This window comes from Mucilaginibacter sp. OK098 (assembly GCF_900142915.1).
GTDB lineage: Bacteria > Bacteroidota > Bacteroidia > Sphingobacteriales > Sphingobacteriaceae > Mucilaginibacter.
Window position 1 is genome coordinate 1 of sequence record NZ_FRCM01000013.1, and the last position, 84,124, is coordinate 84,124.

Here is an 84,124-nt window from a genome sequence, read left to right on the forward strand (position 1 = left end):
CGCAACGGGGAGAAATACCTGGCAGGTTATTATGTATCAGCAGAAGAGTTGAGCACAGCATCGCTGAAAGCACATTTATCCGGTGCACTGCCGGAGTATATGATCCCGCAGGTATATGTTCAGCTGGCATCACTGCCACTTACACCCAACGGGAAAACAGACCGTAAAGCCTTACCGGACCCTGACTACAGCTCAGGTACAACATATACAGCCCCGGAAACAGAATTGGAAGTCAAACTGACAGCGATCTGGTCGGAAGTATTGCAGCTGGAAGAAGAACAGATAAGCGTAACAGCAGGCTTTTTCGATCTTGGTGGCCATTCGCTGAAAGCGACGACCCTAATGAACAGGATCTACAAAGAGCTGCAGGTAGAAGTACCGCTGAAAGCGATCTTTAGCCACCAGGACATCAGGAGCCTTGGAGCCTATATATCAGGATTAGGAAAAACGGCCTACCAGACCATAGAAAAGGCGGTACGCAAAGAGCGTTATGCACTCTCGTCAGGTCAGCAGCGGATGTATTTTTTATACGAGCTTGACCGCACGTCGCTGGCGTATAACATGCCCTACGTAGTAGAGCTGGAGGGAGCGTTGGACGAGGAAAGGCTGAATGAAGCATTCCGTAGCTTGATAAAACGCCATGAAAGTCTTCGCACCATATTTGAAGTGGTAGAAGGTGACGTTGTGCAACGCATCAACGAAACAACAGACTTTACGATTGACCATTACGAAGCAACAGATGCAAATGAAATAGCAGCACAAATCACCTCGTTCATCCGTCCATTCGATCTTAATTCAGGTCCGCTGTTACGGATAGGGCTGGTAAAAGTATCAAAAGACAGCCATTTGTTACTGGCAGACATGCACCATATCATCACAGACGGTGTATCTCAGGGGATCCTGATCCGTGACTTTATGGAACTGTACGAAAAAGGGAACCTTCCGGCATTAGCCTTACAATATAAAGATTACTCAGAGTGGCAGCACAGCCAAACCCAGCAGGAGCAGCTCAACAGTCAGCGCAGTTACTGGAAAGAAAAGTTTTCAGGCGAGCTGAGTGTACTGGAGTTGCCGCAGGACCATAGCCGTCCATCGGTAAAGAGCTACCAGGGGAGCAGCAGCACATTTACGCTGAACAGGGAAGAAACACAGCAGCTGAAGGCGCTTGGCGAAGAAAGCGGGGCAACACTGTTCATGACGCTGCTGTCGGTGCTGAACGTATTGCTGGGCAAGCTGGGCAACCAGGAAGACATCACGATAGGTACACCGATAGCAGGCCGCTACCATGCGGAGCTGGAAGGGATCATCGGTCTGTTTGTAAACACGCTGGCTCTGCGCAACCATCCAAAGGGAGAGCTGAGCTTCCGCGAGTTTTTGGAAGCAGTAAAAACCAGCTCGCTGTCGGGCTTTGAGCACCAGCTGTATCCTTATGAAGAACTGGTGAATGAGCTGGAACTGCCGCGTGATACCGGACGTAACCCGTTGTTCGATGTGATGTTCACGTTCCAGAACTTCCGCCAGGATGAGCTGCAGATCCCGGGATTACAGCTAAAGTTCAGAGACGGGGATCACGGCATCTCGAAGTTCGACCTCACGTTAATCGCGGTGGAAGCCGGAGAAGAATTGGAGCTGACCTTTGAATACAGCACATCCTTATTCGAAGCGGGGACGATAGACCGTTTCATCTCGTATTTCAAACGAATCGTAACAGAGGTGACTGTGGATGCCAATAAACAACTATTGCAGATGGACATTTTATCATCCTCCGAGCGGAACATGCTCTTATATGAGTTCAATGCAACGGCGGTGGACTATCCGCGTGATCAAACGATCATAGATTTGTTCGAGACTCAGGCAGGAAGAACGCCGGACCAAACAGCACTCATATTGGGCAAAGAGCGGATGAGCTACGGGGAGCTGTTGCTTCGTGCGGACCATGAAGCGTCCATACTGATAGCGCGCGGTGTGAAGCAGGACGAGGTAGTAGGATTGCTGTGCGAGCGCTCGTTCGAGCTGCTGATCGGCATGCTGGGGATCCTGAAGGCAGGCGCAGCGTATATGCCATTAGATCCGAATTACCCTGCAGACCGGATCAGCTACATGCTGGAAGACAGCAGCGCGCGGCTGTTACTGAGCAGTGCCTCATGCAAAGCAAGATTTAGCGGGGAACAACAGGTTATAGCGATCACGGATGCTGCTTCGGCACTACCGGAACAAAAAAAGATAAAGAGTTTGGCGCAGGCAGACAGCCTGGCCTATGTGATCTATACCTCAGGCTCAACCGGCCGTCCCAAAGGGGTGATGATCCCACACCGTGCGGTAACCAATTTCAGCAAAGGGATGAGCGACCTGATCGAATTCACAGGGAAGACCCTGTTATCGGTAACGACTTTTTCGTTCGATATCTTCGTACTGGAGTCGCTGGTACCGCTGCAGTATGGGGCAACGATAGTACTGGCAGACGATAATGAGCAGCATGACCCCTCGCTGCTGGAGGCAGCGATAGTGGAGAACAAGGTGAACATGCTGCAGATCACACCATCACTGATGAAAGCGGTAACAGAGCATGCAGGCTCGCTGAAAGCGCTGGGCAACTTAAGCGATATTATGATCGGCGGGGAAGCCTTTCCGTCAGCATTGCTTCAAACATTACAGCAAAACACAAGGGCCCGCATCTTCAATATGTACGGCCCAACGGAAACCACCGTATGGTCATCAGTTAAAGAGCTGACCAATGAGCAGGAGATTACGATCGGCAAACCGATCGCCAATACGCAGGTATATATATTAAATAAAGAGGGGCAGCTGCAGCCTGCCGGCGTAGCAGGAGAGCTGTGCATTTCAGGTGATGGCTTATCACGGGGTTACCTGAACAAGCCGGAGCTGACAGCGGAGCGGTTTATAGGCCATCCGTACAAAGCAGGAGAAAAACTTTACCGGACAGGCGACCTTGCACGCTGGTTACCCGATGGCGACATCGAGCACCTGGGCAGGATGGACGACCAGGTGAAGATCCGTGGCTATAGGATAGAACTGGGTGAGATAGAAAGCCAGCTATTATCCTATGAAAACATTAAAGAAGCGGTAGTAGTAGCCAAAGAACGCAACGGGGAGAAATACCTGGCAGGTTATTATGTATCAGCAGAAGAGTTGAGCACAGCATCGCTGAAAGCACATTTATCCGGTGCACTGCCGGAATATATGATCCCGCAGGTATATGTACAACTGACCGAGCTGCCATTAACCCCTAACGGAAAAATAGACCGCAAAGCCTTACCGGACCCGGACTACAGCTCAGGAGAAGCATATACAGCAGCGTCAACGCCGCTGGAAGCAAAGCTGGTAGAAATCTGGTCAGAAGTATTGCAACTGGAACAAGAGCAGATCAGCGTAACGGCAGGCTTTTTCGATCTTGGCGGGCATTCGCTGAAAGCGACCACGCTGGTGAACAGGATCTACAAAGAGCTGCAGGTAGAAGTGCCGCTGAAAGCGATCTTTAGCCACCAGGACATCAGGAGCCTAGGAGAATATATCTCAGGCCTGGGAAAAACAGCCTACCAGTCGATAGAGAAGGCGGTACGCAAAGACCATTATGCCCTCTCATCAGGACAGCAGCGGATGTATTTCTTATACGATCTTGACCGCACGTCGCTGGCGTATAACATGCCCTACGTAGTAGAGCTAGAGGGCGCACTGGACGTGGAACGGCTGAATGAAGCCTTCGGGAGCCTTATCGCACGCCATGAAAGCCTTCGGACCACGTTTGAAGTATCAGCAGGTGACGTAGTGCAACGCATAAATGAAACAACAAACTTTACGATCAGCCATTACGAGGCAGCAGATGCCGCAGCAACGGCAGCCGTAATCACCTCGTTCATCCGGCCGTTCGACCTGGGTGCAGGCCCGCTAATACGGGTAGGACTGGTAAAAACAGCACAAGAGAGTCACCTGTTACTGGCAGATATGCACCATATCATAACAGACGGCGTATCGCAGGGAATCCTGATCAGGGACTTTATGGAACTGTACGAAAAAGGAAGCCTTCCGGCATTAGCCTTACAATATAAAGATTACTCAGAGTGGCAGCACAGCCAGGCCCAGCAGGAACAACTCAGCAGCCAGCGCAGTTACTGGAAAGAAAAGTTTTCAGGAGAGCTGAGCGTACTGGACCTTCCGCAGGACCATAGCCGTCCGCAGGTAAAGAGTTACCAGGGGAGCAGCCGAACATTTACCCTTGACAGGGAAGAAACAAAAGCGCTGAAGGCGGTTGGAGAAAAGAGCGAAGCGACACTGTTCATGACGCTGCTGTCGGTACTGAACGTATTGCTGGGCAAGTTGAGCAACCAGGAAGACATCACGATAGGTACACCGATAGCCGGGCGTTACCATGCGGAGCTGGAAGGAATCATCGGGCTGTTCGTAAACACGCTGGCCTTACGCAACCATCCAAAGGGTGAGCTGAGCTTCCGCGAGTTTTTGGAAGAAGTAAAAACCAATTCGCTGTCGGGCTTTGAAAACCAGTTGTATCCGTATGAAGAGCTGGTGAATGAACTGGAACTGCCGCGTGATACAGGGCGTAACCCGTTGTTCGATGTGATGTTCACATTCCAGAACTTCCGTCAGGATGAGCTGCAGATCCCCGGATTACAGCTAAAGTTCCGTGACGCTGATCACGGCATCTCGAAATTCGATATAGAAGTAACCGCAACAGTTTCTGAAGACGAGTTGCATTTCACCTTCGAATATAGCACAGCTTTATTCGAAGCAGGAACGATAGACCGTTTCATCTCGTACTTCAAACGGATCGTAACGGAGGTCACCGCTGATGCCAATAAACAATTATCTCAGATCGACATTTTATCACCGTCAGAGCAGAACAGGCTCTTAAATGAGTTCAATGCAACGGCGGTAGATTATCCAAGAGATAAAACGATCATCGATCTGTTCGAGGCCCAGGTAGAAAGAACGCCCGATAATGTGGCGGTTGTTTATGGATCTCATACGCTTACTTATAAAGAGCTGAATGAAAAAGCCGACCGGTTGGCAGCTTACCTGCAACAGGCAGAAGGCGTTAAAACAGGCGATAGAGTTGGTTTATTACTGGAAAGGGAAGAAGAGCTTTTCCCGTCGATATTCGGGATCCTGAAAGCAGGGGCAGTATATGTACCGCTTTCTGTTAATTACCCATCAGCCAGGCTGAACACTATTATAACAGATGCCGGGTTAAAAGTTTTGATCACCCGTACCCGGTATATCGAAGCCTTGTCGCCGGAGATGGGCACGGGCTTGTTAAACCTTGATATTTCAGCGGAAAAAATACAAGCATCCTCCGGAGCGCTTCAGGGCGGATCCGGGCCAGCTGATCTGGCGTATATCATCTATACTTCCGGTTCAACAGGTCAGCCCAAGGGGGTGATGATAGAACATGGTTCAGTAGTTAACCGTTTGCTTTGGATGCAGGAGGAATACCCGCTAAGTTCAAAAGATGTACTGTTACAAAAAACCTCACTGGTATTTGACGTATCGGTATGGGAGTTATTCTGGTGGTCGTTTACCGGCGCATCAGTTTGTGTTCCGGCTGCTGAGACAGAGAAAGACCCGGCTAAGCTGATAGATGAGATAGCCCTCCATGGTGTAACGACGATCCACTTTGTACCGTCGATGTTAAGTGTCTTCTTAGACGCGGCAGCCCGTGATAAAACAGGGCGACTAAGCAGCCTTCGGCAGGTTTTTGCGAGCGGGGAGGCATTGGGAGCAGAGCAGGTAAACCGTTTTGCAGGGATCCTGTATCAGACCAGCGGGACAAGACTGATCAACCTTTACGGACCTACAGAAGCAACGGTAGATGTAACTTATTATGAATGTGACCTAAGCATAAAAAATGCAATGATCCCTATCGGTAAGCCAATTGCCAATACGCAGATGTATGTTTTAGACAAAAATACAGCATTGAGCCCGTCAGGCGTAGCAGGCGAGCTCTGCATCTCGGGTGTGGGCTTATCACGTGGTTACCTGAACAAGCCGGAGCTGACAGCAGAGCGGTTTATTGACCATCCTTACAAAGCAGGCGAAAAGCTTTACCGTACAGGAGACCTTGCACGGTGGTTACCGGATGGGAACATCGAGTACCTTGGCAGGATAGACGACCAGGTGAAGATCCGTGGCTATAGAATTGAGCTTGGCGAGATAGAAAGCCAGCTGGTTAGTCATCCTGAGATCCGCGAAGCGGTAGTAGTGACCCGCGAACGTGAAGGAGAGAAATACCTGGTTGGTTACTACGTATCTAACGATGTGCTGAACATATCTGATTTGAAAACTCATCTGTCAAAGACACTGCCGGAATATATGATCCCGTCGTACTTTGTACACCTTACCGCCATACCACTTAGCATTAATGGAAAAGCTGATCGTAAAAGTTTACCTAAACCGGAGCTTACTATAGGAGAAAGTTATGTAGCCCCATCAAACGAAACGGAAAGAAAACTCACTGCTATATGGAGCGAGGTTTTGGAGCTTGATCAGAACGCTATTAGTACAGATGCAAACTTTTTTGAGTTAGGCGGGCACTCCATTCATGCTGTACAGGTAACTAATAAGATCCAGGGTGTTTTTTCAGTAGAGATGGGATTACGACAAATATTTGAAAGCAATACCGTAGCAGAGTTAGCCCGGTTCATTGAACATGCCCAACCTGGCAGCGAAAGTTCAATACCAAAAACAGAAAGGAAACAGTATTATCTAACATCGCCTGCCCAGGAAAGGATGTATTTCGGCTACCTGTTAGATACAGATAATACAAACCGTAATATTAGTTCGATGATAGAATTAAACAAGGCGCCTGATGTGAAACAATTGGAAAAGGCTTTCCAGGCTTTAATAAAAAGACATTCAGGTTTAAGAACTTGTTTTGAATTAACAAACGAGGGAGTGGTTCAGCAAATAGTACCGGATGTGAACTTTGAATTGAAGTGTTTTGACCTCGGTAATGAAACACTTGAAAGCTGCTTTATGGCGTTTATACAGCCCTTTGATTTATCAAAAGCACCCCTTATCAAAGCGTTAGTAGTTAAGGGAGAAAGCAAAAACTATTTATTTATCGACATTCATCATATAGTTTGTGATGGCGCCTCGGTAAATATTTTAACCCGTGACCTAAGGGATTTATATTTAGGTAAAAAGCTACCGGAACTGGAACTGGAATATATTGACTTTGCAGAGTGGGTTAGGAAAGAGACAGAAAATCAGGGGAGGCACAAGAACTACTGGTCAAACAAACTGTATGGGAACTTAAAAAGATTAAACCTTCCCATTTTACAGGAAAGGGAATTGGTAGAAAATAATGCGGTATCCAAAATGATATTTTCTATCGGGAATGATCTTTACAGAAAAATAAAATTGTTTTCGAGAGAAGCCGAAGTTACTGATTTTATGTTTTTCCTTTCCGTTTACTACCTGATGTTAAATAAAATAACAGGAGACCAGGATGTTATAATCGGTACAGATGCCATAGGGAGAAGTTCAAAAGATCTCCAGGAGATTGTGGGAACGTTTGTTAATATCCTTCCTTTAAGAGTAGATGTTAATGGCAGCAGTAAGTATTCAAGATTCCTGAACCAGGTAAAAGAATGTGTTTTGGAAGCTTTCGATCACCAGGCATATCCATACGATCAGATCGTATCACTGGTTAGTTCCGAAATAAAACAATTGGTTGATGTACATTTTTCATTTGACAACACAATTGATAACGGTCAGGAACTGGGAGATCTGCAGTTTAAAAACGTAGCTATTGAGGAAGAAGAGGGAGCCGACCATAGAAACACTGAGATTAACAACACGCAAAGTGCTGAATACGATCTGGAGGTTGTGGTAAGTGAAAATGAAGATCAGTTTCAAATATTGTTTAATTACAATAGCTCATTGTATGACGACGATACCATAAAAATTTTCATAGATATCTTTATTAATATCATAAGCAACGTTGTAAACAACCCAAAAATAGAAATAGATAAAATAGGCATCGAATCTGAAGTAAGTATGTCATAACCTTTGGCACTGCCTGTTATGGTTTGTTTGAAAGAGAACATGTAAAACAGTCCTCTTTTATCCTAAACCACTTATATCACCCGGCATTACCAGCCCGGGTGATATTTAACACCTCAACAAATATTCATTTTAATTCTCTGATCGGCCGCGTTTTATCGCGGGTTGATTATGGATACACCATTCCGGCTTAACAGTAATTTATTTTTTAACCAATCACAACAATCATATATGTGCGGCATTTGCGGATTTGTAAAATACGGTGAAAGAGTTTCTGAAGGAGACAAGATCACATTGAGTAAGATGAATGATAAACTCATTCATCGCGGGCCTGATGCAAAAAACACGTTGTTTTTTGATAACGTGGCATTAGGTTTTACCAGGCTCAGCATAATTGGCCTTGAAAACGGGATGCAGCCCATATATAATGAAGATGAAAACCTGGTGCTCATCTGCAACGGGGAAATATTTAATTACATCGAGTTAAAGAAATATCTCAAATCCCGCGGACATTCATTTAAAACAGAATCTGATGTTGAGGTAATACTGCATTTGTATGAGGAAAAAGGAACAGCGTTTCTTAATGACCTGAATGGCCAGTTTGCTTTTGCTCTTTTTGATAAAAGAAAGAAAATGTTGTTTTGCGCCAGGGACCAGATGGGGATCCTGCCTTTCTTTTACACGTTTGTTAACAACACCTTCATATTCGGGTCGGAGGTGAAGGCCATATTGGAGCACCCTTCCGTATCGCCCAGCGTAGATGTTACAGGGCTCGACCAGATCTTTACATTTCCGGGGCTTATAAGTCCCCGCACGATGTTTAAAAACATTCACTCGCTGGAAAATGGCCATTTCTTACTGGTCGGCAATGATGGGAAGATCACCGATCATGAATATTGGGACCTACCTCAAAACCCGCCCGAAAGTGCAGCAAATGAAAAAAGTGAGCAGGAATATTTAGAAGAACTTGAATATCATTTCGAGAACTCGGTAAAATTACGTTTGAGATCAGATGTTCCTACGGGCCTTTATTTAAGTGGCGGCCTCGACTCATCTCTGATAGCTATGAAGGTTGATCAGCTTTCTGAGCAGAATAACAAAAAGGGATTTTCAATTGACTTTCCTGATTCACAGATCTCAGAATCTGTATATCAAAAAATAATTGCAAAAAGCAGCCATTCAGACCTTTATCAAAAAACCTTCTTATCCAACGACATAAGTGAACGATTGCCACGCGCTATCTATCATAGCGAATGCCCCATAAAAGAAACTTATAATACAGCTTCGTTACACCTGTCGCAAGCGGTTAGAGATAAGCAGCTGAAGGTGATCTTATCTGGTGAGGGAGCAGATGAGTTTTTTGCCGGCTATGTAGGTTACCGGTTTGATAAGATGAGAGCTATGGGTTTAACCAACAATACGGTTTCACCAGAGGAGTTTGATTTACGAAACAAGGTATGGGGCGACGGCAATTTTTATTATGAAAATAGTTTTCTTGAAGCTGAGCGATTGAAAAAGGAAATCTATGCTGATGGCTTATTATCCAGTTTTGACGAGATAAATTGTCTGAATCATCAAATTATTGATCATGAAAAAATAAAAGCAAGAGATGTTCTGAACAAAAGATCTTACATCGATTATAAGCTCAGAATGGTTGACCATTTAATTTCAGATCACGGTGACAGGATGGCAATGGCGAACTCAGTAGAGGTTAGGTATCCTTTTTTGGATAAGAATCTTGTAGAGTTTTCTACCAGGGTTCCTTCTGATCTGAAGTTGCGGGATTTTACTGAAAAATACCTCCTTCGCAGGCTCGCAGAAAAAAGTGTTCCCAAAGAAATTTTAAACAGGGAAAAGTTTGGGTTTGTAGCTCCCGGAAGCCCTTATTTATTGCAGAAGAATATCGAATATATCAACGATATCCTGTCATACGATAGGATTAAAAAGCAAGGCTTTTTTAATGCAGATCACATAGAAAAGCTAAAAAAACAATACAGCACACCAGGTTTTTCAATCAATGCCCCATTCGAAACGGATCTATTAATTATCGTCATAACGTTCGGGATTTTCCTGGAACAATTTATTGAAAAACGATAAGCCTCAAAAATTTATATCTATCACAATTTAACTGCATTTTTATGTATTCACAAAAAGACTTAGGCCAAATTATTCGTAGCTATAAGGACAGCGTAGCGATAGAAGAGAACGGTAATTACGTTTCTTATTCGGAATTACTTGAACGATCTGATAAAGTTTTAACATTTTTAATCGAAAATGGATTTGGTCACAAGTCCAGGATTGGGATCTGTGTCAGCAACGTAACAGACATGGTAGTATGCATGATCGGTGTGATAAGGGCCCGATGCATTTTTGTTCCGCTTGATCCATCACTGCCCGACAAACGTTTTGCGTTAATTGCCGAAAAATCAGATCTCGAGTCAACAATTATCGTTTCGGATGATGAAAATATTCAGGAAAAATTAGGTCCGGTCCGTTCGGTTAGACTGTCTGATATTTTAAAACAGCCTGCCGCGGATGAAAGGTTCATTTACCCCGAGTATCAGGAAGATGATGATTTGTACATCTATTTTACCTCAGGGTCTACCGGCGAGCCTAAAGGAATAATAGGGAAAAACAGCAGCTTGTGGCACTTTTTAAAATGGGAAATTGAAACTTATAATATTAAACCTGGTCAAAGGTTCAGTCAGTTAATATCCCCATATTTTGACGCATTTTTGAGGGATATATTTGTCCCGCTTACAAGTGGAGGCACTATTTGTGTAGCTCCAAGAAAAGAAGGCCTTTTTAATCCGGAAGAATTGATTCAATGGATCGATAAGCAGGAGATCAACTTTGTACACTGTGTACCCAGTGTATTCAGGATATTTAACCATAAGGATATAACAGCCCAAAGCTATCAAAAGCTGGAGCATGTACTACTTTCAGGGGAGCGTATTATTCCTGCTGAACTGGCTAACTGGTATCATGTTTTTGGCGATCGCGTTCAATTGGTCAATCTTTATGGATCTACGGAAGCCACCATGATCAGTTCTTATTATAACATCCAATCAACTGATAGCTCAAAGGTTAAAATACCGATCGGACAGCCAATAGCGGATGTAGAGCTGATGATAATGGATAAGGATCAAAAACCTTGCAGACCTCTTATTGCGGGCGAACTTTATATTGTGTCTAACTATTTATCTAATGGTTACCTCAATAATGCTAAGCAAACTTCAAATAAGTTTATTCATCTATATGATAATAACAGGCAACGAATTGCCTTTAAAACAGGCGATAGTGCAAGGCGTTTGGCAGATGGTAGTATTGACTTGTTAGGCAGGGAAGACAGGCTGATTAAGCTTAGGGGAATACGGATTGAATTAGATGAAATAGAACGGGTGCTGAGGAAATGTGAGGCAGTTGAAAATGCTGTCGTCCTCCATGATAAAAAGACAGATTCGTTAATTGCCTTTGTGACGGCTGATGGTGATGAATGTGAGCCAAAGAGTTTTAGCCTGTTAGTTGAAAAGTATTTAGCTGAACACTTGCCCGCTTATATGATGCCATCCAGGATTAGCATCATGGATACGATTCCACTGCTAAGTAATGGAAAAGTTAATTATAACCTGCTGATTGAGAGTGCCGAAAAAACAAATGAAACATTATTACCTGCCAACGAAATAGAAGAGAGAATTTTTATTTTGTGGAAAGACATCCTGGAAGCCGGTCAGATCTCTACCGATCAGAACTTTATGGCAGCGGGCGGAAACTCGCTTAATATCATGAGATTAATGTCCAGGGTATTTGCTGAATTTAGCGTGAGAGTGAGCCTGGCGGAACTTTTTATGAATTTGACTATCCAAAAGCAAGCGATTTTAGTAAGCGCAAAACTTGATGATCTTAAGATTTTAGAAACAGAGCACGATCCTTTCTCCATGGATAAAGTTCTGCCTGCTTATCAAATCAGCAAAGCACAGGTTTTACCGTATTATGCACTCTCGTCAGGGCAGCAGCGGATGTATTTTTTATACGAGCTTGACCGCACGTCACTTGCTTATAACATGCCCTACGTGGTAGAGCTGGAGGGAGCACTGGACCTTGACAGGCTGAATGCGGCCTTCCGTTCGCTTATCACGCGTCATGAAAGCCTGCGCACGACCTTTGAAGTGTCAGCAGGGGATGTGGTACAACGGATCGATGAGACCACGGACTTTACGATCACCCATTACCAGGCAGGTGATTCGGCAGCAACAGCAGCAGTGATCACGTCCTTCATCCGTCCATTCGACCTGGGTACAGGCCCGCTGATACGGGTAGGGTTGGTAAAAGTATCGCAGGACAATCACCTGTTATTGGCAGATATGCACCATATCATAACAGACGGGGTATCACAGGGGATCCTGATCAGGGACTTTATGGCGCTGTACGAAAAAGGGAGTCTTCCGGCACTAAGCTTACAATATAAAGATTACTCAGAGTGGCAGCACAGCCAGGCCCAGCAGGAACAACTCAGCAGCCAGCGCAGTTACTGGAAAGAAAGGTTTTCAGGAGAGCTAAGCGTACTGGATCTACCGCTGGATCATAGCCGGCCATCGGTAAAGAGTTACCAGGGAAGCAGCCGGACATTTACACTGAACAGGGAAGAGACCCATCAGCTTAAGGCGCTTGGAGAAAAGAGCGAAGCGACGCTGTTCATGACACTGCTGTCGGTACTGAATGTATTGCTCGGCAAGCTGAGCAACCAGGAAGACATCACGATAGGTACACCGATAGCAGGGCGATACCATGCAGAGCTGGAAGGGATCATCGGCCTGTTCGTGAACACGCTGGCGCTGCGAAACCAGCCCAAGAGCGGGCTGAGCTTCCGGGAGTTTTTGGAAGAAGTCAAAATGAGCTCGCTGTCGGGCTTTGAGCACCAGTTGTATCCGTATGAAGAGCTGGTGAATGAGCTGGAGTTGCCACGTGATACAGGGCGTAACCCGTTGTTCGACGTGATGTTCACGTTCCAGAACTTCCGGCAGGAAGAGCTGCAGATCCCTGGACTGCAGCTAAAGTTCCGTGATGCTGATCCCGGCATCTCGAAGTTCGACCTCACGTTAATTGTATTAGAAGCAGGGGAAGAACTGCAGCTAACCTTCGAATACAGCACAGCCTTATTTGAGGCAGAGACGATAGACCGTTTCATCTCGTACTTCAAACGGATCGTAACGGTGGTGACTGAGGATGCGGATAAACAACTCTCACATATCGACATTTTATCTGCGTTGGAACGCAACAAGCTATTGAATGAATTTAATGCAACAGCAGTGGATTATCCGCGAGATAAAACGATCATTGATTTGTTCGAGGCCCAGGTAGAAAGAACGCCGGATAATGTGGCGGTAGTTTATGGAACTCATACGCTTACCTATAAAGAGCTGAATGAAAAAGCGAACCAGCTGGCAGCTTACCTGCAGCAAACAGAAGGAGTTAAAACAGGCGATAAGGTAGGTTTATTGCTGGAAAGGGAAGAAGAGCTTTTCCCGTCGATATTCGGGATCCTGAAAGCAGGTGCAGTATATGTGCCGCTTTCTGTGCATTACCCGTCAGCCAGGCTGAACACCATCATATCAGATGCGGGCTTAAAAGTTTTGATCACCCGTACCCGGTATATCGAAGCATTGTCACCGGAAATGGAGACAGGCTTGCTGAACCTTGACACATCAGGGGAAAAGATAAAAGCATCACCGGCAGCGCCTCAGGGCAGACCGGGGCCATCTGATCTGGCGTATATTATCTATACCTCCGGCTCAACAGGCCAGCCCAAGGGGGTGATGATAGAACATGGTTCGGTGGTTAACCGCTTGCACTGGATGCAGGAGGAATACCCACTAAGCTCAAAAGATGTACTGCTACAGAAAACCTCGCTGGTATTTGACGTATCGGTATGGGAGTTATTCTGGTGGTCGTTTACCGGGGCATCAGTTTGTGTTCCTGCACCTGAGACAGAGAAAGACCCGGCAAAGCTGATCGATGAGATAGCAGCGCATGGAGTAACGACGATCCACTTTGTACCGTCGATGTTAAGTGTTTTCTTAGATGCGGCAGCGCGGGATAAAACAGGGCGGTTAAACACACTCCGTCAGGTATTTGCGAGCGGGGAGGCATTGGGCGCCGAGCAGGTGAACCGTTTTTCAAAGATCCTGTACCAGGCTAATGGAACAAGACTGATAAACCTTTACGGTCCGACAGAAGCAACGGTAGATGTAACTTACTATGAATGCGACCTGAACATAAAGAATGAACTGATCCCTATCGGCAAACCGATCGCCAATACGCAGATGTACGTTTTAGACAAAAATACAGCATTGAGCCCGGCCGGCGTAGCAGGAGAGCTCTGCATTTCGGGTGTGGGCTTGTCACGTGGTTACCTGAACAAGCCTGAGCTGACATCGGAGCGGTTTATAGATCACCCGTACAAAGCAGGAGAAAAGCTTTACCGGACAGGAGACCTTGCGCGCTGGTTACCGGATGGGAACATCGAGTACCTGGGCAGGATAGACAACCAGGTGAAGATCCGGGGATATAGAATAGAGCTGGGCGAGATAGAGAGCCAGCTATTATCGTATGAAAACATTAAAGAAGCCATAGTAACATGCTTTGGAGATACTGAAAACAGAAAGCTGGCAGCTTTTTTGGTTCCTGAAGATAATGTAATACTTAATATGTTCGAGGTTAAAAAGTTCCTTAAAACAAAGCTTCCTGAATATATGGTTCCGGCACAGATGCTGGAGATCGATAAAATTCCATTAACGAATAACGGCAAGGCCGATATAAAGGAGCTGGTGAAATCAATTGATAAATTCCAGGTGGAAAAAACAAGTTCCTTAAGGCCCGGAACGGAAATTGAGATCAATGTTGCTAAGATCTGGAACGATATTTTAAATGCCGGTGAAATAGATCTTGACGACAATTTCTTTGACCTTGGCGGGCATTCCATACTTTTAATAAGGGTAAATTCGATAATTAATGATGAATATGGCGTTGAACTGCCTTTCAATTTATATTTCGGTAACTCACTTGAGCAGATCTGCAGGGAAATAGAACTAAAATCGAAAGAACCCCAACTGCAGAAAATCGAATCGGAGATCTGAGAAACAGATAACAACTCTTTTCCAAACCGACATAAAATAGCCGGCGTTCGCCGATAAATTCCATTAACTAAAGCTGTAATTTTTATGAAGTTTAAAAAATCCAAAACAATTGGCATTGTGGGAGGAATGGGTCCACAAGCAGGTGCTGCTCTTTACGATAGCATAATCAGTAACACTGAGGCCTCAACCGATCAGCAGCACCTCTCGGTTATTTTAATGGCTTTCCCCGGAAAAATTGAGGACAGGACTTTATTTTTAGAAGGCAAAGTTTTAACTAATCCAGCCTACGCAATAGTTGAAGTTATTAAAAAACTTACGATTGCCGGTGCAGATGTAATTGGAATGGCTTGTAACACATCACATGCAACAGCAATTTTTGATGTGATAGAATCAAAAATCAACAAGTTTGAAAATAAGCCTTTGCTATTGAACATGCCTTTGGAGGTATGTAATTACATCTCTGAAAATCACCCCGGAATTTCGAGGATCGGATTGATGACAACTAACGGTAGTTATAAATCAGGTTTGTATAAAAAATTGTTGCAAGAAAAAGGATATGAAGTGGTGATCCCTGATTTTACCTTCCAGGATAGTGTTATTCACAGGATGATCTATGACCCGATAATAGGAATAAAAGCCAATCCAACCTGTATAACAAAAGATGTGATCTTACTGTGCGGGGAAGCAATATCGTTTTTCAAAAAAAATAATGCGGAAGCAATTGTACTTGGATGTACAGAGCTGCCACTTGTGCTTAAGGCGAAGCAGATAGAAGGCATGGCAATAATAGACTCCACACAATGTTTAGCCAAAGCCTTGATAAGGGAGGCAGTGAGGCAGCATACAAACAAAGTGTATCAGGCAGATAACCTTATATTGGTTTAAGCAGGCGGAATTAGTATGGCGCCTGCACAAATATTAAATATTTTAAATTTAACTTAGAAACAATGGTAATAAGAGCTTTATTTATTCCTAACCCAATGCCATCGCATATCATTCCGTTAATTGCATTGGCTAAGCAGCTAAACACTGAATCTTTTGAAACCGCTTTTCTATTGCCTGCGGCTTTTCATAAATATGTACGAAAATTCAACTTAAAGGTGTTGGAAATTGACAGGAGGCTACAAGACAAGACCACACCGGAATTGATCGCCTTTTCAAAGTTTAAACCTGATTTGGTGGTTGATGATCTAAATTATACCACGGCTTTTTCCACTCGTTTTGCAGGAATTCCACGGGTATCTGTAGTAAGACGGGGGATTATACCTTATGAAAAAAATACGCCGGGGTATCAGCACAGTTCAGAGGCCGTACAGTTTTTGGATGCTATCTCAAAGTTGGATCTGCCTGGCTTAGGAATGTGGAAACCTGATACCGTAGCCGACCTGTTTGTTGGCGATTTAAACATAATACCTTCCATACCATCTATCGAGGAATTGCCAGACGAACTTAAGCAGGATAATTCCTATGTGTACTCCGGAGCGTTAACGCTATCAGACAATGAGATAATGGAAAATTTAACATCGTTGAGTGAAGAATATAAGGATAACCAGCAGGCGGTAAAAAACTTTATAGATAAGAACAGCGAACGCCAGGTAATTTATTTTACACACGGTTTAACCGAACCAACGGAGATTACGGGCAAAGCACATTCGGTTGTTAAATTGCTGCTGGATAGGGGAGCCGCCGTTATCACAAACCTGCAAGGCTATAACGATTTGAACGGGGAACAAAAAGGTCGTTTTTTCTCTGCCATGGTTTTGCCTATGCAGCTTATTTGTTCGCATGCCGATCTGATGATCCATCATTGCGGCAGCGGCACTTACAATTATCAAATTAAGTACCAGGTGCCCGCTATTATTTTAGGCAGCAGGTGCTATGACAGGGACGATGTTGCCAAGCAGTTAGCGCAGAAAAATGCCGCGGTTTTTATCCCGGCAGACTTAAACGACGAATTGTGGCATGAGAAGTTAGAAAAAACAATAACATCGCTCCTAAGTACAGGTTCGGAAGATTATAAAGATCAGAAAAATGCATTAGCCGCCTTAAATTTAGAAATGAAGCAAACGAGCGCTGCTTTTAATTTTGGCGACATTATTTTGAAGGCTTTAAAAAGGCCGGTAAATGAAGAGGTGGCAATTAACGCCTGATTTTAAGACCGGTAAAGCATAATTCGGTTGTAAGTTATGGGAAAAGGCACTAAATACTAACTATTATATGGAACACACAAAATTATTTTGCTTTCCTTACGCAGGTGGATCGGCCACCATATATAACGCGTGGAAAGCATACTTTTCTGCACATACCGGAATTGAGGTAATTCCGATAGAGCTGGCAGGTAGGGGAAAGCGTACCGGACAGCCTTTTTACAGTGATTTAGAGGACGCTGTTGAAGATATCTACCAGGAAATAAAAGATGATATAATGGATACCCCTTATACTTTCTTTGGACACAGTTTAGGCGGATTACTAACCTATGAGCTGGCACAAAAAATAAAGCAACTGGATCTGCCGCAGCCGCTTCATATCTTCTTCTCCGGCAGGGGCGCTCCAAATATCAAATCAGAGAAAGATAAGACGTATCATTTAATGGACGACGACGAGTTTAAACAAGAAGTGCTTGGACTTGGAGGCACCCCCCGTGAACTTTTTGAACATCCTGAGCTGAGGGAGCTTTTTCTGCCCTTGTTGAGAAATGATTTTAAACTATCGGAGACTAAGTTAACGGGCAGGGAGGTTAATCCTTTTGATTGTAACATTACGATCTTTTCGGGCAAGGGCGATAGTAAGATCTCTGCAGAGCAGCTTAACGGATGGCGTTTGCATACAAATGGTACATGTTCGGTTCATTATTTTAATGGCGGGCATTTTTTTCTCCACAATGAAATTTCCGGGATTACAAAATTGATCATTGGCGCCTTGAAGGATCGTGAAAAATCACTAATAATAGTATAATCATAAAAATGATGAAATATAAAAGAACGCACCTTGTTTCACTAAAAGATCTTTCTAACGAAGAACTTTCGCAACTTGTTTCGCTTGGATTATCTTATGCAAACGGCACCAATGAAAAAAAGCAGCCTTTGCAGGGATTAATCATCGGGATATATTTTCTTAAAACATCAACCCGTACCCGGACTTCTTTCTCGTCGGCTGCCTTACGTTTGGGCGCCCAGATCATTACATACAACGCTAATGACCTGCAGATAAATACGGGCGAGACCATACAGGATACCGCCAGGGTTCTTTCGGTAATGCTGGATGGGTTGGTGGCAAGAACTGCCGGCAGCCAGGAAGATATGAGAGCTTTTGCTGCGCAAAGCAGCATGTCTGTTATAAATGCGATGACAGCCGATGAGCATCCTACCCAGGCTTTAGCCGATCTTACAACAATGAAACAGCATTTTGGAGATCTTTCAGGCCTGCGCGTTTTATATATAGGCGAAGGGAATAATACTGCCGCGGCTTTAGCTTTATCTCTTACAAGGTTTTCGGGTACGCAGCTTTATTTCTGCACGCCGCAGGGCTACGGTTTACCACAGGAAACTATGCTGGCTGCAAAGGAATATGCAGAAACAAATGGTGCTACCGTTGTTGAACAACATCATGTTGAAAATTTGCCACAGGCGTTCGATATTATTTATACTACGCGCTGGGAGACAACCGGAACGATAAAAAAAGATGAAAACTGGAAGGATATTTTTAAACCTTTTAAAGTAACGCAAGCATTGATGAACCGGTATCCGGAAGCTATATTTATGCACGACCTGCCTGCACACAGAGACGAGGAAGTTGAAGCAGCAGTTCTTGATGGCCCGCAAAGTATTGCTTTTAAACAGGCGGAAAATAAACTGCATTCCGCATGTGCGGTATTGGATTGGTGCCTTACCCCTGTTGAAGTTCAGGCTATATAAAACGTGCCTATTAATAGCTTTTTCAGAAAGTATTGATTTTTATCAATGTTTAAAAATTGCTGAGTCATTAAAAGTCACTTAGGCGTTATCCATATTACATTACAGATAGCTTTTAATTGCGGACACGATTGATCGCACCGGGAACGGGACTTAGGCGTTGCGATGCATATAATTAAGCTCTTTTAAGAGCTCGTGACTGAATAAAAACGAAGAAGCATCTTCGGGGGATGTTACTTCAGTTATAATTTGCTCAATAGCGAAACTAATTGATGCTGGCAAAGGTTGAGCCATTGAAAAGATTAAATCAAAATGTTCAGACCCAAATGTATTATTACCGTGGTAGATATAAATATAAAGCGAAGGTTTTATCACTGGAAATAGCCGGTTCGTGACAGACAATTGATCAAGAAAATCGGCGTCTTCATGTCTGCTTAGTGCAGGATAGGACAAATCATTTCCAATTAAGCTGGTTTGGCATATTATGGTGCCGGGCCACGGTCCTACGCCGGATAGGTAGGATTCGGAAGTGGACATATTAAATATTATTTTGTAGGCTAACGCACTGGCCTGTTTACCATTAGCGATCATCTCGTTGAACTGAAAAGAAAGCCGGTCGTTATGATACCAATCGTCATCGTCCCACTGACAAAAATATTCTCCTGAACTGGCCTGAATTGACAGGTTTCTTAATTCGCCAAGGGTTAATTTGGGTTGGATGGGAACTGCTACAAATTTTATGTTTTTTAAGTTCAGTGATTTTGAATATTCCAAAACAGCATCATTTCCATCTTCAAAAAGCACAATTAATTCCTTGTTCGGATAGCTTTGATTGAGAAAACATTTAACAGCTCTTTGCAAGAGTTGCAACTTATTCTTAGTAATGCAAAGGCAGGAAATTAAAGGTGTCTTTTTAGTAGAATCAGTTTTCATATGATATCGGTTATTAGGATTTACTCAATCATTGCGCGGGCAAAAGCCCTCGAAATAATGAGTACAACTGGCGCTAAGTTAGTACATTTCTTTAAATCAATATTTTTATTTGAAAAATGCCGATTTACACACAATGAAAAAAATTGCCCTTATTTCTGATAAGCGGAATATTTAGAAAAATAAAAATTGTCAGCTTATAGCTTGTTTTGAAATTATTCTTTTTTACACATAAACAGTATTACGGTAATGAACACCCCAACATTTGAGTCGGCAATAAAGCAATATTTGTATTTTATAGAAGCTTATGGAAAGCATAAATTTATTGATCCTGACAATGATAATTTGATTTGGACTTTTGAAAATGTGGAATGCCAAACTTGCTTTTTAGACGCCAAATTTATAGACAGCGAGGCCGGAGATATTTCTGAAGCAGTAGACTTGATTAATAATCGCCGGGCAAGCCGGCTTCGTTTGATAACGAATGTAACTAAAGAAATTGTTGATTTTGAGGAGAAATTCTTATTTGAGCATTCTGGTTCAAAATCATTTTTGTTATGTCAGAATAAAAGTGTTAAAGAACAAAATTTCAGAAATTTTTCATGTGAAATAATTAAAGACAATGGCGCCTTTAAAAGACTGATCGGGTCTTTCTCCAACTGGCCTCCGGAAATAGAAAAATATGAAAGTCAGCTTTTATTTTTATTAGGGGAGCCGTTTTTTACGCTCAAACGTTACTTTTTAGCCGGCCAAAGCTCAATAGGAATGTTAGTATTTGAATTTGCCACCCAAGACTTTAAAATTATAGAATATCTGAATGTTGATTGGGATACAACCTATTGCGCAGATCTGATTTCAAAAGGTTTATGTGAAGATCACGATAGTGAAAAGTACCCGAATACCCTTTTTATTGTTGATCAAAAATATAGTAAGTTAATTCCTCAAGACTGCATTATTGAAAAGTCTGAATTTCTTTACTATGAAAAGAAAGATATCCAAAAACGTCCTTTTGTTTTTGAACCAATTCAAACAAATGATACCCTGAAGAACAGCAAGGTTTACCTGGCTTCTACAGAACTATTAAAAGCCTTGGGTGTCCCTAAGCACAAAGATCTTCCTAAGAACTGGGACTCGGCGGCTGCTTTGTCAATTATCATCCGAGATAAGGCTATTCATTTGGATTCGGCCATATTGGACGCCGGAGGAGAATATTATTCGGCTATTGTGCATCAACTTGCTGCGTTCGGGTATGAAAACTTATTTTGTATGAATAAAGTATTTGAAAACAGTTCCAGGGTTGGCGAAGTAAAATATATACCAGGGGATATCACTGAAACTTATTTCGAGGAAAACAAATTCATGGCTATTACCTGCCTTAGCGTAATTGAACATGGGGTAAATATTGATAAATATCTGCTCGAAATGAGCCGGATCCTTAAGCCAGGAGGAATTTTATTCACTTCGACCGATTATTGGATTGAACCTGTCGAAACATTCGGCAAAGAAGCTTATGGAGTTCCCATTAAGATTTTTAATAAATCCGATATTCAAAATATTGTTGATCGGGCAAAAAACTTTGGATTGGAACTTATCGATCCAATCAGTTATGATTGTGAAGACAGGGTTGTGAAATGGGAAGGAACTGAGTTTACATTTATCTATTTCACATTTAAAAAAATTAGAGTTTAAGCCGCTTTTATTAGACGGATCCTATATGAACTGCCGCCGGAGGCGGAGATGAAGAATGTTACCCGCCCGATGCGTTGAATTTTGTCCACCCTTCGGTAATAGCGTGGCCGCCGACCTGTTTCAATGTCTTCACCTATTTCATCGAGACATTCTCACCAAGATCTTCCATTAATAGATGATGGTGATAAAATGGTATAAAAAATCTTGATCTGACTTAAAATGTAAAAGCCTGTAAATTAATAATTTACAGGCTTTTTGATGTTGGTTGATATCGTTTTTGTGGGCCAAAACTGGGCTACACTCTTATCTCTATTTCTAACTGAATATAAATACTTTACGATGGATGCAATAGGCCACGGAGGCAGTTTGGTGTACCACCTTTATAACGTTATAAAGGTGCGGAACTTATCCATTAATTTGACGACTTTTACCTCCTAAACGAAAACCCAGTGCCATGAGCCAAAAAAAACTTCCGATGTACTTTACATCACTGAAAGTAAAGAATGTGAAAAGTTTTGGTGAGGAACAAGAACTTAATTTGCTGAATGAAGACGGTACCGTCGCTAGATGGACACTTATTTTAGGAGATAACGGCGTTGGGAAAACTACACTGTTGAAATGCCTGGCGTGGATGGTTCCTGTGCCAGCCCCGCCTAAAAATGAATTTATCGAACAGCTGAGGATAGCAAAGTTATTACTAGAGGATAATTATGACGTCAAAAAGATATCGGAAATAACAAAAATATCGGAAGAAGACGTCAAGAACCCTTTGAAACTCCCAATGAAGATTAAGCCTGTTATGGATGATCTGAGTTTTGACGTAGATGTCTATGATAAAATACTTCGATTTGGGGAAAACATAGAAACAAGCCTCGAAGCTTCATTCGCAAACAATTGTAATCTGGATAAAAAGCCTAAAGAAGTATTAACTATATCGATGGATTTTGCGCGGAAAGATGGAAAATTGACGTTGGTCGAACCGCGGTCCGTAATAATTTCTGAATTTAATACGCCTAATCTTTTTGCTTACAGCGCCAGTAGGCATTTAGCCAGAAAGAATTTTGAAAATCAGGAACTAAGCGATCCTACATTTAATTTGCTCTCTGACCTAGGAGAGCTTTACGACCCTGAGCAGGTTTTAGCTTATTTGGATTATGCTTCGATAAAAGAACAATTAGAAAATCAGAATATTGTAAACGAGGAAAACAAAAAATATTCATCGACAAAACTACTCACCACACTTAAAAAACTTATCGCTGATCTATTGCCAGACATCAAAAATGCTGATTCAATAGTTATAAACCCACCGATCAACGCTGATGGGGAGAAAAATGAGAAAATTGTAGAAATTCAAACTTCTCATGGATTAATACCATTATTTAACGTTAGTCTTGGATATCAAACCATGTTATCATGGGCGGTCGACCTTGCTATTAGAATGTTATGGCTTAATCCGGAAAGTGATAATCCTCTAAATGAGCCGGCAGTGGTTATCATTGATGAAATCGACCTGCATTTGCATCCAGTGTGGCAAAGAACATTGAAGGCCTTTTTAATAAGACATTTTACAAAGACACAATTTATCTGTACCGCGCATAGCCCTTTCATGGCGCAATCCTCGGAAACTGAAAATATTTGTGTGGTTTATAAACATGGCACAAAAGTAATAATAGATAGTAACCCAGAGGTGGTAAAAGGTTGGAGCATTGGGCAGGTAATAACAAGTGATCTATTCGGTATAGATAGTGACCGCAGTCCGGAGGTTACTAAAAGCACAGTTCAACGGAGAAAACTTTTGAAAAAGGACTCTTTAAACGATACGGAAAAAGCAAAACTCGATGCGCTTAATCTTGAAATAGACGCATTACCTTTTGGGGACAATAAAAAAGAAGCAGATGCCATGAAAATCTTAAAAGACCTAGCCGAGAGTATGGATATAACAAAAAATAAAAACGATGATACGAATAAATAAATCGCCTGTAGAACCGCTAATTTTAAGTGGCAACGGAGCTGCACAAACCATCGTTTTAAACACCGCCTACGGAACTAACCCGCATTTATATACCTCTGCACCAGGCGTGAAGAATCGTTCCTTAAAGTCTCTGTCTATTGATTCAAACATCTATGGCGATGCTACAGTTAAGGATCAACTAAAAGCCGACCAACACCAAAAATGTTGTTTTTGTGAATCAATATTTACGATAACCAGTTACGGGGATGTAGAACATTTCAGGCCCAAAACGGCTTATAAAAAAGCGGGAACAAAAGGGTACGTGTATCCAGGATATTATTGGCTTTCTTATGATTGGGCAAATCTTTTGTTTTCCTGTGAAATATGTAACCGCACTTACAAAAAGAATGAATTCCCTTTAGGCGATGAACTAACTAGGAAGCTTTTCCATGACCACCCCAATGTCTTATCTAACGAAGATCGTTTATTGATTGATCCCACAATCGAAGATCCAGCAACCTTTATTACCTTTAATCAAGAAGTACCAGTTCCAGTCGGCGGTAGTGCCAAAGGTGCGAAGACAATTGAGATTTTGGAGTTAGATCGCATGAACGAGACAAGGCTCACTCATATCAAGGCTTTGCAAGCGCTAAAAATTCTTACTAAAATAGACCCAGCGGACGAAGATCAGCTAAATAAGGCAGTTGGTATTTTAAAAACACCCAAAAGTGAACTTATTAAAGCTATCAACAATGCTAATGAAATATTTGGTAGTGCGGCAAAGGATACCGCTAAATTTGCACATTGCGTAAGGTGTAATTTTCCTGAATTACCTGTCGTTTAACAACAAAATCAGGATAATAAATTCATCGCTAATATTTGACCTTGTGAGGTTAGACCTTTCGAATGTTGAAAACCCGAAACCTGCGCTATTTCTTTCTTTAACAACTTAATTCGATTATCAATAAACTCTAATACGATATTACTCACAGCATTTTCCCTTATAACACAGTAAAAGTCTAAAATAGCTTTGAAAACCCAAAGCCCATGTAGAACTCCCCGAACCGGCCTTTGTTCGTCTCTCCAAGGCGAGTAAAAAGTTTCATTTGAATTAAGACTAATCATGGGTGAAACCCCCTCAATTAATGTTAAATACAAATGCATCGCCTCATGTAAAATAGACTCCGCTACCCGTAAGTTAGTTATAGGCGATATCTGGTCGCAAACAGAAACAAATACCGAAAATGGTAAGTCCGGATGACTGTAGCTAATGTCCGTTTGAGGATCTTCAGCTTTAAGAATAACGATCGATTTTACTATTTTGATAATAAAATCTTTAACAGGAGGAACATCCTCAAAAACAGCAATTGCCCCTTTAATCTGTGCTACCGCTTCATCAAACAGGTTATCAGTTGAAAATGGCGTTAAACCGTGATCGTCAAAGAAAAATTGTATCTCTTTCGAAGGTAATGCAATAACCATACAACCAACCTCCTCTGTTAAAGGAAGGATATTTTCTTTTACTACCGCATGTTTCAAAATAGAGGAGGTCAGGCCGTAGGTATTGTTCAGTGCTTTAAAATTGTCATCCACAAGCCTGACAGACAGTGCATTGTTCCATAACGGGAACGGCCGCGCTATAAAATCAGCAATAAGATTGCTCGACTCCACAATTAAATTTGTTTAAAGGTGTAAACAATGGTGAAACGTGTAAAATTATAAATTTTCGAAACAGCATGATTGGACTGCCTGGAAATTTCAAAACCAAAAGCAGTATTGTCAGCAGGTTTAACAATTTTTACGATATCCTCCGGTTTAGTTGACTTGAACAAAAGAAGCAAGCCGCCATTTTCTTCTTTCCAGTAAGGGTTAATATGCAGTACCATCCGATGGGTTTCCTCACCATTAATAAAGTCATTGTGAATGCCTATTCGTTGTTCATTGACTAATTTATGGGCGACAATATCAACGAGTTTTAGGGCATTGACCCCAAACTCCTGCACATATTTTTGTTCAATATAAGATAGTGTTTCTTCGGAAACCAAAAAAAGCATATTTTCCGGAAGTTCAGTATGGAGTAGACTGAATTCGTATTGTTCGTAAAAGTCTGTTTCGACCAAATTCCAAATCCCGGTATCCTGAAACCACTTGAAGACTTGTGTTATCTTATCAGCCGGAAGAATTGAGTTTGCAGTAAAATGAAGGAATGGGCTTTGTTCAACCCGTGCTGTATTAAGACTAAAGCAATTATTTTCAGGCATGTTGTAAATTATATTGAGCAAGGGTTTTCCGAATTGCATTGATCAAATACAATTGGTCGGAACAATAGACGGATGGATTATCAAATCCGTTCTCCTTACTCCAGCGATTCAGTATCATTCCGCCTCCACAAACATGCAATTCGGAGCAATTCAGGCATTTAGAGTTGGACGGCCTTTGCATTTTACGATACTCGTTAAATTCATCAGAATTTAAAAAATCAAGCAAGCTGGCGTCCTTGATGTTCAAGGGTTGATCAAACTTATCAGCTCCATTATAGGTGCTTTTTAGAGTGTCATTTTTCATGATCGTGCCATCGGTGTCGATGATAACTATCGAAAAGTCTGTTAGTCCCATGCCTTCCTTTGTCACGACACCGCCAATTAGTGACTTGATCATATCATCCAAAACCCGCACCTTAATAGGATTTATATCATTTATATAAATCTCTAAGAGCGCTACCATCCACACGCCGTATTCAATAGAAAACACAGATGCTTTATTCAGCGGTAGCTTAGTATGGTTGCCGTCTTTATATAAAAAGTCAACGCTTGGTGCATCGAGTTCCTTAAAAAAACGGTAAACCGCGACGGGATCTGAAAGAGGATCAATGACGGCTAGTAATCCGGCATAAAGGAAATGGGCATCAGTGTGCGCTTTAAGAATATTGATCCCCGCAACCACCTGATCGAAAGTACCTTTGTCATTGTGTGTCACCCGGTATTTATTGTGTACTTCCTCTGGGCCATCTATACTGACAGCTACGCTAACTTTGAATTTAGAGCAAATATCTAGTATGGGCCAAGAAATTAAAATACCATTTGTTTGGATGCTGATCGGATAGTGTTCCGGTAAAACTTGACGAAGACTTTTTAATAAAAACCGGAGCCGGGCTTCACCTAGGAGAAAAGGTTCGCCCCCATGTAATACAATGCTAAAGCATTTTCGCTGTCTTACTACAATTTCAGCTAATGAATTGCACAACGCACCGATTGTTTCCGGTGTCATAAATTTCTCCAGGTGCGCCCAGTTATCGTCGCCCATGTTATAAACATAGCAATAGGTGCAATTAATATTACACCTACTGGCAACTTTTACAAGAACTGTATCAAGCCCGGGATCAATTTGTGCTTCAAAAGCCATTATGGCGTGTTAAGAACGATTATGGCGATTGTGTGCGCGGTCGTAGGCATACATATCGTTAGCCTGATCATTTTTAACCTCTGCCATCAATCTTTGCAATACAGCATTAGGTACTTCATTTACGTTCAATACGTTATTTTGCTGATTTACAGAACTTTCAGTAGCTGCAAAATCACTTTGTGGCTGGTTGTTAAAATCCATGATAGTTAATGTTTTTTATAAAGGTATATTAAAAAAAATAGAGTTTTTAGACAAATATTTTAACTTGTTCACAATCAATATTTTATTATTATCACATGATTTCTTTCGATTAGTGATTTTTGGGCTAATTACAGCTTGATTAAAGGTTTTACTACATTGTAACTATTTGGTTTATAAATAAATGTGTTTTCACGTTAGAGTTATTATTAGAATAGAAGCAAAAAGCACTATGTTTAAAAATAGAAATTTTAAGTTTATTAATTAAATTTTGATTTTATCAGCCATTAAAAACAGAACCTAGGTTACCGAAAATTTAAAGAAATGAAGATTTTTAAATCACAAACAAAACTCCTTTCAAGCGCGAGAATAACGACCAGGTCAAAAGGGATGGCTTCTTCTGCCCCACTGATAGGTAGCCCGCAAACAAATAGCCCGCTTAAAGCCACTCAACCAGGTGTAAATATTTTCCAGGATGGAACACAATTTTGATTAACAGGAAAAAGTGAAACACGCTTATTATAAGCCAATTACAGGAAATCGTCAAAAAAGCAAAAAATTAATAGTTATTGATTATCAGATACTTACATATCGTAACTTACTTAAGTTGCTTATAATCAGAATGTTTCATCTCGTTCCACGTGTTCGTGTGGAAAAATGGAACGCTTTGCCGGCTATATACGGATCAAAAAAGGCCGATTTAAGGGTGGAGACTCGTGACGCCATCGACAGGTAGTCCGCGGCTACATACAGAACACAAAAAAAGCGAACAACTTTCGTTGTTCGCTTCCGTGCGCCTTAATTGGTGCTTCCCGAACCATTTTATGAAAGATTTGAAGGCATTAGCCTCATTATCAATTTAATATGAAATGTTTGAAATTCAGGAGCCATTAATCACAATATTCCGGAATAGCGAACCTTTAGTTCTGCAACAATTTGACCATATCAATTCATTGAGTAATAATTGGCATTTCTAAAATAGTAACAAAAATCGGTGCTCTACATCCCACTTAAAGCTCCCTTACACCACCATCAAGCAACAGTTCGGCACCCAGCATAAAAGTTGAGTCGTCCGAGGCCAGGTAAAGAGCGGCAGCGGCCAATTCTTCTGGTTCCGCTACGCGTTTAACCGGCGTAAAATTTCCCATAGCTTCTTTCATTGCAGCAGCTCCTTCTGCGCTGCCGGTAACCGAAGCAAATACAGGTGTATCAACAGGTCCCGGGGTTAAGGCGTTAACGCGTATTTTGCGGTCAAGCAGTTCCGCAGAAAAACTGCGGGCAAGTGAACGTACAGCAGCCTTGGTTGCTGAATAAGCCGCATGGTTAGGAATGCCCTTACCGTTAACTGTCGAAGAAATCAGTACCACCGATGCGCCGTCTTTTAATACCGGAAGGGCTTTTTGTACCGAAAAGAAAGCGCCTTTGAAATTGATATCGCTAACCTGGTCAAATTGTTCTTCGGTAAAATCAGCCAGTGGCGCTAAAACGTAAACACCGGCATTTACGATCAGGGTGTCCACTTTACCAAAATGGTTTGATACTGTTTGATAAATCCGGGTCAGGTCATCCAGTTTGGAGACGTCGCCCTGGATGCCCAGTCCGTTAGGGCCGATCTCGGCGACAGCCTGATCGATAGTTTTTTGGTTGCGGCCGGTAATAGCGACTTTGGCACCTTCCTGTGCAAAACGTTTGGCGATGGCTAAACCAATACCGCTGCTACCCCCGGTAATAACGGCTACTTTATTGTTCAATTTTTGTGACATAATATTAAATTTTAGACCACAAAATTGGGGGTAATCGTACTTGGAAAACGATGAACTATCTTAAGAAAAACACGTGAACTGGTTCACTTTTTTCGCACCTTGTCGTTACGGATCTTCGACAAGAACTCCCGGGTCATATTAAGATAAGAGGCGAGTGCGTATTGCGGCAGGCGCTGCACTACCTGCGGATATTTGGCAACAAATTCATTATACCGTTCTTCGGCGCTTTGCGTCAAATTAGATACGATGCGCCGCGCAAGATAAGCCGCCGAACGCTCAGCCATCAACAGGAACAGTGTCGCCAATTCCAAATTGGCTTCTTTGAGTTGCTGCTCGGCCTGGTGATCGATCTGAAGAATGATACTATTTTCCAAAGCTTCTACGAACTGCGTGGCCGGTGTCTGGTGAATGTAACTGTTATAGTCCGAAAGCCACCAGTCCTCCACTGCAAACTGTATCGTATGTTCGTTTCCTTTATCATCTATTACATAAGAATGAAAAGCGCCTTTCAACACGTAAATCCGGTATTTGGCAACAAAGCCGGGCTGGATGAGCAATTGTTTTCTTTTGACCTTCACCACCCGGAATGCAGCGGTCAGTCGCTCCATGTTTTCAGGCGAAAGGCGGGTCTTATGATTTATATTTTCAATAAAGGGCGACAGGTCTTCCATGGTATTAAATTACAAATTAACGCATTTTTTCGGGAAGCATTTTTTGTGAACCAGTTCACCTTTTTTGAGGGGTGGGTTGGGTAGTTTTGCCATCTGCTATCAGGACTGATCCTGATTGGCATTTTTTTTAACGCATTCAACAAATAAACATCATGGAAAAATTTGCATTACTCGCACGCCTGGAAGCTAAACCTGGCAAAGAACAGGAAGTCGCTGATTTCATAAAAAGCGCTTTACCTTTGGCTCAAGCCGAAACAGAAACTGTGTGTTGGTACGCCCTTCAAATCGGGGCGTCCACTTTCGGCATTTTCGACACCTTTACGGATGAGGCCGGCCGCAACGCGCACCTGGGCGGCGAGATCGCCAAGGCACTGATGGCCAAAGCACCTGAGTTGTTAGCTACCAGTCCGGTAATCGAAAAGGTAGACTTGCTGGCGATTAAATAAATTCTGGCTATTTTAACCTGCCGGAGCAATGGATCGACGCTGATGGCTTACAGATTAAAGTCATCGGCGCCGCAACGCTCCGCAGCAATCTTTAAGATTATTAGCACCTGAGATTGCTAACATAACCCGGTGCCCAGGCGCACGTAACAGCCTAATCAAGCCTGCCGGATACGCAGCTTACCCACCTGTGGTAACCCAATTGGGCTCGAACCAAAACATGCCCTTATTTGCTTTAAACAAAGGTTTTTAAATTGACTAAAACAAAAACGGCCTTTACGATATCGTAAAGGCCGTTTTTGCGCCCACCCGGGCTCGAACCAGGGACCAAAAGATTATCAGTCGATTACTGGTTCGAAAATATCTTGAGCAAAAACTGCGTTTTTGACTTGCTTAAGGCTAATTTACGACTATGATTCTTGTATTTGCAAAAAATCCCTGCTTCCGGAAGAAACAGGGATTTGAAAGAAACTTAAGTTTTTGAACCCATTATTTTTTGCGTTTTGGTGAAACCACCGTCAACCAATAATTCCGTCCCATTGTCTTTCATTTTTTTGAGTTTACGAATTTAAAAACCATACATACCACCCGAAACGGAAATTTGCTCACCCGTAATCCACGCTGCATCATCGGAAGCAAGAAATACAACAGCTTTCGCAATATCTTCGGGCTGGCCTCTGCGACCAAGCGGTGTATTGGCAATAAACATTTTTTCATACTCACTGCCGGCAGTAACGCCCGCACTGGTTGCACCTTCTGTTTCCGTAGCACCCGGCAAAACAGAATTGATCCGAATGTTTTTTGCACCCAGTTCTTTCGATAAAGAAATCGTTAGGGCATCTAATGCCGCTTTAGTTGCAGAATATAGAGAGGCTCCAGGAAGGGGCATCTTGCTGGCACCTGAACTGATATTGATGACATTCCCGCCCTTATCGCCAAACAGTTTCAAAGCCGCTTGAATAGTTAGTATGGGACCAAGTACATTGACATTAAAACTATTATGAAAAATTTCTGCTGATATCAGTTCTATAGGTGCATATCCCTGATAAACCGCATTGTTGACCAAAATATCCAAGGTGCCGAAAGCCCGCTTTGTTTCTTCAAACAGCCTGGTTACATCGGCTTCTTTAGATACATCGGCCTGTACCGCAATGGCTATGCCTCCATTGTCGGTTATCTCCTTAACCACGCTATCTGCGCCTTCTTTACTTGAGGCATAATTCACAACAACCCTTGCGCCTTCTGCCGCAAAGTGTTTTGCTATAGATGCACCTATTCCTTTTGAAGCACCGGTAACTACGGCTACTTTGTTTTTTAATTTACTCATTATTTCTATTTATTAATTCATTTTTTGTTGATATTCATTCAATCGCCTGATTTCAAATTCTTCAGGGTTTTTCCGTTCTGAATTATATCCAAAGATGCTGTGCTGTAACGAACTGCGTGTTGACATGAATCATTAAATACGCTTGATGTAGGTCAATACAAGGTGATGATCTATATCATATTAACATGATAACGAATTGTAAAATAGTAACTTACGATAGAGGTGAAAAACCAAAGTAGCAGAAAGCCAGACCGGTCACAACGGCACATATTCCATTGATATGAACTTTTTTTGCATTGAGGAAGATATATCGATGGGGTTTCTGAAGCGGCAATTGAAAAGTCGGCCGCTTTGTGGAAAAGCTATATTAAAGCGTAAGATCTATTTAAAAGAGTTTTTCTTTAACCTGCTCAAAGTTTCCGGGGATAAACCCAGATAAGAAGCGATCATGTTTTGCGGGAACCGCTGTAGAAAATGCGGATAATTGCTGATCAAATCCTCGTAACGCTCTTCAGCCGTATAGCTCATAGCAGCCTGCATTCTTTTCTGGTTTGCAATGGTGTAATTTTGACTGATCACGTTCGCCATCGCTGAAAAGGCAGGTATAGGCTTAAGAAAGTCCTCAATTTGAGCATTGGATGATTGCAGAACCTCCAGATCCTCCAGCGCTTCAATATTAAAGCGACTTGGCGTTAACAGGTAAAAGCTTTCGAAATCGGCCAGCCACCAATTTTCCAAAGATAATTTCAGTATATGTTCATGCCCTTTTTCATCTACCGTAAAGGTCCGGGCAGATCCTTTTACAATAAATCCAATATATTTACATACGTCTCCTTCCTGTAAAAAGTATTGCCGTTTTCGAAGTTTTTTGGGTTTGAAATGAGCCATCAACAAACGCTTATCATCCTCTGAAAGCAGTTTGCCTGATATTTCCTGAATGTAATCGAAAAGCGCTTCAAAATTAGACATCGTTCAAGTATATAAAAAAATCCCTGCTTCCTGAAGAAATAGGGATTAAATAAACCCGCGCCGCTGTGGGGTCAATTACTTAGACAAATAGGTCATACCACCATCAACAAGGATTTCAGCGCCAAGGATAAACGAAGAATCATCAGAAGCCAGGAAAACCGCTGTTTTACCAATATCAGATGGTTGCCCAATTCTGCCTATCGGCATTTCACCTGCAAAGTGTGTTTTTATAGCTTCAATTTGTTCTAAGGGAACAAACTTTTCAAATGCTGGTGTATCTGTTGTACCTGGCGTTATTACGTTTGCTCTGATCTTTCTGCCTAAAAGGTCGCTTGAAAATGCTTTTGCAAAAAAGATTACGGCCGCTTTTGCAGCACCATAAAGCGTAAAATTCGGATATGCCCGATGTGCTGCATTTGACCCGATAAGAATAATAGAACCACCATCATTCATATAGGGCAGTGCATTATGAACAGTGAAGTAAACACTTTTCAGGTTTAGATCCATAGTCTTATCATAGTCGGCTTCGCCAAGATCTGCCACAGTTCCTACAGCTCCACCACCTGCATTGGCTACGATCACGTCTATTTTACCAAATTTTTCAGCTGTTTCTTTAAACACTCTTTCCAGGTCGGCAAGGTTGGTTACATCGGCATTTATGGCTATAAAATTATCTCCAAGCCGAGCCGCAGAATTATCTAAAGTTTCCTGATTTCTGCCGACAATAACTCCTTTAGCACCTTCATTTTTAAATTCCCTGGCAATGCCAAATCCAATGCCACTATTACCACCCGTAATAACTGCTACTTTATTTTTTAATCTACTCATTATTTCTATTATTTAATGTTTGAGCGACAAAGGTATATTGCGTAAGTTATTTTTAGTAACTTTGTACTGAAAAATAACAGTAACACAGAGGTAACAAAGTAACATTATGGGGTGTGTAATAGCAGAGTTCCAACAGGAGCAAAAGAAAAGAATGAGGGCCGTTCAGGATTCAATGGATGCGCTGAATGGGAAATGGAAGATTGCTATTATTTCGTCTATTTGCTGTTACGGCAAAAGGCGATTTTCCGATATTTTGAATGATATAGAAGGAATTTCCAACAGAATGCTGAGCAAAGAATTAAAGGAATTAGAAATAAACCAGTTGGTAAAACGAACCGTTTTAGATACACAACCTATAACGGTTCAATATGAATTGACGGAACACGGCGATACGCTGCAAACCATCATCAGTAACCTTACAGATTGGGGAATTGTACACCGAAAGAAAATTGTCGGGAAATAATGTTCGTTTTTTGTTGGTTGTCGTCCTGGCATTGCTGCCAACAACCTCGTATCAGCCATTCGGTTGCCCAATAACCTGTTTACCGACTATGTGGGTACAGAAGTCGGCAGTGACCTGATTATCCTGCAAAAGAACACCGATAAGCTAATCTACTTTGATATTTTTCAGCTTGAGAGATTTGGATTGTAAATAAAAATGAAAACTTTGTAAATAAATCGTAACCAGGTGTAAACATTTTTCAGGGTGGAACACAATTTTGATTAACAGGAAAAAGTGGAACACGCTTATTATAAGTCAATTACAAGAAATCGCCAAAAAAGCAAAAAAAAACCATAACTGTTGATTATCAGATACTTACATATTGTCATTTACTTAAGTATCTTATAATCAACATGTTTCACGGTGTTCCAAGTGTTCCGCGTGTAAAAATGGAACGCTAATTTACTTTTAGTTGTCTTTACCTTTGGCTGATTCAAAAAAATCACCTACATCACCAATGGCAGTCCTGGTGCATCTCAAAATAATATCCTGGAGGTCTGCACCTGAACTATGGAGCGGGTCAATAGCTTTTACCAATTTTGTCCTCAATGTAAACAGTTCCGCCCTGTTAAATTTCTTTGACGCTTTTACTAATTCCAATTTCATTCGCTCCTCCTGTTGATCTTGTTTAGGATTAAATATCCCATTCAATTGACTGCATTGGTCGCAAACGCCATTTTTGTTTACCAGGGCACACCTGTTATCAAAAACGTTAGTCATAGTATCTCTGGAAAAGTTCAGCAGATGTTTTACAACTCCTTCCGTACTCTCCATGATGAGACAAATTTCTTTGGTTTGAAAATCGTAAATATCCTTTAAGATGAGTGCTACCTGGTTTTCTATAGGCAAGGTTTTCGAGATGCAGGTGAAACAAAAATCGATGTGCTCTTTCATTTCATAGGCTCCGGCATGGGAGGTCTGGTGAACAATCCTGAACGACTGTTGGATCTCCGCGGTACTGATGGCTAAAATTGCGCCCTGATCCTGTGCATCAGCTGGCCATCTGTTTAATTTTCTCAAATGATCATAGGCCAGGTTGGTCGCTATTTTAAATACCCAAGTTTTGAGGGAGGAATCCTGGTTGTAGGCGGAGATCTTATCAAACGCCTTGATGAAAGTATCATGCATCAGGTCATCCACGTCGTTCCGATCAGTAGTTAAACGATAGAGATAAGATTTCAGCTGGTTTTGAAATTCCGCAAACAGCATTTGAAATGATTTAATATCGCCTGTCAAAGCTTTTTTAAGAATGTCTTCTTTTTCCATTTTAATCAATTTATGTTAGGTAATAAAGCGGGCCGCAGACTTGTTGAAAGACCGCGACCCAATATATATAATAGATGGTGAATATGCTGCTTTTGTAATCTGACGGTTATCATTAATTGGGGAGTGCGCCGAAATGAAGTGCAAGTAATTTCCAACTGTTCCTGATTTTTGTGAAAACTTCGATGTAGGACAGGTGCAGGATAACCTTATTACCCGAAATAGTGACCGTGAATTTTCCTTTACCAACAACAGTAGCTGTACTGTTTTCAACGGTGGCTATATTTTCTTCAACATCAATGTTATTGTGAACAAAGTTGCCGCTTCTTAAAATGGTAAGATACTGATCTTTCCGTTGAATTTCACCCGTACCAATGACTAATATAAATTTTTGATCAAAGATGTTAGCGAGTGAATCAACCTGGTTTGTTATGTCCCACCTAAAAATAGTATTGGATAATGCGAGGATTTGTGTTTCTTGCACTGATTGGGCAGAAACAGCCCCTGCTGCTAATAGCAGCAACGCAGTGAGTATTATTTTCATATTGATTTAATTAATTGGAGATTGTTATAGGTAATAAAGCAGGCTGCAGACTTGCAGGAAGACTGTGCCCAATAAATTTATTATAATACATTTAGCTTCCCGCAGTCAAAATCAACAATATGACTGTTGAAAGCTACCCCATTTTCAGAAACAAGGAAGGCGGCCGTTTCGCCTAGTTGTTTCAATGTTGGCCCTGATTTCAGGATGTCAAATCTTGTGTAGTTCTTAGCCATTTCTTCCCTGGAAATACCTGCGAGTTCTGAAAAATCACTAATCATTCCCTGGATCTTATTCGTCTCCAGCAACGCGCCGGAGCAGATACAGATCGCCTTGATTCCATGCTGACCAAACTCGGCAGCCATTACCCTCGTCAATCCTTCAATAGCCGCGCAGGCTGAGGCGAATCCTGCCATATTGGGGGTCTTAGTCCTAGCCATAGATGCGGTGAACAGTAAGATGGTGCCCTCGGATCCGGATTGGATCATATGCCTCGCGGCGACCCTCGACTTAAGGAACTGCGAACCACAAATTCTTTGCAAAGGATTCAGAAATTGCTCGAAAGTGGCAATCGTTGTAGGTGTGCCGCTACCTGCATCTTTGTAATAACTCCCGATGCCATTGAATACCATATCCAGTTTCCCGTTCTCCTCAACAACCTTTTGTAAATAGCTGTCGATCTCAGTCTCGTTTAATGCGTCCACTTTGCCAGCCTCAGCGCGTCCGCCATTGGCTTCTATCTCTTCAGCCAAAGCTTTTACAGCATTCAGGTTCTTGGCGGTAACATACACCTTTGCACCATGTTGGGCGAATGAACGGGCAACAGCTCCTGCAATTTCGCCGGATGCCGCAAATACAACGGCTACTTTGTCTTTTAGATTTTCCATTTGATTGTTTTTCTCTTTAGACGTTTGAGCCATCCAAAACGATCGGGTTTTTATGAAATAGTTTGAAACGACAGACTGCGGGGATACAGCAAATAAAAAAATGCAGGAGTTATTGCCGTAACAGTTCTATCAAATCGATGATCTGCGCGGCCACTTGTTCAGGACATCTTCAGTAGTCTCTAATACCTTGCACTTATCACTGTTTTGGCCATATATGATCAGTATGCAAAGGGTCGCTGGGTTCGAGCCTAGCCTCAGTGGACTGAACATCTTAGGTACCATCGAAGATTTACCACAAGTTTAAAATCTGTTACTATTTAGTGGTGGGTTTTTTTGTTATTTTTATTTCTTAAATATAACAGCCTTAACTAATGTATCTTCGATTTACAACTCAATTTATTAATCCATACGGTGAGTTGGAGACTGGAGTATTTATGGCGCTTAAGTATTTGCGCGATGATCACTCCTTAACAAAAGATGATGACATTAATAAACTTAAGGAATTATCTGGTTGGTTTAATCGGAATCTGGAAAAGCCAACGAGATTTTCTAATGGAGCAAGCAAATATAATGCTAACGTATCCTTGTCTTGGTTCAAAGATTCAGCCAAAGAGCACATCAAAAAAATACAAGACCTTATAGAAATAGCTGAACATTATGATATTGTCATAGACAGAATAGCCAGTAAGAATCCTGGTTACATAGTTTTTGAGGACGAATATCAGGTTTCTGCTGTACCGTTTAAAACTGATCGCAAAAGAGTAATATAGTTCAAAATATTAATTGTTTACTCACCTAACTTTCCAATTCTTCGCAAATTCTCAACGAATTAGTTAGAGAAACGCTCTGTTAATGATCCTGTTTCATCGAAAATTTTTGGTATTAAAGTTAACAAACACTTAATCATTATTGAGGGGTTTGTTTGTTCTCTTAATTTTATAATTGTAGCTTAATATTATTGATAAATGGATGATATGGAATTGCTGTCGCAAATACAAGCCGGCGACAGAGAAGCTTTCAATTTGATCTTTTTAAAATATTATCCCTTATTATCGAGGTTTTGTGCTTCGCTGGGCTGCTATACAGCGGATAGCGAAGATATTATTGCCGATGTTTTTTTAACCTTATGGGTAAAAAGAGAAGTCGTAGAGATCCATACTTCCCTTAAATTTTACCTGTATGCTGCTGTGCGTAACAAAGTTTATAGCTTAAACGCCAAAGGCAAAAAGATGCAGCTGCTGCCCGAAGAACATGCCCACAACAACCCCGGCGACAGCAACCTGCAACCCGACGAGATCATGTTTAAGAAAGACCGTCACTTCCTTATCCAGCGGTTTATGAATGAGCTGCCCGAACAGGGTCGCCTGGTGTTCTTACTGAAATGGCAGCACCAACTGGATTATAACGAGATAGCGGAGATCCTCCAAATCTCGGTAAGTACGGTGAAAACACATGTTTACCGGTCGGTAGCCCACATCCGCAAACAGCTTTCATTTGTTAAGTAATTACGCGCAATGTTAACATTGTGTTAAATCGTAAAAGTGTGTAATCTTTCTGTGCCTTTTTTGAGACTTATCAAAAATGGCATATATGGACGAACATCATTACCTCCTCATTATCGATTACCTGGAAGGGAACATATCGGAAAAGGACACCCAATATTTACTGCAAAAAGTACAAACCGAAAAGGAGTTTGCAGACGCCTTTGAAGATATTGCCGAAATTTTCTCTGCCAAAAACAACCTCAATCGCCACAACAACCGGGCCTACCGGGCCTTATCCCGCCTTAACAAAAGTATAGACGAGTTTGAGCAGGAACAGCAGCCGGCCACACCTGTTCAGGTAGTTAAAACTGGTTTCAGGTTAAAATCCTGGCTTGCAGTTGCAGCCTCGCTATTGATGTTCATTGGCGGCCTTATCGCTTACAGGGCGGTACAGCGTGGCAAAGCTGGTGATACGCTCTCCAATGCCATTTATACTGCTGCCGGGCAAAAAAAGCACTTCACCCTGTCTGATGGTACTGGCGTAATGCTTAACGCATCAAGCAACCTGCGGATAGCTGCCGATTTCGATGGCAAAAACCGGGAGGTGTTTTTACAAGGCGAAGGGTGGTTTGATGTAAAAAGAAATACTGCCAAGCCATTTATTGTACATACCGGCAAAGTAGCAACCCAGGTTTTAGGCACGCACTTTAACATCTCGGCCTATGGTAATGATGGCTCCATCAGGGTATCGCTTGTACAGGGTAAAGTACAGGTTGATATGAATAACGATATCTCCAAACGGATAATTCTCGATCCGGGTAAGGAGTTTGTATACTCAAAAGCAGACGGTAAAATCCTCGTACAGGATTTTACCATACCAGAAATTACCGGCTGGAAAGAGAACAAGCTGGTATTTAATTACGATAGCTGGCCCGATGCGGCAAAAAAACTATCGCGTTGGTATGGTATTAAAGTAAGTTTAAATGATAACGAGTTGCTGCATAATAAGCTGAAAGCAACTTTCAACAATATCCCCCTTACCGAGGTAATGCAGCAGATCAGTATAGTATCGGCCATTTCCTGGAAAATAAACAACGGGGAGTTAATTATATCCGGTAAATAAATCAATCAGAAAAAATTAATGAAGTAAAGTCATAAAACAACAAAGACAGGCAGTTTGATCAGATCATTCCGCCTGCCCCATTCAATCAGGCTCTCGCCAAAGAGCCCAATTACTTATTCAGCAATTTCAAAAATATGAAAAAATATATATTATCCATTTTAAGTGTTATTTATATGGTGGTTATAATGGCCACCCCGGTGGTAAAGGCTGCCAACCTGCAACAACCCGACCAGGTAACCTGCACCATTCACGTTTCTGCAAAATCAATAAAGGATGTTTTTGCCATTATTGAGAAGCAAACCGGTCTCACGTTTATCCACAGCGCATCTGAAGCCCAGCTGAGCAAAAAGATAAGCATATCTGAAGACAACCAGCCGCTTGATGATGTTTTAGCTAAAATAGGCAAACAATCGGGCTTGGTTTTTAAAAGGGTTGATAAAACCATTTATGTAAAGGCGGCCTCTGCAAAAAAGTTAATTAGCGGTAGGGTTACAGATGCCGAAACCGGCGCCGCCCTTCCCGGTGTGTCTGTAAGAGCAAAAAACACTACCGATGGTACCCAAACCGATACCGATGGTAATTACAAACTGGAAGTTTTTGACGAAAGCGCCATCATTGTATTTAGTTACATTGGTTATAGTACCAGGGAACTGCCCGCTACCGGCGCTACGCTTAACGTTACCTTAAAGTCAGATCTTATCTCGTTAAAAGAGGTGGTAACTGTGGGTTATGGCAAGCAATCAAAAAAGTTGCTTACCAGCTCCATCAATTCGGTACAGAATAAGGATTTTAACAAGGGGAGCTTTAGCAACCCGGCACAGTTGCTGCAGGGTAAAGTTGCCGGCCTTAACATCACCCGTTCCGGCGACCCGAATGAGAGCCCGTCAATAAGTTTGCGCGGACCTTCAACCTTGCGTGCCGGTGCGGCCCAGGAGCCTTTTTACGTAATTGATGGTGTTGCAGGCGCCGATTATAAACTGGTTACCCCCGATGATATAGCAACTATTGATGTTTTAAAAGATGCCTCTGCAACGGCCATTTATGGTACACGCGCTGCCAACGGGGTAATTATCATCACCACCAAAAAAGGGAAAAGCGGGCAATCTGTAATTTCATACAACGCTTATGCGGGTATAGAAAACATTGCCAACAGCATTAAAATGATGAATGCCGGTCAGCTACATGATTATTTAACCAAAAATCAATTGGCGCTTGATCCATCCGATGAACAAGGGGCCAACACCAACTGGCAAAAAGAGGTAAGCCGTCAGGGATCATCGCAAAACCATAATGTTGCCCTTAGTTGTGGCTTTAACCAAACCACCTATAGCGCATCTGTAAATTATTTTGATAATAAAGGAATTTTAAAAGGCAGCGAGTTGAGTCGCCTAACCACCAGGATAGCCGTTGAGCAAAAGGCTTTTAACGACAGGCTGAAACTGGGTTTATCAGTTAACAACTCCAACAGCACCAGTGATATTATCCCCAATCAAAACATTGTTTTGTACAATATGCTGCGCTACCTGCCAACTGTACCCGTGAAGCAAAACGGTGTTTTTACTGAAAACTTGCAACGTGTACAATACTATAACCCCGCAGCTTTACTGGCCGATGCCTACCAGCAAACTAAGGATAAGTTTAGCCTGATAAACGCCACGGCTGAGTTAAAGCTGCCTTTCGGCTTTACATATAATGTAAATTTATCAACCCAGAACGAGCAGGTAAATGGCGGGAGCTATTATTACAGCACCTACACACTTGACCAGGGTGTTAATGGCGAGGCATACCGCTCATCTTATGAAAACACGCATAAAGTAGCCGAAACCTACCTGACCTACGATAAAGAAACCGGCGACCATGTAATTAAAGTACTGGCAGGCTACAGCTTTCAGCAGGATTTAAATGGTGATGGTTTCCAGGCCAATAACCGTAATTTTCCTACAGATGATATTGGCTACATCAACATAGGCCTCGGTAGCCCAACCGGCAATTTTCATACCGACTGGGGTAATAACCTGTATCAGAAGCTTCGCCTCATATCGCTTTACAGCAGGGCTAATTACAGCTACAAAAATAAATACCTGTTACAGGCCTCAGTAAGGCGTGATGGTTCATCGGCGTTTGGTGTGAATAATAAATGGGGAACTTTTCCATCGGTATCACTCGGATGGCGAATTATTGAAGAATCGTTTATGCAATCGCAAAGATTGTTCAGCGATTTAAAATTAAGGGCCAGCTATGGTATCACAGGTAACTCCATAGGTTTTAACCCGCTTATTGCCGATATCCGTTACGGCGCCGCAGGTTCGTTTTATTATAACGGATCATATACCAACGCCATCGGTCCATCGCAAAATGCAAACCCCGATCTGAAATGGGAAAAAACAACCATGTACAATGTTGGTTTGGATTTTTCGCTATTTAAAGGTCGTGTAAACGGTACGCTGGAAGCTTACAATAAAAGAACCAATGATTTACTTTGGGATTACCCCGTATCAACCACTCAATACCCGGTAGGTACCCTCACAGCCAACGTGGGCGAAATATCAAACAAAGGTTATGAGATAACCATTGACGCGGTTCCTGTACAATCGGCAACGTTTAAGTGGACAACAGCCATAAACGTTGCGCACAATAACAACAAGCTGGTTTCTCTTTCAAACAGCACCTTCAAACTCGATTCTATTCCCCAGGGCCAGCCTGGCGGGCAGGGCGAAACAGGTTATAACGTTCAGGTCTTAAAAACGGGCTACCCGGTTGGCCAGTTCCTGTTGTATAAATATGCGGGTAAGAACGCAGCCGGTGTATCGCAGTTTTATAGCCGTAGTGGCCAGTTAACTACCACACCCACTTCAAAAGATTATTATTATGCAGGCAATGCGCAGCCCAAGCTGTTAATAGGCTTTAATAACACTTTCAATTACGGCCCGGTTGATCTGAATATTTTTTTAAGAAGCTCATTAGGCGGGAAGGTACTGAACGCCACCCTGGCAGATTTAAACCGGCCTAATGATGTGCGCAGCTATAATCTGCCCGTATCGTCGGCTAATGAATCCCCTAAAGATTTTAATGCCTACCTGTACTCAGACCGTTATATCGAAAGCAGCTCATACCTGCGGGTTGATAACGTAACCATTGGTTACACCTTCCCTAAGTTTAAGGGCCTGCGTAACCTGCGGGTATACGCAGCAGGCAATAACGTTGCTTTAATAACCGGGTATAAGGGGATCGATCCCGAAGTATCACTGGGGGGGCTTACACCCGGTATCGACAATAAAAACTACTATCCGCGTACCAGAACTATCCTGTTTGGTTTAAATGCAGCTTTTTAAATCAATCATATTAAACATTAAAAAAAATGAAAACATATATTCATAAATATTGCGCTGTGCTATTTATAGCACTGTCATTATCGGCATGTACCAAGGTAGATGTTAAGGTAGAGAATGAATTAACCCCCGCAAATTTCCCAACTACGCCGCAGCAATATGTTCTGGCATCAGGCGCAGCTTATGCGCAGTTAAGGGGCAGCTTCGCGGGTTCGTACTGGCAAATGCAAAGTTTAAGTACCGATGAGGCTATTATGCCTGCAAGAGCTGGGGGCTGGCGCGATGGGGGCAGGTATCAACAATTACACTATCACAACTGGACAGCAGATTTGCCCGAAGTACAGGACGTATGGACCTGGGGTTTTGGTACCATAAGTACCTGTAACCGCATCATTGCCACTTTTGCAACCGCCCAGGATAATGCCGCTAAAGTTACCACCATTGCCGAGCTGCGTGCCACCAGGGCGTTTATGCTTTACCTGATGATGGACCTGTATGGTAATATTCCGGTTGTTACCACATTTGGTTCGGCCGATAAACCGGCCACTATGGCCCGTAAGGATGTTTTTGCCTTTATAGAAAAAGAGCTGATAACCGTTGCCCCTAATTTAAGCACAACGGTTGATGCCAGCACTTATGGCCGGCCTACGCAGTATACAGCTTGTGCTATACTCGCCAAAATGTACCTGAATGCCCAGGTTTATACCGGTCAGGATCGTTATAATGATGCCGTTGCTATGTGCGATAAGATCATCCAATCGGGAAAATACGCATTGGCCGATGACTTTATTAAAATGTTTTATCCGGATAACGGACCGCAAATGAAGGAGTTTATCTTCGCTATTCCTTACGATCATGCCCAGGCTACCGGCGAAACCTTTACCTGGCTTTCGCTTCACCCGGCCCTGAAGGCAAAATATGGATTGGCATACCGCCTAAGTAACCCTTTAAGCACACTGCCATCGTACTATGCTTTTTTTAATGATCCAACCGATGTAAGGAACACTACCTGGTTAATTGGCAAGCAATATGATTTTGCAGGCAACCCTATTATTATAGCAACAACCAATAAAGGGCTTGATGCATCATACAGTGGCCCTGATCCAACGGCCCCTGTTAACTACCAACTGGAGTTTACGCCAGATCTGACCTTGGTTGATGTGCCTACTTTTGAGGTTGGCGGTGATGAGCTTGGCAAAGCAAAAGGCATCCGCAATAATAAATACTACCCGGATGTTACCGCTACAGACCGTAACCAGAGTAATGATGTACCTGTGTTTAGATATGCCGACATATTGCTGATGAAAGCCGAAGCTATTTTAAGGGGCGCCACACCAACCAATGGCGAAACTGCACTATCATTAGTAAACCAGCTGCGTACTAAACGCAACGCTGCAACATGGACAAGTGTTACATTAGATAACCTGTTGCAGGAGCGTGCCCGCGAACTGAGCTACGAAGCCTGGAGAAGGAATGATCTGATCCGCTTTGGGAAGTTTGAAGACAAGTGGGGTTACAAAACAGATGCAGATATAAATAAACGTTTGTTCCCGGTACCTTCAGCCGAAATTATTCTTAACTCGAAGCTTACGCAGAATGCGGGTTACTGATCCGTATAAAAAGTTTGAATTAGAGTCCTTAATTGGGGGTTGTAATTAACTAAGAGCCTTACACAAAATAAAAGTGTAAGGCTCTTTTTATTTGACTGGTTGTTGGCTCCGGCAAGTTTTTGGGCATAAAAACACTACCATGGATTACAGCTTACTTGCGGTTAAGCAGCCTGAATTTTAAAGGGGACAACCCGTATGCCTTGCTAAAAGAGCGAATAAAATAAGAGTAATCCGTATATCCCAATTCGTGAGCGATTTGTTTTACATCTGCATCGCTATGATATAGCAAGCGCTTAGCTTCACTGAATATTTCTTGTTGAATCCAATAACTTACCGTTGAACCTGTAACTTTTTTTATAGCCTCATTTAAATAACCTGGTGAAACATTAAGCTTTGAGGCATATGCCGACGGGTTTTTGATAGTATGGCTATGTGCTGTAAGTAGACTTTTAAATTGACGGGCAAGTTCCGCAGATCGGGTATGTTTATTTTCTATAGTTTCTACGGAATTATAGGTACTGGCTGCCATCGCCAAAAATGATTGGACAAGGGTATGGATAATTGGTAAGTAATATTTATCATCCTGTCGTTCAATAAATTCATTACGCAAAAGGTTGAGCAGGTTTGAATACTGCTTTAATTCGTAATCCGTTAGACTACAGGGAGCCTGCAAATTTAGCCGGCGCTCAAAAGCATCCCTGAGATCCGGTGGAATTAATGAAGTGTCCACTGCCAGGAACCATCCTTCAGGGCGATCAGTTTTTATCCGGTAATGAACTTGTGATGGTAATATATAGTAAAGCTGACCAGCGGTAAGGGCGATGTCCTGAAAGTCGACCTTTAATGTTCCTGAGCCGTTTGTAAGCAGGAAAAAAATATAATGATCGTCCCGGTGAGCACCAGCGTTTTTCGTTTCATGCTGCTCATCGCCGGGCCTAAAAGCTTTGATCTGCAGACCTGTACTTGTCTTATTTTGCAACTGATCTACCGGGATGCTTTTCATCAATACAAAAATACCTTTATATCTTCAAATTCAGCAGTTTGTCTGCATTACCATGAGCAATCTGTGCTACTTGATCATCAGGAAGCTCAATCGCATTTAAAAATTCAATGCCTATTTCGTTTGTACTGAACGGATAATCAACAGAAAACATAATATTATCAATGCCAAAAGTATCTAAAGCAATTTTCAAGGGTGGCTGCGTAAAAAAACCGCTGGTGGTAATATGAACCTGGTCATGAAACGTATCGGTAAGCGTACGCTGGTTGGCACCTCCGTTTCCGGGTTTAAAGGCTTTTTCCGACCTTGCCATCATCATCGGTAGCATTTCTCCCATATGGCCAATTATTAGTTTTAGTTTGGGATACCTATCGAAAATCCCTGAAAAAAGCAGGCGTAAAACATGCAGAGCGGTTTCCGAGTGCCATCCCCAGCCGTAACAGGCCAACGCTTCTGCCATACCCGAATAATTCGGTAGTCCGCTATAGTAAATATCGGCTATTCCTTTTGGCGGCAGGCCAGGATGGAGATAAATAGGCACATCCAGCTTTTCAGCACGTTCAAATATCGGTGCAAATTCAGGTTGATCTAAAAACTTATCCTTCGTCAGGCCCCTGATCATTGCACCACGAAAATGGTATTCCTTTACTGCGCGTTCCAATTCGTCGGCCGCTGCAACGGGAGCTGTCATCGGCAGATGGGCAAAAGCAGTAAACCGGTTCCCGAATCCTGCAATCCTCTCTGCAATCAGGTCGTTATATTGCATAGCAAAAGCAGGACCTTCCTTAGGGTTCAACAAATTAGCGCCTGAACTGTCCACGGAAAGTACCTGCATCGAAATGCCATTAGCATCCATTGATTTTAAACGCTCTCCGGTAATATCGGCCAACTTTGGAGCTATCAATTGCATAGCCGCTGATTGACCAAAACCACCCAAAGCTTCTTTGGGTATTTTATCAGCCATTTCCGGGAAGGAGATATGTTCTTCAAGTGTAACTATTCGCATATTAAAGTGCTAAATAAATGCCTGGTACGTACTCATGATAGTTCATAAATACACAATGCAAAGAAACATGCTCAACTTTTAAACCGCAATGCACCATTAATGGTAGTTATAGGATTATTCATGGATTAATCATAATTCGGCTACAATTACAATCAATAATTAACAAATTGACTCGCCCGTTAAAACCGCACAGTCGTTGTAACGTTTTCGAACGATATTGTTCGCTAAATTCATCTAAAATATTAATTGTCAATTAGTTACATTGTTGGCATGAGTTTTAAATAGTATCATAGCATTAAGTTTATAAATTTAACTACTCATTCAAAAAAGCATAACCATGTTAAGAACGTATTTTAAACTGGCTTACAGGAATATAATAAAGGATAAAGCCTATTCTATTATCAACATAACAGGTTTAGCAATAGGGCTGGCATCAAGTATCCTGATCTTGCTTTGGGTGCAAAATGAATTGAGTTACGACAGGTTCCATAAAAATGCCGGCCAGATTTATCGTATAACCAGCGAATTTGGGGATTCAAAAAGTGGAGCAAACTCGGCAGGTATGCCCGCTGGATTGAAAGCGGAAATGCCGGTCATTAAAAATACGGTGCGTTTAGGCCAAAGCCAAAGTGCTACTACCCTGTTTGAAATAAATAACAAAAAATTTCAAGAAGAAAGTGTGTTTTATGCAGACCCGAGTTTTATGGATGTGTTTTCCTTTCCCCTGGTGAAGGGTGATCGTACCACGGCATTAACAAGGGTGGATGGTGTTTTAATAACACAGGCAATGGCAACAAAATACTTCGGAAATGAGGATCCCATTGGCAAGATAATCCGAAAAGACAATAGTGAAAATGTGGTAGTAACCGGCGTTTTGGCCAATATTCCTGCTAACTCAGACCTGCAATTTGACTTCATTCTTCCAATGGCCTCCTTAGCCAGAACGAATAACGATTTGAAAAATAATGTATGGGACAACTTTAATTTTTTGGACTATGTTCAATTAGATAAAAGTTTTGATCCTACTGCTTCCAATTTAATAAGTCTGGAAAAGCAAATTGACGTGATCTTTCACAAGCATAGTCCCGGAACTAAAGCCTTGTTTCAATTGCAGCCCTTAACCAAGATCCACCTGGCGCCCGGAAGACTGGGGGATTTTCCAGGGCATGGTAATGCGCAATATGTAAACATCTTTTTTTTCATCGCTATTCTTATACTTATAGTAGCATGTATTAATTTTATGAACCTGGCTACTGCACGTTCGGCCAGGAGGGCTAAGGAAATTGGCTTACGCAAAGTGGCAGGCGCTGTACGCGGGCAGTTGATCCTCCAGTTTTTAAGCGAGTCAGTATTTATTTCTTTTCTGTCCTTATTGCTTGCACTCGTGATCGTCCAGCTATTCCTGCCGGTATTTAATGAACTGGCGAACAGAAAACTCACCATCGATGTGTCGGATGCGAAGCTTTGGCTAAGCCTTTTTTGCATTGCCTTGTTAACCGGGCTCATCTCCGGCAGTTACCCGGCCTTATTTCTTTCCGGCTTCAACCCGGTTAAAGTACTCAAGGGGAATGTAAAATCAATGGGCGGCAATTTATTGTTCCGCAATGCTTTGGTTGTAACTCAATTCATGGTATCCATCGTGTTGCTTGTGGGCACTGTGGTGATCTACAACCAGCTTAAATTCATCAGAGACCGGAACCCCGGCTTTGAAAAGGCCAATCTCTTATATGTACCAATGGTAGGGGATATCTGGAACAAGCAACAGGCTCTTAAAAACGATTTAAGACAAAACCCGCTTACTAATGATTTTACCATTATTTCTAATCTACCCACAAACCTGGGAGACTGGACCCTTAACGTACATTGGGATGGCAAAGACCCCCGCTCGCAAATATCTATCCCGGTAATGTCTGTCAATGAAGATTTTATCCATGCATTCAGGATAAAGCTATTGAATGGCCGAAGCTTTTCAAGCGCGTTTAAAACCGATTCGAATAACTTTATAATTAATGAAAAGATGGCTGGAGTTATGGGTTTAAATGCTAATACAGCAGTAGGTAAAATATTAACGCTTTGGGGTAACAAAGGCACTATCGTTGGTGTTATGAAAGACTTTAATTTTAAACCGGTTCAGCAGGCCATTGAACCATTGGTTTTGCATTATAATACAAATGGTGGTTTTATAGTGGTAAGAACATTACCCGGTAAAACCAACGCAACCATACAAGCTTTAGCAACAATAAGCAAGGAACTCAACCCTGCTTATCCCTTCAAGTTTGATTTCCTTGACCAGGACCTTGCTAACCTTTATAAAGGAGAACAACAAATGGGTAACATATTTAACCTGTTTGCCATTTTGGGTATTTTTATCTCCTGCCTGGGCCTATATGGCTTATCCGCCTTTATGGCCGAACAGCGCACCAAAGAAATTGGTGTACGTAAAGTATTAGGTGCATCCGTGTTAAACCTCGTCTATTTATTATCCTTCGGCATCACCAGGTTAATACTGATCGCTATAGTTATAGCCATACCACTTTCATGGTATGCTGTGAACAGTTGGTTAGCCGGTTTTGTCTATCATATTAATGTTAGCTGGTTGGTATTCTTCGTAGCAGCCCTGATGGCTATAAGTATCGCCTGGCTTACGGTTAGTTATGAATCTATAAAAGCAGCTATTGTGAATCCTATAAAGAGTTTGAGAACAGAATGATTTTAACCAATGAGAATATTTTCTAGCATCGGTTGAAAAAACTAAGTGGTTTGAATTATGACCAGTCTGAGGATCTTAAAAATCAATGATCTAACCCTGCTTGTCAAGTAGGTTTTTTTTATTTGCCTCTCAAAATACAGCTTCCCTGTTATTTGTAGGGAATTAATGGCTAAGCTGAATGGCCTTGTAAAAATGCAGTTGTTGAATAAAACATTAAAAATATCGTTGGCCAAAATTTTTACCATAACTTAATATATCTTTGGAACCAAAATTTATAATCGTATTTTCATGGCAAAGGCATCTGAAATTAAAGTAGGAAATATATTACGCTATAACGGCGAACTGGTAAGCGTTACAGAAGTTCTGCATCGTACACCAGGTAAAGGCGGAGCATTCTATTTAGATAAGTTTCGTAACATTAAAACCGGTAAAATTGTAGAGGCCCGTTTAGCCACAGACGAGCAGGTTGAAATTTGCCGTGTAGAAACTAATGATTTCCAATATCTGTACGAAGAAGGTGATTACATGGTAATAATGGATAACACAACCTTTGATCAGTTTAATATTCCAAAATCATTATTCGGCCCGTCTGCAAAATTTCTAAAAGAAGGAATGAACGTAATAGTTTCATTTGAAAGTGAAGAACCTATTATGGCGCAGGCGCCTAACAGTGTAGAGCTGGAAATTACTTATGCCGAACCTGCTGTTAAAGGCGATACTTCTTCGGGCGCGCTGAAATATGCAACAACAGAGAATGGCATAGAGATAAAAGTGCCGCTTTTTGTGAACCAGGGTGATAAAGTAAAAGTAGATACACGTACCGGAGAATACCTTGAGCGTGTGAAGTAATTGATCATTAACCTATTCTGGTTGATCTGGTAATTTAAACCACTATTGTTAGTTTAACAACTTTCAATAATAATGTTAGTTGATTTCTGATTGATAATTTACTCTTCGCGAATTTTCAATGAAATGGTTCAAATTCCACCCAGCCGGTAAACGTTAGCAAGTACAGAGGTACTTGCTAACGTTTACTAACTTTTCTTATATGTAAAATGTCTTTCATGACATATTAGGCTTAAATTTATATTTTCTAACTAATAGCCCCCGCCTGAAACAAATCTTGTTTTGCTGGGCAGCCTAACCCTTCATCCACCTTGCGATAACCCATCCTGAAAAAACTATACGCTGCCATAAAATCGGACGCCTCCCGTTCGTTTTCGATACAGCTTCAAATGAAAAATTATTGTAAATAATTGATAATCAAAAAATTAACATTTGGCATTGAATTTATCGATTATTTTGTCAAATCTATTTTTAGGTCACTCACTTTAAGCCGATTCAAATGTTCAAGAACTATTTCAAAACAGCTTGGCGCATTCTTTGGCGCAATAAGGTTTATACCTCAATTAACGTCCTCGGACTTTCATTAGGGATATGCGCTTGTGTGGTCATTTACCTGATCTCCAGTTATGAGCTAAGCTTTGATACCTTCCATCCGGACAAGGACCGCATCTTCCGTGTAATGACCACCTCCCATTTTGCTGCTGGCGATCAGGATGTGATGAGTAAAGTGCCCTATTCTTCGGTGGCAGCTGCCCGCCGCGAGCTTCCTGGTGTGGAGGCAATTTCTGCAGTAAGTATGTATTATGCCAAAATAGGGGTGCCAAATGGCAATAAGCCAGTCAAAAAGTTCGACAGCTCAATCGATGGAGCGTACTATCCTGGCACTATTGTGGCAGAGCCGCAATATTTCAAGATCTTTAGTTATCACTGGCTTGCCGGAAGCCGGGAGACCGCTTTGAACCAACCCTACAAAGTGGTGCTTACCTTGAGCCGGGCACAAAAATATTTCGGGAATGTTGATCCGGGGAGCCTGCTTGGCCGGGAAATCGTCTATGACGATTCGCTTCGTGTACAGATCTCTGGAATTGTTGAAGACTGGAAGAAAAATACAGACTTCGCTTTTACCGATTTCATTTCTTACAGTACCGTTCAAAACAGTTTCCTGAAAAAAGCTTTTGCAGACGACTGGAACCATATGTCTACCCAGGCTTTTGTTAAACTTGCTCCGGGTGCCAGCCAGGTCAAGATCAATGCCGGATTTGCCGCGATTGTTAAAGCCTATGCCCCGAAAAACCCGGATGTCAAACTCAACCTGTGGCTTGAACCTATTACCAGGGTGCATTTTGATGCAAATGTAGTGGAAAACCCAATCCGTACCGCTGACCTTCCCATTGTATACGGGATGATCGGGACCGCCGTATTTATCCTGCTGTTGGCCCTGGTCAACTTTATTAACCTCGCTACCGCACAATCAATTCAGCGCACCCGGGAAATGGGGGTCAGGAAAATAATGGGCAGCAGCAAGACAGGTATCATGATGCAGTTCCTGATAGAAACTTTCCTGGTCACTTTTTTTGCCTTGATCATTGCCCTGCTTTTGGTTAATCCCGTGCTTTCCGCATTTAAGGCATTTATTCCACAGGGAGTTAGTTTCAGGCTGCTGGAAACCAATACTGTGCTTTTTATATCAGCAATAACGCTTGTCACTTGCTTATTTGCGGGCCTGTACCCTGCAAAAACATTAGCAGCCCACGCGCCGGCCTTAAGCCTGAGGGGTACCGCAACTCCTGGTAGTGGGCATTGGTGGCTGAGAAAAGGATTGATTGTTTTCCAGTTCACCCTGTCATTGGTTTTTATCATCGGCAGCCTGGTTGTCCACCAGCAATTAAGCTATACGCGCGGCAAGGCGATGGGTTTCAATACCGATGCCATCGTCATCCTGCCAACCAGCCGCAAGGCACCCACAAAACAAATGAATGTACTTGCGCAGCAATTGAAACAAATCCCGGGTGTCAGCATGGTAGCTAGTGAGCAGTATACTCCTATGGACGGCAGAGATGGTAACATCGCGCTGAAATTGAACGGTGTAAACGGAACCGAAACCCGTATTCCTGAATTGTCGGGGGATGAACATTATTTGTCGCTATATGGCATGAAGCTGCTTGCCGGACGAAACCTTTTGCCGGCAGACAGCTTAAAGGAATATATCATTAATGAAACCTTTTTGCACTTGCTTGGGCTTCATGAACCACGGGAAGCCATCGGCAAAACGCTGCTTTATCAAAACAAGCCTTACCCTATTGTGGGCGTCGTTGCCGACTTTCATGAAAAGTCCTTCCATGAAACTATCAAACCCGTTTGTATCGTGAATATTCCAAAGATGCAGCAGGACCTTGCCGTTAAGCTGGCAGTCAATGGCAAACAAGCCGCAGCGCTGAAGGTAACGCTGGCGCAGATTGAAAGATCATGGAAGGATATGTATCCTGGAGAAGTATTTGACTTTCGTTTTTTTGATGAGTCGATAACGCTTTTATATGAGAAAGATTACAGGACTGCCAAGCTGATTAATGCAGCAACATTCATCGTTATCTTTATTTCCTGCATTGGCTTATTTGGACTGACCATATTCACCACCAAAAGAAGAACGGCAGAGATCGGCATACGGAAAGTGCTTGGCGCAAGTGTAACTAATATTACCCTGATGCTCTCCAAAGATTTCGTTGTCTTGGTACTGGCGGCATTGGTGGTGGCCGCGCCCGTCGCCCGGTATTTGATGGACCAGTGGCTGCGAAATTTTGTTTACCGTATTGCTATGAGCTGGTGGATGTTCGCGTTATCTGGCATCGTGGCGATTGTTATAGCCCTCTTGACCATAAGCTTTCAGTCGATCAAGGCAGCTATGATGAACCCTGTTAAAAGTTTGAGGAGTGAATGAAATTGAAAGACCTGGGCGAATTCTAATTTTCTATATAAATAATTAAGAAGTCGCTACAAAGGCCGTAAATGAACAGCATAGCGATGCCATTCAGTCGCATGTGTACTATATAATTGATGTTAGCAGCAATGTTCTTGATCAGATGACGACCCTGAATGTCAAATTAACCCTGGCTTTCATTGGGTTAGAGGATTTAGCAATCCTGTGCTCCCAATTTTCCTGTAATCCACCTTTCATTAGCAGGAAAGAGCCATGCTCCAGCTTAACGGAATACTTTTCGCTGTGATCAGCCTTATTGCGAATATCAAAGCTGCGCACCTGTCCAAAGCTCACTGAAGCGATAATAGGATTTTTCCCTAAAACACTTTCCCGGTCGCTATGCCAGGCTACAGAATCGTTGCCATCCCGGTAATAGTTCAGCAGCACACTGTTAAATTTTACACCGGCAATGGGTTCCACCTTTTCCTTGATCATTAACAGCTCAGGTGTCCATGGGTTGGGGTTAGATACTTTCCCGGTAGCAGAATAATCCGTACCCGGATCACCGAACCATGCCGAGAGCCGTGGCGTTATCACCTCCTTATCGTACATTTTCTGAACAGTTTGTTTCCATGGGGCTTCGGTTATAAATTTCTGCAATAAATAGTCGCTTACTGTTTGGTTGAATAACTCCGGTCTATATTCCAGTAATTCTTTTGGCAATCCTTTGCTCTGTCCTGCTTCCGCAAAAAAACTCAACTGTTCCATATCACTTTATCCCTTTTGTTTTTTCAAATAGCCTCAACGTAATTCATTATAAATTTTGCCAATTGTTCCTGTTCGGCAACGGTGAGGATCTCGCCATCATAGATCCAAAAACCCTGCGCATCAAACAAGATCCTGCCCATATAATCCGGCTTTTCGTCATAGGCGGTAAATAACTGGTAACAGAGTTCGGCGTCCCTGCTTTTCAAATCCAATATAATGCGCACCACCTCGTCAGGGCCGTTCTTTCGCTTTACCCAGGCTTTTGCTTCATTGGTTAATTTGATATTTCCCGTTATCATAATACAAAAGTGAAAATTATTTCGTAATTCCTGGCATAAAATACTAATATTTTTAGTATTGTCTTGTTGCTTAATAACTGTAACTATCAAAAAATGTATGTTTCTGACTATTAGCCAGGTTAGAGTTGGTTGGGGCTTGGTCCCCCGGTGCAAATGCAAAAAGCCGGTAACTGAAAAATCACCGGCCTTTTGTTTCAAAAACGTACTACATTTAATAGGCGGTAATAACACCTAAGCATAAGCTGAAATCAGAACAGCTATTTATGTGTTTATTATTTGCTTCATCCAAATGGGAATCAGTTTTTTTCGCTCCTGCATTAGTTCATGAAATTCAGCAGCTTTAAAATGGCCTGATTGCAGCATTTGTGGTCGGGCTAAAAACGGAAAAAGGATCATACCTGAAATGTTCCATAATAAATGAACCGGGTGGAAATTGATTTTGCCCTCTGTTTGCAGGGCGCGAAGCTGATTGGCGAAATGTGAGTTTATCAACAACCTCATATTGCCTATCATGGGTAGTTTTGTTGAACCGCTCATCACCTCGCTCACCATAAAAAATGGAAAATCGGGGTTTTCCAGCACTTGGTCAATATAATAACCTACGCATGTTTCTATTTTTTGAAACAAAGTAGTGGCTTCATCATTTAATACCGGTTCTATTTTATTGAAAAGTTTTTTTATTGTTTCATCCATAATGAATTCAAACAACTTTTCTTTACTGCGGAAGTAATAATTAACCGATGCCACATTAATATCGGCTTCGGTGGCAATATCTCTTACTGTTGTAGCCAGGAATCCCTTTTTGGTAAAGATCATTCTGGCTGCATCTTTTATTTTTTCTTCTGTTGAAGCGTCTTCTGTTACTGCCATAGTTAATATTGTTTTCAAATTTAACTATTGCCAGCCAAATATCTTATGATAAAAAAATAGCTTTAATGTGCACCTGAAATTGCTTTCTGGCCTTTTTTAAATGGTGCTAAAAAAAGTAACGGAATAGCGAAAAGCATAACCAGGCCAACAACCCAATAAGCATCATTATAAGTTAGAAGTAAACTTTGCCGGTTAATAACCCCGTCAATTGCTCCGTACGCCATACGTGTAGCATCCGAAATGGATTTCCCTTTGGATACAAATGCTTGTATATAACCATTAAACCTATCAGTGAAATATGAATTATAGGGGTTAATATGCTCTAAAAGATTATTGCGGTGGGTTGCCTGGCGGATATGGATCATTGTGGTTAAACCGGCAATGCCAAATGAACCGCCTAACTGGCGCATCATATTATTCAGACCTGTACCCTGGCCAATTTCATGCCCTTTTAAGCTGCCGATAGCCAATGTAGTTAGCGGCACAAAAAGCAACGCTAATGACATACCCCTTATGGCCAGGGGCCAAAAGAAATCATTGGTGCCTGTAGATAATGTTGAATGACTTAGCATTAGTGAAAAAACAAAAAACAGGATCATACCAACAGTAGCCATAAGTTGAGCAGGTACGCCCTTATTAAGCATAATACCTACAAATGGCATCATCATTATTGTAAAAAGGCCACCCGGGAATAAAACTTCGCCGGTTTGCTGTGCCGAAAAGCCTAATAAGCTCTGGCAAAACACCGGGAAAACAAATGTTGATCCGTACAAGCCCAGCCCTAATACAAATGAGGTAACCATGCCCGCAGAAAAGCTTCTGTGCCGCATGATCTTAAAGTTAACTATCGGGTAGTCTGTGCTTAACTCCCGCCATATAAAAAGCAGCAGCCCTATTACAGCGGTGCATGTTAACACAATAATATAAGGGGCTGAAAACCAATCATCATCTTCGCCCTTTTCTAATATGGTTTGCAGGCTGCCTACGGATAATGCCAGCAAGCCTATTCCCCACCAGTCAATAGGATTGCCCCGGCCCTCATTTGGTGTTGCCTTAACAAACAGGTAGGTGCAGGTAGCCGCAAGACAGCCCACCGGTATATTAACATAAAAGATCCATCGCCATGCCGCATGGTCGGTAATATAACCACCTATGGTTGGGCCAATAGTAGGGCCCACTATGGCGCCAAGGCCGAATAAAGCTGTAGCCGTACCCACCTGCTCGGGGGGCCAGGTTTCTAATAAAATAGCTTGCGCAGTTGATATCAGCCCGCCGCCTGCAATTCCCTGGAGTATCCGGAAACCAATCAGTTCATTAAGACTTTGGGAATTGCCGCATAAAAAAGAGGCAACAGTAAATAGAATAATAGAGGTCAAAAAATAATTTTTCCTCCCAAAAAAGCTACCCAGCCAGCCCGACATAGGTAAAACGATCACATTGGCTACACTATAGCCGGTAACTACCCAGGCGGCATCGGTTAACGTGGCGCCTAAATTTCCCTGGATTTGCGGGATAGAAACGTTAACAATTGTGGTATCAATTAACTCCAGCAACGAAGCTGTAATTACTGTAATGGTAATGATCCATTTTTTTAATCCGGTTTCAGCCATTTTATAAAAATCTTATTTGAATAATAATTCGTTCGTTAATAATGAAACAAAATTAATCAAACGATTGATTAAAACAATTGTTTGAAATAGCCGAATTAATTTATGGCATTTTAATGACGTCATGCGAGTTATGTTTAGGGTAAGTTGTAACGAAAGGAAGTTTTACAAATAATTAAACGCGGGAAAAAGGATGAACTATTGGCTGTTAAAAGAGGGGACGCTAACCGGATTTAGGCAGGGGACAAGCTCCGCACGTTCACCAGGCATTTTTGTTATCGATTTTTCTTGTAAATTAATATTATATATAATCCATAGACATAGTAGAATATAATTTATATATTTGCCCTCAGTAGGTTTTAATACTTATCCGGAAAACAAAGGCTCTGGCCTCTTTAGGCGTCCGGGAACATCTTTATTATTTTACCAAATGAATCCATACGATGAAAAAAATCATACTTATTGCACTTGCTTTTATTATTCATACAACCGTGTTTCCCCAAATTTTGGCCCCGGTAAAATGGTCATACGGAACAAAAAGGATTAGTGATACTGAAGCCATTATATTTATAAAAGCGTCAATTGACAAGGGATGGCATATTTACTCCCAGCATGTTGATGATGGCGGACCGGTTAAAACTACCATTACTTTTGCAGCCGATAACGCTTATGTATTAAACGGCATCACAATTGAACCCAAACCTGTGAGCAAATACGAAAAAACGTTTAGCATGAATGTTGCCTATTTTGAAAAAGCGGTTGTATTTCAACAAAAAGTAAAGCTTAAAGCCGGGCAAGCCTCGGTTAACGGAACTATCAATTACATGGCCTGCGATGATCACCAATGTTTACCCCCAGAAAATGTTGAGTTTGCAGTAGCATTAAAATAAAAACAAAAAAACCATATAAAAGATCAATAGCCACCAATTGGTCTGAGCCGGATGTAAGTTTAAAACACACATCTGGTTAACACAAAAATGAATTATGAAAAATTCGAAATTAATGATAAACCTACACGCTAAAATTGCAATGCAGAATGGTGGCGCCATTTTCTGTTGTTGCTATAGCAAATAAGCGCATTCAGCTTCCGGGTATAATATTCTTAAATTAAGATCAACATCCTGGCTGTGCATAGTGCAATGCTTTTTGCTATGGTGGTAATTTAAGCGTGAGCCTGTACAGTCCAGGATGTTAATCATTCTGTACTATATAAATGCTAAAAAACAACATGAATTAAAATATTCTATTAAATCTATAGATTTACTTGTATTTAATATTTTTATTACTATCTTTACACCATTCTAATTAACCCCACCATTAATTAGTTGATTTATTAAGAAGAAGGGAGAGGAAGTCTCGTTGATCTTCTAGCAACTTTTCAATAATTGAAATAAGTGCTAAACTTTTTCCCGGGATGTTTTCGGGAATATAAATTAACTAACATCATGAAAAAAAGTAATTATCAATCCATTCAAATGTACACATCGTTAACTATGCGATGCTGTTGTTGCTGTATTTAACGGCCAATTCCCCCGAATAAAACAACCAGATTTTATTTAAATGACATTCAGCCAGACTGTAGTGAAGGGGATTTTTATGTCAAAAAATTTAACACTTAATCATAAATCAAATCAATATGAAAATTAAAAATTATCTATCAAAAGCAAGCTGCCTGTGCGCAGCCATACTATTCGCCGGTCCTGTATTTGCCGGCGTAAAACCGCCAAAAGCTAAATTTATAAAGGAAGGCGTTTGGCGCGGTGTATTTACCGTAAGTGAAACACAGGTGCCCTTCAATTTTCAGCTAAAAGGTAAAGATGCAGAGCATGCCGTGTTTACATTATTGAATGGTTCAAGGCGCGATAACTTCCATGTAAAGCTAATTGGTAAAGATTCTGTATATATTAAAATGAACACCTATGATGCCGCGCTGGTTGCCAAAATTGAAGAGGATGGCAAAATAAGCGGCGAGTACCGCAGCCTGGTACCGGGTTTCAGGGGGAACTCATTGCCATTTACAGCAGAATACGGTAAAAAGTACCGCTTTGTTGAGCCGGATAAAAATGTTGCGCCGGTTGCCAACCTGAGTGGAAAATGGGAAATAAAAAACTATAGCAAAGATGCCGTGCCTGCATCTATAGCCATATTAAAACAAAATGGCAATAAAATTACAGGTGTGGTGATGACCGTAGTTGGCGATACCCGCGAACTGGAAGGAACTGTACAGGGTGATGAATTTGCTTTGAGCGGATTTACAGGTCCAAGTCCGTTTATTATTAAAGGAAAAATTAATGCGGACGGCACCATAAGCGGTGAAGAGGGTTTCGGGATCTATAAAAACCTGAAGTTTGACGCCACCAAAAATGCTAATGTTGAATTGCCTGATCCTTATAAGCTTACCTTTTTAAAAGATGGCTACAAAAAACTTGATTTTTCTTTTCCGGGGATTGATGGTAAACCGATCTCGTTAAGCGATGATAAATACAAAGGCAAGGTGGTTATTGTTGAGATCATTGGTACCTGGTGCCCAAATTGCACCGACCAAACTGCATTTCTTTCACCATGGTTCAATAAAAATCATAGCCGCGGAGTAGAGGCTATTGCTATAGGCTTTGAACAAAAAGATAGTTTGGCCTACGCAAAATATACTTTAGGGAAGCTAAAAGAAAAGTACGAAATAAATTATGATATAGCTTTTGGCGGCCTGGCTGATAAAAAGCTGGTTGCTCAAAAACTGCCTGCGCTTAATAAATTCATTGCATTTCCTACCACTATAATTATTGACCGTAAAGGTAATGTGAGGGAGATCTACACTGGTTATACGGGCACTATTACCGGCAAATATTATGAAGATTATGAAAAGAAATTCAACAAGGTGCTGGACGAACTAATTGCAGAGCCTGCCTCAACAACTGCCGAAGTTGCGGATAACGATAAAAGACAAGGAAACTAAAATTAACCGATCTATATCAATCAAAAAATGAAAACAAATCAAATAAGTAAGACATTAAAATGCCTCTCTATAGGCTTGTTATTAACCGGGGCGGCATTGGCTGCTGATAAAAAACCACCTGTTAAATTTATAAAGGAAGGTGTATGGCGAGGTGTATTTAATGTAAGTGAAACACAGGTGCCCTTTAATTTTGAATTGAAAGGTAAAGATGCAGAGCATGCCGTATTTACGCTGATAAACGGAAGCCGCAGGGATAATTTTCATGTAAAGCAAATTGGGAAAGATTCGGTATTTATTAAAATGAATACCTACGATGCTGCCCTGGTTGCCAAAATTGAAGATGACGGAACCCTTAGCGGTGAATACCGCAGCCTGGTACCTGGCTTCAGAGGCAACTCTTTACCTTTTAAAGCGGAGTACGGCAAAACTTATCGCTTTGTTGAGCCCGGAAAAGATGTTGCCCCGACAGCAAACCTTACCGGGAAATGGGAATTAAAAGTTTACTCAAAAGACCAGGTTCCAAATAAGATAGCCGTTTTAAAACAGAACGGCAACAAACTTACCGGCGTAATTATGCAGGTAACGGGCGATAGCCGTGAGTTGGAAGGAACGGTTCAGGGTGATGAGTTTGAGCTATCTGGCTTTACCGGCCCCAGTCCTAAAATTTACAAGGGTAAAATTAATGCAGACGGAACCATCAGCGGTGAAATTGGCTCCGGTATTTATGACAATACCAAGTTTGATGGTGTAAAAGATGATAAAGCAGAGCTGCCCGACCCGTATAAGCTTACTTTCTTGAAAGAAGGCTATAAAAAGCTTGATTTTACTTTCCCTGATCTTACCGGCAAGCCCGTATCATTAAGCGATAACAAGTACAAAGGCAAAGTAGTAATAATTGAAGTTATTGGTACCTGGTGCCCTAATTGCACTGATCAAACCGTATTCCTGTCGCCATGGTTTAATAAAAACCATAACCGTGGGGTTGAGGCCATTGCACTTGGATTTGAACAAAAGGACAGCCTGAAATATGCACAGTATACATTGGGTAAGCTTAAAGAAAAATACAATATCCAGTATGATATTCTTTTCGGGGGCCTGGCTGATAAAAAGCTGGTATCGCAAAAGCTGCCTGCCTTGAACAAGTTTGTTGCCTTCCCAACAACTATCATAATTGACCGTAAGGGCGATGTTAGGGAAATTTATACTGGCTATACAGGTACTGTTACCGGTAAATATTACCAGGATTACGAGCAGAAGTTTAACAAGCTGCTTGACCAACTGATTGCCGAGCCTGTACCAACAGAAACAGCAAGCACTGATAATGATAACACCCAAAAAGGGAAATAATTAATAAGCCTGGCGAGGGTGTGCTTTGCCGGGCTAAATGTTTACAAAAATAACTAACCAAAGAAATGACCAGATTAAACATAGCGGTACTGTTCACCGCAATTACATCATTAACAGCTTTTACATTGCCGGCGGCAAAAAATACCGCGCTAAAAACTGTAAAAGCCAAAACACTTACTGCTAAGGCACCTGTTAAAAAATTAGCTCCCAAAACCTACAAGGTTGATAACGAAAGTAGCAAGCTTACCTGGCTGGCAAAAAAAGCCACAGGCGAGCATAATGGCGAAGTAAAAGTTAGTAACGGCAATTTTGTGGTGGACAACAACACCCTGAAAAGCGGAAGCTTCGATATTGATCTGAATACCATTACAGATGCGGATCTGGCTGACAAGCCATCGAACGATAAATTGGTGAGCACTTTAAAAAGCGAAACATTTTTTAGCACTGATAAGTTTCCGAAAGCGACATTTGTAATTACCTCTGCGGCAAAAACAAGCGGGCAGCAATATGACATAAAAGGTAAGCTTACTATTAAGGGCATCACCAATGAGGTTAGTTTCCCCGCTACAGTAACTATAGCCGGCAAAAAGATCACTGCTGTTGCTAAGATCACTGTTGACCGTACCAAGTACGATATCAAGTTCCGCTCGAAAAACTTTTTTGAAAATTTGGGTGATAAGGTGATCTATGATGATTTTGATTTGAACGTAAACCTTAACGCAACCGCACAATAAGGTATAAGTAAACTACTGATTTTAATGTAACACGAACTGCCAAACTATGGCGGAGGGCCATTGATTTGATTAAAAAGAGCATTTAGGTGAATAATAGGGTTGAAAACCGGGAGCGGTCGGGGTGTGGTGGCACCCCGGCTAAGCAACCGGGTATTCAAAACGGATTAAGTTAAATGCATGCAATTATGAAAAAGATCCAAATACTATCGGTTTTAATAGCATTTACCGCAAGCTTATGCCTTATGGGTTTTGCAGGCAGTAAAGATGATATACAAACAAAGGAACAATTGGGCGAAAAGCTTTTTTTCGACCCGATCCTGTCCGGCGACCGTACAATTAGCTGCTCATCATGCCATAAACCTGAATTTGCCTTTGCAGATACTGCCGCATTTAGCTTAGGCATTAAAGGCAATCTTACTAAAAGAAATTCGCCGGGCTTAACCAATCTGTCAGGCAGGCCGCACCTTTTTTGGGACGGACGCGCCTCATCATTAGAGGAACAGGCTATGGGGCCTATCACATCACCAACAGAAATGGGGTTAACGCTTGAAGAAGCGGTAAAAAGATTAAATGAAAATGAAATTTATGCATCAGCCTTTCAAAAGGTTTTTAAAGCTGCTGCAAATAAAGATAATATGTTAAAGGCCATCGCCTCATTTGAGCGCACTTTAGAAACCGCAAACAGTCCGTATGACCGTTATGTAAATGGAGATGACCAGGCCATTTCAGCAGCAGCAGCCCGGGGCCGCTTGCTGTTTATAGGCAAAGCCGCCTGTAACAATTGCCATTCAGGCGAGGATTTTACTGCCGACAGGTTTAAAAGCATTGGCCTTTATAACGGAAAAGATCTGAATGACGCGGGGCGTTCTGATATTACCCATAATAAAACCGAAGAAGGCGAATTTAAGATCCCAAGCCTGCGCAATGTTGCGGTTACAGCACCTTACATGCACAATGGTAAATTTAAAACACTGCGCAGCGTAGTGGAATATTATAACAATCCATCTGCAGTAGTAAAGGATGGCATCAACCGTGACCTAGCCCTTGAAAAGCCTTTAAATCTTAACAGTGGTGAGATAGACGATATTGTGGAATTTTTAAAGGCCCTCACTGATGACCGGTTTACGCACAAGCAAATATCAAACTAAAACTCACCCTTATTAAATAATTAATTAACACACATTCTTTTGGCTATGGGCAAGCTGTTTTTGGCTTGCCATAGCCACTGCTTTGTTCTTAAACTATTGAAAAAATGAAGAAAATTGTACTCTTACTCTTGTTTTTTAGCCTGTACTACGGGCAAAATATATTTGCACAAAAACGAACGGTTAGTGGGCTGGTTACCTCTGCCGATGATAAACGGCCGTTATCCGGCGTGTCCATAAAAGTGAAGGGTTTGGATGAAGGCGCCGTGACAAATACAGACGGCTCCTTCCAGATAGTTATCCGGAATGGGAAATACCTGGTATTTTCATTTGTTGGATATGACTCGCAGGAAGTGGAAATTGACGGCACAACCCAGTTCAACATCAGCCTGAAACCATCTGGTAATGCACTGAACGAGGTGCAGATCGTAGGATCGCGCAATGCTAACCGGACTAAAATAAATTCAGCATCGCCGGTAGATGTGATCGATATTAAACCACTGCTTGAATCATCGCCGCAGGTAAGCGTTACGCAGATCCTGCAATATGTTTCACCTTCCTTCCATTCAGTTAACGGCAGTAATGCGGGCGATGCTGGTTCGGCACTAAGCCTTGCCCAGCTCCGCGGATTAGGCCCCGACCAGGTATTGGTTTTAGTGAATGGTAAACGCCGGCATAAAAGCGCTAATGTAAACTATGGCGGTTTGGGCAATGGATCAACCGGGTACGATCTGAACAGTATCCCAACCGGATCAATTGACAGGATTGAAATATTAAGAGATGGCGCTGCCGCACAATACGGCTCTGATGCTATCGCAGGGGTTATAAATATCGTTCTGAAAAAGAATACCGGCGACCTGGTGGTCAATTCAACCGGGAGCGTACGTAAAAGAGGCGATGGGGCTGTTACGCGCACCAATGCAAATTATGGCGTAGCAATAGGTGATAACGGTGGGTATATAAACGCAACTGTTGAATATGGTACCCAGGCTATAGCTTTACCCGCTGGTAACTCAACTGCAGGCTTATATAACGGGCCAATATATGGTGGCGGAGCCAATACCCGCGGGTACGATGCCATCTACACCCAGGCAATTGATGAGGCCATTTTAAAAGCAAGGGGTATTGACCGTCACTTTTTTGATCAGCGTGGTGGCGGGGCCAATGCCGGGCAGGACGCGTTATTGTTTTTTAATGCGGCAGTACCCCTAAAACAATCGGCCGAGATCTATGCGTTTGGTGGTATCAGTAGCCGTAATTCACAGTTTACCGCTACCTATCGTTTGCCGGGATGGACCTCGAGAAATAATAACTTTATATACCCCGATGGTTTTCTACCTGCAATGGAAAATAATATTGTTGATGCTTCACTGGCGGCAGGCATCAGAGGTAAAGTTAACGGCTGGAATGTAGATTTGTCAAACGTTTACGGGAAAAACAACTTCGGCAACCGGGTTGATAATTCATTGAATGCCAGCCTTGGTTTAACCAGCCCTACAAGTTTTGATGACGGCAGCTACAATGCCAGTCAGAATACGGCGAGCCTTGATTTTTCACGCTACTTTAATAAGGTTTTAAAAGGGCTTAACATTGCCTTTGGCGTACAAGATAGGGTGGAGTCATTCCAGATAAAAGCTGGGGAGCTGGCTTCTTATCAAAAAGGAGACCAGCGTAACATTTATAATGTTGATACCACAGCAAGCGGGTTAACTTATTTATCAGCAGCAGGTACTACCTCACTAAACGGCCTGGCGGCAGGTTCACAGATCCACCTGGGTTTCCAGCCTGCAAATGCGGTTAGTGTAAGCCGTTCTATTACGGCTGGTTATGCAGATGTTGAACTGAATGTTACCCAGGCATGGCTGGTATCGGCAGCAGGTCGTGAAGAGTATTATACTGATTTTGGTAACGTGTTTACCTATAAGGTTGCCAGCCGGTACAGTTTTGACAGGTGGCTTAACATTCGCGGATCAATAAATACGGGCTTCAGAGCGCCGGACCTGGCCCAATCATATTATACGTCTATTTCAACCACATTTCAGCAAGGCAGGGGTGTAGATATTTTAACGGCATCAAACCAAAGCGCTGCAGCCAGGGCATTAGGAATTCCTAAGCTTTCGCCGGAGCGTTCAAAAGGATATGCGCTGGGCCTAACCTCTGAACCAATTGGCAATGTGGAAATAACGGTAGATGCTTACCAGATTGATGTTGCCAACAGAATAGGCAATACAGGGAGCTTTACCTCAACTGATAACAACTTACCTGCCGATGTGAAAAACCTGTTTCAGCAAACTGGTGCAGCACAGGCCAACTTTTTTTATAACGAGTTTAGCACGCGAACACGCGGTATTGAATTTACCGGCAGCTATAAAGTATTGCTGAATAACGGGAGCATAACATTTTTAGCAGGCGGCAACTTTGATAAAAACACGGTAACAAAGGTAAATACGCCGAAAGGGCTTGATGCTTATAAAAACGTTATTTTAAGCGCATCAGAGCGTGCTCGGGTAACTACCAATATCCCTGCTCAAAAAATTAATTTCCAGGGGATTTATAGCACCGGGAAATATACCTTTTTAGCACGCACCGTTTATTTTGGCAAGGTTACTACGGCCACATTGCTAAGCGCCGCTGACCCACTAAATCCAGTTTATTATTACCAGAATCTGCATTCAATTTGGGTAACCGACATCTCTGCTGGCTATAAGTTCACTTCAAAATTACAGGGAACCATTGGCGTTAATAACTTGTTTAACATATTGGGCGATTATAGCAGCCCGGTAATAGCGGGCCTCAGAAATCCAACCGTTGTCGGTATCCAAAACGGCAGTGCAGGCATTCAACCATTTATAAGGTTAACAGCTCATTTTTAATCTGCAAAATTCTTAATCATCATGAAAAAAATATCTTCTATTATAAAATCAGTCATAATCCCGGTAATTGCATTGTTCTTTATAACCTCATGCAAAAAAACAGATTATTTAAATATCAATGCTGCTGACCGGGCGCCATTGGTAGCACATATAAGTTTTGTTAACGCGCTTAATACCAACGGCGGCGTACAGTTTTGGACGTATATTACCCAGGTTACCAAAACGCTTGTGCCGCTAAATGGCTACACCCCATACCTTGATGCGCAGTATGGTGATGTACAGATAAACGTTACCCAGGGAACAAATACCTCATACATTGCATCGCGTGAGTTTGGCAATAGTGCTACATTTACCGCAACAGGTGGCCCTAATGGCCCTATAGCAACCTATTATCACACCGTGTTTGCTATAAAAAATATAAAAGCCACTGCCGATTCACTTATTCTTTTTTATGACGATCTTTCTGCTCCTACAAGTGGTAAAGCCAAGGTGAGGTTCGTAAATCTTGCTCCCGGCACTCCATCCGTCGATTTTGGAATAACTGGCCAAACCAACGCGTTGTTTACAAATACAGCATATGGAAGGGCAGGAGGATCGGTTTTATCGGGCAGTGGATTAAACGCGTTTTCATTAGGTCCGTTTATTTCTGTTGATGCAGGTACGGTTAGCTTTAATGTTTTAAAAACAAGCGATCAATCTGCCATTGCTTTGGTAAATGATCCGTTAAAAAATATTACACTTCAGGCCGGCAAAATATACACCATTTATATAAATGGAACACCTAATAGCACCGATGCAAGCGCGACGATAATAACGCATAATTAAATAAAGAAACCTGTAGAGAGGTAAATTTGGACGTGAGATGAAACTGTTCCGGATTATTCCGGGCAGTTTCTTAAATTTAAACAAGTTTATAAACTAAAAGATACCATCATGAAAACAACTAACCGCAGGGCGTTCATTGAAACAACGCTAAAAACCACCATGGCTGTTGCAATAGGCGGCCCCTTAATTTTAAGCAGTACAGAAGTATTTGCCGGAGACAGACCGGTAAACTTAGCTGCAGGTTCTGCTGATGCGCTGAAATTTGCACAGGTGCCCCTGGGATTTGATTACAAAGCTTTGGAACCCAGTATTGATGCCTTAACCATGGAGATCCATTATACAAAACATCATACTGCTTATATAAAGAACGTTAATGACGCCATTGCTGCCGATAAGTTAACTTTTGCAAATGAAAAGGAATTTTTTGACAATGCATCAAAGCTATCAGCCAAGGCACGTAATAATGGTGGCGGGGCCTGGAACCACAACTTTTTTTGGCAGAGTTTAACCCCGGCAGCAGCATCAAAGTTTGACGGAAAGATAAAAGATGCAATAACTGCAAGCTTTGGTAGTGCCGATCAATTTAAAGAAGCATTTAAAAAAGAAGCGCTCGCCCGTTTTGGTTCAGGCTGGGTATGGCTGATAAGCGATAACGGCAAATTAAAAATAGCATCAACCACAAACCAGGATAACCCGCTGTTTGATAATGCAACCGTAAAGGGAACCCCTGTATTGGCTTTGGATGTTTGGGAACATGCCTATTATTTGAAATACCAAAACAGGCGGAATGAATATATTGATGGCTGGTGGAATGTAGTTAACTGGAACGAGGTTAATAAAAGATTGGGATAGATAAACCCCGGAAAACCAAACAGTATACTTTTTTAATTTTAGTGTAAGTTTAATATTTGTTATTAATTCCATAGGAATTATAGGATATATTTGCGCCGAATATTAAATGATCGAGCTAAAAAATATAACTAAAACGTTTACCAAAAAGCATGGCCAGGTAACTGCCCTGTCAAATGTTTCGCTGATTGTGCCGCAGGGCAGGATCCTGGGGGTGGTAGGTGCATCAGGTGCTGGTAAAAGTACGCTGATCCGTTGTGTTAACTTATTGGAGAAACCAACAAAAGGAGAGGTTATTGTCAATGGTCAAAATCTCACCAGTCTTTCATCGGCTGAACTTGCCAAAGCCAGGCGACATATAGGTATGATCTTTCAGCATTTTAACTTGCTGTCGTCAAGAACCGTTTTTGAAAACATAGCATTTCCGCTTGAATTGGATAGCACGCCTAAATCGGAAATTAAAAAGCGGGTAAACGAATTGCTGGAATTAGTTGGCCTGGAGGAAAAAGCAAACGATTATCCTGCAAATTTATCCGGCGGGCAAAAGCAAAGAGTAGCCATTGCAAGAACACTGGCCAGCAACCCTAAAGTGCTTTTATGTGATGAAGCAACAAGTGCCCTTGACCCTGCTACCACGAGATCGATCCTTGCACTATTAAAAGATATTAACCAGCGCTTCAATATCACCATATTGCTGATCACTCATGAGATGAATGTTGTTAAAGCCATTTGCAATGAGGTTGCGGTGATCAGCGATGGAAAGCTGATTGAACGCGGATCGGTTAGCGAAGTGTTTTCGTACCCCGAAACCAGCCTGGCAAAGCAATTTATTGCTTCATCGCTGCATGCATCATTGCCGGTTGAGTATGAGCAGCGTTTAACAGCAACACCTTCGGGTAAAAACCACCCGGTAGTGAAACTCGAATTTACAGGGCGTTCTGCCGAGGCAACTATTCTATCGGAAGCCAGCAGGCTTTTCGACGTTGATAATAACATTATCAGCGCGCAAATGGATTATACTGGCGGGGTTAAATATGGAATAATGTTGATTGAAGTAACAGGCACTCCTGAGAATACAAAAAAGTCATTGGCTTATTATAGTAGTAAACATATTGATGTGGAGGTATTAGGCTATGTCTGAACCAATGGTGTGGATGATTTTAAGAGGATTGCTTGAAACCATAGTAATGACCTTTGTATCCGGTTTTTTTGGATTTGCTCTTGGCTTGCCAACAGGCGTATTACTTTTTATGACCCGTAAGGGCCAGGTTTCAGAAAATCGATTGCTGAACGGTGTAATTTCTATCCTGGTTAATATTTTTCGTTCTATCCCGTTTATTATTTTGATCGTATGGATGATCCCTTTTACAAGGGCCCTGGTTGGCACATCAATAGGCGTACAGGCTGCATTAGTGCCGCTAAGTATTGGTGCGGCGCCATTTATAGCAAGGATGGTTGAAAACAGCCTGGTTGAAATTCCGAATGGGTTAATAGAAGCCGCAAGGGCAATGGGTGCAACTCCTTTACAAATAGTTTTTAAAGTATTGCTGCCCGAGGCGCTTCCTTCCATAATCAGCAGCGCATCAATTACCCTGATAACATTGGTTGGCTATTCAGCAATGGGCGGGGCTGTTGGTGCCGGCGGCTTAGGCCAAATTGGTTACCAGTATGGCTACGTTGGGTATGATGTAGTTGTAATGAATACGGTATTGGTTTTATTGGTAGCCCTTGTATTTCTTATTCAAATTTCCGGAGATCTCATTGCAAAAAAGGTGGATCACCGTAAATAATTTAATTAAAAACATGAACATAAAAACGTTAAGCAGTATAGCTATACTGTCAATAAGCTTAATTGCCTGCGGCAGAAAAGCACAGGTAAACAACACAAACCATATTAAAGTAGGTGTAGAATCCGGTCCGGAATTTAAGGTAGCGGAAGCCGCTCAAAAAGTTGCAAAAGATAAATATAACCTGGATGTGGAACTGGTTCAGTTTAATGATTATGTAATGCCTAATGCTGCTTTAAGCCAGGGAGATATTGACCTTAATGTTTTTCAAAACAAACCCTACCTGGATGTGCAGGCCAAACAACGGGGCTATAAATTTGCAATCTTAGGCAACACATTTGTTTATCCTTTAGCAGGATATTCGCGAAAGATAAAAACCATTGATCAGTTGAAAGATGGCAGCACCATTATTATCCCTAATGATCCTACCAATAGCGGCCGGTCCTTGTTGCTTTTGCAAAAGGCAGGCTTATTGAAATTAAAAGATGGTGTAGGCTTATTACCTACAGTGAATGATATTGTAAGCAATCCAAAAAACCTGAAGATCCTGGAACTTGAAGCTCCCCAGCTGCCGCGTTCGCTGGATGATCAGAACGTAACCATCGCTATTATCAACAATACTTTTGCCGGGCCCGCCGGCCTGGTTGCCAAACGCGACGGAATATTTGTTGAGGACGAAAAATCGCCATACGTAAATATCATCGTATCGAGGGAAGATAATAAAGCACAGGACAATGTTGCCAGGTTTGTAAAAGCCTATCAATCGCCCGAAGTGGCGCAGGCTGCTGAAGTTGCTTTTAAAGGCGGCGCAATAAAAGGCTGGTAAGCCTTACCAGGAAAATCAGTTGTGAGGAAAAATGTTTTCATGATTTGATGGGGATAAATAAGTATTGTAATGCTAGTCAAAGCCCATCTTAATAAATAATGATTGAGATTAATGGATTAGTGATAAAGATCATTTTTTTAAGGGCTATAATACCTGATATTTGTATTTATCGATTAAAATAATCAGCCTATGAAAACGATCCGGTTTAATTTTGGCCACCCGGTAAAAGGAGTGGCTTGCTTGATGCCCCTTTTTTCTGAAAAACTCAACCAGTTAAATTTTAAGGTAGATTCAAAAAGCAGCAACATGCTGGAAATTCCGATAAGCAAATGCGAACAAGGTAAATGGAAACTTACTTTGGATTGGGAACACAATGACCAGATTTTTTCGCACCACGAAGAATTTGAGGTTGAAACAGATAAATAGATTAAGCTTATTTCATTTGTTTATCACAAGATATAAAGTTGAATGCAGCCTTAAATGAAGAAATTACCCCGGGGTTTTAAGGCGTATGTTACTTAACTTGTCAGGCTGATTAATCCTCTTTCATTTAATTTATAGCTGTTTGAAAATTGATTAAATAGCTATAAACTATCAGGGTTTAAATAAATGCCTTTACCATCTTTAGGGCTGCCACCAAAATAAATTGTGTAGCCAGGTTCTTTGATGTATTTTGCTTTAAACCTTTGAAAAACGACATCGGGTTGTTGCTTATCATTTACCTTTAGGAAATGCTCGTTCAGCCTGAAGGATCTTACTCCTCCGTCAGCAGTTATTTTTTCCCGGATAATTTCGTGAATAATATTCCAGATAACTGCTCTGTTTTTGCCATCCACTGTTGTAGTATCATTTTTAGGGATATAGTTTTTGAGCAAATCTGGCCATTTGTTAGGGTTTTTAAGGATAGCGTTTACAAGGCCAGGATATTTATTTAAATCAAAGCTACCCTTTTTCTCCTTCCGCCAGCTGGTGTCGCCCGGGGTAACCAGTAATTTCTCGCCGCCGTATAGTTTAATGCTTTTGTTATTGCGTGTAATCCCCACTACACCTGTTTCTACAATTATTTCTGTTTTATTGTCAATGCTTTTGAGATTAAACGAGGTGCCTAACACATTTACCAAAATATCATTTATTTTAACACGGAACGGGCGATTTACATCATGTACGATATTAAAAAAGGCTTCCCCTTTCAGGGTAACATCCCGTTTATTAATATATTGACCTGTTGCATAGGCTAAGGACGAATTTTTGCTAAGCGCTATCAGAGAACCGTCCGCCAGGGTATCAGTTTTTGGTTGGTTTGTAGTTACAAGGGTGGTATCAGCTTTTGAAAAGTTATCTGCTACGATCCCGGAAAAATCATGTTGTGCAGGTTCTCTCAAGTAAAATAATAAGCTTACAGAAAAAAATATTAAAGTGCCAGCGGCAATGCTTAACCAAAGTTTAATTGGCCTTCTCTTTGTGAAGGGTTGTTCAGCCGAGTCTATTTTTTCCTTAAAGCGGGTCCATGCCAAATCTGCGCCAGAAGGATTGCGAAGCTTCAGGGCTTTGCTTTCTTCAAAAATTAGTTGATAACCTGTAAATATTTCACGGTTCTGCTCACTTTCGCCCAGCCATAGTTCAACCTGTAGGCGTTCTTCATCAGTAGCTTCTGCGGCCAAATACCTTATCAGCAGGTCTTCATTCACAATATGTTTTCCCTGTTTTTTCATTTGAACCATTTAGTATTTAACAGCAAGCCAATAATTACAGGGATAAAATCGACTAGTTTTTTTCTTAATATTTTCAGCGCTTTACTTATCTGAGCTTCTACCGTTTTAATTGATAAGCCAAGCTGATCGGCAATTTCCCTATATTTTAGTTCTTCCATACGGTTCATATAAAATATGTTCCTGCATTGCTCCGGTAATTCATTTATGGCCTTTTGTAACCTGTTTTGTAGCTCGCTTAGTGCTAATAGGTCATCCGTACGCTCCTGGTAAGTTTGTGCAGCCGCATACTGGCTATGGTTTTCATATGCTAACTTATGTTTTTGATGTTTCAGATAATTTAAACATTCGTTATAAACGGAGCGATATAAAAATGCTTTGATAGAAGTATGGATGTTCAGCAGACTTTTTTTCTCCCACAGCTTATAAAATACCTGCTGAACCATTTCTTCTGCCACAACTTCATCCTGTAGCATTACATAGGCATAAGCCTGCAGGCTTTCATAATAGGTTTTAAAAAACCTTTCAAATGCCATTTCGCTGCCTTGAATTACCAGCTTAATTAATTCCGGTTCGCTTTGCTCCACTACGTATGCCTGATATTATTCAATATACACAAGAGTTTACAAAGTATCAGATTTTTGAAAAATTCCAACACCTTTCATGTCTTCCGGGCCGTAGTAAATTTTGTAACCCGGAGCTTTAATGTATTTTTTGCTTAGCTTATTGAAAAGAGAAGGATCAGCCTTTTTTCCATTGATCATAAATTCGCTGTCTGTTAACAGGAATGAATCAATATCCGACCGCTCTTTAATGATGTTCTCTTTTTTCAGATCAGCTATAATATCCCTGATAACCTGTTTGTTTCGCCCTTCAACAGTTAAGGTATCATTGGAATTTTTATCAACTTTAAGAATGGCGGCCCAATGCGAAGGGTCTTTAATTATCGCTTTTACAATTTCGGGATGTTTGCCTACGTCAATAGCTGTGTCAGTAATGCTGCTTTTGGTTTGATAAGCGATCTTGCCGTTTTTGATACCTGTTATCGCATTAGTTATCAGTTCAGGATGTTTGTCAAGGTTTACAGGACCCGGATTTTTCTTAGGGTCTATTGTGGTATCTGCTTTTGTACTGACCGGGTAAACCGGTTTTGCCTGCAGACTTAAACTAAAGATGACGCTATAGAAGCTTATCGCGATTATTGAAGTGAATAACTTTTTCATATTTTCTGTTTTTAAATTGTTTGATATGATTTACTTTCCTGGCTTTTCGGGAATGAGACAACTCAAAATGCTTTTACCCTTATGCCATTTTAATTAATTTTTAACCCGTCCCTGTTCATCGCCTGATGCATTGGCATCGTGCTTGCGCAAGTCATTGATGGCTTTGCCAAACCGGTAGCTCAGGTTTAGGCTGAACCCCCTGGTATCAAAGGTGTTCCGGTAAGTTGCTTCCGCTAGTTTTAAATTATTGATCACTCCACCATACCTGAAAGTATTGAAAAGATCGGTTTCCGTTAACTTAATCGTTGTACTTGTGGATAGCTTTTTTTGCAATACCATCACCACCCGCCCGAAAGCATTGGCGGTTGACTGGAACGTTCGTCTTTTTGAATTGTAAATACCCGTGAACTCGGTAGTCCAGCCTTTGTTGAATTTGAATTGGGTGTTTCCGTAAAAATAAAAAGAGCTGCCATACGTATTCACCGTGGCATCATTCAGGAAGGTCTGCGTATGGTCAAAAGAAAGGGAGGCATAACCGCGGAAGGTGAACCACTTTACCGGATTGATACTGCCGTTAACTGATATGCCTTCGCTTTCACTCATGCCTATGTTGTCCGGGCGGCTGTAATAAATACCGTTATCCAGCCGGTTGATCTGCTGTATATCGCCGGTTGACCGGCTGTAACTCAGTTTGGTGGTCAAGTTGTTTTTGTAGATGTGGGATAATTCCAGGTTTTGGGAATAGGAGGCCCGCAGGTACGGATTTCCGGCATCATAGGTAAATTGATCTTCGGGGATCACAAATGGGTTCAAATCCTGGTAAAAGGGCCGGTTGATCCTGCGGCCATAATTAAAACCGAACTGATTAACTTCGGCTGTATCCACCTTATATTGCAAATAGAAAGTAGGGAATATGCTGGTATAATGTGTATTAAAAGTGGAATCCGGGTAAACTGAATTACCCAACTGATGCCCGCCTGCAGTCGTATTCTCCAGTCTTAACCCTGCCTGTGCAGACAGCTTTTTCCAATCTTTACTGAGGTTAATATAAGCCGCATTGATATTTTCATGATATAGGAAGTGATTGGTCTTATCCTCATCGGGCAGTGTAATGCTGTTAACGGTATTGAAATAACTGGCCAGGTTATCTGTTTGGGTATAGCTGGTTTTTAAACCGGTTTCGAATTTATAGCCGTTTTTAAAAGGCTGACTATAATCTGTTTTGAAGGCGTAAATATTGATATTGGACGGACTGATACCCGATTGCCTGCTTGGTGATTGAGCAGCCTGCCCCGGATATGTCGTAGCGTTATCAAATTGCTGGTTATCAATTACCCGGAAAAAATTGTAATCAAAATCGGCAGACAGTTCATGGCCGTTTTTATCATATCTGTGCCGGTAATTGAAATTTGTACGCGCGGTATTAAAAACCCGGCGGCTATTAAGGTTTTGTACAACAGATGAATCAGGTTGATTGCCGGCATTCAAAAGATTTGTTGTAGTAATGCTTAAAGTATTAAGAGGTTTGAATACCCCGTTGAACAGCATCCCCAAGGTATTTTTATCATCCTGGTAAAAATCAATGCCCAGTTGAGGCCCTAATGTATAGCCCTTTGCGTGCGCAAACCTGTGTTGCATGAAATTGGATTGTATACTGCCATCGGGGTTTAAATAACGCCTGGAATAGTCTTCCTGTAAAGAATAATTCTGCATATTATAACCAACATTGCCAAAAATATTGATCTTATTATTGCGGTAATTGAAGTTGAAGCTATCATCAATTTTGCCGTACCGCCAATGCCCGTAAATTGCTGTGAGGCCGCCGTTAAAGCCTTTTACTTTGCTTTTCTTAAGCCGGATATTGATCATCCCGCCACTCCCGGCAGCATCATATTTTGCCGGTGGGTTGGTCATTAGTTCTATCTGATCCAAAGCGCCTGATGGTAATGATTGCAGATAGGCCGTCAGGTCGGCCCCGGTAAGATAACTCTTCTTGTCATCAATATAAACAGCAACGCCCTGCTTGCCTTCCAGGCTGATTGAGCCGTTAGGATCGACAAATATCCCGGGCGCTTTTTCAAGCACCTCTAAAGCCGAAATGCCTTCATTAGTTGCTAAAGCATCCACATTAACTACCGTCCGGTCAATCTTATGCTCTACAAACCGTTTTTTTGCGTTGATAGTTACTTCCTTTAACTGGATCTTATTGATTGGGATTAAGGCTATTTGCCCGAGATCAGCGGATTGGCCCTGTTTATCAATGGTTATTATATTACTTCTTTGTTTCTGGTAACCAATATGTGTGATCCATAACTTGTAGGTCCCTGTTTTAACAGACTGTAAAGTAAAATGACCATCATTGCCGGTTGGCGTTTTTTTGATAGTTAGCGAGTCGTTGGCATTTACTAATGTTACTGTTGCAGCAACTATAGGTTTACCGGTTGTTTCAATTACCTGCCCGGATATTTTAGCGCCTGGCTGTGCAAAACTGCTAAGTTGAATAAGAATAAGTACGCATGCTGTTATAAATTGTCTCATTTGATAAAGTTTGGGTTGAGACAACCCGACCCGGTTTTACCCTTATTCAAAAAGAAATTTATCTTCTTATGTGTTCCTGGTATTCTTATTTTTAATTTTTGTACATCATTATATAATTCAACTCCCTGCACGTTTCTGCTCGTCTTCAGAGCCGGAATTCACTTTTGTCTTCGCAGTTTTCCCGCTGCCAAAGCGGTACGCAAAGTTCAGGCTGACGGATCGCGAATAAAAATGCAGGTTGGTAACCTGGTAGAGCCCGTTATTACGGTCGATCGCGTTACGATCTTCACTTTGCAGGATATTGTTCGCGTTCAGCGTTAAAGAACCTTTGCCGGCAAACAAAGATCTTTTTAAACCCAGGTCAAGTACAGAATAAGCGCCGTAGGTAGAATTGACGAACTGTCGTTTGCTATCATACTCCCAATCGCACTCGGCTGATAAGACAGAACTGATCCGGAAACTATTATTGGTATTGAACTGTAGCGATACCAGCCCTGCATTATCCAGGCTGTACCCGGCTGCCTGCCCATTAAAAGCATTACGGTAAAAAGCAAGTGTATTATCGGTAGACCACCAGGAAAGCAGCTTTTTCGCATAAGCCAGGTCAATCTCCCAGCTATGTGCCTTTTGGACATTCACTGGCCTGCGGGTGATAGTGGTTTTGTTGGTATCAAGGAACGGGAAGGTACGGATATAATCGCTGACGATATCGTAGTTAAGCGTGAGGGTAAGGGCCTGCTGAAAATTCCAGGCCAATTCCCCATGCCAGGATACCTGTGGCTTCAGGTTAGGGTTGCCCTGGAAAAATAAGGTAGCCGTTTGTGGTCGTCTGAAGGGAACCAGCTCGTGATAATCCGGCCGGTCTGTCCGCCGCCCCAACCGAAGTGTTAACGAGTTTTGTTCATTAATTTTATCGTTCAGGAATAACGATGGGAACAATTGCAGGTAATTCAGGTTAACGGTCTCGCCGGTCAGCCGTTCTTTACCTTTGGTCACCGTTTGTTCGGCGCGAAGTCCTGCCTCGGCCGAAAGGTTCGACCAGCTTTTGTTGAGATTAACATAAGCCGCATTGATATTCTCTGAATTAACTGTATAATCGCTTTGCACCGGGTCGATCACTTGTTGTCCGCCGGTAAGGTCATAGGCGGTATTGTTGTTATTTGCTTTTACGTAGCTTGATTTGATGCCTGCTTCAAAGTTGCCCTTGTTTTTTAAGGGCTGCACATAATCTGCTTTTGTCGCATAAATATCCAGCTGCCGGTGTTGCACTAATAAGTTATTTGTTTCGCTGACAAAATTACCGGCTGCATCGTTCAGCATATTGTAGTTGGTTTGCAGGGGGAAGTTACGGTATTCAGAATGGTCGGCATTCACAGTAAAGGATCTGCCTGCTGTATCCAGTTGATGCGCCAGCTGGATCCCTGCTGTATAGTTGAAAGGATTGTCATGCAAAGTACTTGAATAAGCAATATGATTAACCTTGTTTCGAAGGCTGTCCAGCAAATCCATACCCGAGATCAACCCACTACCCGCACTGCCAAAGCCTGCGGTACCGGATAAGGTGAGTGTGCTGCGTTTGGACAGGTAAATATCCAGACCCAGTGTAGGCCGGTAGTTCCGGTTAGTACTGTTACTGTGGTTGGTTGACGCCTGCTCCGTTAACAGGTTGTTGTTGGGCCCGGAAATATCACTGGTTACTTCACTGCTGCTGAATCTTTTGTTGTAAGTATAGGTGTTGTTTACAAACAGGTTAATATGCTCGTTTTTATAACTGAAGGTAAAACCGCCATTGTATCTGCCGTAATGGCCCTGGCCCGCGCCGGCGTTGATACTCCCGTTGATTCCTTCTTTGGTGTTTTTCTTTTTCACGATATTGATGATCCCTGCAGTTCCCGCCGCATCATATTTAGATGAGGGGTTGCTCATAAGTTCGATCCGCTGGATCCCCGAAGCCTGCATCCCACCAAGCAAGCCCGCCAGGTCTTCCGACGACAGATAAGTTGTCTTCCCGTCAATCAGCACATTTGCGCCCGGTTTGCCATTGAGCGTGATTTGCCCATCGGGGGTAACCTGTACGCCCGGCAGTTTGCGCAATACTTCCCAAACCGTTGAACCTTCAGTAGTGAGGTTTTGCCCAATATTGACCACGGTTTTATCCAATTGGTGCTCGGTTAGGGGTATATCTGCTTTGATGGTAACATCTTTAAGCATATTGGCTGCGTTTTTTAAGGTAATTACGCCCAGGTCAATTGACGGGCGGGTCTGATCAACAGCAATGTTTTTCTTCACTTTTTCAAAGCTTAGCATACTTATTTCAAGTACATAATTCCCTTCCGCGACAGGGGTGATTGAAAATACGCCCTTATCATTACTCAGAACTGTCCGGTAAATGCTGGAATCTTCGGCGTTTTTTAAAATAACAGTGGCATAAGGCAACGCATTTTTTTGATCATCAGCCAAACTACCTTTAATACTGCCCTGGTTAGGGGCTTGCGCCTTAAGTTGTACTTCAGCAAGCACCAGTAATATGAATAAAAGGATGAATTTTGGTTTCCGCATTCCCAATATTCGATAAAACACAGCTGCAAAAACCGAAGAGCTGCCCGAAAGGAATAGACAATTGCCAGACAGGTGTTTTTGCATGACAAACCCGGTTTAAGCATTGGATGCGGACTATTCAGGGGGCAATCCGGCCTGTTTGTCGACTGTTATTCATGAAAGGTGAACAAAGTGTATTTTTGTACATGAACCTCTCCGAGAAACTGATCAAATTTAATAATGAACACCGGGTGATCAGCCATTTTTTTTTCTGGATGATCTTGCTAATGGTGCAGTTACTCTCCAGCAATTATTACAATTTGGCAGACCGGATACCATTCAGTCATGATTTAATTGGCGACGGGACAAATCTGTTGGCGCAAATACCTGCGGCTTATTTTTTAGCCTATTTTATCGTCCCCCGGTTTGTTTATAAACAAAAATACCTGGCTGCTTTTATTTATTTTATGCTGAGCGCTTATGTTATCTGCGCGCTTTCAAGGGTGGAAGTCATTCATTTTGAAGAACCGCTTTATGGAAGAAAACATAACCCGAAAGAAACTTACATTGAAATATTTACAGATCTGCCTAAATTAGCTTATGTGTACTTCTCTCGCATTTTTTCCGTGGCCTTTGTTTTTATGTTCTTAAAGCTGCTGAAAGATCAGCTGATCATACAGAAGCGGACATTATCATTAGAGAAGGAAAAAGCAGAAACAGAGCTAAAACTACTCAAAAGCCAGCTTAATCCTCATTTTTTATTCAACACCTTAAATAATATTTACTCGCTTTCCTTAAGCAATTCGCCGGTAACTTCAACCTCAATAGGGAGGCTGTCGGAGATCCTGGATTATATCCTTTACAAATGCAATAGCTTATATGTGCCGCTTTCGGGTGAGATAACTTTACTAAACAATTATATCGGGCTTGAAAAACTGAGGTATGATGAACGGTTAAAAGTTAACTTTACCTGTAATGTTAAACAGGAGATTGAAATTGCACCTTTGATCCTTCTATCAATTGTGGAAAATGCCTTTAAACATGGAGCTGGTAATGATATTGGCAGCCCGGTGATCAGTATCGAACTAAATGCAAATAATACAAGTTTTAGTTTTATGGTCTCTAACTCTTTTCATCCTAAAGCAGAAAATCCGGAGAGCATTGGCCTGCAGAATTTAAAACAGCAGCTGGAGCTGATCTATCCTCAAAAACATAAATTAGAGATCACCCAAACGGATACATTGTTTACTGTAACCCTTGCCATTTATTTATCATGAAGATAAAATGTGTAATAGTGGATGATGAGCCCCTGGCAATACAGCTTTTGCAAAAGCATATTGCCCAGCTTGATTTTTTTGAGGTAACTGCTACCTGTAATAATGCGATAAAAGCGCTCGAAATTTTAAACCGGCAACCTGTTGACCTGTTATTTATGGATATAAAAATGCCCCAGTTATCAGGCCTGGAGCTGTTAAAAACCTTGCGCAACCCGCCAAAAACAATTTTAACCACCGCTTACCGCGAATTTGCACTGGATGGCTTTGACCTTGGGGTTATTGACTACTTACTAAAACCCATTACTTTCGACCGCTTTTTCAAGGCTATTGAACGGTACCTGCACACCGCTAATTATACTACACCTGAGGTGCTGTCTTCTTCAGAAAGGCAATTTATCTACCTCAAATCGGGTTATAAATATTTTAAGGTTGATACGCGCGATATTTTATATGCCGAAAGTTTAAAAGATTATGTGATTGTGCATACTAATGAAAAGGTGATCACTTCAAAATATAAGATCAGCGACCTGGAGAAAGAACTGGATGGCAAAGGCTTCATAAGGATCCATCGTTCATACATCGTTAACCTGCAGCATATAACAGCTTTTACCGCCAACGATATAGAGATCGGGAAATTGGAACTGCCTGTTGGCGATAGCTATAAAGCTTATGTATACAAAGCCATTCAAAATGGTTGATGGTTAAAAGCCTTTCCGCATCACCTGTTGTTAAGATCACAGCTGTTCGGAAGATTATAAAAGCATCCTTTGTCATCCTGGAACGCAGTAAAGGATCTTATCCAATTGATAGGTAGCCAGCTTACTTGTCCTGCCCCAATATCACACGAAGAAGATTTTTCGCTGAAGCTCAAGAGATAGATCTTCGCTCTACTCAGAATGACAAAATACAAGGTTGTGATTCTTCCAATTACCTATGTTGTTAGGATCCCCCGTATTTTGGAGACAATGCTTCCCTGCTAAACTACGGGCTTGCGGATTACCTTATCTTTCCTTATATTTATATTACCCATATTATTAAATAAAAAGTTTATTATTTTATAATCAATCACTTATAATTATACTAAATTTTAAATAAGTTAAAATGTTATTATTTAGGCCTTTATTATTCCCCTGGTTTTAGCCGTTTAAATTTATGATCAAGTTTAGATTTGTTTTACTGCTGTTGCTTTTACCACTTGATCTGCCGGCCCAGGTATTTATCCCAAATCCCGATTGGCGCTTTGAGAACTTTAATAGTCAAAACCACTTTATTGGCAGGGGAGTAGCTGATGTAGCTATGGATAAGCATGGGTATATATGGACCTGCAGCGATGGCGTACAAAGGTTTGACGGCTACAAAACAATTGATTTTAACAGCTTTGACAGGGCGAGCGGGCTTAAAGGTAATTACACAAGTGTTAAAGTTGATAATGACGGCAGGATCTGGATCTGTTCAAACGGGATGTGTTATTATGATGATGCAAGCGGAAAGTTTGTTTATATTAAATCTGATTTAAGGCATCCTATTACGGGAGTTAATTCCTATTGTCTTCAAAAAAATTACCTGTGGTTTATTTGTGATTATGGTTTAGCAAAATTAGACCTCAAAACTTTAAAAATAACCTACACATCGCTTAAAAGCATCACGGACCCTTTGTGCTCTTACCTTATTGATGAAAATACCTTATTTATTTCAAGCCGCGAAAAAGTATATACCTATAATATTAAGAATGATACATTTTCAACAAATACCTTAATCTATAATAACTTGCTGATTAAGGTATTTTCGGTAAATAAAAATGGTAATGAAATTCTTTTGGGAACAAATTATGGCTTGTTTTCATTTGATAATTTGAGGGACTTGAACCCTGTATGTAATGCAATAAGAGATATTTTAATAAACGATATGATCTTTCTTCCGGCGGACAAGGAAAAGAAATATCTTTTTTTGGCAACGGAAGGGAAGGGAATAATAGTGTATAACACGATCCTAAAAAAAACGGAGCTTGCTTACGTTCATGAGGATAACAACCCATATAGTGTCCCCAGCAATATAATTACAAGATTTTACCCGGATAAAACGGGCAGGCTGTGGTTAAGCACAACCTTTGGCATCAGTATGCTTGACATGTTTAACCAGCAATTGAAAATGCGGTTTTTAAATAAAAGCAATACAGATGAGCTGGGGATAAATAAAATTGCCAGGGATAAATACGACAGTACAAAGGTTTGGATGGCATCGTATAACAAGGGGCTGATTTGCGTTGACTGGAAAACAAAGAAAATTGAAAAGATCTTAAATGCGAATCCAGGAACACAGAAGATCTATGACTTTGCACAGCTTTCGAAAAAGAAATGGCTCATAGCAACTCAGAAAGAAATAGTGGAATGGGATGAGCAATTGGGCATCTTATCACGAAAAAAATTACCCATTCCTGATTCCCTTGCGCTTATGTGTAATATCCGTGGAGTAATTATGGCAGATGCAAATACCTACTATATTACCACAAATAATGGTTTGTTTAAATATGACCTGGTTACCCGCAAAATTAATAATGCTTCAAACAATAACATGTCCGACAAGTCTGACAACCGGCTAAAATATATCCTGATAAGCGGTTTTTATGATAAGGGAATACTTTGGATTGCGTCAAGGGATGGTTTATTTAGTTATAATACCTTAACACATAAAACCATTGTTTACAGGGGGAAAGGTGAAAAATCCAACTATTTTTTCTTTGGCATTTGTAATGCGGTTGATGATCAGATTGTTTGTGCTGCCGGCAGCGGGATAACTATTTTTAATAAACAAACAAAAAGCTTTAAGGTGGTAAATACGATAGCCAATTTATTGAATCCTGCCTGTGAAAGTATTGTAAGTATAAATAATATGGTTTGGATAGGATCGGAAGTAGGAATTTTAAATTACAACCTTAATACATACAGATCATCAAGGGCCGAGCATGAAACATCAATGATGCAAATTTTCCCCAGCTCGCCTTTTACTGTTGTTGACAATGATATTGTTTTTGGCTTTGAGAACGGCTATGCTTATTTTACACACGACCTGAAAAATAACCTGGTCCCTTCTAATCCGGTAATTGAAAGGGTGTACGTAAATAATCAGCCTGTTTTACGGCATTTTATGGAACAGGAAAACACCGGGAACCTGGTTTTTAATCATTCAGATAATTCAATAAACATAGCATTCACATCTTTTTTATATTCCGACCCTGACCACATAAATTTTCGATATAAGCTTAACGGCGCCGATTCCCGGTGGCAATATACCGATGATCAGCGCAGTGCCAACTATTCACAGCTTCCATCAGGCAATTATACATTTTATGTACAATGTGGTAATAAAAATGGTGTTTGGAACAAGCACCTGGCCTCCTTTAGCTTTATAATAAAGCCCCCCTATTGGGCCGCCTGGTGGTTCAGGCTGTTAGTAATATTGATAATTGCGTTTATTTTATACAAGCTATACCGGTATAAGATAAATCATATTTTGGCAATTGAACGAATACGAGAACGGATAGCATCTGATTTTCATGACGATATAGGCTCGGCCCTGAGCAGTATTTCTATTTTTAGCGAGGTGGCTGACACTCAATTGAAACAACAGCAGCCACCTGAAAAAACCCGGGAGATCATCAGCCATATTTCATTTCATTCGCGCGCCATGCTTGATGCTATGGACGACATTATTTGGGCAGTAAACCCGCAAAATGATCACTTTAATGATTTAGCCGTGCGGATGCGTGAATTTGCTATTCCGCTACTTGAAGCCAGGAACATTCAGTTTGACATCAGCATGCAGGAAGACATTCTTAATGCCCGGATAAAAATGGAAGCCCGCAAAAATATATTCATGATTTTTAAAGAGTGTATTAATAATTTACTAAAACATTCGGGCTGCTCGGCTATGAAAGTTTCTGTAAATAAATTAAATAACCACCTTGAGCTTATTATAAGCGATAATGGTAAAGGTTTTGATATTAATGCAAAACACAACCGGAATGGCTTAAAGAACATGCAGAAGCGGGCCGCTGAAATTAAAGGCACCATAAAGGTAACAACACAGCCGGGAGCCGGAACGGTTACCCGATTGCTGGTTAATATCATATAGTTATATTATTGAACAAGTGATTATACCGGGTTATATTTACACTTTAACTTAAATCAAGTGGACATAAGGGTATCCGTATTTGACGACAACAGCGCTTTACGTGATAGTTTATATTACCTTATTTCAGGTGCTCAGGGTTTTACTGTTGCTGGTGTGTATCCTGATTGTAACCATGTACTTGAACATTTGCGCCAGGATACTGCCGATGTTATCCTGATGGATATTGATATGCCGGGTCTTAACGGCATTGAAGCTACAGCATTAATAAAAAGTCATTTTCCGGGTATAAATGTTCTTATACTCACTTCTTATGATGATAGTACAAAAATTTTTGATGCGCTGCAATCAGGTGCAACAGGTTACCTGCTTAAAAAAACTACTCCGGCAAAAATACTGGAAGCCATTACCGAGGTAAGCCAGGGTGGCGCGCCAATGAATGCCAGTATTGCCCGTAAGGTGCTGGAGTTTTTTAGTGAAAAGAAAAATATAACCGAAAATGCATATGATCTTTCCGCACGTGAAAAAGATGTACTGCGATGCCTGGTAAAGGGCGATAGTTATAAAATGATTTCCGGGCATTGCTTTATAAGCATGGGGACTGTTTGTACCCATATCTGCAATATTTACAAAAAGCTTCATGTTAATTCAAAATCTGAAGCGGTAGCAAAGGCAATCCGTGAGCGCCTTATAAACGATCAGGGTTGAGAATTAAGAAACAAGATGGAAAAAGTCAGGAAACAGGAAGAAGCGCTTAACTGGTTTACTTTATATCCGGTATTTTATTCCCGATCCCTTGTACCCCATCTCTTGATTCCTGACCTCCGTGCTCTCTCTTTGCTTCTTAAAATCATATGTTTATATGATTGATACATAGTAATATATATCCGATCTTGACGTGGCCAAAAAACATCTTCCTCGGTTTGTTAGTATTAAAAAAAATTACCCATCCGCACTATTATGAAAACATCTTTACCTTCATCAAAAAATTTTTTTCCTGCGCTAATTTTTATTGAAAAATTAGGTCTGGCCATATTTATGGCTTTATTTTGTTTTAATAACTTGTATGCCGGTGCCAATGCTTCGCCTGAATATAAGAGCAACCGGATAGGCAGGCCCGGTAAAAAAAACGCAGCAATAATAAAAGGATCAAACCAATTTGGTGTGCCCTTCATCAGCTACATTTCTCCCCAAACCTATGTAGCAGGCACGGCAATTGCGGTGTTATCACCAACGATTGGCGGTGGTGCGGCTGGAGCGCCGGCGTACAGCAGCAGCACCACGACTTTGGGTTCGGGCTTTAACATCCCGGCGGGTATCGCGGTGGATGCAGCCGGTAATATTTATATTGGCGA

Annotated in this window: 62 protein-coding genes and 1 riboswitch; of the genes, 38 read left to right on the forward strand and 24 right to left on the reverse strand. The window is 41.6% G+C overall.

Annotated elements, in window-relative coordinates; all coding sequences use genetic code 11:
* The first annotated feature begins 48 nt into the window (after positions 1-48).
* From BUE31_RS29220 to BUE31_RS29250, 7 genes are all read left to right on the forward strand, one after another.
* Positions 49-8,043 (forward strand): non-ribosomal peptide synthetase, encoded by a 7,995-nt coding sequence (locus BUE31_RS29220; RefSeq protein ID WP_234997933.1) that lies wholly within the window; start codon positions 49-51, stop codon positions 8,041-8,043.
* 168 nt (positions 8,044-8,211) lie between these two features.
* Complete coding sequence (gene asnB, locus BUE31_RS29225) at positions 8,212-10,137, forward strand: asparagine synthase (glutamine-hydrolyzing) (protein ID WP_200802002.1); 1,926 nt, start codon at positions 8,212-8,214, stop codon at positions 10,135-10,137.
* 41 nt (positions 10,138-10,178) lie between these two features.
* Positions 10,179-15,176: a non-ribosomal peptide synthetase gene (locus BUE31_RS29230; RefSeq protein WP_073407440.1), complete on the forward strand. Its 4,998-nt coding sequence runs from the start codon at positions 10,179-10,181 to the stop codon at positions 15,174-15,176.
* A gap of 84 nt (positions 15,177-15,260) precedes the next feature.
* The gene (locus tag BUE31_RS29235) at positions 15,261-16,061 is read left to right on the forward strand and encodes an aspartate/glutamate racemase family protein (protein ID WP_073407441.1); all 801 of its coding nucleotides are present in this window, start codon (positions 15,261-15,263) and stop codon (positions 16,059-16,061) included.
* A gap of 62 nt (positions 16,062-16,123) precedes the next feature.
* Positions 16,124-17,326 carry a glycosyltransferase gene (locus BUE31_RS29240; protein WP_073407443.1) on the forward strand — a complete coding sequence of 401 codons (1,203 nt, stop codon included), beginning with the start codon at positions 16,124-16,126 and terminating at the stop codon, positions 17,324-17,326.
* A 67-nt stretch (positions 17,327-17,393) separates the two neighbouring features.
* Entirely contained in the window at positions 17,394-18,131 is a 738-nt protein-coding gene (locus BUE31_RS29245) for a thioesterase II family protein (RefSeq protein WP_073407444.1), read from the forward strand.
* 8 nt (positions 18,132-18,139) lie between these two features.
* The gene (locus tag BUE31_RS29250; protein WP_200802003.1) at positions 18,140-19,090 is read left to right on the forward strand and encodes an ornithine carbamoyltransferase; all 951 of its coding nucleotides are present in this window, start codon (positions 18,140-18,142) and stop codon (positions 19,088-19,090) included.
* Between the two features lie 150 nt (positions 19,091-19,240).
* Here the strand turns inward: BUE31_RS29250 and BUE31_RS29255 are convergent, their stop codons facing one another.
* On the reverse strand, positions 19,241-20,020 hold the full coding sequence (locus BUE31_RS29255; RefSeq protein WP_073407447.1) for a glycosyltransferase family 2 protein: 780 nt from the start codon (positions 20,018-20,020) through the stop codon (positions 19,241-19,243).
* A 246-nt stretch (positions 20,021-20,266) separates the two neighbouring features.
* Here BUE31_RS29255 and BUE31_RS29260 point away from each other — a divergent pair, with 246 nt between their 5' ends.
* From BUE31_RS29260 to BUE31_RS29270, 3 genes are all read left to right on the forward strand, one after another.
* Complete coding sequence (locus BUE31_RS29260; protein WP_073407449.1) at positions 20,267-21,706, forward strand: methyltransferase domain-containing protein; 1,440 nt, start codon at positions 20,267-20,269, stop codon at positions 21,704-21,706.
* A 454-nt stretch (positions 21,707-22,160) separates the two neighbouring features.
* Positions 22,161-23,678, forward strand: coding sequence for an ATP-binding protein (locus tag BUE31_RS29265; protein ID WP_073407451.1), 1,518 nt, complete (start codon positions 22,161-22,163; stop codon positions 23,676-23,678).
* A complete protein-coding gene (locus BUE31_RS29270; RefSeq protein WP_073407453.1) occupies positions 23,662-24,501 on the forward strand; it encodes an HNH endonuclease family protein in 840 nt (279 codons plus the stop codon). Before BUE31_RS29265 ends, BUE31_RS29270 begins: the two co-directional genes overlap by 17 nt.
* A gap of 8 nt (positions 24,502-24,509) precedes the next feature.
* Here BUE31_RS29270 and BUE31_RS29275 read toward each other — a convergent pair whose 3' ends face one another.
* Genes BUE31_RS29275 through yhhA form a run of 4 tightly spaced genes read right to left on the reverse strand, consistent with a single transcriptional unit; the run spans position 24,510 to position 27,260 of the window.
* Positions 24,510-25,328, reverse strand: coding sequence for an aKG-HExxH-type peptide beta-hydroxylase (locus BUE31_RS29275; RefSeq protein WP_073407454.1), 819 nt, complete (start codon positions 25,326-25,328; stop codon positions 24,510-24,512).
* Between the two features lie 2 nt (positions 25,329-25,330).
* Positions 25,331-25,918, reverse strand: coding sequence for a cyclophane-containing peptide 2OG-Fe(II) oxygenase YhhC (gene yhhC, locus BUE31_RS29280; RefSeq protein ID WP_073407455.1), 588 nt, complete (start codon positions 25,916-25,918; stop codon positions 25,331-25,333).
* Positions 25,911-27,059, reverse strand: coding sequence for a cyclophane-forming radical SAM/SPASM peptide maturase YhhB (gene yhhB / locus BUE31_RS29285; protein ID WP_073407457.1), 1,149 nt, complete (start codon positions 27,057-27,059; stop codon positions 25,911-25,913). Before yhhB ends, yhhC begins: the two co-directional genes overlap by 8 nt.
* A gap of 9 nt (positions 27,060-27,068) precedes the next feature.
* Positions 27,069-27,260: a YhhA family cyclophane-containing RiPP gene (yhhA, locus tag BUE31_RS29290; protein ID WP_073407458.1), complete on the reverse strand. Its 192-nt coding sequence runs from the start codon at positions 27,258-27,260 to the stop codon at positions 27,069-27,071.
* A gap of 321 nt (positions 27,261-27,581) precedes the next feature.
* Between yhhA and BUE31_RS31235 the strand changes: the two genes are divergently transcribed.
* Positions 27,582-27,749 (forward strand): hypothetical protein, encoded by a 168-nt coding sequence (locus BUE31_RS31235; RefSeq protein WP_159440762.1) that lies wholly within the window; start codon positions 27,582-27,584, stop codon positions 27,747-27,749.
* A 518-nt stretch (positions 27,750-28,267) separates the two neighbouring features.
* On the opposite strand, the gene BUE31_RS29300 is transcribed toward BUE31_RS31235, so the two are convergent.
* Positions 28,268-29,020 (reverse strand): glucose 1-dehydrogenase, encoded by a 753-nt coding sequence (locus tag BUE31_RS29300; protein ID WP_073407462.1) that lies wholly within the window; start codon positions 29,018-29,020, stop codon positions 28,268-28,270.
* Between the two features lie 83 nt (positions 29,021-29,103).
* The gene (locus tag BUE31_RS29305; RefSeq protein ID WP_073407464.1) at positions 29,104-29,691 is read right to left on the reverse strand and encodes a Crp/Fnr family transcriptional regulator; all 588 of its coding nucleotides are present in this window, start codon (positions 29,689-29,691) and stop codon (positions 29,104-29,106) included.
* A 152-nt stretch (positions 29,692-29,843) separates the two neighbouring features.
* Between BUE31_RS29305 and BUE31_RS29310 the strand changes: the two genes are divergently transcribed.
* Positions 29,844-30,137, forward strand: coding sequence for a putative quinol monooxygenase (locus BUE31_RS29310; RefSeq protein WP_073407466.1), 294 nt, complete (start codon positions 29,844-29,846; stop codon positions 30,135-30,137).
* A gap of 565 nt (positions 30,138-30,702) precedes the next feature.
* On the opposite strand, the gene BUE31_RS29315 is transcribed toward BUE31_RS29310, so the two are convergent.
* From BUE31_RS29315 to BUE31_RS29325, 3 genes are all read right to left on the reverse strand, one after another.
* The gene (locus BUE31_RS29315) at positions 30,703-31,461 is read right to left on the reverse strand and encodes an SDR family NAD(P)-dependent oxidoreductase (protein ID WP_073407467.1); all 759 of its coding nucleotides are present in this window, start codon (positions 31,459-31,461) and stop codon (positions 30,703-30,705) included.
* Positions 31,462-31,842: 381 nt separating this feature from the next.
* Positions 31,843-32,430, reverse strand: a complete 588-nt coding sequence (locus BUE31_RS29320) for a Crp/Fnr family transcriptional regulator (RefSeq protein WP_073407468.1) — start codon at positions 32,428-32,430, stop codon at positions 31,843-31,845.
* Between the two features lie 75 nt (positions 32,431-32,505).
* Positions 32,506-33,258 (reverse strand): SDR family NAD(P)-dependent oxidoreductase, encoded by a 753-nt coding sequence (locus tag BUE31_RS29325; protein WP_073407470.1) that lies wholly within the window; start codon positions 33,256-33,258, stop codon positions 32,506-32,508.
* 106 nt (positions 33,259-33,364) lie between these two features.
* Between BUE31_RS29325 and BUE31_RS29330 the strand changes: the two genes are divergently transcribed.
* Complete coding sequence (locus BUE31_RS29330; protein ID WP_073407471.1) at positions 33,365-33,721, forward strand: winged helix-turn-helix transcriptional regulator; 357 nt, start codon at positions 33,365-33,367, stop codon at positions 33,719-33,721.
* Between the two features lie 447 nt (positions 33,722-34,168).
* Here the strand turns inward: BUE31_RS29330 and BUE31_RS29335 are convergent, their stop codons facing one another.
* From BUE31_RS29335 to BUE31_RS29345, 3 genes are all read right to left on the reverse strand, one after another.
* Positions 34,169-35,026 carry an RNA polymerase sigma factor gene (locus BUE31_RS29335; protein WP_073407473.1) on the reverse strand — a complete coding sequence of 286 codons (858 nt, stop codon included), beginning with the start codon at positions 35,024-35,026 and terminating at the stop codon, positions 34,169-34,171.
* A 112-nt stretch (positions 35,027-35,138) separates the two neighbouring features.
* Positions 35,139-35,567: a nuclear transport factor 2 family protein gene (locus BUE31_RS29340; RefSeq protein ID WP_073407474.1), complete on the reverse strand. Its 429-nt coding sequence runs from the start codon at positions 35,565-35,567 to the stop codon at positions 35,139-35,141.
* Between the two features lie 80 nt (positions 35,568-35,647).
* On the reverse strand, positions 35,648-36,451 hold the full coding sequence (locus BUE31_RS29345) for an SDR family NAD(P)-dependent oxidoreductase (protein ID WP_073407529.1): 804 nt from the start codon (positions 36,449-36,451) through the stop codon (positions 35,648-35,650).
* A 371-nt stretch (positions 36,452-36,822) separates the two neighbouring features.
* Between BUE31_RS29345 and BUE31_RS29350 the strand changes: the two genes are divergently transcribed.
* The 5 genes from BUE31_RS29350 (at position 36,823) to BUE31_RS29370 (ending at position 43,997) form a co-directional block, all read left to right on the forward strand.
* Positions 36,823-37,221, forward strand: a complete 399-nt coding sequence (locus BUE31_RS29350; protein WP_073407476.1) for a hypothetical protein — start codon at positions 36,823-36,825, stop codon at positions 37,219-37,221.
* Between the two features lie 195 nt (positions 37,222-37,416).
* Positions 37,417-37,956: an RNA polymerase sigma factor gene (locus BUE31_RS29355; protein WP_073407478.1), complete on the forward strand. Its 540-nt coding sequence runs from the start codon at positions 37,417-37,419 to the stop codon at positions 37,954-37,956.
* 85 nt (positions 37,957-38,041) lie between these two features.
* Positions 38,042-39,058 (forward strand): FecR family protein, encoded by a 1,017-nt coding sequence (locus BUE31_RS29360; protein ID WP_159440763.1) that lies wholly within the window; start codon positions 38,042-38,044, stop codon positions 39,056-39,058.
* Positions 39,059-39,192: 134 nt separating this feature from the next.
* Complete coding sequence (locus tag BUE31_RS29365) at positions 39,193-42,390, forward strand: SusC/RagA family TonB-linked outer membrane protein (RefSeq protein ID WP_143167300.1); 3,198 nt, start codon at positions 39,193-39,195, stop codon at positions 42,388-42,390.
* A 26-nt stretch (positions 42,391-42,416) separates the two neighbouring features.
* Positions 42,417-43,997: a RagB/SusD family nutrient uptake outer membrane protein gene (locus tag BUE31_RS29370; RefSeq protein WP_073407481.1), complete on the forward strand. Its 1,581-nt coding sequence runs from the start codon at positions 42,417-42,419 to the stop codon at positions 43,995-43,997.
* A gap of 151 nt (positions 43,998-44,148) precedes the next feature.
* Here the strand turns inward: BUE31_RS29370 and BUE31_RS29375 are convergent, their stop codons facing one another.
* A complete protein-coding gene (locus BUE31_RS29375; RefSeq protein WP_073407482.1) occupies positions 44,149-45,000 on the reverse strand; it encodes an AraC family transcriptional regulator in 852 nt (283 codons plus the stop codon).
* Between the two features lie 16 nt (positions 45,001-45,016).
* The gene (locus BUE31_RS29380; protein WP_073407483.1) at positions 45,017-46,003 is read right to left on the reverse strand and encodes an amidohydrolase family protein; all 987 of its coding nucleotides are present in this window, start codon (positions 46,001-46,003) and stop codon (positions 45,017-45,019) included.
* A gap of 337 nt (positions 46,004-46,340) precedes the next feature.
* Here BUE31_RS29380 and BUE31_RS29385 point away from each other — a divergent pair, with 337 nt between their 5' ends.
* The 3 genes from BUE31_RS29385 (at position 46,341) to BUE31_RS29395 (ending at position 52,494) form a co-directional block, all read left to right on the forward strand.
* Positions 46,341-48,713, forward strand: a complete 2,373-nt coding sequence (locus BUE31_RS29385; protein WP_073407485.1) for an ABC transporter permease — start codon at positions 46,341-46,343, stop codon at positions 48,711-48,713.
* Between the two features lie 288 nt (positions 48,714-49,001).
* Positions 49,002-49,562, forward strand: a complete 561-nt coding sequence (gene efp, locus BUE31_RS29390; protein WP_073407486.1) for an elongation factor P — start codon at positions 49,002-49,004, stop codon at positions 49,560-49,562.
* Between the two features lie 496 nt (positions 49,563-50,058).
* Complete coding sequence (locus BUE31_RS29395; protein ID WP_073407488.1) at positions 50,059-52,494, forward strand: ABC transporter permease; 2,436 nt, start codon at positions 50,059-50,061, stop codon at positions 52,492-52,494.
* A gap of 138 nt (positions 52,495-52,632) precedes the next feature.
* Here BUE31_RS29395 and BUE31_RS29400 read toward each other — a convergent pair whose 3' ends face one another.
* From BUE31_RS29400 to BUE31_RS29415, 4 genes are all read right to left on the reverse strand, one after another.
* The gene (locus tag BUE31_RS29400; protein WP_073407489.1) at positions 52,633-53,241 is read right to left on the reverse strand and encodes an alpha-ketoglutarate-dependent dioxygenase AlkB family protein; all 609 of its coding nucleotides are present in this window, start codon (positions 53,239-53,241) and stop codon (positions 52,633-52,635) included.
* A 23-nt stretch (positions 53,242-53,264) separates the two neighbouring features.
* Positions 53,265-53,540 (reverse strand): hypothetical protein, encoded by a 276-nt coding sequence (locus BUE31_RS29405; RefSeq protein ID WP_073407491.1) that lies wholly within the window; start codon positions 53,538-53,540, stop codon positions 53,265-53,267.
* 261 nt (positions 53,541-53,801) lie between these two features.
* A complete protein-coding gene (locus BUE31_RS29410) occupies positions 53,802-54,410 on the reverse strand; it encodes a TetR/AcrR family transcriptional regulator (protein WP_073407493.1) in 609 nt (202 codons plus the stop codon).
* 62 nt (positions 54,411-54,472) lie between these two features.
* Positions 54,473-56,020: a DHA2 family efflux MFS transporter permease subunit gene (locus BUE31_RS29415; protein ID WP_073407495.1), complete on the reverse strand. Its 1,548-nt coding sequence runs from the start codon at positions 56,018-56,020 to the stop codon at positions 54,473-54,475.
* 440 nt (positions 56,021-56,460) lie between these two features.
* On the opposite strand from BUE31_RS29415, the gene BUE31_RS29420 reads away from it, so the two are divergent.
* From BUE31_RS29420 to BUE31_RS29475, 12 genes are all read left to right on the forward strand, one after another.
* Positions 56,461-56,907, forward strand: coding sequence for a protein-disulfide reductase DsbD domain-containing protein (locus BUE31_RS29420; protein ID WP_073407496.1), 447 nt, complete (start codon positions 56,461-56,463; stop codon positions 56,905-56,907).
* 437 nt (positions 56,908-57,344) lie between these two features.
* Positions 57,345-57,452, forward strand: a riboswitch (SAM riboswitch).
* Between the two features lie 201 nt (positions 57,453-57,653).
* Complete coding sequence (locus tag BUE31_RS29425) at positions 57,654-58,970, forward strand: peroxiredoxin family protein (RefSeq protein WP_073407498.1); 1,317 nt, start codon at positions 57,654-57,656, stop codon at positions 58,968-58,970.
* A gap of 27 nt (positions 58,971-58,997) precedes the next feature.
* Complete coding sequence (locus BUE31_RS29430; protein WP_073407499.1) at positions 58,998-60,317, forward strand: peroxiredoxin family protein; 1,320 nt, start codon at positions 58,998-59,000, stop codon at positions 60,315-60,317.
* Positions 60,318-60,382: 65 nt separating this feature from the next.
* Complete coding sequence (locus BUE31_RS29435) at positions 60,383-61,051, forward strand: YceI family protein (RefSeq protein ID WP_083620496.1); 669 nt, start codon at positions 60,383-60,385, stop codon at positions 61,049-61,051.
* A gap of 185 nt (positions 61,052-61,236) precedes the next feature.
* Positions 61,237-62,199, forward strand: a complete 963-nt coding sequence (locus BUE31_RS29440) for a cytochrome-c peroxidase (protein WP_073407501.1) — start codon at positions 61,237-61,239, stop codon at positions 62,197-62,199.
* Positions 62,200-62,303: 104 nt separating this feature from the next.
* The gene (locus tag BUE31_RS29445) at positions 62,304-65,069 is read left to right on the forward strand and encodes a TonB-dependent receptor (RefSeq protein ID WP_083620499.1); all 2,766 of its coding nucleotides are present in this window, start codon (positions 62,304-62,306) and stop codon (positions 65,067-65,069) included.
* A 21-nt stretch (positions 65,070-65,090) separates the two neighbouring features.
* Complete coding sequence (locus tag BUE31_RS29450; protein ID WP_073407503.1) at positions 65,091-65,894, forward strand: DUF4397 domain-containing protein; 804 nt, start codon at positions 65,091-65,093, stop codon at positions 65,892-65,894.
* 108 nt (positions 65,895-66,002) lie between these two features.
* Entirely contained in the window at positions 66,003-66,746 is a 744-nt protein-coding gene (locus BUE31_RS29455; protein ID WP_073407504.1) for a superoxide dismutase, read from the forward strand.
* A 106-nt stretch (positions 66,747-66,852) separates the two neighbouring features.
* Positions 66,853-67,884, forward strand: coding sequence for a methionine ABC transporter ATP-binding protein MetN (gene metN, locus BUE31_RS29460; RefSeq protein ID WP_073407506.1), 1,032 nt, complete (start codon positions 66,853-66,855; stop codon positions 67,882-67,884).
* On the forward strand, positions 67,877-68,533 hold the full coding sequence (gene metI, locus BUE31_RS29465) for a methionine ABC transporter permease MetI (protein ID WP_073407508.1): 657 nt from the start codon (positions 67,877-67,879) through the stop codon (positions 68,531-68,533). Before metN ends, metI begins: the two co-directional genes overlap by 8 nt.
* Before the next feature lie 13 nt (positions 68,534-68,546).
* On the forward strand, positions 68,547-69,356 hold the full coding sequence (metQ, locus tag BUE31_RS29470) for a methionine ABC transporter substrate-binding lipoprotein MetQ (RefSeq protein WP_073407510.1): 810 nt from the start codon (positions 68,547-68,549) through the stop codon (positions 69,354-69,356).
* A gap of 189 nt (positions 69,357-69,545) precedes the next feature.
* The gene (locus BUE31_RS29475; protein WP_073407511.1) at positions 69,546-69,782 is read left to right on the forward strand and encodes a hypothetical protein; all 237 of its coding nucleotides are present in this window, start codon (positions 69,546-69,548) and stop codon (positions 69,780-69,782) included.
* 158 nt (positions 69,783-69,940) lie between these two features.
* Here the strand turns inward: BUE31_RS29475 and BUE31_RS29480 are convergent, their stop codons facing one another.
* The 5 genes from BUE31_RS29480 to BUE31_RS29500 all read right to left on the reverse strand — a co-directional run bounded on the left by BUE31_RS29480 (position 69,941) and on the right by BUE31_RS29500 (position 77,469).
* On the reverse strand, positions 69,941-71,068 hold the full coding sequence (locus BUE31_RS29480; RefSeq protein WP_159440764.1) for a FecR family protein: 1,128 nt from the start codon (positions 71,066-71,068) through the stop codon (positions 69,941-69,943).
* Positions 71,065-71,652, reverse strand: a complete 588-nt coding sequence (locus tag BUE31_RS29485; protein ID WP_073407514.1) for an RNA polymerase sigma-70 factor — start codon at positions 71,650-71,652, stop codon at positions 71,065-71,067. Before BUE31_RS29485 ends, BUE31_RS29480 begins: the two co-directional genes overlap by 4 nt.
* A 36-nt stretch (positions 71,653-71,688) precedes the next feature.
* On the reverse strand, positions 71,689-72,288 hold the full coding sequence (locus BUE31_RS29490; protein ID WP_073407515.1) for a hypothetical protein: 600 nt from the start codon (positions 72,286-72,288) through the stop codon (positions 71,689-71,691).
* Positions 72,289-72,381: 93 nt separating this feature from the next.
* A complete protein-coding gene (locus BUE31_RS29495) occupies positions 72,382-74,826 on the reverse strand; it encodes an outer membrane beta-barrel family protein (protein ID WP_073407517.1) in 2,445 nt (814 codons plus the stop codon).
* Positions 74,827-74,943: 117 nt separating this feature from the next.
* Complete coding sequence (locus BUE31_RS29500; protein ID WP_083620501.1) at positions 74,944-77,469, reverse strand: outer membrane beta-barrel family protein; 2,526 nt, start codon at positions 77,467-77,469, stop codon at positions 74,944-74,946.
* A 71-nt stretch (positions 77,470-77,540) separates the two neighbouring features.
* On the opposite strand from BUE31_RS29500, the gene BUE31_RS29505 reads away from it, so the two are divergent.
* From BUE31_RS29505 to BUE31_RS31240, 5 genes are all read left to right on the forward strand, one after another.
* Positions 77,541-78,641, forward strand: coding sequence for a sensor histidine kinase (locus tag BUE31_RS29505; protein ID WP_200802004.1), 1,101 nt, complete (start codon positions 77,541-77,543; stop codon positions 78,639-78,641).
* Positions 78,638-79,339, forward strand: coding sequence for a LytR/AlgR family response regulator transcription factor (locus BUE31_RS29510; RefSeq protein WP_073407521.1), 702 nt, complete (start codon positions 78,638-78,640; stop codon positions 79,337-79,339). The genes BUE31_RS29505 and BUE31_RS29510 overlap by 4 nt, the downstream gene beginning before the upstream one ends.
* A 454-nt stretch (positions 79,340-79,793) precedes the next feature.
* The gene (locus BUE31_RS29515) at positions 79,794-82,772 is read left to right on the forward strand and encodes a sensor histidine kinase (RefSeq protein WP_073407523.1); all 2,979 of its coding nucleotides are present in this window, start codon (positions 79,794-79,796) and stop codon (positions 82,770-82,772) included.
* 57 nt (positions 82,773-82,829) lie between these two features.
* Complete coding sequence (locus tag BUE31_RS29520; RefSeq protein ID WP_200802005.1) at positions 82,830-83,477, forward strand: response regulator transcription factor; 648 nt, start codon at positions 82,830-82,832, stop codon at positions 83,475-83,477.
* Positions 83,478-83,729: 252 nt separating this feature from the next.
* On the forward strand, positions 83,730-84,124 hold a 395-nt coding region (locus tag BUE31_RS31240; protein WP_159440765.1), incomplete at its 3' end, for a hypothetical protein.

Excerpts from the sequence above, each read along its gene's own strand:
- asnB (WP_200802002.1), top strand. The coding sequence starts at position 8,212 with ATGGATACACCATTCCGGCTTAACAGTAATTTATTTTTTAACCAATCA.
- BUE31_RS29230 (WP_073407440.1), top strand. The coding sequence starts at position 10,179 with ATGTATTCACAAAAAGACTTAGGCCAAATTATTCGTAGCTATAAGGAC.
- BUE31_RS29235 (WP_073407441.1), top strand. The coding sequence starts at position 15,261 with ATGAAGTTTAAAAAATCCAAAACAATTGGCATTGTGGGAGGAATGGGT.
- BUE31_RS29240 (WP_073407443.1), top strand. The coding sequence starts at position 16,124 with ATGGTAATAAGAGCTTTATTTATTCCTAACCCAATGCCATCGCATATC.
- BUE31_RS29245 (WP_073407444.1), top strand. The coding sequence starts at position 17,394 with ATGGAACACACAAAATTATTTTGCTTTCCTTACGCAGGTGGATCGGCC.
- BUE31_RS29250 (WP_200802003.1), top strand. The coding sequence starts at position 18,140 with ATGATGAAATATAAAAGAACGCACCTTGTTTCACTAAAAGATCTTTCT.
- BUE31_RS29255 (WP_073407447.1), bottom strand. The coding sequence starts at position 20,020 with ATGAAAACTGATTCTACTAAAAAGACACCTTTAATTTCCTGCCTTTGC.
- BUE31_RS29260 (WP_073407449.1), top strand. The coding sequence starts at position 20,267 with ATGAACACCCCAACATTTGAGTCGGCAATAAAGCAATATTTGTATTTT.
- BUE31_RS29265 (WP_073407451.1), top strand. The coding sequence starts at position 22,161 with ATGAGCCAAAAAAAACTTCCGATGTACTTTACATCACTGAAAGTAAAG.
- BUE31_RS29270 (WP_073407453.1), top strand. The coding sequence starts at position 23,662 with ATGATACGAATAAATAAATCGCCTGTAGAACCGCTAATTTTAAGTGGC.
- yhhC (WP_073407455.1), bottom strand. The coding sequence starts at position 25,918 with ATGCCTGAAAATAATTGCTTTAGTCTTAATACAGCACGGGTTGAACAA.
- yhhB (WP_073407457.1), bottom strand. The coding sequence starts at position 27,059 with ATGGCTTTTGAAGCACAAATTGATCCCGGGCTTGATACAGTTCTTGTA.
- yhhA (WP_073407458.1), bottom strand. The coding sequence starts at position 27,260 with ATGGATTTTAACAACCAGCCACAAAGTGATTTTGCAGCTACTGAAAGT.
- BUE31_RS31235 (WP_159440762.1), top strand. The coding sequence starts at position 27,582 with ATGAAGATTTTTAAATCACAAACAAAACTCCTTTCAAGCGCGAGAATA.
- BUE31_RS29300 (WP_073407462.1), bottom strand. The coding sequence starts at position 29,020 with ATGTCACAAAAATTGAACAATAAAGTAGCCGTTATTACCGGGGGTAGC.
- BUE31_RS29305 (WP_073407464.1), bottom strand. The coding sequence starts at position 29,691 with ATGGAAGACCTGTCGCCCTTTATTGAAAATATAAATCATAAGACCCGC.
- BUE31_RS29310 (WP_073407466.1), top strand. The coding sequence starts at position 29,844 with ATGGAAAAATTTGCATTACTCGCACGCCTGGAAGCTAAACCTGGCAAA.
- BUE31_RS29315 (WP_073407467.1), bottom strand. The coding sequence starts at position 31,461 with ATGAGTAAATTAAAAAACAAAGTAGCCGTAGTTACCGGTGCTTCAAAA.
- BUE31_RS29320 (WP_073407468.1), bottom strand. The coding sequence starts at position 32,430 with ATGTCTAATTTTGAAGCGCTTTTCGATTACATTCAGGAAATATCAGGC.
- BUE31_RS29325 (WP_073407470.1), bottom strand. The coding sequence starts at position 33,258 with ATGAGTAGATTAAAAAATAAAGTAGCAGTTATTACGGGTGGTAATAGT.
- BUE31_RS29330 (WP_073407471.1), top strand. The coding sequence starts at position 33,365 with ATGGGGTGTGTAATAGCAGAGTTCCAACAGGAGCAAAAGAAAAGAATG.
- BUE31_RS29335 (WP_073407473.1), bottom strand. The coding sequence starts at position 35,026 with ATGGAAAAAGAAGACATTCTTAAAAAAGCTTTGACAGGCGATATTAAA.
- BUE31_RS29340 (WP_073407474.1), bottom strand. The coding sequence starts at position 35,567 with ATGAAAATAATACTCACTGCGTTGCTGCTATTAGCAGCAGGGGCTGTT.
- BUE31_RS29345 (WP_073407529.1), bottom strand. The coding sequence starts at position 36,451 with ATGGAAAATCTAAAAGACAAAGTAGCCGTTGTATTTGCGGCATCCGGC.
- BUE31_RS29350 (WP_073407476.1), top strand. The coding sequence starts at position 36,823 with ATGTATCTTCGATTTACAACTCAATTTATTAATCCATACGGTGAGTTG.
- BUE31_RS29355 (WP_073407478.1), top strand. The coding sequence starts at position 37,417 with ATGGATGATATGGAATTGCTGTCGCAAATACAAGCCGGCGACAGAGAA.
- BUE31_RS29360 (WP_159440763.1), top strand. The coding sequence starts at position 38,042 with ATGGACGAACATCATTACCTCCTCATTATCGATTACCTGGAAGGGAAC.
- BUE31_RS29365 (WP_143167300.1), top strand. The coding sequence starts at position 39,193 with ATGAAAAAATATATATTATCCATTTTAAGTGTTATTTATATGGTGGTT.
- BUE31_RS29370 (WP_073407481.1), top strand. The coding sequence starts at position 42,417 with ATGAAAACATATATTCATAAATATTGCGCTGTGCTATTTATAGCACTG.
- BUE31_RS29375 (WP_073407482.1), bottom strand. The coding sequence starts at position 45,000 with ATGAAAAGCATCCCGGTAGATCAGTTGCAAAATAAGACAAGTACAGGT.
- BUE31_RS29380 (WP_073407483.1), bottom strand. The coding sequence starts at position 46,003 with ATGCGAATAGTTACACTTGAAGAACATATCTCCTTCCCGGAAATGGCT.
- BUE31_RS29385 (WP_073407485.1), top strand. The coding sequence starts at position 46,341 with ATGTTAAGAACGTATTTTAAACTGGCTTACAGGAATATAATAAAGGAT.
- efp (WP_073407486.1), top strand. The coding sequence starts at position 49,002 with ATGGCAAAGGCATCTGAAATTAAAGTAGGAAATATATTACGCTATAAC.
- BUE31_RS29395 (WP_073407488.1), top strand. The coding sequence starts at position 50,059 with ATGTTCAAGAACTATTTCAAAACAGCTTGGCGCATTCTTTGGCGCAAT.
- BUE31_RS29400 (WP_073407489.1), bottom strand. The coding sequence starts at position 53,241 with ATGGAACAGTTGAGTTTTTTTGCGGAAGCAGGACAGAGCAAAGGATTG.
- BUE31_RS29405 (WP_073407491.1), bottom strand. The coding sequence starts at position 53,540 with ATGATAACGGGAAATATCAAATTAACCAATGAAGCAAAAGCCTGGGTA.
- BUE31_RS29410 (WP_073407493.1), bottom strand. The coding sequence starts at position 54,410 with ATGGCAGTAACAGAAGACGCTTCAACAGAAGAAAAAATAAAAGATGCA.
- BUE31_RS29415 (WP_073407495.1), bottom strand. The coding sequence starts at position 56,020 with ATGGCTGAAACCGGATTAAAAAAATGGATCATTACCATTACAGTAATT.
- BUE31_RS29420 (WP_073407496.1), top strand. The coding sequence starts at position 56,461 with ATGAAAAAAATCATACTTATTGCACTTGCTTTTATTATTCATACAACC.
- BUE31_RS29425 (WP_073407498.1), top strand. The coding sequence starts at position 57,654 with ATGAAAATTAAAAATTATCTATCAAAAGCAAGCTGCCTGTGCGCAGCC.
- BUE31_RS29430 (WP_073407499.1), top strand. The coding sequence starts at position 58,998 with ATGAAAACAAATCAAATAAGTAAGACATTAAAATGCCTCTCTATAGGC.
- BUE31_RS29435 (WP_083620496.1), top strand. The coding sequence starts at position 60,383 with ATGACCAGATTAAACATAGCGGTACTGTTCACCGCAATTACATCATTA.
- BUE31_RS29440 (WP_073407501.1), top strand. The coding sequence starts at position 61,237 with ATGAAAAAGATCCAAATACTATCGGTTTTAATAGCATTTACCGCAAGC.
- BUE31_RS29445 (WP_083620499.1), top strand. The coding sequence starts at position 62,304 with ATGAAGAAAATTGTACTCTTACTCTTGTTTTTTAGCCTGTACTACGGG.
- BUE31_RS29450 (WP_073407503.1), top strand. The coding sequence starts at position 65,091 with ATGAAAAAAATATCTTCTATTATAAAATCAGTCATAATCCCGGTAATT.
- BUE31_RS29455 (WP_073407504.1), top strand. The coding sequence starts at position 66,003 with ATGAAAACAACTAACCGCAGGGCGTTCATTGAAACAACGCTAAAAACC.
- metN (WP_073407506.1), top strand. The coding sequence starts at position 66,853 with ATGATCGAGCTAAAAAATATAACTAAAACGTTTACCAAAAAGCATGGC.
- metI (WP_073407508.1), top strand. The coding sequence starts at position 67,877 with ATGTCTGAACCAATGGTGTGGATGATTTTAAGAGGATTGCTTGAAACC.
- metQ (WP_073407510.1), top strand. The coding sequence starts at position 68,547 with ATGAACATAAAAACGTTAAGCAGTATAGCTATACTGTCAATAAGCTTA.
- BUE31_RS29475 (WP_073407511.1), top strand. The coding sequence starts at position 69,546 with ATGAAAACGATCCGGTTTAATTTTGGCCACCCGGTAAAAGGAGTGGCT.
- BUE31_RS29480 (WP_159440764.1), bottom strand. The coding sequence starts at position 71,068 with ATGAAAAAACAGGGAAAACATATTGTGAATGAAGACCTGCTGATAAGG.
- BUE31_RS29490 (WP_073407515.1), bottom strand. The coding sequence starts at position 72,288 with ATGAAAAAGTTATTCACTTCAATAATCGCGATAAGCTTCTATAGCGTC.
- BUE31_RS29495 (WP_073407517.1), bottom strand. The coding sequence starts at position 74,826 with ATGAGACAATTTATAACAGCATGCGTACTTATTCTTATTCAACTTAGC.
- BUE31_RS29500 (WP_083620501.1), bottom strand. The coding sequence starts at position 77,469 with ATGCAAAAACACCTGTCTGGCAATTGTCTATTCCTTTCGGGCAGCTCT.
- BUE31_RS29505 (WP_200802004.1), top strand. The coding sequence starts at position 77,541 with ATGAAAGGTGAACAAAGTGTATTTTTGTACATGAACCTCTCCGAGAAA.
- BUE31_RS29510 (WP_073407521.1), top strand. The coding sequence starts at position 78,638 with ATGAAGATAAAATGTGTAATAGTGGATGATGAGCCCCTGGCAATACAG.
- BUE31_RS29515 (WP_073407523.1), top strand. The coding sequence starts at position 79,794 with ATGATCAAGTTTAGATTTGTTTTACTGCTGTTGCTTTTACCACTTGAT.